Genomic DNA, 112,723 nt, shown 5'->3' with positions numbered 1-112,723 from the left:
CGATGCGCGAGAACCCGACATCGTCTCCAGGAGCCTCGCGGACGGACGGGCCCGGACCACCTCTCGACAGCCTCGGAGAACAGATGCTCTGGCAGGTCAGCAAGCAGGTGAAAGCGGGTGACCGGACGCATTATCACGACTCCCCGGTGCTAGACTGACCGCCGGAAAGGGGACCCACCACATGAATTTTGCCGTCGGCGAGACCGTCGTCTACCCACACCACGGTGCCGCGCTCATCGAAGAGGTCAAGACCCGCACCATCAAGGGCGAAGACCGCACCTACCTCAAGCTGAAGGTCGCCCAGGGTGATCTGACCATCGAGGTCCCCGCAGAGAACGTCGACCTCGTCGGCGTGCGTGACGTCGTCGACAAGGAAGGCCTCGAGGAGGTCTTCGAGGTGTTGCGCCAGCCGTACACGGAGGAACCCACCAACTGGTCCCGCCGCTACAAGGCGAACGTGGAGAAGCTGGCCTCCGGCGACGTCAAGAAGGTCGCCGAGGTGGTGCGTGATCTGTGGCGCCGCGATCAGGATCGCGGTCTCTCCGCCGGCGAAGCGCATGCTGGCCAAAGCTCGCCAGATCCTGGTCTCCGAGCTCGCACTCGCGGAGAAGACGGACGAGGCCAACGCCGAGTCCATCCTCGACGAGGTCCTCGCCTCCTGAGGCCCGCCCAGCACGTGTCCCCAGCCCCGTCCAGCGCCGCCGTGCGGCCTGTCGTCCTCGCCCTCGCCCCGGCTGCTCCCGGGATCAGCCGGGACACGGCCACGCCCTGCCTCGAGCTGCTCGGCGGCTCCCGGCTCCTCACCCGTCTGCTCAGCACCCTCCAGGGCGCCGGACTCCCCACCCCGCTCGTCGTCTCCGGTCGCGATGCCGCGCCGCAGCTGCGTGAGGCGCTCGGCCCCCGGCTCCCCGTGCTCGCGGTCGACGGTGGGCGCCCTGCCGCGCTGCGCGCGGTCCTCGAGCACACCGACGAGGAGCTGCTGCTGCTGCATGATGCGGAGCGCGCCCTCACCCCGGCGTCGGTCATCACGCAGGTTCTCTCCGCTCTGGAGGACGGCATCGACGCGGCGGTCCCGGTGATCGCGCTGACCGACTCGGTCAAGGAGGTCCGCGCCGACGGACTGCGCAACGTCGACAGATCCACCCTCGCCGGGATGCAGAGCCCCCGACTGCTGCGGCGCGAGGTGCTCAGCCGCGCCCTGGGCCCGCAGGCCCCGTCACGGCAGGCGGATCCCGGTCCCGGCCCGGAGCGCTTCGACGAGATCCTCACCGCAGTGGAGCACGGCGCCCGGGTGCGCACGGTTCCCGGTTCGCATGCCGGCTTCGCTGTGCTGGACCGGCTCAGCCTGTGGCAGGCCCAGATCTCGCTGGGGCTGGCCCGCGACACCTCGCACCGGCACGGCATCTCCCGACGCGGCTGAGCCCACGGCGCGGCACCTGAGAGCTCAGCTGTCCCGTCGACTGCGCCAGACGGTGCGGAACTCCTGAGCCATCCGGCCGGGCTTGGACAGCGTGCGCACCGGCAGGCTGGTCGCGAGCTGCCCCGGATCACGCCGCAGCCTCCTCATCAGACGCCGCGGCTTGCTGGAGATGCGCTGGCGGAGATCGGGCAGGTAGTCCTCGGAGACGTCGAGCCGGGTCACGGCACCGCATCCGGTGCACTGGATCTGGGACACGAATCGCCCCGCGTAGACGACCACGTGCTCTGCCTCCTGATCGCAGGCGGTGCAGCGCAGGTAGCTCTCCTCGACGCTCATCATGTCCTCCTCACCGTGTCCTCAAACCTAGCGCGCTGACCACGTCTTGAGCCAGGAGCAGATCCTGGGCGTAGGTGATCTTGAAGTTGGTCTCCTCGCCGCGCACCCAGGAGACCGGGATATCGGTGTACTCCTCGGCGCAGGAGGCGGTGTCGGTGCCCACGAAACCGTCACGGGCGGCAGCTTCGTATGCGTCCAGGATCGTGGCGGCGTGGAAGCCCTGCGGGGTCTGCACCCTCACCAGCGCGTCACGCCGCAGCTCGCCGTCGGTGGCGAGGGTCTGCTCCGGCCCCGCGGCGGCGATGTCGGAGGCGGGGATGCCGGGGACGGCCCCTCCGGTCTCCCGCGCCGCGTGCAGCACCGCAGAGGCCAGGCCATGGGAGATCAGGGGCCGCGCGGCATCGTGGATCAGCACGGTGTCGACCGCACCGCTGTCGATGCGGTCTGCCAGATGGCGCAGGGCGAGCAGCTCGGACTCCTGGCGGGTCTCGCCACCGGTGATGATCTCGAGCGGGCTGTCCGTCTCCCGGGCGTCGACGAAGCGTGCATGCTCGAGGTCCTCTGACCGGACCACGAAGACGAGGTTCCCGACGCCTTCGACCGAGGCGAGCGTGTTCAGTCCCCACGCGGCGATGCTGCGTCCCGCAAGCGGCAGGAAGGCCTTGTTGATCCCAGCGCCCACGCGGGTCCCCGACCCACCGGCGAGCACGATGCCGGCAGCCCGGCCGTGAGGGCGGGCAGCGCGGGAGCGTCGGGGCTGAGTCACGCTGGCATCGTAGACGGCCGTGGACCTCTCGTGCTCCGTCCAGCGAGGACGTGACAGAATCGACCCTCGCCGGTGTGTGGTCAGGCCTTCCGCCGCACGTCACCGAGCGATTGCTCGTCACCCACCCCAGCCCAGGAGTTCCAATGCTCACCATCGCCATCGTGTGCGGCGCAGGGATCGCCACCTCCGCACTGATCGCGGAGCAGGTGCGTGACCACCTCACCTCCCGCGACCGCGAGGCGCACGTCGTCCAGGCCACGGTCATGGATCTGCTCTCCCCGACTTCCATGCCGATCTAGTGGTCAGCACCGTCGATCTGCCCGATGCGCTGGGGATCCCGCGGATCTCCGGCATGCCGCTGCTGCTGGGCACCAGCCCGCAGGTCACCTTCGACGACATCGACCGGCTCCTGGAGCGCATCGATGCGGGCGGCGAGGACGGCAAGGGCAGCCGCCGATGACCTCTCCGGCTCCCCTCGCCCTTCCCCGTGTCGGTCTCGGGGTGGACGTGCATGCCTTCGCGTCGACCGGTTCCTCCCGCGAGCTGTGGGTGGCGGGTCTGCGCTGGGAGGGCGAGCGCGGGCTCGAGGGCCATTCCGACGCCGATGTCGCCTGCCATGCGGCCTGCGACGCGCTGTTCTCTGCAGCGGGCATCGGAGATCTCGGCACGCACTTCGGGGTGGGCCGCCCCGAGTGGGAGGGCGCCTCCGGGCTCCGCCTGCTGCACGAGGCGGCGCGACTGGTGCGTGAGGCCGGTTTCGAGATCGGCAACATCGCTGTGCAGGTCATCGGCAACCGTCCTCGTCTCTCACCGCGCCGTGACGAGGCCAGCACGGTGATGAGCGAGGCGGCCGGAGCACCGGTGACAGTCTCGGGCAGCACGTCCGACGGCCTGGGGCTGACGGGCCGTGGTGAAGGCGTGGCGGCGATGGCGACCGCTCTCGTCGTGGCCATGGAGAAAGGATGAGCATGTCGGAGACGACGTCACTGCCGGTGCGCGCCCCGGAGGTCGAGGCCGCCGCCGAGCGCCTGGCCCCGGTGCTGCGGCGCACCCCGCTCGAGTACAGCGAACGGCTCAGCGAGCTCACCGGAGTGCCGGTGTGGCTCAAGCGCGAGGACCTGCAGTCCGTGCGGTCCTACAAGCTGCGCGGCGCCTATCTCTTCCTCGACTCCCTGGACGCGAAGGCGCGGGCGGCGGGCGTGGTGGCGGCGAGTGCGGGGAACCATGCGCAGGGGGTCGCGCAGGCCTGCCGCGCACTGGGCATCCAGGGCCGGATCTACGTCCCCGGCACCACGCCGCGGCAGAAGCGCGAACGGATCACGGCGATCGGCGGTGACCTGGTCGAGCTGGTGCTGATCGGTGACACCTTCGACGACGCCGCCGAGGCCGCGGCCGACGATGCCGAGCGCACCGGCGCCACCCAGGTCCCGCCCTTCGACCATCCGGTGATCATGGCCGCCCAGGGGACGGTCGCGCTGGAGGCCGCCGACCAGCTGCGCACCGAGCACGGTCGCGAGCTCGGCACCATGGTGCCCCCCGTCGGCGGCGGCGGGCTGCTCGGCGGCTGCGGTGCCTGGCTGCGGGAGAGGAGCCCCTCGACCCGGATCATCGGCGTGGAGCCCGCCGGCGCCGTCTCGATGGCGGCCGCGGTGCGGGCAGGTCGGCCCGTGACCCTCCACGACCTGGACCGCTTCGTCGACGGTGCCGCCGTGCGCCGCGTGGGTGCCGGTCCGCTGCGGATGGTGCAGGCCATCACGCCGGAGCTGGTCGCGGTCGATGAGGGCGCCGTGTGCACGCAGATGCTGGCGCTCTACCAGGTCGAGGGCATCATCGCCGAGCCGGCCGGGGCGCTCGCCGCGACCGCTGTGGCGACCGGTGCGATCGAGCATCTCGGGCGGGCGGGGCACGGCGCCGCAGATCCCGAGGAAGAGACCGGGGACATCGTGGTGGTGGTCTCCGGCGGCAACAACGACGTCTCGCGATACAACGAGGTCGTGGAGCGGTCCCTCGTCCATGAGGGTCTCAAGCACTACTTCCTGGTGACCTTCCCCCAGGAGCCCGGGGCGCTGCGCCGCTTCCTGGACCGGGTGCTGGGCCCGCACGACGACATCGTGCTGTTCGACTACATCAAGCGCAACAACCGCGAGGCGGGCCCCGCCCTGGTGGGGCTCGAGATCGGTGACCGCGAGGACCTCGAGCCGCTGATGGCCCGGATGGCCGCCTCGAACATGGAGATCGAGCGGGTCGATCCCGAGGACCCGATCTACCGCTACCTCACCTGAGCGATCCCACCGCCTCCGTGTGCGTCGGCGTCGGTGCATCCACCGTCCTCATGCGTACAGGCTGGCGCTCTACGGCACGGGTAGTACGCATGAGGACACTGGATGCGGGCAGCCACGGCATCCGCAGGCAGCCCGCCGCCCCACAGGAGGGCCCATCACCCCGCGGGACGGACCCTCACCCCGAGCTAGACCCGCCACCCCGCGGCAAGTCCGTCACCCCTCGGGGTAGGCCTCGACGTCGGGGGTGATGACCGCGCCTCGCGCCTCCACGGCGGAGCGGACGATGTCGTCCAGGCCGTGCTCGGACTTCCATCCGAGGGTCCGGGCGATGCGATCCCCGGAGCAGATCAGTCGCGCCGGGTCACCGGCGCGGGGCGCCCCGATCTCGGGCGTGATCTCGATGCCCTTGGCGCGGGCGATCGCGTCGATCACTTCGAGCACGCTCGAGCCCTCGCCGGTGCCGACGTTGAAGGTCCGGTGCGGGCGCTCCTCGCCGCGGAGGTAGTCCAGCGCCGCGATATGGGCGTGGGCGAGGTCGAGCACGTGCACGTAGTCGCGGATGCCGGTGCCGTCGGGGGTGTCGTAGCCGTCCCCGAACACCACGGGGGCCTTCCCCTGCTCGAGGCGGTCCAGGACGATCGGCACCAGGTTCATCACTGCGGTGTCGGCCAGCTCGGGCCACCCGGCGCCGGCGACGTTGAAATACCGCAGGGCCACGGTGCGCATCGCGTGGGCCCGTTCGGCGTCGGCGAGCATCCACTCCCCACGTACTTGGTCGCGCCGTAGGGGTTGATGGGCTGTGGTGCGAGGTCCTCGGTGACGACGTCGACGTCGGGCATGCCGTACACCGCGGCCGAGGAGGAGAACACGATGTCGCGCACCTCGGCACTCGCGCAGGCGGACAGCACGTTGGCGAGCCCGCCGATGTTGTCGTGCCAGTACATCTCGGGGTTCTCGACAGATTCCCCGACCTGCTTGTGGGCGGCGAAGTGGATCACGGAGTCGGCGCCGCAGGCACGCATCTCGAAGGCGAGCTTCTCGCGTGCATCGGGGAGGGTCACATCGAGCTCGATCAGCTCGGCACCCTCCGTGCGCTGGCGCAGGCCCGTGGAGAGGTTGTCGACCACGACCACCTCCTTCCCCTGTTCGAGGAGGAGTCGCACCACGTGCGATCCGATGTATCCGGCGCCACCGATCACGAGAGTCGTCATGGGGCGATCCTACCGGCACAGCGTTCCCGCGATCGCACCGGCCGGCGCGCAGCGTCGCCCGGTGCGGGCTGGTCGGGACGAGTCAGCTCCAGGAGCTGGAGATGGGGCGGCCCTCGGCGAAACCGGCCGCTCCCTGCAGCCCGATCACCGCACGCTCGCGGAACTCCTCGGTGCTGGCCGCGCCGGCGTAGGTGTACGAGGAGCGCACGCCGGCGGTGATCTCGTCGAGCAGGTCCTCGACCCCGCCTTTGCCCTCGGTGAGATACATCCGCGAGGTGGAGATGCCTTCCTCGAACAGGCCCTTGCGCGCACGGGCGAAGGCGTCCTGATGGGCGGTGCGGTGGGAGACGGCGCGCTTGGAGGCCATGCCGAAGGACTCCTTGTAGCGACGGCCGCTCTCATCGGTGCGCATCTGCCCGGGCGACTCATAGGTCCCGGCGAACCAGGAGCCGATCATCACGTTCGATGCACCGGCGGCGAGCGCGAGCGCGACGTCGCGCGGATGGCGCACCCCGCCGTCGGCCCAGACGTGCCCGCCCAGGCGGCGCGCCTCGGCGGCGCATTCCAGGACGGCGGAGAACTGGGGCCGCCCCACCCCCGTCATCATCCGCGTGGTGCACATGGCGCCGGGGCCGACGCCGACCTTGACGATGTCGGCCCCGGCCTCGATCAGCTCGCGGGTGCCTTCGGCGGTGACGATGTTGCCGGCGGCGAGCCGCACCGCGGTGCCCTCCCGGGGGCCGAGCGCCTCACGGGCGACACGCAGGGCGTCGATCATCTTGTCCTGGTGCCCGTGGGCGGTGTCGAGGACGATGACGTCCGCACCGACCGCGACCAGGTCCCGCACGCGGGCTGCGACATCGGCGTTGACGCCGACGGCCACCGCGATGCGGAGCCTGCCGTCGGCATCGGTGGCGGGTCGGTAGATGGTCGAGCGCAGCACACCGGTGGCGGTGAGGACGCCACGCAGCACGCCCTCGTCGTCGACGACGATCGCGGCGTCGTGGTGGGTCGCGGCGATCCGACCGTGCAGCTCCGCGGGGCTCGCCCCGAGGTCCTCCGGGCGCAGCACCGGCACATCCTCGCTGAGCACATCGCCGACCTCGGAGAAGGTGTCCCGGCCGGCGATCTCCTCGGCGGAGACGGTGCCGAGCGGGCGGCGCTGCTCATCGACGACCACCACGATGCCGTGAGGCCGCTTGGGGAGCAGCAGATCCGCGGCCTGCCCGAGGGTGCCGGACGGGGTGAGGGTGAGCGGATGATCGACCAGCAGGTCGCGGGCCTTCACCGAGCGGACGATCGAGTCGATCCGCTCCGGCGAGAGGTCCTGGGGCAGCACTGCGAGGCCGCCCCGCCGTGCCATCACCTCGGCCATGCGCCGGCCGGTCACAGCGGTCATGTTCGCGGCGATCAGCGGGATCGTGGTGCCGGAGCCGTCGTCGCTGCTGAGGTCGACGTCGAACCTCGAGGTGATCGCGGAACGGCCCGGGAGGAAGAAGCAGTCGTCGTATGTGAGATCGGTCGACGGGGTATGAATCAGGCGCATGCCCCCAGGGTACGGAAGTCCCTGTGCATGACCTCCACGAGGTTCTCACAGCCTGATGCATGAACATCCAGCATCGTGCTCCTAGGATGTAGCGCATGACGGACCCGTCCTCAGCCTCCCGGGGCAGACGCCGTCGGTCCGGAAGGCACCAGCAGCAACCGGCCCGACGCGCACGCTCGACCCCGATTCCCCCGGAGGAGGCGCGCAGGAACCGCGACGCCGCGTTCGGCTCGCCGAATCCCCGCCGCACCTGGATCGGGTCCTCCTCGGCGCCCTCGCCCCAGTCGCGCGACGAGGAGCAGCCGCAGGAGCGGGAAGCCCCCGCAGCATCTCCACGCCCGCGCGGCCGCCGTGCCGCGTTCCCGCTCGCCCAGATCGGGACCGCGGGTTCCGCCTCCAGCGCTGCGTCGGCGCCGTCGAGTGCGGACGAGGGAGCACCTGTGCAGCGGCCGCGGGGCCGGCGCGCCGCCTTCGCCGCCGACCCCGTCACCGAGCAGGACGTCTGGTCGGCCACCGCGGATGATGCCGTCGAGCAGGCCCCCGTCGACGCTCCCCTGGCCCCGCCCTCCGAGGCGGAGCCCACGGGCTCCGGGGCCCAGCCCACGGACTCCGGGGCCGAGCCCGCCGCGGCGCTCGAGCCCGCGTCGGCCGGGACCCCGGGCCCGACGATCGTGCCGGGACGGACCACCTCTGTCTCCGGGGCCTCCGCTCCCTCCGGTGCATCGGCCGACGACGCCGCTGCGGAGCCCGGTGACCGCGCCGCCCGCACCCAGGGCCGCCCCGCTGCCGCGGAGCCTGCCTCGGGATCGCTGCCGCGAGTGGCGTTCTGGACCGTGCTCACCTCCTTCGTGCCCGGCTCAGGGCTGGTGACCACCCGCCTCCGCAGGATCGGCTGGGCACTGCTGGCGGTGGTGCTCCTCGCGCTCGTCACCGCAGGCGCCTTCCTGCTGTTCGGCGAGCCGCTGCGCACAGGCATGATGCTCGCCACCAAGCGCAGCTTCCTGATCGGCGTGATGATCACCGTCGGTGTCGTGGGCCTCGTCTGGGCGCTGCAGATCGTGCTGGCGAACCTCGCGCACACGACCCGGGAACGTCTCGCAGGGACGAAGCGCTACGTCGCTCTCGCGCTCGCGGCGCTGATGGTGGTGGGCATCGCCCTGCCCTTCGGCCGCGGTGTGCAGTCGCTGTGGGCGCTGCAGGGTCTCATCGGCTCGGAGTCCGTGTTCGGCGGGGGTCAGGGCGAGGGGGCTCCTTCGCCTCTGGGAAGGACCCCTGGGCGAACATCGACCGGTTGAACATCATGCTGCTGGGCCAGGACGCGGGCTCGGACCGCACCGGCACCCGTCCCGACACCATCATGGTGGCTTCGATCGACACCGCGACCGGTCAGACTGCCCTGTTCTCCATCCCGCGCAACCTCGAGAACGTCGAGTTCCCCGAGGACACGCTGGCGGCCGAGGAGTTCCCCGACGGCTTCGACTACTTCGGCCGCAACGAGAACCTGATCAACGCGGTGTGGACCTGGGCGGATGAGCACCCCGACCTGTTCCCGGGCGATCCGGAACCGGGGCTGACGGCGACCCGCTGGGCCGTCGAAGAGACCCTGGGCCTCGAGATGGACTACTACGCGATGGTGAACCTGCAGGGGTTCGAGGATCTCGTGGACGCGCTCGGCGGCGTGGAGATGGTCGTCGAGCGCCGGATCCCCATCGGAGGCGGTTCGAGCAAGGTCGACGGCTACATCGAGCCCGGGGATCAGAAGCTCGATGGCTTCCATGCGCTGTGGTACGCGCGGTCCCGGGAGGGTTCAGACGACTTCAACCGCATGTGCCGCCAGCAGCGGATCGTGCGGAGGGTCGCCGAGGAGGCGGATCCGACCACTCTCGCCCTGTCCATCCCTCGGCTGGTCAACGCCACCGAGGAGAACATCCAGACCGACATCCCGGTGGGGAATCTCGACGCCTTCGTGGACCTCGCGCTGCGGATCAAGGACGGCGGCTTCACCTCGTACCCGATCACCCAGGACGTCACGTTCTCGGGCAACCCGGACTTCGAGTACCTCGAGCAGTGGGCCGCGGCCTCGATCGAGGACTCGATGAAGCAGGATCCGCCGGAGTCGGTGGGCGGGGAGACCGAGCCCGGTTCGTCGGAGCCCGCGGAGACCGGCGCCCCACCGGAGGAGGAGTCCAGCGGCGCCGAAGAGGAGCCTGCGGAAGAGCCGAGCTCCGAGGAGGAGACCTCCGCGTCGGAGGAGCCCACCGACGACGGGACCGAAGAGGGCACCACCCCGGAGCCCGAGATCGAGAAGGACCCGCTGAAGTCCTGCCTGCCCGGCTACGAGGGGTAGGACTCCCGAGGCTGCGGGGCAGCTCGCTCAGTCGATGAGCTGCAGCAGCGCGTTCTCGATCAGCTCGGGCATGGCCGGATGGATCCAGTACTGGGCATCGACGATGTCCCGGGCGCTCTGGCCGGTGCTCATCGCCTGGATCAGCAGCTGGACGAGGGTCGTGGCCTCGGGACCGATCAGGTGCGCGCCGAGGATCTCGGTGGTCTCCGCATCGGCGATCAGCTTCACGAAGCCGGTGGTGTCCTCCATCGCCCAGCCGTAGGCGATCGAGGCGTACTCCTGGACGGCCACCTTCACCTCGCGGCCGCTGCGGCGGGCCGTCTCCTCGTCGATCCCCACCCAGGCCACCTGCGGGTGGGTGAAGACGCCGCTGGGGACCGGCATGGTGTCCGAGCGCCGCAGCCGCTGCGGATGGAGGATGTTGTGCCGCACGATCCGCTGCTCATGGTTGGCGACGTGCTTGAGCTGATGGGCGCTGGAGAGATCACCGAAGGCCCACAGCCCCTCGAGCACCTCCCCGCCTCCGAGCACCCGCTGGTGCTCGTCCACCAGCACCCGGCCGGACTCGGCGGTGTCGATCCCGGCGGCGGCGACGTCCAGCAGGTCGGAGTTGGGGCGGCGGCCGACGGCGACCAGCAGCTCCTCAGCCTGCAGCGTCACCTCGGCGCCGTGACGCAGTCCCCGCAGCTCGATCCCCTCCCCGTGCGGTGCACGGAGGTGGTGCTCAGCTCGGTCTCCAGCCGGAGGCGGTCGCCGAGGATCTCGGTCAGGCGCGCGGAGACATCCGCATCCGCGGCGCTCAGCACCTGCGGGGACCGGGCGATCAGGGTGACCTCCACGCCGAGCGAGGCGAAGATGTGCGCCATCTCGACGGCGATCACGCCGGAGCCGAGGATCGCGAGCGAGGCGGGCAGCTGATCGATCCGCATGATCGTGTCCGAGGTGTGCGGATGCGCCTCGGCGAGGCCGTCGATCGGCGGCAGGACAGGACGGGATCCGGCGCCCAGCACGATGGTCCCAGCGGTCACGGTCTGCTCGGTCCCGTCGTTCCCGATCACGTGGAGGGTGCTGCGGTCCACGAAGCGTGCAGTGCCGCGCAGCAGGGTGAGGTTCGCATTGTCCTCGTGGGCGTCGCGGTACTCCTCACCACCGGCGGTGATCGGGTCGATGCGTCCGAAGATGCGGTCGCGGATCGCCGGCCAGTCCACATGGCGCAGCTGCTCGGTAAGCCCGAAACGGGCGGCATCGGCAGGAGCGTGGGCGAGGTTCGCGGTGTGCACGAACATCTTGGTGGGGATGCACCCGAGGTTCAGGCAGGTCCCGCCGAACACGTGGTCCGGGCCCACGCCTCGGTCGATCTGCACGATGCTGCGGTCGGCGAACTCGGGCCCCGGGAAGGAATTCGCGGAGCCGGAGCCGATCAGGGCGATGTCGTAGTGCGTCGTTTCGGTCACCGCTCCAGGCTAGCCGGGGCTGTGAGGGCGAGTGGCACAATGGCGCGGGCGTGGGACGAATCGCGCCCCACCGCGCCCTGAGGAGCTGTTCGATGCCCGCCTCCCCCATGCTGCTGATGCCCACGATCTGATCCGGGTGCGCGGTGCGCGAGAGAACAACCTCCGCGGCATCTCCCTCGATATCCCCAAACGTCGCCTGACGGTCTTCACCGGGGTCTCCGGCTCTGGGAAGAGCTCACTGGTGTTCGGCACGATCGCCGCCGAGTCGCAGCGGATGATCAACGAGACCTACAGCTCCTTCGTGCAGGGCTTCATGCCGCAGCTGGCCCGGCCCGATGTGGACTCCCTGACGGGCTGACCACCGCCATCATCGTCGACCAGGAGCGGATGGGGGCGAACGTCCGCTCGACCGTCGGCACCGCGACGGACGCGAACGCCTACCTGCGAACCCTGTTCTCCAAGCTCGCCGAGCCGCACGTCGGCGGGCCCGGCGCGTACTCCTTCAACGTCCCCAGTGTGAGCGCCTCCGGGGCGATGACCGTGCAGAAGGGTGCGAAGACCATCGCCGAGAAGACGACCTTCACGCGGGTGGGCGGGATGTGCCCGCGCTGCGAGGGCATGGGTCAGGTCACCGATCTGGATCTCACCGAGCTGTACGACGAGGACAAGTCGCTCGAGGAGGGACCGTTCCTGGTGCCCGGGTACTCGGCTGGCGGCTGGTACGAGAAGCTGTTCGCCTCCTCGGGCTTCTTCCCGGTCGACAAGCCGATCCGGTCCTTCACCAGGCGTCAGCTCCACGATTTCCTGTACCGGGAGCCCACCAAGGTGAAGCTCGACGGGGCGAATATGACCTATGAGGGCCTGATCCCGAAGATCCAGAAGTCGATGCTGTCCAAGGACCGCGACTCGATGCAGCCCCATATCCGTGCGTTCGTGGACCGGGCGGTCACCTTCGTGAACTGCCCGGAGTGCGAGGGCACGCGTCTGGCGGAGCACGCCCGCAGTTCACGGATCGACGGGCTCTCGATCGCCGAGGCGAACGCCCTCCAGATCACCGAACTCGCTGACTGGGTCGCCGCGCTGCGGTCCCGGCACACCAGTGCGAGCGTCGGCCCGCTGCTGGGGAACCTCTCCGCGCTGCTGGACGCCTTCGTGAAGATCGGCCTGGGCTATCTTTCCCTCGACCGGCCCACAGGCACCCTCTCGGGAGGAGAGTCCCAGCGCACCAGGATGATCCGCCATCTCGGCTCGGCGCTGACCGATGTCACCTATGTCTTCGACGAGCCGACGATCGGCCTGCACCCCCACGACATCACCACCATGAACTCGCTGCTCGAGGACCTGCGGGACAAGGGGAACACCGTGCTCGTGGTCGAGCACAAGCCCGAAACCATCGCGATAGCGGATCATGTGATCGATCTGGGCCCGCGGGCCGGGGCCGAGGGCGGCGCCGTCCAGTACGAAGGCGACTTGGAGGGCTTGCGCGCCTCCGACACCCTCACCGGCCGTCACCTGGACCGACGGACGGCGCTGAAGGGGACGGTGCGGGAGCCCTCCGGGTCTCTCGCGATCCGCGGCGCCGACCACCACAACCTGCGGTCCGTGGACGTGGACATCCCGCTCGGGGTGCTCACAGTGATCACGGGAGTGGCCGGTTCCGGGAAGAGCTCGCTGGTGCACGGCTGATGCCGAAGGAGGCCGAGGCGATCGTGGTGGACCAGACCGCGATCCGCGGCTCCCGGCGTTCGAACCCGGCGACCTACACCGGGCTGCTGGAGCCGATCCGGAAAGCATTCGCGAAAGCGAACGGGGTCAAGCCCGCCCTGTTCTCGAACAACTCCGAGGGTGCCTGCCCGGTCTGCAAGGGGGCAGGAATGATCTACACCGAGCTCGGCTTCATGGAGACCGTCGCCACGCCCTGCGAGGAATGCGAGGGCAGGCGGTTCCGCACCGACGTGCTCGAGCACCGCTTCGGGGGAAGGACATCGCCGAGGTGCTCGCCCTCTCCGTCACCCAGGCCCGCGAGCTGTTCTCCGCTGCGGAGACCAAGGTGCCGGCAGCCGCGAAGCTGCTGGGCCACCTCGAGGACGTCGGGCTCGGGTATCTGACCATCGGGCAGCCCCTGACCACGCTCTCCGGCGGCGAGCGCCAGCGTCTGAAGCTCGCTACCCGCATGGGTGACAAGGGCGGCATCTATGTGCTCGACGAGCCGACCACCGGCCTGCACCTCGCAGACGTCGACCAGCTGCTCTCCCTGCTGGACCGCCTCGTGGATTCGGGGAAGACGGTGATCGTGATCGAGCATCATCAGGCGGTGATGGCTCACGCCGATCATCTGATCGATCTCGGCCCCGGGGCGGGCGTCGACGGCGGGCGGGTGGTCTTCGAGGGCACGCCCGCGCAGCTCGTCGCCGAGGCATCGTCGCTCACCGGGAAGCATCTGGCGCAGTACCTCGGGGTCTGAGGGGCGCCCCAGCATTGGCCGGACGTACCCTGGCTCCTGTGTCCCGTCCCGCTCCCTCCGCCCTCCTCCCCTGGCTCGAGAGCCTGCGCTGCCCGCACTGCGCGGAGCCCGTGGAGCTCGCCGAGCGCACGCTGCGATGCTCGCGACACCATTCCTTCGACCTCGCCCGCGCCGGCTACGCCCCGCTGCTCGCAGGCGCCTCCCCGACCAGCGGCGATGATGACGACATGGCCCGGGCGAGGGACAGCTTCCTGGCCACCGGCGCCTACGCCCCGCTGCGGGAGGCGATCGCGCAGATCGCTCCCCCGCACATCCGCCGGATCCTCGACATCGGCTGCGGCACCGGCTACTACCTCGCCGGCCTGCTCGAGCAGCGGCCTGACGCGCACGGGCTGGGGGTTGACACCTCGGTGCGTGCCCTGCGCTTCGCCGCACGGGCCCATGAGCGGGCCGCGGCGGCCAGCTGGGACGTGTTCACCCGCTTCCCCCTCGCCGATGGCTCGACGGATCTGGTGCTCGACGTGTTCGCTCCGCGCCACCCCGAGGAGTTCGCGCGGGTGCTCGCCCCGGGCGGCCATCTGCTGGTGGTGCGCCCCGCCCCCGATCACCTCGAGCAGCTGCGCACGGCGGTGCCCGGGATGGTGGGTGTGGACCCGCGCAAGGAGGAGCGGCTCCACGAGGTGCTGGATCCTCTGTTCACCACGGTCCGCACCGTGCCGGTGAGCTTCGCCCTTGCGCTCGACGCCCCCACCGCGCGGGACCTGGTGGCGATGACGCCGAGTGCCCGTCACGTGGGCGAGCAGGAGCTGCGCGCCCTGCTGACCGGTACCTCGGAGGTGACCGTCTCGGTGGTGGCGAGCCTGCACCGGCGGCGCTGACGCACCGCTCCGTCTGCCGGGGGCCCCGGGTCCGGTCGTGCTCGCCTAGGCTGGTGCCTCCGAGTCACCACCAGGGAAGAGGGAGCGTCCGTGGCAGATCGCCGCTGCGTATTCATCGATTTCGACGGCACCTTCGCGCATCGCGGGGTGGCCCCGCGCGCGCATGCCGAGGCCGTCGAGCAGGCGCGTGCGAACGGGCACGTGATCCTGCTGAGCACCGGTCGTCCGCTCTCTATCGTGGCTCCCGAGGTGGCCGCCCTGTTCGACGGGGTGGTGGCCTCCGCCGGCGGATGGATCCGGGTCGGCGAGCAGCTGCTGAAGGATCAGCGCTTCCCCGATGAGCTAGGGCGGCGCGCCGTCGAGGTGCTGCAGCGTCACGACATCCCCTTCAGCCTCGAGACTCCCGAGGCGCTGCTGTGCACGCCGCGTTCCGCGCGCGAGCTGCGGGCACGGGTGCGCCCTCCGCTCCCGGAGGACGGCGTGGGCAACGGGCTGCAGGACCTGATCGATGCGATCGTCCTGCCCGAGGACCTCACCTCCGAATCGTTCGCGAAGATCTCGCTGTGGGGCTCACCGATCCGGGTGGAGCAGCTGGCAGCGGAGATCGGACCCGAGGTGGGCGCGCTGCCCAACTCGATCACCGACGACGTCAGCTCCGGTGAGCTGCACCTGGTCTCGGTCGACAAGGCCGACGGGGTGGAGATCGTCGCCGATCATCTGGGCATGGACCATGCCTCGACCGTGGGGATCGGTGACGGGATGAATGACCTGGGGATGCTGCGTGCGGCCGGAACGGCGATCAGCATCGAGGGCGCCTCCTCCGCAGTGCTGGAGGCTGCCGGGCAGCACTGTCCCGGGCCCGCTGGAGCACGGCATCGTCACCGCCTTCGAACGGCTCGGGATGTTCTGACCGCACCGGCCCTCAGGGCCTCCGGTGCAGGCCCACCAGCACCAGACCCACCGCGGTCACCAGCGCGCCCGCCCCGAGCAGGATCACGCCCTGGGGCATCATCGCGGTCTCGAAGCGGTTCTGGAAGACCTGGACGATCGGTCCCAGGAACACCGCCTGGTCGATCGAGTCGGGCACCACGGTCTCGATCTGCTGGGCCAGCCACCACACTGCTCCTCCTGCCATGATCCCTCCCAGTCCCGCGAGGGTCAGCATGGTGCGACGGTGCGCAGCGATCATCAGGGCGAGTGCCGCCAGGCCGAGCGCGGCCGGGCCCGTCCATGTCGCCCAGGGGGTGAGGCTGGCGATCCGCGTCAGCAGCGGCACGTCAGGGATGCTCGCCAGGGTGATGGTGGCATCCTCGGGACGCGGGATCTCGATGGGCAGGCGCTTCTCGACCGGTGTGAGGATCCGATCGATCGCCGGGCCGAGATCGACGTCCAGTTCGGAGGCGCCGGGTGTGAACAGGGCGCCGTGCAGCTCAGCCATGGTCGCCTCCCACATCGTGGTGTAGACGCCGGTGCCGGTGAGAGCGGTGGCCTGTTCCTCGGCCAGGGGTGTCAGTCGTTCCTGGACCCAGGCCGGGAGGCGGTCGTCTCCGAGGATGGTCTCGACGGCGCTGTCGCTGAGCGTGCGCTGGAAGGCGGGGTCGTCGGCGAGCGGCTCGGTGATGGCGAGGAACCCGTCCTTCTCGACCACGTGGTCATGGAACCAGGTGGCCGGCAGCCAGAGGGCGCCGAGCACCGTGGCGGCGAGCAGCAGAGCGACGGCGAGGAGATCTCTAGCGGAGGACACGAGGACACGGTACCGGCACCACCACCCCCATTACCCGCCCCGGGAATGGGAGCGGCCCCGCACCACCATCAGGTGGGGCGGGGCCGATGCGGCGGCGCGGAGCTCAGCCGATGCGGATGAAGGTCCAGCTGCCGGAGTAGATGTTGCGCTCGGTGGTGTCCACGCGGCTGTTGCCGGCATCGACGAACTGGTTGCCGCCGGCGTAGATGCCGACGTGGCCGGGCTTGTAGACCAGGTCACCGGGGCGGGCCTCGGAGCGGGGGATGACGGTGCCCGCAGCAGCCTGGTCGGCGGCGCCGCGCGGCAGGTTGATGCCGTGCTGGCCGTAGACCCACTGCACGAAGCCGGAGCAGTCCCAGCCGGAGGTGGAGGTGCCGCCGTAGACATAGGGGGTGCCGATGCCGGAGCGTGCGGTGGACAGGATCGAGTTGCCCTTGGAGGCAGACGGCGCGGGGGCGGACTGCTCCTGCTGCGACTCTCCGGAGGAGGACTCCTGCTGCGACGAGGAATCCTCACCCTGGCTGCTGGAGCGCTCCTCGGAGCGGGAGGCGCCGTCGTCCTCGCGGGTCTCGGCGTTCTCCTCGGACTCCTGCTCCTCGGCGGCGCGCTCAGCGGCCTCACGCTCGGCGGCCTCGGCCGCAGCGATCTCCTCTTCCGTGGGACCGACCTCGATGGAGATCGCACCGGCGACGGGGGCGAGCGCGGGCTCGGCGTCCTCGTCGGCGACCTCGACGGCGGGGATCCCCACGGCGGGGACCATGACGGGGCTCAGCGCGGCGGCGCCATCCGCCTGGGGAGCATCGGCCTGCGGCTCCGCGGTGGCGGCAGCGGCTCCGCCGAACAGCATGGCGGCGGCCATCGCGGCTCCTGCACCGGCACGTCCTGCCCGGGTCACAGGGGTCACCGTGCGCATGGCGCGGCGGTGAGTGTTGTTCGCAGTCTTCGACACGTGGTGGCTCCCAGCCCCGGGCACTGCCCTTGCGCATCTACGGCGTCTCGCATCCCGATCCGGTGCGCGTGGGGCTTTCCGGGGAGTGCCGAGGCTCTTGTCGCCTTGGCACGCCCTCGAGACTAGAGGGCGGAGACCGCCTGCGCGTCAGGGTGACAGGAAGCTTCTGGGAAGAGCTTGACGGAGCCTTTACCCGGCGGTCTGGGCTGTCACGTGCAGCTGGTCCGCCATCACGTCCGTCACGGCGACCTCACCCCGGCAGGGCCCCGCAGGATGAAGCTGTCCCCCACCCGCTCAACACCCACCAGAACTCCGTGAAAGATGCCGTGACGTGCAAGTTCTCCGAGGAGCTCGACATCGCTCTGCACCCGTTCGCCGATCCGCTCGAGACGCACCTGGCGCCTCTCACCATCGGCAACCGTCTCGCTCAGCTCTCGGGACGGGTTGGAAGGGTCTTTACCCAAGGAAGTGTCGTGGGTCTCGTCGATCCCGAGGGCTGCGAGGCCGGGGATCGGGTTGCCGTACGGGTCCACGTACGGCGGTTCCATCTTCTGTGCCAGGCGCTTCTCGACCTCGAGGCTCATCACGTGCTCCCACCGGCACGCCTCCTCGTGGACGTGGGCGTAATCGAGCCCGATCACGTCGAGCAGATGCCGCTCGGCCAGGCGATGCTTGCGCATCACGTCGGTGGCGACCTCGGTGCCCTGATCGGTCAGCCGGATCCGTCGCTGGTCGTCGAGGTAGAGCAGCCCGTCCCGCTCCATCCGCGCGACGGTCTGGGAGACCGTGGGGCCCGAGTGGCCCAGCCGCTCGGCGATCCGGGCCCTCATGGGGGCGATGCCGGCCTCGTGGAGCTCGAACACCGTCTTCAGGTACATCTCTGTGGTGTCGATGAGATCTCCGGACACGGGCCCTCCTCAGTAGCTGCACGACTGGCTCGGTCCAGCTTAGTCCGCGTTCCGAGCCGCGACGTGCGATTTCGCCACCGGCGTCCGCTGCTCCATTCGCGACGACACGCCCCGAGGCAATCGCTCCATCCGTGACGACACGCCTCGAGGCAATCGCTTCCTCCATGACGACACGCCCCGAGGCGATCGCCGAGATCACCGATACCTTCCACTTCTGCGAGCGATCGGTGTTCTCGGCGCAGCGGCATCGGCGCGGCGGAGGTGAACCAGTGCATGGCCGCCACAGCCCGCCCCGGACAGCACGGTGCCCCGGACCCTCGCAGGGGTCCGGGGCACCGTGACAGGGACTTGTCAGAGGCCCTTTCAGGGACTCGTCAGAGGCCCTTGATGATCTCGCGCATCAGGTCAGCGGTCTCGGTCGGGGTCTTTCCGACCTTGACACCGGCGGCCTCGAGGGCCTCCTTCTTGGCCTGGGCAGTGCCCGCGGAGCCGGAGACGATGGCGCCGGCGTGGCCCATGGTCTTGCCCTCGGGGGCGGTGAAGCCCGCGACGTAGCCGACGACCGGCTTGGTCACATGCGCCTTGATGTACTCGGCGGCGCGCTCCTCGGCGTCTCCACCGATCTCACCGATCATCACGATGCCGGCGGTCTCCGGATCGTTCTCGAACGCCTCGAGCGCATCGATGTGGGTGGTGCCGATGACCGGGTCGCCGCCGATGCCGATGGCGGTGGTGAACCCGATGTCCGCCAGCTCGTACATCATCTGGTATGTCAGGGTGCCGGACTTGGAGACCAGGCCCAGCTTCCCCGCACCGGTGATGTTGGAGGGGTGATGCCCGCGTTGGACTTGCCGGGGCTGATGAGGCCGGGGCAGTTGGGTCCGATGATGCGGGTGGAGCCCTTCTCCTGCGAGTAGTTGAAGAACTCGGCGGAGTCCTTGACCGGGATGCCCTCGGTGATGATCACCAGGAGCTCGATCTCGGCATCGATGGCCTCGATCGCGGCACCCTTGGCGAACTTCGGCGGCACGAAGACCACCGAGACGTTCGCTCCGGTGGCCTCGATGGCCTCCTTGACGCTGCCGAAGACGGGCACCTCGGTGCCGCCCTCGAAGGCGACGGACTGGCCGGCCTTGCGCGGGTTCACGCCGCCGACGATGTTCGTGCCGGAGTCGAGCATGCGCTGGGAGTGCTTCATGCCCTCCGAGCCCGTCATGCCCTGGACGATGACCTTGCTGTTCTCATCGAGAAAGATAGACATGTCGGGTGCTGCTCACTTTCCTGCGGCGGCGAGCTCGGCGACCTTCGCGGCGCCGCCGTCCATGGTGTCGGCCTGGGTGACGAGGGGGTGGGCGAAGTCCGCGAGGATCTTGCGACCCTCCTCGACGTTGTTGCCGTCGAGGCGGACCACGAGCGGCTTGGTCGCGGCGTCGCCGAGCTTCTTCAGGGCGCCGACGATGCCGTTGGCGACCGCGTCGCATGCGGTGATGCCGCCGAAGACGTTGACGAACACGGCGGAGACCTGCTCATCGCCGAGGATGACGTCGAGGCCGTTGGTCATCACCTCGGCGGAGCGCCGCCGCCGCCGATGTCGAGGAAGTTCGCAGGCTTCACGCCGTGGGACTCACCGGCGTAGGCGACCACGTCGAGGGTGGACATGACCAGGCCCGCGCCGTTGCCGATGATGCCGACCTCGCCGTCGAGCTTGACGTAGTTGAGATCCAGCGCCTTGGCCTTGGTCTCCAGCGGATCCTCGGAGGCGAGGTCGACGAGCTCTGCGTGACCCTCCTGGCGGAACACCGCGTTGTCGTCGAGGGTGATCTTGCCGTCCAGGGCGACGATCTCCCCATCACCGGTCTTGACCAGCGGGTTGACCTCGACCAGGGTCGCGTCCTCCTCGCGGTAGACGTCCCAGAGCTTCTCCAGCACGGGGGCGACCTTCGCGGCGGTCTCGGCGTCGAACTTCGCCGCCTCGACGATCTCCTTGGCCTTGGCGGCGTCGATGCCGACGTTGGGATCGACGGCCACGCGGGCGAGCGCCTCGGGGCGCTCGACGGCCAGCTGCTCGATCTCCATGCCGCCCTCGACCGAGCACATGGCCAGGTAGTTGCGGTTCGCGCGGTCCAGCAGCAGCGAGAAGTAGTACTCTCGGCGATGTCGGCACCGGCGGCGACCATCACACGATGCACGGTGTGGCCCTTGATATCCATGCCGAGGATCTCGGAAGCCTGCTGCTCCGCCTCCTCGGGGGACTTGGCGATCTTCACGCCACCGGCCTTGCCACGACCACCGGTCTTGACCTGGGCCTTGACGACGACGACCGGGGTGCCGAGCTTCTCGGCACCGGCCTTGGCAGTGGCAGGATCCTCCGCGACAACTCCTCCGAGCACGGGCACGCCGTGCTTCTCGAAGAGATCGCGGGCCTGGTACTCATACAGGTCCACGGGGTGCATTTCCTCTCGATGTCGGCAGTGGGCGGCAGGCCGCACTGGCCTCGATGCCACCCCTGGGAACATCGCCAGGGTATCGCTTCCCCGGCGGGGCGCGCGCCACCGGGAGCAGTGTGCGGGGAGTCTCACTCGGCGCGCGGAGGTCCCGTCTGCACGCATCGGAGGCCACCACGACGCCTTCGGCCCGCATCGCGGGGCCGCGCCCAGCTGTCCCGTCTACGATGGCGGGATGAATCGACGACCCCGCGGCCTGGTCCAGCGAGCGCGTGACCACATCGGGTTCAGCGTGGTCGCGATCGGTGTGCTCTTCATCGTGCTGCGCCTGGTCGGGGTGCGCTCGACCTTCGCGGGCTTCGCCCTGTCGGTGGGCATCACGCTGGCACTGAACGTCGGGCTGTCCTACTACTACGACCATCGAGCGAAGAACCCCCGCCCCCAGCGGGGGAATCGCGGCGGCGGAGACATCCGCTTCCGCGAGGACGACGGGCGGGACGAGCGCCGCTACGATCCCCGCGCAGAGGACCGGCGCCCGCAGCGCGAGCACCGCGACGAGAACCCCTGAGGCGAGGAGAGGTCATGGCCGACTGGAAGACCTACGCGAAGGCCGCACGGAACACCGCCCGCAAGCAGGCCCCCGAAGCCCGCGGCGCCGCCCGGCGTGCGTCCGACCGGGCCGGAGACTACGTGCGCGCCGCCGGCAAGGCGATCGATGAGGGGCGCCGCGAGGATGAGCGCCCCCGCCGTGACGACGACCTCCGCCCCGCGCCCGCTTCCCGCAGCCAGGAGGACGGCCGACGGCACGATCCCGTCGGGCCCCGCCGCGACGAGGACACCTCCCCGCGCACCGCGACCGCCGAACGGCCCAAGGTCGACGGTGACAGGCTGCGCCGCGACGCCGCGGCCTACTACACCGTGGCCAGCCGGCGCGTGAACGCAGCGAACGTCGGCCCGCGGATCCTCCGAGCCCTGCGGGACGCCCTGATGATCGGGTTGTCGCTGTTCGTCATCTGGGGTGTGCTCGCCGCGGCCGGGATCCCGATCCCCTTCACGACCGTGCTGATCATCGTCGGCGTGATCGTGGCGCTCAGCTTCGGCGCCGGGGTCTACGCCCAATGGAAGCGGGCCCGGGAAGCACAGGCCCCGACGGCCGACCCTCGCAGCTGAGGGCAGGAACACGCACCCACCTCCGCGGCGCCGGGACCTTCGCCACCGGTGGACCAGCGCTCAAGATCTAGGCTGGGACGGTCCCTGCCCCTGCCCGACCGGCCATCCCGACCCGGCCGAGCCTCCTGCCGAGGTGGTCATGTCCGAGCCGTCTCTCCCTGCCGCCCCGTCCCACGGGCCCTCCCGCCCCGCCGCCCCGACGGGCCGGAGCTCCTGGCATCGCCGCGCCTCGCGGCCCGTCTCCCTGTGGATGCTCGCCCTGATCGTGGTGGTGCTGGTCCATCAGTGGATTCCCCAGTCCCGCTGGCTGCTGGTGCACATGGTGACGCTGGGGCTGATCACCACGTCGATCATGGTGTGGGGACAGCACTTCACCGAGGCGCTGCTGAAGACCCGGCTGGGTGAGGAGTCGAGGCCTCGTCAGCTGGCGCGAATCCGGCTGCTGACGGCCGGTGTGGTGGTCACGATCCTCGGCATGCTGCCGTCCTGGCCCTGGGTGGTGGTGCTCGGCGCACTGCTGGTCTCCGCCGCGCTGGTCTGGTACGCCGCAGCCCTCGGCGCCCAGGTGAAAGCGGCCCTGGCACCGCGCTTCGAGTTCACGGTCAAGGCGTACATCGGCGCCGCCTGCCTGATCCCGGTGGGCGCGACGCTCGGCGCGGTGATGGCGTTCAGCCCGGGCGAACCATGGCAGGGGCGGCTGCTGCTCGCCCACCAGCTGGTGAACGTCCTGGGCTTCGTGGGGATCACGGTCACCGGCACGCTGCTGACGCTGTGGCCCACGGTGCTGCGCACCCGGATCGAGCCGCACGCTGCGCGGCGTTCGGCCGGCGGCCTGCTGGGGATGCTCCTGTCGGTGCTGGGGGCGACCGCCGGCGCCATGCTCGGCTCGAGGCTGCTCGGCTGCGCTTTCCTGCTGGCCTACCTCGGTTCCTTCACCTGGGTCGCGGTGACGCTGCTGCGGGTCAGCGCCCGTGCGGCCCGGCAGGAGCGCAGGGTGCCGCTGCCGCTGTTCCCGGTGCTGTCGATCGCTTCCGGTGTCACCTGGTTCGCGGTGACGGTGGTCGGGCTGCTGGTGATGTGGTGGCGCTCCGCCGATGAGCAGCTCGCGAGTTCTCTGGTGGCGGCAGACATCCAGCAGCTCACGGTGCCGCTGGTCGCAGGTTTCCTGCTGCAGGTGCTGCTGGGGGCGATGAGCCACCTGCTCCCGGTGACGATGGGCGGAGGCCCCCGGTCGACGAAGGCCGGGCTCGAGATGATGAGCCGCTTCGCCGTGCTGCGCACCGTCACCTTTAACCTGGCCCTGGCGCTGTTCGTGCTCTCGGGGATCGGGTCCGCGACCTCCGGGGCGCTGTTCGCCGGCCTCACGCTGGGCACGGCGGACGTCGCGGACTTCGGGTCCCTGGCTCGGGTGCTGCTGTCCCTGCTGGCATTCGCGGTGCTGGGCTCCTTCCCGGTGCTGATGGGGCTGGCGATCAGGGCGAGCATCCGCCACCGGGGCATGGTGCCGCCAGTGCCCGCGCAGACGGCCGCGACCCCCGCGACCGCCACGACGCCCCGCGCCGAGGCGATGGACCGTCGGGCGCTGACCGGTGCGCTGCTGGGCCTCGGCTCGGTGCTCGGTGTGACCGCGCTGGGCTCCGCGCTGGACCGTGCGCAGGGATCGCTGCCGGGCGGCGCGGCCTCCGGCGGCACCGGGCCGGCGTGTGGCGCGGTCTCCCCACCGGGTCGACCACCACGATCGCGGTGAGCATGGCGGAGATGCGCTTCTCCCCGATGTGCTCGAGGTCCCGGCCGGGGACGCACTGGTGATCGAGCTGAGCAATGACGACCCCTACGACGTCCACGATCTGGTGCTGGCCGGTGGCGTCTCCTCGGGTCGGCTGCAGCCCGGGGCTGCCACCACCGTGGAGGCCGGGGTGATCGGCCACGATCTCGAGGGCTGGTGCTCGATCGCGGGGCACCGCGCAATGGGGATGACGCTCCGGGTCACCGCCCTGGGCGCCGAACACACCTCTGCAGACCCCGACCAGAGCGGCTCTGCGGCCGGCGACGAGCTCGCACGCATCCCGCTGGACCTGCAGGCCCCTCCCGGCCCGGACCATCGCGTGCGCGAGGTGGTCTGCCGCCCAGCGCCGGGGCGCAGCAGCGCCTCGACCTCGAGATCACGGAGGTCGCCGCCGAGATCGCCCCGGGGGTGAAGATGGAGGCGATGACCTTCGGCGGCACAGTGGTGGGCCCGGTGCTGCGCTCCGAGCTGGGGGCACAGCTCACCGTCGACCTGGTCAACCACGGCTCCATGGGCCATTCGCTGGACCTGCACGCCGGCACCGTCTCCCCGGACGAGACGATGCGGACGATCCCTCCCGGCGAGAGCCTCGAGTACTCGATCACCACCGACCATGCCGGGATCTGGCTCTACCACTGCTCGACCATGCCGATGAGCGTGCACCTGGCCGCCGGGATGGTCGGGGCGCTGATCGTCCCGCCGGCCGGGCTCGCGGAGGTGGACCGTGAGTACGTGCTGGTCCAGTCCGAGCACTACCTGGTGCCGGAGGGTGCGGCCGGTGCCGGGGACGCGGTCCGCGAGGGGATCCATCCCGTCAGCCCCGCGAAGATCGCCGCAGAGCGCCCGGACCTGACCGTCTTCAACGGGCACGCGAACCAGTACGTCCACGCGCCGCTCGAAGCACGGGTCGGGGAACGGATGCGGCTGTGGGTGCTCGCGGCCGGTCCGTCCCGGGGATCTCCTTCCACGTCGTGGGCGGAGTGTTCGACACCGTGTTCAAGGAGGGCGAGTACCTGCTGCGCCCGGACAATGAGCACCGCGGCGGGTCGCAGGCCCTGGACCTGGCCTCGGCGCAGGGGGTTTCGTCGAGCTGGTCTTCGACGAGCCCGGCACCTACACCGCCGTGAACCACTCCTTCGTGGAGATGGAGCGCGGGGCGCGGGCCCTGATCAAGGTGACGCGGTGACGCGGCGCGCCCCGCATACTGTCATCCCATGACGACATCGACTCGACGTTCCGGCCTGCACCATCTCGGACCGCGCTGCTCTCGAGGCGATCCGTGCCGGTGCTGCGGGGCATGGCTGGCGAGAGCTGTTCGCAGAGCGCTACCCACCGCCGGCGGACCGGACCATCTGGCCTGGTACGCCGAGGATCCGGAGGGCATCGAGGTGGAGCTGGTGGTGACTGCGTGAGCCTCGCGGCCGCGCTCAGAGCTTGGTGACCGCGGCGTAGCGCAGCACCAGGCGCTTCGTGCCGTGAGGGGGCTTGAACTGCACCTCGATCTGGGTCTTGTCGCCCTGGCCGGCGACCTCGGAGACCGTGCCCATCCCGAAGGAGTCGTGGGTGATGCGATCTCCCACGACGAGCTGGGGAAGCTTCTCCGTCGGCGTGGCCTTGCGTCCCGAGCCGAGGCTGGGGCGCTTGATGTCGCTGCGACCGCCACCGATGCCGCCGCTGAACGACGGGCCGCGCTGGGAGCCGGAGCTGTAGCTTCCGCCGTAGCCTCCCGACCCGCCGAACCCGGCCCCGCTGAGGCTGGATCCGGCTCGGGCGACGTCCAGCACGGCCTCGGGCACCTCGTCGAGGAAGCGGCTGGCCGGCATGAACTGCGTCTGCCCCCAGGTGGAGCGCATCTGCGAACGGGTCAGGTAGAGCTTCTCGCGTGCGCGGGTGATCCCCACGTAGGCCAGGCGGCGTTCCTCCTCGAGCTCCTCCGGGTCGCCCAGGGTGCGGTTGTGGGGGAAGGTGCCGTCCTCCATGCCGGTGAGGAACACGACCGGGAACTCGAGGCCCTTGGCGGTGTGCAAGGTCATCAGGGTGACGAACTGATCCTCTTCGCCGGGGATCTGGTCGGCGTCCGCCACCAGGGAGACCTTCTCCAGAAAACGGTCCACGAGGCTCGCTTCCGGGTCATCCGGTGCCCGCAGCGCGGCGTCGGGGGCGATGTCGGAGCCGGGATCGCCCTCCTCGTCCTCGACCTCGCTGGCCACGGCGTCGGCCTCTTCCATCTGGGCCTCGAACTCGGCGGCGACGCTGATCAGCTCGGCCAGGTTCTCCAGGCGGGACTCGTCCTGCGGATCATCGCTGCCCTGCAGCTCGGCGTAGTAGCCGGAGCGGGTGAGGATCGCCTCGAGCAGCTCGGCGGGGCCATCACCCCTCTCTGCCATCTCCTGCAGATCCTCCAGCATCGCCACGAAGGTGCGCACGGCGTTCAGCGAGCGGGTGGCGATGCCGGGTGCCTCCTCGGCGCGGCGCAGGGCCTCTCCGAAACCGATCCGCTCCCGTTCGGCGAGCATCGCGATTGCGGCTTCGGCCCGGTCGCCGATCCCGCGCTTGGGGACGTTGAGGATGCGGCGCAGGTTGATCTCGTCGGCCGGGTTGGCGAGCACCTGGAGGTAGGCGACCGCGTCCTTGATCTCTCGACGCTCATAGAACCGGGTGCCGCCCACGACGCGATACGGCAGCCCGATCCGGATCAGCTGATCCTCGAGGGCGCGGGACTGGGCGTTGGCACGGTAGAAGATCGCGACGTCGCCAGCGCTGCGGCCGTCGTCCACCAGGGCATCGATCTGGCGGCCGATGTAGCGCGCTTCCGCCTTCTCGTCATCGGCGACGTAGAGCGTGATCTTCTCGCCCGTCCCCTCATCGGTCCAGAGGTTCTTCTTGCGCCGCCCGGCGTTCTCCTCGATCACCGCGTTCGCGGCGCTGAGGATGTTCTGGGTGGAGCGGTAGTTCTGCTCGAGCACGATGGTGCGGGCCGAGGGGAAGTCCTGCTCGAATTCGACGATGTTGCGGATGGTGGCACCGCGGAAGGCGTAGATCGACTGGTCCGAGTCGCCGACCACGGTGAGATCGGCGCTGGGATCATCCCCCACCAGTTCCCGCACCAGCTGGTACTGGGCGGTGTTGGTGTCCTGGTACTCGTCCACCAGCAGGTGGCGGAAGCGCCGGCGGTAACCCTCGCGGATCGCGGGGTTCTCCCGCAGGAGGGTGACGGTCAGGCCGATCAGGTCGTCGAAATCGACGGCGTTGGCCTGCCGCAGCCGCTCGGTGTAGTTCGTGTAGATGCGCGCGAGCGTCTTCTCGAAGGGGTTCTTCGCGCTCTCCGCCTGATCGGCGAAGTCGATCGGATCGATCAGGTCGTTCTTGAGCGTGGAGATCCGGGAGGCCAACGCGCGGGGTGCGTGCTTCTTCGTGTCCAGCTCGAGGTCCTTGGCGATCGTGGTGATCAGCCGCAGGGAGTCGGCGCTGTCGTAGATGGTGAAGGAGCTCTTCAGGCCCGCAGCAGCGGCGTCCCGGCGCAGGATCCGCACGCAGGCGCTGTGGAAGGTGGAGACCCACATGCTGCGTGCGACGGGGCCCACCAGCTCACCCACCCGCTCGCGCATCTCGGCGGCGGCCTTGTTGGTGAAGGTGATCGCGAGGATCTCCCCGGCATCGCCTCACCGGAGCGCAGCAGATGCGCGATGCGACGGGTCAGCACACGGGTCTTGCCCGAGCCGGCGCCGGCGACGATCAGCAGCGGGCTGCCGCGATGCTCGACCGCCTGGTGCTGGGCGGGGTTCAGACCGTCGGTGAGCTCGGCGAGCGCCGCCGGGGCGGTGCCGAGGTCACCGTAGCGGCCCTCATGCCCGCGCCCCCGGTCGGCCGGGTGCGGGGCCTGGGCGAGATCGGCCGGGGGCTGCGGCACCGGGCGCTCCTCCATCGGGGGCGCTTCGTCATAGGGGGCTCGTCCTCATAGGGCGGCTCCTCCTCATAGGGCCGCCCTTCCTCCTCGGGCGGCCCCTCGGGGCGGCCACGCTCGTCACCGCGTGCCCTCTCGGGGGCGGCGGGGGCCACCGACACCCCGTCGAGTCGGCGGAAGGCGTCGGGCAGCGAGAGGTCGTCGAAGAGTGAGCTCATGAGGGTTCCAGGATAGGCACGAGGCCCGACAGCAGGAGTGCTGTCGGGCCTCGATGTGGACGAATCGACGGTGAGAGCGGGCACGTCGGCGCTCGGGCCGCGCGCCTCCGCCGCGCATCGCTCGGCCGCACAGCTCAGACGAAGACCGCGATGATCACATTCGCGATGATCGCGGTGGGGATGCCGAACCACACCGCGGAGGGGGTCTCGGGGCCCTTCTTGTTCGCGATGTAGGCGAGCGCCACGGCGACCAGGCCGATCAGGAGCTTGATGCCGAGCTTCATGTGGTTCGGATCGCCGGGGAGCGCCCCGGGGATCGAGATCAGGGCCGCCAGCAGGATGCCGAACACGAGGGCACCGGCGGTGGCATGGGCCATGCCCTTGTTGGGCTGACGGGTGCGGGCAGCTGCCACCCAGGTGCCGAGCGCCACGGCCCAGCAGATCAAGTGCAGCACGACGAAGAGGGAGAACAGGAAGGACATGACACGATGTTATATCCCTCCCCTGGAAGAACTCTGCTCACGGCGTGCGAGAATCACCGCATGTCAGAGGCTCCTCCAAGCTCCCCGGCACTCCGGACCCCGAGTCCGTTCCCCGCGCGGGGAACGGCACCGTCGCACAGTCTGGGACGGATGCCTGGCTGGTCGAGGAGCTCTCCGAGTTCGACGCCGAACGCCCGCCCCGCCTCACCCCGGCTCGGATCGTGGCCGGGGCGCTCTCCGCCGCGCTGGTGATCGCCCTGCTCGCCTGGGCTCTCCCCTGGGCCACGGGCGCGAGCTGGGCGGAGATCGCCAGCACCCTGTCCACGCTGCCGCTCTGGGCAGTCCCCGCGATGGTGCTGCTCGGCGTCGGCGCGCTGCTGCTGGAGTCGCTGACCGTCCGTGCCGCGCTGCCGGGATCTCGCTGGGCGCCGGCGCTGCTGGGCCATTCCGCCTCGAGTGCGACCGCTCTCGCCGTGCCTGGAGGCTCCGTGCTGGGGCTGGGCCTGATGGGCTGGATCCTGCGCCGCGCCGGGCTCGCCATGCCCCTCATCCTCACTGGAATCGTCGCGGCCTCGCTGGTCGAGATGGTGATCACCTCGGTGCTGATCCCGGTGCTGGGGCTGGCCGCCTACGCTCTGAGCTCCGCCCTGACCCCGGCCGGGATCGCATTGCCGGGGGCGCTCTGGGCGGCTCTGCTGGCCCTGCTCGGTGCCGTGATCGCCCTGGTCCTGACCGCGGTGCTGCTGCGCCGCCCAGTGCTGTCCAGGCTCCTTACCCAGTTCGGCGAGGTGCTCCCGGAGCGTGTCGAGGCGCTGATCCTCGAGCAGCGCGACGCTCTGGTGGGGATGCTGCGGCGTCGCCCGATGCGCCTCGTCCTGCCGACGGTCGGGGCGCGGCTGCTGCAGTGGGTCGCGCTGCTGCTCGCGATCGAGGCCGTGGGTGCCGCGGTCCCCCTGGCGCTGACCGTGGCGATCTTCGCGCTGGGGCGGGTGCTGTCGCTGGTGCCGCTGACCCCTGGGGGCGCCGGCGTGACCGAGGCCGTCGGTGCAGCGGCGCTGATCGGCCTGGGCGTGGCCGCGGCCGAGGCCGCCGCCGCGATGCTCCTGCTGCTGGTGACGATGCTCCTGGTCCCACTGGTGTGCGGCGCGCTGGCCGCTGTGGTCGCGCTCTCCCTCGCGCCGGACCGTCGGCCCCGGAGCTGAAGCACCCGCTGTTCCGGCCAGAGACGGAGCCTCAGCCCTGCTCGTCGTAGTCGGGAGTGTCGATCCCCACCGTGTGGGACGGATGGGCGAGCAGGCCCTCGTCAGCGCTGGGCAGCAACGGGAAGCCGCCGATGCTGGCACCGTGCTCGGTGCCCACGAATCCGGCGACGTCCTCGACATGGAGGTGGGCCTCATCGCCCTTGCCGAGGAACCCGGCCCCGGAGTAGCCACCCAGCCTGCGACCGCTGCTGCGCTCGGCGGCGAGGGCGACGGTGTCCAGCTTCTTGGCGCTGGCCCGCAGGCCGCCCGCGATCCTCCCCAGCTCCGGATACTGCTCCAGGGTCCACCGCGCGTGGATCTCCTCGCCCAGCTCGCGAAGCGCGGGGTCATCGACCTGAGTGACGTCCACGACGGAATTCGCCAGCCTCAGGCGCAGGATCGTGAGCCGATCAGCGGCACGTCGCAGGGCAGCGGCATGCCGCCGCACCTCACGCGGATCCGCGGTCATCGGGCTCCTCCTTCGCGTGACTGCCCGGCACGGGCGTGCCGAGGTGGGCCCTGCCATCGGGTGCCCTCATGGTAGGGGCAGCCAGCGGCGGCTTCTCCAACCATTCGTCCAGGATCGCCATGGCACGGGAGCGCGCATCGGCGTCCGAGAGGAAGACGTCGTGGCGGGCTCCCTCGATCGCTTCGATGCGCACGTCGGGGCCGAGACCGGCGGCCGCAGCGGCCAGGGACTTCACGTCCAGCACAGAATCGGCGCGCCGCATCTCCTCGGTGAAGCGGGGGCCGATCCGGCTGCGGGCCGAGTGCATCACCAGCACCGGGATGCTCAGCGGCCCGGCGGCGGCCAGTCGGCGCTGGCCATCGATGATGGCGCTGAGCGTCGCTGCCGGCAGCCGATGCCCGCCGGCTGGCTTGAGGGTCAGGTCGTAGTCGTAGGGTCCGCCGAAATCGCGGTGGGTGGTGCGGGCGTAGTGGTCGCGGCCGAACGGGAGGATGGGCCGCTCCCTGAGCCGATCTGCGAGCAAGCGCACGGGAGCCTCCGCGAGCGACCTGGTGACCGGCCCCAGGTGCATCTCGAGCCAGGGCGAGTTCAGCGCGAGCCCCGGACCGTCCCGGGATTGCGCTGCGCCCACAGGGCTGCGATCAGCCCGCCGGTGGAGTGGGCCAGCAGGATCGGTGGACGCTCCGCACCGATGATGCGCAGGGAGGCCCCGATCTCGTCGTCGTAGCGGTTGAGGTGGTCGATGGCGGTGGCAGTCTGCTCAGGGAGCAGGCTGCGTCCGTACTTGCGCAGATCCAGTCCCCAGACGTCGTGCCCGCTGCGCCCGAGGTGCTCCATGAGCTCACGGTCGAACACGTAGTCGGACCAGCCGTGCATCATCAGGATCGGAGGCTTCGCGAGAGCCTCGCCCTCCCTGAGCTCCTCGGCATCGACCGTCGGTGCCTGGAGAGGCGGATCGCGATGGACCAGCACCGCGATCAAGGGGCCTTCGTCATCCGCGCCGAGATCGATGCGGTGCGCCGTGTACCCCTCCCCCAGGAACGGGTCGGTGCTCACTCGCCCTTGGTGCTGTCCTGGAGGAGCTCGACGACCTCATTGCGTCGGTACCGACGGTGGCCGCCGAGGGTGCGCATGTACGTCAGCTTGCCCGCCTGGGCCCAGCGCGTGACGGTCTTGGGGTCGACATGGAACATCTTGGCGACCTCAGCCGGGGTCAGCAGCTCCGTGGCGTCCTCATCACCCGCGGGCTGTTGCTCCGTGGATCCATTCATGGGGAGTGCGACCTTTCACTGCGGGCGTCGGAGAGCGCGCACCCTCCGGGCCTGGGCTTGCGCGCGGGTTCCGAGCTCTAGACTACTCGGTAAGATCGCCCCTGCGGTGAACATCCGCCCCGGTCGAGAAAGATGACGACCCTGCGGCGCCCTCCAGGAGCCCTCCGCAGCGCACGGAAGGGATGTCCGGCACGTCTCACTCCTCGGAGTTCGCCGGACAGCAGGACGAGCATGTACCCTTGGCCTACGAAACTAATGCCATCTTCCGGGTCGACAAGAACGCCCGGCAGCCGATGCACAGGGGTCAGATCCATGGGTCGCGGCCGACAGAAAGCCAAGCACACCAAGGTGGCACGGGACCTCAAGTACTACAGCCCGCCGACGGACCTCACGGCACTGCAGCGCGAGTTGCAGTCGCAGCGGAGCGATTCGTCGTCCGCCAACGGAGACGGCCGGGCCGAGGACAGCGACGATCGAGCCGACGAGAACGCTTCGTCCGTCTACCGCCGCTGAGGACGCACCGGCATCCGCCGGAGATCCACCGTGACACAGCACGAGGGCCGACCACATGGTCGGCCCTCGTGCTGTCTCAGGCCGTACGACGGCTCAGGACCAGCCCCTGTGCTGCCCGGCGAGCATGACCGCTCCGCCTTCGACCCCCTTGGCGCCGGCGACCACGTGCTCGAGCGGAGCCCCCGGCTCGGGCAGCGAGTCCTCCCCGACGACCTCACCGATCACGCGCGCACCAGGCCGCGCTCGGCGAGCACCGCGAGCGTCGCATCGGCCTGCTCGGCATCGACCAGCGCCACCATGCCGATCCCCATGTTCAAGGTTCCCTCGAGATCCAGCTGCGGCACCGAACCCCAGCGCGCGACCCGGGAGAACACGGCTCCCGGCTCCCAGCGTGAACGATCGACGCGAGCAGCCAGACCGCGCGGCATCACCCGGGCGAGGTTCGCAGCGAGGCCTCCGCCGGTGACGTGGCTGAGGGCATGGACGGCGCCGACGGTCCGTGCATCCCGCAGCACGGCCAGCAGATCCGCGGTATAGATGCGGGTCGGCTCGAGGAGCTCCTCGCCGAGCGTGCGACCGAAGTCCTCGATGTGCTTCTCGAGGGAAAGGCCCGCCGCGGAGATCACGGCCCGCACCAGGGAGTAGCCGTTGGAGTGAAGTCCGGAGGCATCCATCCCGATCACCACGTCCCCGGCACGGACCCGGTCGGGGCCCAGCAGCTCGTCAGCCTCGACCACGCCGACTGCGGCACCCGCCACGTCGTAGTCCTCGGGAGCCATCAGTCCCGGGTGCTCGGCGGTCTCCCCGCCCACCAGGGCGCAGCCTGCGAGCTGGCAGCCCTCGGCGATGCCGCGCACGATATCGGCGATCCGCTCGGGGACCACCTTGCCGGCCGCGATGTAGTCGGTCATCGCCAGCGGCTCGGCGCCGACCACGATGATGTCGTCGACCACCATGCCCACCAGGTCACGGCCGATGGTGTCGTGGATGTCCAGCTCGCGCGCGATCGCGATCTTGGTGCCCACGCCGTCGGTCGAGGAGGCGAGCAGGGGCCTGCGGTAGTCCTTGAGGGCGCTGACGTCGACGAGCCCGGCGAAGGCGCCGATGCCGCCGAGCACCTGGGGACCGTGGGTTGCCGCCACCGCCTCCTTCATCAGCTCGACGGCGCGGTCTCCGGCGGCGGTGTCCACCCCTGCATCGGCGTAGGTGATCGCGGTGGGGCTGGGGTTCGTGGTGTTCATGCGTCCTTCCCGACGACGGCGGGCTCGGGCTCACGAGCCTGGGTGATGCCCTGGGCCCGGGCGATGGGCTCCGGCAGGGCGACCGGATACTTCCCGGAGAAGCAGGCGGTGCACAGCGCTTCCTCCGGCTGGGCGGTGGCCTCGATCATCCCCTCTTCGGAGATGTAGCCGAGCGAGTCCGCTCCGAGGGACCGGGCGATCTCCTCGATGCCGAGACCGTTGGCGATCAGCTCCGCCCGGGAGGCGAAGTCGATGCCGTAGAAGCAGGGCCAGCGGACCGGCGGCGAGGAGATCCTCACGTGCACCTCGGCCGCGCCGGCCTCCCGCAGCATCCTCACGACCGCACGCTGGGTGTTCCCTCGCACGATCGAGTCATCGATGACCACCAGGCGCTTGCCGGCGACGACCTCGCGCAGGGGGTTGAGCTTGAGGCGGATGCCGAGCTGGCGGATGGTCTGGCTGGGCTGGATGAAGGTGCGGCCCACATAGGCGTTCTTCACCATGCCCTGGCCATAGGGGATGCCGGATTCCTGGGCGTAGCCGATCGCGGCAGGGGTGCCGGACTCAGGGGTCGGGATCACCAGGTCCGCCTCGACCGGATGCTCACGGGCCAGCTGGCGGCCCATCTCGGCGCGGGCCTCGTTGACGCTGCGGCCGGCGATGCGGGTGTCCGGCCGGGCGAGGTAGACGTACTCGAAGACGCACCCCTTGGGATGCGGCGGCATCACCTGCTCGCTGCGCAGGCCCTGCTCGTCGATGACGATCATCTCGCCGGGGGCGACCTCGCGCACGAAGCTCGCACCACAGATGTCCAGGGCAGCAGTCTCGGAGGCGACGACCCAGCCGCGCTCGAGCCGGCCCAGCACCAGCGGACGGATCCCCTGCGGGTCGCGCGCGGCGTAGAGGGTGCTCTCGTCCATCAGGGTGAAGCAGTAGGCGCCGCGCAGATGCGGCATCAGCTCGCGCAGCACATCCTCGAGCGGGCCCTCGCTGTTCAGCAGCGCGGTGACCAGGGCCGTGTCCGTGGTGTTGCCTCGGGCGAGCTCACCGGTGCGGGGGCTGCCGTGGCGCTCGTCGATCAGGGCGAGCAGCTCCTCGGTGTTGACGAGGTTGCCGTTGTGCGCCATCGCCACGGTGCCGTCGGGCCGGGGGCCGAGAGCGGGCTGGGCATTGGACCAGACGGAGCCGCCAGTGGTCGAGTAACGAGTGTGGCCGATCGCGATGTGCCCCTGGAGGCCTGCGAGGGAGGCTTCGTCGAACACCTGCGAGACCAGGCCCATGTCCTTGTAGACCAGGATCTGGGAGCCGTCGCTGGCGGCGATGCCGGCAGATTCCTGCCCACGGTGCTGCAGTGCGTAGAGACCGTAGTAGGTCAGTTTGGAGACATCCTCACCGGGTGCGAAGACACCGAAGACGCCACAGGCGTCCTGGGGGCCCTTCTCACCGGGGAGCAGGTCATGGGAAAGTTTTCCGTCGCCGCGTGCCACCGGTCCATAGTGCCACAGGGCAGTGCCGCACCGAGCGGGCGTCCACGATGGGATCAGCGCCGGCGAGCCTTCGGGGCGCGATGCCGGATGGCGTCGACGACAGCCGCGAGAGCAGCCAGCGGGAGGCCCACGAGCACGGCGGCGAGCAGCACGAAGTTCACCACTGCACCGAGGTCCGGGAAGTTGAAGAACGGGGAGCTGATCAGGGCAGCGACGGCCGGGAGCGCGATCGCCAGAGCGACCCAGAAGCCCAACGTGGGGTGCGGCCGCGCCGCACGTAGATGCTGGTGTCGCCGGAGTCGCTCGGGGTCTCGCCCGCCTCCGGGGCGGCGTCGGCGGCACCCTCCGGGTGCTCCGGAGAACTCGGGGCGTCCGGGGTGTCAGGGGGTCAGGGGTATCGACGGTCTCGTGGTCTTCAGGATCGTTCACAGTGTTCACAGTTCTCCAGCGGCATCAACCGCCGCGGCGACGATCGCCGGGTCGGTGCGGGTCTCGGGGGCGCCGATCTCGACGGGGGCGCCAGGGCGGCGGCGGGCGGACAGGTGCACATCGGCCACGCCGCTGCGGTGTGCGAGATCGATGATGTCGGCAGGTCGCACCCCACCGCCGGCGCAGACGTCGAGCAGGCCCTCCGCGGCATCGACCATGGCGGCCAGGTCCTCGGCTCCGTCCAGCGCACGGGCCGCACCGCCGGAGCTGAGCACGCGGTGGACGCCGAGCCCGAGCAGGGTCTGCACGGCCTGCTCGCGCTGGGCGCGGCCGGGCAGCGCATCCAGCGCCCGATGGACCGTGAGGGTCACGCCGCGCAGGGCATCGCTCCCCGCGGTCAGCGCACCGTCCCGGATGATCTCGATGGCGGGCAGGTCGAGCTCCGCTTCCTGGGTGAGGGCACCGATCACCACCCCGGCGGCGCCGGCGGCGACGGACTCGCTCGCCTGCTGGGCCATCAGCGCGATCTCCTGCGGGGAGTAGACGAACTCCTCGGGGTGGGCCAGGAAGTCACCGAGCTCCGCTCGGGAGCGGATCAGCACGTGCACGTCGAAGTGGGGTTTGGCGTCCCGCGCCGCCACGAGAGCGGAGGCCCGGTGCGCGCATTCGGCGACGAGCTCGGGCGGCGGGGTGATCCCGCCGCGCTCGAGGTCGATGCACAGCTCGACCCTGTCGGCCCCGGCGTGTGCGGCGGCCTCTAGACCGGCCAGGTCCTCGATCGCGATCTCGACGGCGATGCTCATCGGTCCTCCTGGTCACGGGCTGTGCGCACGAGGCGGCGGGGGCCCAGCAGCGGCAGGAGTTCACCGAGGTCGCTGCGCTCCCCGCTGGCGTGGACCCTGCCTTCCGCCACGGCGCTGGCCCAGTCGAGGTCACCGGTCACCAGCGCCAGCCAGGTGCCGGCGTCGGTCTCGACGACGGCGGGCGGGTGCCCCTGGTGTGGCGGGTGCCGGTGATGGCCTGCACCGCCGCGTAGGGCGGCACCCGCAGCTCGACGGCGCCGCCGGGGAACTCGTCGGCGAACAGCTCCAGGGTGTGGCGCACGGCCGGCGCGAGCACCGGCCGCCCGCTGCTTTCGGGGCTGAGCGCCCAGGAGGTCAGCGCGCTGCGGCCCGCTGCTGGATCGGTACGACGGGTCACCACGTCAGTCGGAGGCTCCGGGCAGGAGGTCGTGGACGGCGATCGTCGCGGAGCGATCCGGGCCCACCCCGATCGCGCTGATCCGGCAGCCGGCCAGCTCCTCGAGACGCGTCACGTAGTCGCGCGCGTTCTTCGGCAGCTCCTCGAAGGTGCGGGCCTCGGAGAGGTCCTCGGTCCAGCCGGGGAGGGTCTCGTAGACGGGCACCGCGTGGTGGAACTCGGTCTGGGTCATGGGCATGTCCTGATGGATCACGCCGTCGACGTCATAGCCGGTGCAGACCGGGATCTCGTCGATCCCGGTGAGCACGTCGAGCTTGGTCAGCACGATGTCGGTGAAGCCGTTGATGCGTGCGGCGTGACGGATCATCGGGGCGTCGTACCAGCCGCAGCGGCGCGGACGGCCCGTGTTCACACCGACCTCACCGCCGGTGGTCTGCAGGTACTCGCCCCACTTGTCGAACAGCTCGGTGGGGAACGGCCCGGCGCCCACACGCGTGGTGTACGCCTTGACGATCCCGATCACCCGGTCGATGCGGGTGGGGCCGACGCCGGTGCCGGTGCAGGCGCCGCCGGCAGTCGGGTTGGAGCTGGTGACGAACGGGTAGGTGCCGTGGTCGACGTCCAGGTAGGTGGCCTGGCCGCCCTCCATGAGGACCACTTCCCCGCGGTCCAGCGCATCGTTGAGCAGCAGCGTGGTGTCGACCACCATCGGGCGCAGCCGCTCCGCATAGGACAGCAGGGTCTCGACGATCTCCTCGACCTCGACGGCCCGACGGTTGTAGAGCTTGACCAGCAGCTCGTTCTTCTGGCGCAGCGCGCCCTCGATCTTCTGGCGCAGGATCGATTCGTCGTAGAGGTCCTGGACCCGGATCCCGAGCCGCCCGATCTTGTCCATGTAGGCGGGGCCGATGCCGCGCCCGGTGGTGCCGATGGCCCGCTTGCCCAGGAAGCGCTCGGTGACCTTGTCGAGGGTCTGGTGGTAGGGCGCGACGATGTGGGCGTTGGCGCTGATCCGCAGGCGCGAGGCGTCCACGCCGCGCGACTCGAGCATGCCGATCTCCTCGAACAGCGCCTCGAGGTTGATCACCACGCCGTTGCCGATCACCGGAGTGACCTGCGGAGAGAGGATGCCGGCGGGCAGCAGCTTCAGCTCGAACTTCTCACCGTCCACGACCACGGTGTGACCGGCGTTGTTGCCCCCGTTGGGCTTGACGACGTAGTCCACCCGTTCGCCGAGGAGATCGGTGGCCTTGCCCTTCCCCTCGTCACCCCATTGGGCTCCGACGATCACGACGGCAGGCATAGCGACTCCTGTAGGAAGAAGGACGGTGGTGGGCGCAGAGCCCCGTGGATCGTACCAAGCAGGCTGCGTGAGCCTGCGGCACGTCGCCGGGTGGGGCTCAGTCCAGCAGAGTGGGGTCCGCCTCGCGCAGGAAGGCGGTCACCCTGTCGGCCTCGGCCTGGTCCCCGAGCCGTCGCGAGGTCTCACCTAGCATCGCCAGTGCGCGCAGGAAGCCGCGATTGGGAGCGTGGGAGGCCGGGATCGGTCCCTGACCGCGCCATCCAGACTGGCGCAGTGCGTCCAGTCCGCGGTGGTAGCCGGTGCGTGCATAGGCATACGCGGTGATGACGTCACCGTCGGTCAGAGCGTCCTCGGCGAGGGTGGCCCAGGCGAGCGGGGACTCGAGATGGCGAGCGGCGATGTCTCGCGGCTCACCGTCCACGAGCTCCTCGGCCACCTGGACGTCGACGAAGTCGTCGGGCAGTCGGGTCTCGGGAATGCCCAGAAGGTTCCCGCTGGTGAGGTTATCGGTACGATCAGCCATGAAAGCATCGTAGGCGGTGTCGCCTGATGACCTCATGACAAGAATGAATCACCCATGTCACACACGCAGGACGGCTCCGAGCTCCTCACCGGGCCCGGCGCGGGAGGGCTGCTCCGCTCGGCCGTCGGGAACTCCGGTGGAGTGCTGCACAGCTGGCAGCTCGACCATGTCGATCACCGCCCGGGCCGCAGCACCAAGGCGCTCTACCGCACGATGGTCTCCTGGCCCGAGCTCGACGGCCCGCAGGCACCCGCGCGCGAGGAGCTCTTCGGGGCGAGCGCCCACATCGGCGAGCGCGAGAAGAACCTCCACGTCGCCGAGCAGACCCTGGTGATGACCGACGGCGACATCAATGTGCGTGTGTGGCGCTACCCGCATGATCCCTGGCTGCCGATGCTGCCTCAGGTCTGCTATCCCGACATCGTCGGCCGCACGCTGCGCGACCTCGGCGCGGACATCGGCGCCGATCCCTCGGTGCCGATCGCAATCGATGTGGTCTCGTACCGCCCGGGCCGCCGGGCCGTGCTGCGCGCCTCGCAGGGCGACCGCGCGGTGTTCCTCAAGGTCATGCAGCCCCATCGCAGCGGCGAGATCGTGGAGCGTCACCATCGCCTGCTCGCCGCCGGGGTGCCGGTTCCCGAGGTCATCGCCCATCACGACGGGCTCGTGGTCCTCGCAGAGCTGCCCGGGCGGCCGCTGGCCCGTGCGGTGATCGACGAGGGCGTGGGCTCCTGTCGCGCCGAGGACCTCGTGGCGCTGCTCGACCGCCTGCCCGCCTCGATGTATTCGCTGCCGCTGCGACCGCCGTGGACGGACTCGGTGGACTTCTATGCCGGGATCGTCAGCTCCTCGGTGCCCTCGCTCGGCCCACGGCTGGATGCACTGGTGCGCGCGATCCGGGACGGTCTGACGGCACTCGAGCAGCGCATGGACATGCGTCCGCACGACGTGGTGCACGGCGATTTCTACGAGGCTCAGGTGTTCGTCGAGAACGGCAAGGTGGTGGGCCTGCTCGACATCGACACCGTCGGCCCGGGCCGCCGGGCGGACGATCTCGCCTGCCTGCTGGCCCATCTCAGCGTCCTGGCCGATTACGGCAACGCCGGGCGGATCGACCGCGCCATGCAGGAGCGGGTCGAGGAGGCCATCCGCACCTGGCACGAGATGTTCACCGAGCGGGTCGACCCCACCGAGGTCGCGCTGCGCTCCGCCGGGGTGGTGCTGTCCCTGGCCACTGGCCCGCATCGGCAGCAGGAGGCCTCCTGGGAGGCCGCCACCGAGGCGATCGTGCGCGTCGCCGAGGAGTGGGTCGAGGAGGCACGTCGCGCGGAGGGCCGACGGGTGGCGGCCGCAGCGTCCCGGGAGTCGGCTTCCGCGCCGGTCACCGGAGTGCGCACTGCCTCTCCCGTCCCTCCCGCCGCTCCCGCCGCTCCCGCCGCTCCCGCCCAGGGTCCGACGGACGTGCGCCAGGCGCCCCCGCCGCCGGCTGCACCCACCGGGCAGCAGCCGCCTCTGCGGCCCTCTGTGGCACCGCGGCAGGGTGTTTCGGCACCTGCGCACCAGTCGGCGCCCCCGCAGCGCTCGGCCCCGCAGCAGCACCCCTCGGCGCCTGCGCACTCCGCACCGCCCCAGCAGTCCGCGCCCCCTCAGCAGCAGTCGGCGGCGGGTCATGCCTCGGGACCGGTCCCCCACTCCGCACCGACGCAGCAGCTTGCGCCATGGGAGCACACCGGTCCACCCCCGCCCTCCCCCAGGCACCGCCGCCGCAGCAGCAGCCTCGCGGGAACCCTCCCGCCGGTTCGCAGTTGCCGCCCGCAGCACCTGCCCCCGGTGGACAGAACACCGGGGAGGACGACTCCCCCACCCAGGAGCGCCACATCAACTCGATCCTGCCGCGCTGAGCACCTCGAACACCGCCGCCACCTGAGCGGGGCCACGCCTGCCCGCCGCCCTGTGCCACCATCGGTGCATGCGTGCAGTGCTCCAGAGAGTCGACGGTGCCGAGGTCCGAGTCGAGGGCGAGGTGGTCGGATCCGTCGAGGGTGAGGGCCTGCTGGCACTGATCGGCGTGACCCACGACGACGGACCCGAGCAGGTCGCCACCATCGCTCGGAAGATCTGCGAGCTGCGCATCCTCGAGGGCGAGCGCTCGGTGCTCGACGCCGGGGCGCAGGTCCTGGTGGTCTCGCAGTTCACCCTGTACGGCGATGCGCGAAAGGGACGCAGACCGTCATGGAGCGGCGCTGCCCCCGGCCCCGTTGCCGAACCGCTGGTGGAGCAGGTGGTCGAGGCGATCCGCGCTCGCGGCATCACCGCGGCGACCGGGCGCTTCGGTGCGCAGATGCGGGTGGGACTCACCAACGACGGACCGTTCACCATCCTGCTCGAGGCCTGACCGGGATCGTGCACGTCCCTCGGCCCCACTGAGCTCAGCTCATCGCAGCAGCATCGCGGAGAGATCCTGGACCGTCCGCGCCCGGGGCAGATCCGCCTCGTCCTCCGGGCCGCCGCCGTAGCCCCAGCCCACCAGCACCGCGGGGATCCCGTGCGCGGCGGCGCCCTCGGCGTCATGTACACGGTCCCCGACCATCACCGCCGGCGGGGCGGCGTCCCTCTCGGTGCCGGTGGTCTCCGCAGCGATCCCCAGGCGCTGCAGGACACTTCCGATGACGGCCGCCTTGTCGTCCCGGCCCACAGCCCTGTCGGTACCTCCGATCAGGGCGAATCGTGCCTCCAGCCCCTGGTGGGCGAGCAGCCGGCGAGCGCTCGTCTCCGGTTTGTTGGTCGCGACCGCCACCGTGCGCCCGGATTCGGCGAGCGCGTCCAGCAGCTCGGGGATGCCCGGATAAGGCGTGGCCGTGAGCAGACCGTGCTCCTGATAGTGCGCGGTGTAGGCCAGGCTCAACTGCTCCGAGCGCTCCGGGCTGAGATCCAGCGTGCTCTGGAAGGACTCGCGCAGCGGCGGTCCGATGAAGGTGCGCAGGACCTGCTGGGGCGGCAGCTCCTCCCCGCAGGCGGCGAAGGCCTGCGCCAGCGCGTCCAGGATGCCCGGCCCGGAGTCGACGATCGTGCCGTCCAGATCCAGCAGGACGACGGGGACGTCGAGAAAGGAGAGGGTCGCAAGATCATTCATGGCGCCGACACTAGCCGCGGCTCCGTCCGCCCGGTCGGATGGGCACGTTATGCGAGCATCAGCGGCCCCGCGTACCCTGGCCCTATGACCTACACACTCGTGCTGCTCCGCCACGGCGAGAGCGACTGGAATGCAAAGAACCTGTTCACCGGCTGGGTCGATGTGGCCCTCACCGAGAAGGGTGAGAAGGAGGCCGTCAACGGCGGCGTGCTGCTGAAGGAGGCCGGCATCCTCCCCGATGTCGTGCACACCTCGCTGCAGCGTCGCGCCATCATGACCGCGAACCTCTCCCTGGACGCCGCGGACCGTCACTGGATCCCGGTCAAGCGGGACTGGCGCCTCAACGAGCGCCACTACGGTGCACTGCAGGGCATGGACAAGGCCGAGATCCGGGAGAAGTACGGCGAGGAGAAGTTCATGGCCTGGCGCCGCTCCTACGACACCCCGCCGCCCGAGATCGAGTTCGGCACCGAGTTCAGCCAGGACCAGGATCCGCAGTACGCGGACCTCGGCGATCAGCTGCCGAAGTCGGAGTGCCTCAAGGACGTCGTCGAGCGCTTCCTGCCGTACTGGGAGGAGGGCGTCAAGCCCGATCTGACCGCGGGCAAGACGGTCCTGATCGCCGCCCACGGCAACTCGCTGCGCGCACTGGTGAAGTACCTCGACGGCATCTCCGATGAGGAGATCTCGGGTCTGAACATCCCCACCGGCCAGCCGCTGGTGTACGAGCTGGACGAGAGCTTCCAGCCCGTGGAGAAGGGCGGCCGCTACCTCGACCCGGTCGCCGCGAAGGCCGCTGCCGAGGCTGTCGCGAACCAGGGCAAGAAGTGAACTGAGCCCCTCTGAACACTGCGGCGCCCTCACCTGAACAAGGTGGGGGCGCCGCTGGGTCCGGGGCCAAGAGTCCTACGTCACTGGGACCCCTGGGGAGGTCGGTCCCGCGGAACGGCCTCGTCCTTCCGTACCGCGCCCGGGGCGACGCAGTACGTCCGTACCACCCGTGGAACGGCCCACCCCCGCTCGTTCGGGCCGGTCAGCCCGGGCGTGTCGCCGCCGCCCCCTCCGGCTCCACGGGCACCGCATCCCGTCGATGACCTGCTGCGGTGCCCGCCGTCGTGGTGGCCAAGAGGCGAGCGGCGGAAGTCAATGGGCAGAACTCCCCATACCAGGGCCGAGGCCGCGTCCATAGCGTCGAAGCGCCGGGCGCTGCCCGGTTCCGTTCTCCCGACGCACTGGACGAGGTATCCGCCATGACGACCATCGCTCCCGACCGCAGAACATTCTTCAAGACGCTCGGCGTGACCGCCGCGGCGGGGCTGGGCGCGCTGGCGATCGCCCCGCGCGCCTCCGCCGCCGACGACGTCGTGCTGCCCACGACCTACCTCAAGCAGCCGAACTTCTTCTACTGCGGGCCCACCGCGGTCTCGATCGCACTGAGCGCCAAGGTGCAGCCCCCGAGCCTCGACACGCTCGCCTCGGAGCTCGTCACCACGGACGCCGGCACGAACTTCGGCGCCGTCTCCCCGTGCTCACGGCACGCCTGGCCGAGGCCACATACCGCGACCACTGGATCGAGGGCACCGCCGGCTCCGCGGCCGAGACCGATCTGCTGTGGGACCGCGCGGTCGCCAACATCGACACGGGCTATGCGACGGTCTGCAACTGGTGGGTGGTGGCCGGGGAGTACCCGAACTGGGGCGGCAACGCCTCGGACATCTTCCACTTCGTCACTGTCGACGGGTACAACGCCGGGGATCGGACGCTGCGCGTGGCCGACCCGGCCGCCGCCGAGCTCAGTGCATCGCTTCCCTCCCACCACTGGCTGCCGGTGGATCAGGTCGCGACCTACTGCGCGGGACGCGGCTACTTCTGGTGAGTCCGCACCGCTGAAGGATCCGGCCGGCCCGGAGGCGCTCACCTCGGGCCGGCGGCCGTCCAAGTGCGGCCGGCTCCATGGCGGGCTGGGGGCGCAGATCACAGGAAGTGACCCGCGGGCGCTACCGTGTGCGCATGACCGATCGCCATGATGCCCAGTTCGAGGTCCTCGGCGATCCGCCGCAGACCGTCCGCGCCACCGCAGCCCTGCCCGAGGAGGCCGTCGCGCAGATGCTGACCGCACCCTCGGCGCCGGCGCTGCTGGAGCTGCTGGGCATCACCGGGCAGGACCATGCGGAGCTGAGCGCCCTGCTGGCGCCGGCGGCGGCGGATGAACGGATCCTGCGGGAGGTGACCCGCATCGCGAACCTGCTGCGTGCGCGCGTCGGGCTCGAGGGGCCGGAGGTCGACCTCGGCGCCGAGGCGGCGTCGCTCACCGCGCTCCAGCAGCACCTGGTGCCTGGCGAGGGGCTGATCGCGATTCTTGCGCTCGCCGTCAGCACTGCGACGGTGCGGACCTGGCATCGCGAGCGCGGCCTCAGCGATGAGCTGTCCTGGGCGGTGCTCGCCGATCTCGGTCAGCAGATGCGCGTGCACCGTCGCAGCAGCGGGCGGCTGGGCCTGCACCAGCTGCCGTGGATGGCGCTGAACTGGCGAGGACTCCTGGTGCACCTGGGGCGTCTGCAGTTCGATCTGCATCGCGCCGATGAGGGGAGCGCCTCGGAGCGTTGGGTGATCGGCGCACACATCCCTGCGACCGGTCCGTTGACGCCCGAGGCGGTGGAGGACTCCCTGGAGCGTGCGACCGCGTACTTCAGCACCTGCTACGCGGATCTCGATGACGCGCGCCCCACGGGCGCTCCGGCGTTCGGCCACGAGTTCCGCTGCAGCTCCTGGCTCATCAACCCGGTCCTCACGCAGGAGCTCGGCGCGGAGTCAAACCTCGGCTCCTTCGCGCAGCGCTGGGAGATCCTCTCCCGGACCCCGGGCGGCGACGGCGCCGCGTTCTTCGTGTGGGGCCGTCGCCCTCCTTACGATCCCGCCGCACTCCCCCGCACCACGCGGCTCGAGCGACTGGTGGGCGAGCGCCTGGCCGACGGGCGAGGCTGGGAGAACGGGCTCGGGAGCCTGGTGCGCTGAGCCGTAGCCGGCTCTGCCGGGTCAGAAGACCTCGTCGCCCTCGTCGTAGCGTGCGAGCACGTCATCGAAGGCCGTGCCCAGGTCGATGCCGCGCGCCATCGAGGTCGAGAAGGCCGCGCGGGTGACGGCGAAACCGATCTGGACGGAGAGCATCGCGCGCTCATGGGCATCGTCCCCGTCGAGCACCCCGGCGAGCACCGCGACCATCTCGGTCTGCACCGACAGCAGGTTGCCGGAGGAGAGGGAATGGAGCTTCGGCTCCTTCGCCATGACCTGCTTCCGCAGCTCCCGCACCTCCGGATCGAAGGGCGCGGAGGAGATCGCCTCACGCATCACGGTGCGCAGCGCCTCGCGGGGGCCCGTCTCGTGGACCTGATGGCGCAGCCGCGCGGCGATCTCCTCGTCGGCCGCGCTCAGCACCCCGATGATCGCGGATTCCTTGGTGGACCAGTGGTTGAAGAACGTGCGGGTGGAGACCCCGGCACGTTGAGCGATCGCCTCGACGGTGACTCCACCGAGCCCGTGCTCGAGGACGAGCTCGAGGGCGGCTCGATGCATCGCCATGCGGGATTGGCGCTTCTTGAGCTCACGCAGCCCGAGGGGCTGATCATCCGGGGTCATCTCAGCGGTCACAGGACCATCGTAGGTCCGGCAGCTCACATATTCTGCACTCGATGAAATAGTGCAGTGACTGCAATGTTCGGATACGATGCTCGGGTCGAAGCCCACCGTCGTGCTGCGGCCAGGGAACGTGGCCCCGCGCCCGTCCACCCCACACCTTCCGCACACTCCTCGAGGAGCTCAGTGAGCACAGCCCACCCCAGGACCTCACCGTCCGCCCCCGCCCCCGCCTTCACCGGACTGGACCGACAGGGCAAGCTCGTCTTCGTCGGCCTGATGCTGGGAATGTTCGTCGCCTCCCTCTCGCAGACGATCGTCGGCCCCGCGATGCCCCGCATCGTCGGCGAGCTCGGCGGCATCGAGCACTACAGCTGGATCGCGACCGCCGCCATGCTGGTCTCCGCGGTCTCCGTGCCGGTGGTCGGCAAGCTCTCGGACCTCTACGGCCGCCGCTGGTTCTACCTGGGCGGCCTGGCCGTCTTCATGGTCGGCTCGGTCCTGGCCGGCATGGCGCAGGGCTTCTGGTTCCTGGTGTTCGCCCGCGCCGTGCAGGGCCTGGGCATGGGCACTCTGATGCCGCTGTCCCAGACGATCATCGGCGACATCATCCCGCCCCGCCAGCGCGGCAAGTACCAGGGGATCATGGGCGCCGTCTTCGGCGTGACCTCGATCGCCGGTCCGCTCATCGGCGGAGTCGTCACCGACCACCTGGGCTGGCGCTGGCTGTTCTACCTGACCCTCCCGATCGGGATCGCGGCCTTCGCGTTCATCCTGAAGTTCCTGCACCTGGAGAAGTCCGACCAGCGCGGCAAGGTCGACTACTGGGGCATCGTGACTCTCACCCCGGGGCTGGTCCTCGCCCTGCTCGCGACCACCTGGGGCGGTGGCGACTTCGCCTGGACCTCTCCGGTGATCCTGGGGATGTACGCGGTCGCGGCGGTGTTCCTGACCGCCTTCGTGATCATCGAGACGAAGGTGGAGGAGCCGCTGCTGCCGATGCACCTGCTGCTGCGCCCGATCGTGGCGCTGTCGGTGGCTGCCTCCTTCGCGATCGCGGTCGCGATGTTCGGCGCGATCATCTACATCCCCGTCTACGCGCAGGGCGTCATGGGGGTCTCCGCCGCCGCCTCCGGCATGATCCTGATCCCCCAGTCCGTGGCCATGATCCTCACCTCGATCATCGTGGGCCTGCTGATCTCGAAGACCGGCCGCTACCGGCCGTTCCTGATCGTCGGCGGCATCGTGATGGTGATCGGCTACGGCCTGCTGGTCGCCCTCGAGTACGGCGACACCCAGTGGCAGCTCACCCTCGCGATGGTGGTGATCGGCCTGGGACTGGGCCTGTCGATGCAGGTGTACACGCTGATCGTCCAGAATGCGGTAGCTCGCCGCGAGCTCGGCACCGCCACCGCCGCGATCCAGTTCTTCCGCAACATCGGCTCCACCGTGGGCACCGCAGTGCTCGGCACCGTGATGACCGCCTCGATGTCCACCTCGATCAGCGAGCAGATCGCAGCGCTGCCGGCGGAGGATCTCGCCGCCCTCGAGGCCTCCGGCGGCGCCGACGTCTCCGGCCTCGAGAACGCGGCGCTGGACCCCTCCGCCCTCTCCCAGCTGCCCGAGATCCTCGTGGAGCCGATCCGCATGGGCATGGGCGAGGCGATGCACATGGTGTTCCTCACCGCCGTGCCCTTCGCAGTGATCGCGCTGGTGCTCTCACTGTTCATCAAGCACGTGCCGCTGCGGGAGACAGTCGAATCCGCCGACGAGCTCGCCGCCCAGCAGGGTGTCGACGCTGCTGCGGAACTCGGCGGCACAGGTACCGAGCCGCAGGAGCTGCACCCGCGCACCGGCCCGATCCCCGTGATCGACCCGGAGCAGCTCGCGACTGCGGAGGCCGGCGAGCATGGCACCGCTGGCGCCGCCTCTTCCGTCCGGGGGCGGGAATCGGTCACGGCCGACGAGCGCTGAGCGAGGCACCGCGCACAGCGGCCCCGGGTCGAATCATGAAAAGATGGGCGGATGCTGCTGACCGATCACTTCCCGCCCACGATGCCCCCAGCCCTGGAGGGTCGACTGACCACCCGGGTGCCGATCGAGGCAGACGTCCCAGCAGTCGTCGCGCTGGTCACCGCGGATATCCGTCGCCACACCCCGGACGGGACGGCCGACGAGGCCGGAATGCGCTCACGCATGGTGGGGCTGAAGTCCTGGGCACGCCGTGAGGTCGTGGTGGTGCCCGTCGCCGCTGACGGCTCCCCTCCCTCGACCAGGCCCCGATCGCCTGGGTGGCCCTGGAGGACCGAGCCGCCGGCCGCACCAACGTCCAGTTCGTGCTCGCCGAGGACGCCCCCGAGCGAGACGCCCTGGCCGCTGCGCTGCTGGACTGGGCGGTCGAGGTGGGCGGTTCCTTCGCCCGGGCACGCGGCGTGGAGCGCACCCAGCTCGACGCCGACGCGAACGAGCTGGACACCGACCGCGGCCGGCTGCTCACGGCAGCGGGCTACTCGATGGTGCGCACCTGGTTGCACATGCGCCGCCCCGTCGACCCGGCGGAGCTCCCCGAGCTGCCGGCGCCGCGCGAGGGCACCAGGGTGCGGAAGGTCCACCGGCATGAATCCGGCCTGCCGGTGGCGCAGGACGTGCGCACCGTGCACCGGATGCTCGAGGAGTCCTTCGCGGACCACTTCAACTCCTACCGAGAGTCCTTCGCCGAGTTCGTCCAGCGCCTGATCGAGAATCCTGAGGAGGCGGGCTGGGACCACTGGTGGATCGCCGAGATCGATCGCGATGGGGCCTGGCTGCCCGCAGGCGGCCTGGTCGCCGCCGTCGTCCCGGCAACAGAGACCCTGGAGGAGGGCACCTACCTGGAGTACCTGGGGTGCACCGCTCCGCCCGCGGCCACGGCATCGCGAAGGCACTGCTCAACGCCTCGATCCAGGATGCCATCGGCCGGGGCCGCACCCACGTGGACCTCGAGGTGGACGACGACTCCCCCACCGGGGCCGACGGTCTCTACAGCGCGATGGGCTGGGAGACCTTCGAACGGACCCAGTCCTGGCACTCCTCGGCCGCCGCCCATCCCTCCCGCCTGCTCGAGCCGCCGACGGCCTGAGGCCCACAGCCGACGATCGCCTGAGGCTATGCCGGAGTCGGGCTGAAGCCCCTGGCAGGTCACGACCTGCCGTCGCCGGTGCCCCGGTGTGGTCCTCATCCTGCTCCTCACCATCGATGCCAGCTTCCTCCCGGGTCAGTCAGTGCTCTGGGTCGGCACCTTCTACGCGCTGTCCGGCTTCTGCACGTCGGTGTCGGCAGTCGCCGGTGCGGACCTCATCGCGCGGCTCTGCCCGCCCGAGATGCTCGGCGCGGTCGCAGGTGCCCAGCGCACGGCGACGATGGGCATCATGCCCCTGAGCGCCCTGCTCATCGGGCTGCTCGGCGCCCTGCTCGGCACCACGATCGCGACCGGGATGTGGCTCGTGCTGGCCCTTGCCGCAGCGGTGCCATGCTTCCGGCTGCAGAATCGGTGATCTCTCCACAGCGCGCCGCTGCGCCACGCACGATCGAGTCGTGAGTTCCGCGCCCCATGATGCTTCTTACGGCGCATTTCCCACGACTCGATCGGCAGAACTCACGCTGGGGCCCGGCAGCACCCGTGCCCGGGCAGAGCAGCGCCCCCCGCAGCGTGCTCCAGGAGAACACGCGGCGGGGCGCTGCAGCGGCTGCTGTCAGCGGGAGGTCACTCCCACTCGATGGTCCCCGGCGGCTTGCTGGTGATGTCGAGGGTGACGCGGTTGATCTCGCTGACCTCGTTCGTGATGCGGGTGGAGATCCGCGAGAGCACGTCGTAGGGCACCTTGGCCCAGTCGGCGGTCATCGCATCATCACTGGTGACGGGGCGCAGCACGACGGGGTGGCCGTAGGTGCGGCCATCGCCCTGGACACCCACGGAACGCACGTCGGCCAGCAGCACCACGGGGCACTGCCAGATGGTGCGATCCAGCCCTGCGGCGGTCAGCTCGGCGCGGGCGATCGCGTCGGCGGCGCGCAGGATGTCCAGACGCTCCTTAGTGACCTCGCCGATGATGCGGATGCCCAGACCCGGTCCGGGGAAGGGCTGGCGCCAGACGATCTCGTCGGGCAGGCCCAGCTCGGAGCCGACGGCGCGCACCTCGTCCTTGAACAGGGCGCGCAGCGGCTCGACCAGCTCGAAGGAGAGATCCTCGGGCAGGCCGCCCACGTTGTGGTGGCTCTTGATGTTCGCGGCGCCGTCGCCCACACCGGACTCGACGACGTCCGGGTAGAGCGTGCCCTGCACCAGGAAGGCCGTGGCTTCGGCGTGATCGCCTTCCACGACGCCCTGCTCACGCAGGATGTCCGCCTGAGCCTGCTCGAAGGTGCGGATGAACTCGCGGCCGATGATCTTGCGCTTGGTCTCCGGATCGGTGACCCCGGCGAGGGCAGTGAGGAACTGCTCCTCGGCGTCGACCATGACGAGCTTCGCACCGCCCGTGGAATCGCCGAAGGCCTGCTCGATCTGTGCGGATTCGTCCTGACGCATCAGGCCGTGGTTCACGTACACACAGGTGAGTCGGTCACCGATCGCGCGCTGCACGAGCGCCGCGGCGACTGCGGAGTCCACCCCGCCGGAGAGGGCACAGATCGCGGAGCCCTCGCCCACCTGCGTGCGGATCCGCTCGAGCTGCTCCTCGATGACGTTGCCGGTGGTCCAGGCCGGCGCGATCCCGGCACCGCGGTAGAGGAAGTTCTCGAGCACCTCCTGGCCGCGGTCGGAATGGCCGACCTCGGGGTGCCACTGCACGCCGTAGAGGCGCTTCTCGGAGTTCTCGAAGGCGGCCACCGGGCTCGCGGACGAGGTGGCGACCACCTTGAAACCGGAGGGCGCGGCGGTGACCGAGTCGCCGTGGCTCATCCACACGTTCTGCTCAAGATCCTGCGCGCTCAGCAGCTGGGAGGCGTCGTCGAGGCTCTCCAGGCGGGTCGCGCCGTACTCGCGCACCCCCGTCGGCGCGACGGTGCCATCCAGCGCTGCGGCCATCGACTGGAAGCCGTAGCAGAGCCCGAGCACGGGCACGCCGGCCTCGAGCAGTGCGGGATCCAGTCGCGGGGCGCCCTCGACGTAGACGGAGCTGGGCCCGCCGGAGAGGATGATCGCGCGCGGGCGCTTGGCGAGGATCTTCTCCGTCGGCATCGAATGCGGGACGACCTCGGAGTAGACCCGGGCCTCGCGCACACGGCGGGCGATGAGCTGTGCGTACTGGGCGCCGAAATCGACGACGAGGACGGGGAGCTGGTCGGTGTCGTTCACGCGCCAGAGTCTACGTGCGCCGCCGGCTGCTGTGAGCCGTGGTCCGCCCTCCGGCGGCGCAATCCTCGTCACGCTCGGGGGCCGGGCCCCGCGTCAGCGCGATCTTCGTCCTGGAGGGTGGGCCGACGGGCGAGGTCGTCCTCGACCGCCTGGTGGGTCCAGCGCTCACCGAAGAAGGACAGCACGGGGACCACGCCGAAGAGCATCAGCAGCAGCATCCGGGGCAGACCCCAGCGCATCTTCATCCACAGGTCGAAGCCGAGCACCACGTAGATCATGTAGATCAGGCCGTGGATCGGGGACCAGGTCTTCGAGATCTGGGTCCAGGTGTCGGACGTCGTGGTGAAGATGCCCTCGCCGCCGAACACGACGTAGCGCATGATCATGATCGCCACCAGGACCAGCAGCGCGATGCCCTCCACGATGGAGGCCACGCGGAAACGGGCGAAGGAGGTCCTGCAGGCGACTTCGTCGAGGGGGCGGGGAGCGGGCACGGGTCACACGTCCTTGTCAGGGGTAGAGCCGGCCGTCGCATGGACGGCCGAGGAGGAAGAAGAGTCGGCCGGAGCCGAGGAGGGTCCGGTCGCGGCTGTCGTGCCGGAAGAGGCCTCGGAGGAAGAGCTGGCTTCGTCGAGCATCCTCTCCATCGCCTCGCGGCGATCGGCGACCTCATCGAGGTGCGCCGCACGGACCGAACGCCACCACAGGTAGAGGAAGAACGCCCCGAACAGCACCCACTGGAGCGAATATCCGATGTTCTGCCAGTCCAGGCCCCGGGTGAACTCGGATTCTGCGGCGGGCAGAGGCTGCAGATCTCCCGGAGGGTCATCGACCGAGACGAAGCCGGAGTACATCGGCGAGCCCCACTCGTTGACCAGCAGCGGGGTGGCGATCTCGCTCGCCACTCCCTCGCTCACGCCACCCGAGGCGGCCTCGCCGGCCTCGAGCCGTCCGGAGATCTCGACCTCTCCCTGCGGAGGCGCCGGGGCCAGTGACGGATCGATCTGGCCGTCCGCGCCGGTCAGCTCCTCTGCGGGCAGCCAGCCGCGTGCGACCGGGAGGCGCACCTGGCTGCCGTCCTCCAGCTCCACGAGCAGTGAGGAGACCACCAGCACCGCTTCGGCGCCACCGATGTTCCTGCCCGGCACGACCACCTGCTCATCGGGCACGTAGATGCCGGTCGCGGAGACGGTGTCCCCCACGAGCGCATTGGTCACCGCATCGCCCACGTCCAGCACGTCACGGATGTCGCCGAGCTCCTGCGAGCCCTCGGCCTTGCTGGAGATCGCGCGGTGCGCGCGATCCCATTGCCAGGTGGCGAGCAGACCGCAGACGAGAGTCGCCACCACCATCAGGGCGAGCAGGCCCAGGAAGCGAGGGCGAAGAGCGACGCGAAGCATGGGCCCATGGTACGAGTCGAGTCCGCAAGGAACCCTGAGCAGCGACACCTCTCACACCACGTCGATCAGCTCAGCCCACCAGCAGCGGGAAGCTGTTCCAGGTCGCCGCGAAGAGGAACAGGAAGAGCGTGACCACCACCGGGGCAGGCAGGCGCAGCACCGACCAGGTACTGCCAGTCCCGCTCCACGCAGAGCTGCCGCGCCTATGCTGGGGAGCGTGTCCCAGAGTGTCTATATCGCCAGCCCGGAGGGGATGACCGGCAAGTCGATGGTGGCTTTCGGTCTTCTCGAAGCCCTCGCCTCCCGTTCCGACCGCGTCGGGGTGTTCCGCCCCATCGTCAAGGCCGACCGCATCCGCGACTACGCCGTCGACCTCCTGACCAGCCACCCAGCCGTCGACCAGTCCTACGAGGACGCGATCGGGGTGGAGCATCAGCTGGTGCTGTCCGATCCCGACACCGCGCACGAGCGGATCCTCGCCCGCCACCGCGAGCTCGCCGAGCGCTACTCGGTGCTCGTGGTCCTCGGCTCGGACTTCGACGACCTCGCCAACCCCACCGAGCTCGCCTTCAACGCCGAAGTCGCCGCCAACATGGGCGCCCCCGTGGTGGTGGTCCTGTCAGGGCTGGACCGCAGCCCTGACCAGATCGCGGCGCTGGCTGCGGTGTCCGTCAACGAGATCGGCGGCCACCACGCCCTGCCGATCGCCGTGGTCGTCAACCGTGCCGAGCCGGACTCGCTCGAGACGATCCGCGAAGCCGTCGCGGTGCGGGTGCCCGATGCGCTGGTCTCCGCGATCCCCGAGAACCCCGTGATCATGGCCTCCACCGTGCGGGAGCTGAAGGATGCCGTGGGCGGCACCCTGCTGCAGGGCAACCCCGAATGGCTCGACCGCGTCGCGATCGGCACCGTGATCGCGGCGATGAGCCTGCCCAACGTCCTGTCCCGCCTCACCGAGAACTGCACCGTGATCGCCCCCGGTGATCGCTACGACCTGCTCCCGGGCCTGGTGATGGCGCAGCAGTCGGGCACCTTCCCAGCGCTGTCCTCGATCGTGCTGACCGGTGGATACGACGTTCCCGAGGAAGTGGGTCGGCTGATCTCCGGCGTGCAGCAGGACCTGCCGATCATCGCCTCGGACCTGTCCACCTTCGACACTGCCGTGAAGGTCGCGAAGACCCGCGGCAGGCTCGACGTCAACAGCCCGCAGAAGATGGATGCCGCGCGGCGCGCGGTGGCTGAGCACCTGCCGACCCCCGAGCTGCTCAGCGCGCTCGAGCTGAGCCGGAGCGAGGTCGTCACCCCGATGATGTTCGAGTTCGAGCTGCTCGCCCGCGCCCGCGGCGAGAAGAAGACCATCGTGCTGCCCGAGGGCGAGGAGCCGCGGATCATCGCCGCCGCTGAGGCGCTCCTCGCCCGCGGTGTCGCGCATCTGATCCTGCTCGGCGACGAGAACACCATCCGCGCGAAGTCCGCCCAGCTCGGCCACGACATCTCCGAGGCACGAGTGGTCTCCCCACGACGGGGAGCACGTCGAGCGCTACGCCGCCGAGTACGCGCGGCTGCGCGCGAAGAAGGGTGTCACGCTCGAACAGGCCCGCGAGAAGGTCCAGGACGTCTCCTACTTCGGCACCATGATGGTGCAGATGGGAGAGGCCGACGGGATGGTCTCCGGTGCCGCGCACTCCACAGCGCACACCATCCGACCCTCCTTCGAGATCATCAAGACCAAGCCCGGGGCCAAGATCGTCTCGTCCGTGTTCCTGATGGCGCTCGAGGATCGGGTGCTCGTCTACGGCGACTGCGCCGTGAACCCGGACCCGACCGCAGAGCAGCTGGCGGACATCGCCGTGCAGTCCGCGGCGACCGCCGAGCAGTTCGGGGTGGACCCGCGCATCGCGATGCTCTCCTATTCCACCGGCACCTCGGGCACCGGGGCGGACGTGGACAAGGTGCGCGAGGCCACCGCGCTGGTGCGCGAGGGCGAGCCGCAGCTCGACGTCGAGGGCCCGATCCAGTACGACGCAGCGGTCGACGCCTCGGTCGCGAAGACCAAGCTGCCGGACTCCTCGGTGGCCGGGCGGGCGACCGTGTTCGTGTTCCCCGACCTCAACACCGGCAACAACACCTACAAGGCTGTGCAGCGCTCGGCCGGCGCGATCGCGATCGGTCCGGTCCTGCAGGGCCTGAACAAGCCGGTCAACGATCTCTCCCGCGGCGCGCTGGTGGACGACATCATCAACACCGTCGTCATCACCGCGATCCAGGCGCAGGCGAGCTCCCCCGCCGCCGCGCACTGACCGACCACCCCTCCAGCGTTCAGGAGCTCCCCTCTCATGGCAGCACCCACGGACCCGCGCGTCCTCGTCATCAACTCCGGCTCGTCGTCACTGAAGTTCCAGCTGCTGGCTCCGGCCGACGGCACTGTCGAGGCGACGGGAATCGTCGAGCGGGTCGGCCAGGACAGAGGCAACGCCTCGATCACTGCGGGAGACCGGGAATCGACCTTCGAGGGGCCGGTGCCGGATCACAAGGAGGCGATGAAGATCGTCGAGCGTCTCTTCGGGGACGTCGGCCTGTCGCTGGCCGACGATCGGATCCGCGCCGTCGGCCACCGCGTGGTCCAGGGAGGTGCCCGCTACTCGCAGCCCGTCCTCATCGATGAGCAGGTGCGCTGGGACATCCACGACCTCGGGAAGCTCGCACCGCTGCACAACTACGCCGCGGTGGACGGCATCGACGGTGCGCAGGCCCTGCTGCCCGAGGTGCCGCACGTGGCCGTCTTCGACACCGCCTTCTTCACCGCGCTGCCGGACGCGGCGGCGAACTACGCGCTGAACCGCGAGCTCGCGAAGCAGTACCGGGTGCGCCGCTACGGCGCGCACGGCACCAGCCACCAGTTCGTCTCCGAGGCGGTCTCCTCCCATCTGGCCGCACAGGGCCGTGATGTCTCCGCGCTGCGACAGGTCGTGCTCCACCTGGGCAACGGGGCTTCCGCCTCAGCGGTGCGCGGCGGCGAGGCGATGGAGACCTCCATGGGCCTGACCCCGCTCGAAGGCCTGGTGATGGGCACCCGCACCGGCGACATCGATCCCTCGATCTACATCCACCTGCACCGTCAGGCAGGGTTCGGGGCCGAGGAGATCGACGACGTCCTCAACAAGCGCTCCGGGATGATGGGCATGTGCGGGATGAACGACTTCCGCGATATCACCGCTGCGGTCGACGCAGGCGATGAGGCCGCAACGCTGGCGATGGACGTGTACGTGCACCGGCTGCGGAAGTACCTCGGCTCGTACTCCTTCGTGCTGGGCGGCTTGGACGTCATCGCCTTCACCGCCGGGATCGGGGAGAACGTGCCGATGGTGCGGGAGCGTCTGCTGACGGGGCTCGAGGGCTTCGGCATCGAGCTCGATCTCGAGGCGAACGCCGCGCGCAGCAAGGAGATGCGGGTGATCTCCGCCCCGGGCTCGAAGGTCACGGTGATGATCGTCCCGACCGACGAGGAGCTGTCCATCGCCCGGCAGGCCGCTGAGGTCGCCCGCGAGATCGCGGGCTGAGCGCGGCGAGGCTCCCCTCCCCTGGGCCGTATCCTTGAGCAGCTCATCCGGACCGGCTCAGGGGGAACCGTTGGCCTATCACCAGCCCTATGGCTACACGTACACCGCACCGCGCAAGCGCGGCAAGAAGCGCCTGATCTTCGGGATCCTCGGCCTCATCGCCAACGCGATCGGGCTGGTGGTGATGCCGATCGTCGCGGGGATCATCGGCACGATCGTCACCGTTGCCGGAGGTGCCGACGTGACTCAGCTCGAGCCGGACGGCGGATCGTTCCAGGCCTCCAGCTGGTCTCTCTACACGGTCGCCGTGCCCGAATCAGATCTCGAGACAGCGACGTGCGAGATCACAGGGCAAGACATCTCCGTCGAACCCGGGGACCCCACGATCTCCACCGTGGAGCACGGCGGGGTGGAGTACTTCGACCTCTACGACATCACCGTCTACGGCGACCAGGAGGTCACGGTGGCCTGCGAGGGTGCGGAGGATGTCCTGGTCGCAGAGCTCGGGATGCTCGGGATGCTGATCGGCGCCGGCATCGGCGTGGTGCTGCCGGTGGCGCTCGGCATCCTGGCGCTGGTGATGACCATCTCGGGAGCAGTGGCGCTGATGCGCTCCTGAGCGCTCCCCCTCCCAGCCTCGACGAGCAGGCCGGCCCGGGGTGGGGTCGGCCACCGCACTGCCGTGCGCCAGGCGCGAGGATCGTCCGCGCCGGTGTGCTCAGCGGGACCTGTCCGCGGCCCGGGCCCGAGCGGCCTCGGAGCAGGCGAGGGTCCATGCCCTATGGTCGTGGATCAGCTCGTCCCTCCAGGGGATGCCGAGCGCCTGCGCCATCTCGAAGCGGTGGCCCGCGCCGAGCTCCGGGAGAGGACCGGCGGGGACGTCGATCCGCTCGGCAGCATCCGGGGCAGGGGCCGCCCCGCCGCCAGCCAGGAGATGCAGCGTGCCCGGCACCGTGAACAGCCACCACAGGGCCAGCGTCAGCGAGAGGAACCCTGTCGAGGGGCGCAGCAGCCACGGGACCAGGTACTCCGCCATGCGCCATTCGAGCACCCAGTGCGTGAAGGGGAGGTAGACCAGCAGGGAGAGCGTCACGGCCAGGAGCAGCCACAGCGGCGCCCAGCGCAGGGTGCGACGGGGACTGCGGTGCCGCTCCCGCGCGGGATGCTGCGCAGCCGGGGTCATCGCTCGTCCCGCTCGTCTGGGTCGAGCTCGTCCTCAGCGGGCTCAGCACCGTACAGGGTGGTCGAGGTGTACACGGATCCGCTGTAGCTCGGTGCCCAAGCGGGCGCGCTGACCTCGTACCCGCCGGAGAGGTCCTCGGCGTCGGGGTCGTTCAGCTCGGCGGGCGCCGTCCCGTCCTCGCGGTCCGTCCCGGCGAGGGCCGATGCGGGAGTTGCCGGTGAGGCGGCGATCGACGGACCGGCCACGGCGTCGGCCTCTTCCTCTGCCGCTGCCTCTTCCTCTACCGCTGCCTCGATGTGCGAGGCAGGAGCCTGTGCCGGCCCGGGCGGGAGCGCCTCCTTGGGAGCGGTCCCGTTCTCGAGGACCCGCAGGACCTCGAGCAGACCGCGGGCCCCGCCCTCCGTCGCGTAGTCCGGTCGCCATCTGAGGCCGGCGGAGCGGGCCATCTCCTCGAGCTCCGCGACGCTGGGCCGGCTCGTCTCCTCGCCACCGGTGAGGGAGACGGCGCGGCGCTCACGCCGGAGCCGGACCGCCCTGCGCCACGGCAGCAGGACGAGAACCGTGCCGAACAGCAGGACCATCAGCAGCGGGAAGCGTTCCCACACCAGCGGCTGCAGGGCGAACGGGGTGCGTCCGCCGAGCAGCATCCGCAGCCACATCTGCAGATGGTCCGACGGTGCGGCGTGAGCCTTGTAGAACGGCCCGAAAAGCAGCAGCAGGCAGAACCCGGCGGTGAGCGCTCCGCCCAGGGCGATCAGCGGGGGCGGGAGGACGAATGGCTCGTGGCCGCTCTTTCCCTGCGCACCGCGCGCGTCAGCAGTCATCATGCCTCCGTCGGCGGCCGGGTCAGGCGGTGGTGACGACCTCGACCCGCTGGAACTCCTTGAGGTCGAGGTAGCCGGTGGTGGCCATGGCGTGGCGCAGGGCGCCGACCAGGTTGGTGGTGCCGTCGGCCGCGATCGAGGGGCCGAAGAGGATCTGCTCGAGCGGTGCGACCGTGCCCACCGGGACCCGGTGGCCGCGGGTGAGCGTGGGGTGGTGCGCCTCGCTGCCCCAGTGGTGGCCGCGGCCGGGGGCCTCCTCGGCACGGGCGAGCGCCGCACCGACCATCAGCCCGTCGGCGCCGCAGGCGATCGCCTTGACCAGGTCGCCGGAGCGGCCCAGGCCGCCGTCGGCGATGACGTGCACGTAACGACCACCGGACTCGTCCATGTAGTCGCGGCGCGCGGCGGCGACGTCCGCCACCGCGCTCGCGAGCGGCACCGTGATGCCGAGGGTCTCCTGCGTGGTCTGCGAGGCGCCGCCGCCGAAGCCGACCAGGACGCCCGCCGCGCCGGTGCGCATGAGGTGCAGTGCGGCGGTGTAGGTCGCGCAGCCGCCCACGATCACCGGGACGTCGAGCTCGTAGATGAAGCGCTTGAGGTTCAGCGGCTCACGATCCGAGGAGACGTGCTCGGCGGAGACGGTGGTGCCGCGGATGAAGAACAGGTCCACTCCCGCATCGACCACGGTCTTCCAGTGCTCCTGGGTGCGCTGCGGGGACAGGGCGCCGGCGGCGGTCACCCCGGCGTCGCGCAGCTGCTGCAGGCGGTCGCGGATCAGCTCGGGCTTGACCGGTTCGGAGTAGAGCGAGCGCATCACCGAGACGACATCAGCATCGGAGGCGGTGGCGAGGCGGTCGAACTGCACGGTGGGATCCTCGTAGCGGGTCCACAGGCCCTCGAGGTCCAGTACGCCGAGCCCACCGAGGCGGCCCAGCTCGATCGCGGTCTCGGGGGACATCAGGGAGTCCATCGGTGCGGCGAAGATGGGGATGTCGAAGTGGTACGCGTCCACCTGCCAGGTGGTGGAGACGTCCTCCGGGTCCCGGGTGCGACGGGACGGGACCACCGCCACGTCGTCGAAGCTGTAGCTGCGGCGTCCGCGCTTGTTCCGGCCGATCTCGATCTCGCTCATCACACCGGGGAGTCTACCGTCGGCGCGCACTGCTGCAGTCCTCGCCGTCGCGGCGGCGGGTCGCGGGCTACCGTGGGCCGATGAGCTCCGAGCACCTCCCCGGTATCGACCCCGAGGTCGAGGACGCAGGACCCCCGCCGCGCGCGACGCGGCTGGATGCGGAGGGGATGCCCCTGGACCGTCCCGGCACGGGTTCTGACGAGGGCTCCCCCGCGCTCGACCGCGGTCCTTCGTCGCTGCTGCCCGGGCTGGTCACCGCCATCGGCCTGGCCCTGGCCGTGCGGCAGCTGGTGGTCCTGGTCCGTGCATCCCCCTCCGAGGGGCAGGCTCTCCCGCTGAGCGGCATGGTGCTCGCCGCCGCGCTCACGCTGGGCGGCTTCTCGCTGACACGTCTGCTGCAGCTGCTGGGCTTCGCCTCTTCGCGCAGGCGCCGTCGCGAGGCGGGAGAGGAGCTGCCCGAGGTGCCCTGGCAGCTCGGCGATGCCCATTCCCTGCACGCCGTGTGGGTGATCGGGGTGGGTGCTTCGGTGGCCCTGATGGGCCTGCTGGGGCTGTGGTCGCTGCTGGACGGCCGCCCCTCAGGCCTCGAGCCGGGTTGGCCGCTGCTGCTCATCGGCGGTGCGGTCGCACTCCTGGCCCGGGTGGCCTGGCGGCGCACCTCCGCCTGCTGGGTAGGGGCGCCGGAGCAGTTCTGACCTGGACCCTCGCCCTCGGCCTCAGAGGGGCCAGACGGTGTTGACGTCCGGTGTCTTGCCCTTCTTGGTCAGCCACTCGTTCATCCCCTCCGCCCAGCGCAGGTGCCATCCCGTCTGCTCGCGGTGCAGGTCCTCGAGCGCGGAGGCCGCGACCTTCGGGTACTTGGCGGCGACAGCGCGCAGCACATCGAGAGTGGCGGAGACGTCGACGTCGGCGGTGTGGAGCCGGCCATCCTGCTCCAGCCCGTAATGCGCGAGCACATCGGTGAGGGTGCGTTTGCCCTTGCGGTAGCGATCCACCCCGCGGTCCAGCACCAGCGCATCGAGCACGGGGGCGATGTCATGGCCCAGCCGCTGGGTGAGCGTGGGCAGGCCCAGACGGGTCAGCTCGTTCTCGAGGATCGCGAGGTCGAAGCTGATGTTGAAGGCGACCAGCGGGACATCCTTCGCGAGCGCCTCGGCGATCAGGGTGGCGACCTCGTCCAGCGCCTCGGCGGCATTCATGCCGTGCGCGCGGGCGTGCTCGGTGCTGATCCCGTGGACCCGCTGCGCCGGCTCGGGAATCTCCATCTCGGGATCGATCAGCCAGGTCGCGACTGTCTCGTTCGCCCGGCCAGGGCCCACCGAATGCACCAGGGCGACGGTGACGATGCGATCCGTCGCGACATTCGTGCCGGTGGTCTCGGTGTCGAAGCCGAGCAGCGGCGCGTCGGTCCAGGGAAGGGTGCTCACGGTCATGGGACCAGCCTAGACGCGGGACCCGACGCTCCGCGCCTCGCCTCCGGGGCTGTGGACGGCGCCGGGCCCGGGAGCTCAGAGGAGCGCGGCCCCCACGCCCAGGGCCCCGATGAGAGCGGTGAGGGTGAGCACCGGCGCGATGACCGCGAGGACGATCGCGATGATCGCCCGTGTGCGTCCGGCTCCTGCTCGCAGGCCGAGCACCGCCAGCACGATCCCAGAGAGCCCCGCTGCGGACCAGACCAGCAGTGACCCGAAGCCCGCCAGGACCGCCACCTGGTACCAGAGCGGCGTGTCGGAGAAGTAGTAGCCGGACACCGCCTCCATGGGCGGCACCGTCGCGCCGACCGCACCCATCACGGCGGTGCCGCCGATCAGAGCGAGGAGCGCGAGCCAGAGCGCCCAGGACGACGCGCGGAACGACCGCTCGGGAGCGCCGGGCGCCGGCGTGGAGGAGAACGCGGGGATGCTGTGGGAGGTCATGCCCACGATCCTAGGAAGCGCTCCGAGGTCTCCTCCACCGTGCCCGCCACCGACCGCGCAGGGGGATATCCCCCGCTGCGGCTCAGTGCGAGCTGTAGTTCGGGGCCTCCATGATCGCGGCCATGTCATGCGGGTGGGACTCCTTGAGCCCGGCCGCGGTGATGCGCACGAACTGGCCGCGCTCCTTGAGCTCGGGAACGGTGTTCGCGCCCACATAGAACATCGACTGGTGGAGGCCGCCCGTCAGCTGGTGCACGACGGAGCCGAGCTGGCCCTTGTAGGAGACCCGACCTTCGATGCCCTCGGGGACGATCTTGTCGTCGCTGGGGACGTCGGCCTGGAAGTAGCGGTCCTTGGAGAAGGACTTCTTTCCGCGGGAGGACATCGCGCCCAGCGACCCCATGCCCCGGTAGGCCTTGTACTGTTTGCCGCCCACGAGCACGACCTCGCCCGGGGACTCCTCGGTGCCTGCCAGCAGGGAGCCGACCATCACGGTGTCCGCTCCGGCGACCAGCGCCTTGGCGATGTCGCCGGAGTACTGCAGGCCGCCGTCGCCGATCAGCGGGACGCCCGCGGGGCCGCAGGCCTTGGCGGCTTCATGGATCGCGGTGACCTGCGGGACGCCGACCCCGGCGACCACACGGGTGGTGCAGATCGATCCCGGCCCCACCCCGACCTTGACCGCATCGGCGCCCGCATCCACCAGCGCCTGCGCACCGGCACGGGTCGCGACGTTGCCGCCGATCACCTGGACGTCGGCGAAGTACGGATCGTTCTTGATGGTGCGGATCATCTCCAGCGCCAGGCGGGCATGGCCGTTGGCGGTGTCGACGACGAGGACGTCGACCCCTGCCTCGCGCAGCGCACCGGCCCGCTCGAGCGAATCGCCGAAGAAGCCCACGCCCGCGCCGACCAGGAGCCGGCCCTGGCCGTCCTTGGATGCGTCGGGGAACTGCTCGGACTTCACGAAGTCCTTGACGGTGATGAGACCGGTGAGGCGGCCCTCGGCGTCGACCAGCGGCAGCCGCTCGCGCTTGTTCTTGCGCAGCATCGCGGTGGCCTGCTCGGGGGTGACGTCCTCGGGAGCGGTGAACAGCTCGGTGGTCATGACGTCACGGACCCTGGTGGTCGCCCACTCGGCGACGGAGATGAAGCGCAGGTCGCGGTTGGTGCAGATGCCCAGCAGGAGCTGATCCTCATCGACCACGGGCAGGCCCGAGACCCGGAACTGGCCGCACACGGCGTCGAAGTCCTCGAGGGTGGCGTCGGGACCGATGGTGACCGGGTTGGTGATGCGCCCGGTCTGGGTGCGCTTGACCAGGTCCACCTGGTGCGCCTGGTCCTCGATGGACAGGTTCCGGTGGAGGATGCCGATGCCGCCATGGCGGGCCATCGCGATCGCCATCCGGGATTCGGTCACGGTGTCCATGGCCGCGCTGGCCAGGGGGATCCTCAAGGAGATCTCCCGCGTGAGGCGACTGGAGGTGTCCGCCTCTGAGGGGATCACGTCCGTCTCGCCGGGCAGCAGCAGGACGTCGTCGTAGGTGAGTCCGATGAAACCGAAGGGATCCGCGCTCGTCATGCATCGATGGTAGCGGCGCGAGCCGCCTCTGCGCTGTCTCGCCCGCCACAGCACCTTCACCCCTTCATGTCCCGACCTGCACGGACGGTGATCGTCATGAGGATCACCCGACGGCCGACGTCTCGAGGAGCCGAGGATCACTTTCACGCCAGAAGCACAGGTGGCGCCGTCAGATGTTCACCGGCCATTCGTCCTGCGGTCATTGACGGCCTACAGTGGCGGCGGTCCTTGTCGAGACACCGGGCGCGTCCGCGCACCCGCACCCCCTCTCCCCTCTCACCCCCGGGAACGTGACGATGCCAGGCTCCACCGCCCAGAGATCCCCCGACGCCCCCTCCTCCGCAGGCTTCCTCGGCCCTGACCGGAACTGGCACCTCGGCGCGGGACTGATGACGCTTGCGGCCGTCGTCGCCTTCTCCATCTGGTCGTTCTCCCAGTCCGGGACGGACGTGAACGCGTTCCTGCTGATCCTCGCGATCGCCTTCGGCCTGTTCATGGCCTTCAACATCGGCGGCAACGATGTCGCCAACTCCTTCGGCACGAGCGTCGGCGCGGGCACCCTGACGATGAAGCAGGCTCTCGTCGTCGCCGCGGTCTTCGAGGTCTCCGGCGCCGTCCTCGCCGGCGGATCGGTCACGGAGACCGTGCGCAGCGGCATCGTCGACATCGACGGCATGGACATGGACCCGATGTCCTTCGCCTACATCATGATGGCGGCGCTCGCGGGCGCCGCCATCTGGCTGCTGCTGGCCACCCGGATGGGCTGGCCGGTCTCGACCACGCACGCGCTCATCGGCGGCATCGTCGGCGCGGCCGTCACCACCGGGGTCGTGACCGGCACCGGCGGATTCGGCATGGTCAGATGGAGCGAGATCGGGAAGATTGCGATCTCCTGGGTGCTCTCCCCCTCCTCGGTGCTATCTCCGCCTACCTGCTGTTCGGCGCGATCAAGCGCCACATCCTCGGCCCGGCGGCCCGTGCGATCGCGCTCGGCTCGCGCGGCTACGACGATGCCGAGGACGATGATGAGGATGACGATGATGAGGATGACGAGGACGAGAGCCGCCACGTCTCGGGCCACCAGCGTGTGGGCGAGCTCCAGCAGAGCGCCTTCGCGGAGTCCGCGGCGCTGGACCTCTCCCCGGCAGCTCCGGCGCGCAGTTCGTCGAGCGTGCCCAGTCCCCGCCGCAAGAAGGAGCGCAAGGCCGCACGGAAGGTGGAGCGCAAGGCGGCCTACCACGCCCTCGAGAAGCGGGTCCCGCCGCTCGCGGCCGGTGCCGCGGTGCTGCTCGCCGCGATGCTGGTGTTCAAGGGCCTGGACAACGTGGGGCTGAACATTTCCGTCGGCGGAGCGGTCCTGCTGCTGACGATGCTCGCGCTGGGCGTCTGGATGGCCACGACCGTGTTCGCCCGGGCCCTGAAGAAGCAGACGATCTCCCGCGCGACCTTCATCATGTTCAGCTGGATGCAGGTGTTCACCGCCTGCGCCTTCGCCTTCAGCCACGGCGCCAACGACATCGCCAACGCGGTGGGGCCCTTCGCCGCCGTCCTCGACGTGCTGCGCACCGGCGAGATCGGGCAGGAGGCCGCGGTCCCCACCGCCGTCCTGGTCGCCTTCGGCATCGCCCTCGTCTCCGGACTGTGGTTCGTGGGCCGCAAGGTGATCCACACCGTCGGCACCGGGCTGACCGCGATGCACCCCTCCTCCGGCTTCGCCGCGGAGCTCGCCGCGGCGACGATCGTGCTGCTGGCCTCGGTGCTGGGCCTGCCGGTCTCCTCGACGCACATCCTCATCGGCGCGGTCCTCGGCGTGGGCATCGTCAACCACGCCGCGAACTGGAAGCTGATGCGGCCGATCTTCCTGGCCTGGATCATCACCCTGCCGGCAGCGGCGACCATCGGCGCTGTGATGGTGCTGGTGCTGCGCGCGACCTTCTGACCCCCACCTCGCGGCGGCGTCCTGACGGGGCGCCGCCGTCAGGGTGCGGGATCGCCGTCCCGGGCCGGCTCCTTGCCGCCGAGCACCCGGCGGACCCGGTCGAACTCGGTCTGGAACGCAGCCTCGTCGTGCTCGTACTCCGCCCGCCAGGGCATGCCCAGGCGATCGGCGAGCTCCCGGTGGGCCCGGGCCCGGCGGAGACGACGGTTCTCCCGCAGCAGCTCTCCGCGTGCCGGAGCGGGGCGCAGGCCGGCCGCCGCCTGCAGCGTGCGCAGGCCGTCGAACGAGGCGGCGTCCCAGCCCACCTCGGGCACGATCCATTGCCGCAGAGGCTCCTCGTCGCCGTCGCCCAGCGCGGTCAGCCCGATGAGCGCCATCCCTCCCCTTTCTGCCTCCCCCACGGCGTGCTCGACCTGCGGCAGGGGTGCCCGCTCGACGATGCGCAGCCCTCTGCGCAGTGCCACGGTGCCCTGGCGCTCGTCGAACAGCACCGTGCGCTGTGTCAGCACCAGCGGCACCAGCGCCCACAGCGCGAACAGCAGCCAGAGTGCGAGGGCGCCGAGCAGCAGCTGGGTCCAGGCCGGTGCGAGGAGCTGCTCGAGCAGACCGTCATGGCCGCCTCGCAGTCGCGAGGACCGCCATTCCTGGATCCCGGCTCCGGCGAAGGGGCTCAGCAGCACCGAGACCAGGGGCAATCCGATGAGAGCACCTGGAATGTAGCGCGCCCGGACGGTGGGCCCCACGATCACCGCCCCGGATCCGGTGCGCCGCGGCGCAGGGGCGGGAGCGGTGTGGACAGGGGTGCGGGGGCGCTCACGACCTCAGGGTACGAGACCCGGATCCGGTGTCGCCGAGCACCTGGGAGCTGGAGAAGTCCCGCTGGGCCCCGGTGAGCGGGTCGAGGAAGGCGAGGCGTCGTGCCAGCAGCTGCAGCGGCAGACCCTCCGGCCAGACCTGCGGGGGCGGGACCGGTCGCTGCCGCGGCCAGTAGAGGTCCTCCCCAGGATCGGCGCGCCGCGGGAGGCGAGCTGCACACGCAGCTGATGGGTGCGTCCGGTGCGCGGTCGCAACCTGAGCACCAGCGCATCATCCGCCTGGGCCTGGACGACCTCGAGCACGGTCTCTGCGTTCGGCGCGGCGTCCAGCACCTGCGCGGTGAGCTCGCCACGGCGCTTGACCAGGTGGTCGCGCATCGTGCACGTCTCCCCGGTCACACGTGGCAGGGTCGCTGAGTCAGCGGGGAGGACGCGGGCCTCGTACTCCTTGTGCACCTCGCCGCGGGCGAAGAGCTGCTGGTAGGCGGAGCGCTCCTCCGGTCGGATCCCGAAGGCGAGCACTCCTGCCGTGCGCCGGTCCAGGCGGTGCAGCGGGACGAGCGACTCGATGCCCGTCTCGCGCCGCAGCCTCACCAGGGCGCTGGCGAGGATATGGGCGCCACGGGGCATGGTCGCCATGTCGTGGGGTTTGTCGAGCACCAGCAGGTGCTCGTCCCGGTGCAGGATCCGCAGGTCCACCTCGGGGACGTGCTCGCTGCGCAGCTCCCGGTGGAACCACAGCTCATCGCCGGCGCGGAGGGGGTCGTCGGCGCTCCAGGCCCGGCCCGTGCGATCGACGATCTCCCCGGCGTCGAACCGCTCGCGGAGCGCGGTGGCCGCAGGGTCGGCGAGTGCCGGGAATCGCTCGCGGAGCGCCTCGAGCGCGGCGGCGCCCGGGGGCGTTCCAGGCGGTGCCTGCCAGCGCACGGCGTCGAGGCCGTCGCGCTGCGGGAGCGGCGGTGGGAGTCGGCGGGCGCGCCGACGGGCAGCGCGGCCGGGCGCCCGCTCGTTCTCCCCCGCCCCCTGGCCGGGTCGGTCCGAGGCCGGGCTCACAGCCCCCACACGGCGAAGGTCAGCACGTTGTGGCCGATGTAGAACACCAGCAGCAGCAACAGCAGCAGGTTGGGGTGGCGGTCCACGAAGCTCATCGCCTGCGGTGCCTGCCGCATCAGCTCGGCGGGCGTGATCGCGTCGATGTGCTCGATCGCGACCCCCGCCTCACGGGCACGGTGCAGGGTCATCTCCTGGGCGCGCGGACCGAAGAAGCGGCTCGAGACGGCCAGCACCCGGCGCCCCTGCCGGTTCAGGACGTAGACGCCGTCGTAGGCGGTCTCGGGGGCGTCGAGCATCTCGGCGGCCGTGGCGCCGCGGTCGATGTCGCGTGCAGCGATGACCTGGCCCACCTCGTCCCAGCGGACGTTCCGGGTGCGACGGAACAGGCTCCGCAGCTGGAAGCCCTCCTCGTCGATCTGCAGCCAGGAGGTGATCACGCGCAGCACGGTCACGATCACCACCGCCGCGATCACCACCCAGAGGATCAGCGGGAGGGTGAAGGTGAGATCGTGCATCAGCTGCGGGTGGTTCCACAGCCGCTGGCCGACGAAGCTGATGATGACGAGGAACTCGAGCACCACCAGGAAGACGAAGCCGACCACCAGGGAGCCGATCACCACGGAGGTGGGCGGGCCGTAGGTCCGTGTGGGGAGGTCCCCCTCCTGCGCCGGGGTGCGGCATCCGATGTACTGATCACCACTGCTCCTCCGCCCATCGGTTCCACTGTGACTCAGCACATCTTATGCCGTCGACGCCCGCTGGCGCCTTGGCTCGCCGGATGGTGCGCACCGGGGCCGAGCAGGCACGATGTTCCGGCTCCTCCGTCCGGCTCCGGCTCGTCGCGGGGAGCTGGGAGCGTCCATGGAGGATGCGGAACGGGCGGGCGGTCCGGGTCTCCCCGGGCCGCCCGCCCGTTCCGTGCGAGCTGATCGGTCGATCATCCTGTGATCGACCGAGCGGTCACTCGTCCTCGTCGTCCTGCTTCTCGATGACGAGGGTCTCGGTGGTCAGCACCATGCCCGCGATCGAGGCCGCGTTCCGCAGAGCGGTGCGCGTGACCTTGACCGGGTCGATGATGCCGGCCGACACGAGGTCGACGTACTCACCGGTCGCGGCGTTCAGGCCGGTGCCGACTGCGGCCTCCTTGACCTTCTCGACCACGACGTAGCCCTCGAGGCCGGCGTTCTCGGCGATCCAGCGCAGCGGCTCGACGACTGCACGGGCCACGGCGCGCACGCCCACGGCCTCGTCGCCCTCGAGGCCGAGGCCGTCGGCGAGCACGGAGGATGCCTGGACGATGGCGCTGCCGCCACCGGCGACGATGCCTTCCTCGATGGCAGCGCGGGTCGCGGAGACCGCGTCCTCGATGCGCATCTTCTTCTCCTTGAGCTCCACCTCGGTGTGAGCTCCGACCTTGATCACGGAGACACCGCCGGCCAGCTTCGCGAGGCGCTCCTGGAGCTTCTCACGATCCCATTCGGAGTCGGTGTTCTCGATCTCGGAGCGGATCTGCGAGACGCGATCGGACACGGCCTGATCGTCACCGGCGCCGCCCACGATGGTGGTGGAGTCCTTGGTGATGACGACGCGGCCGGCCTGGCCGAGCACCTCGGTGCCGACGGTCTTGAGGTCCAGGCCGAGGTCAGAGGTGACCACCTGCGCGCCGGTGAGTACCGCGATGTCCTGCAGCATCGCCTTGCGGCGATCGCCGAACGCGGGAGCCTTGACCGCCGCACCCTTGAAGGTGCCGCGGATCTTGTTGACGACCAGCGTGGACAGAGCCTCGCCGTCGACGTCCTCGGCGATGATGAACAGCGGCTTGCCGCCCTCGACGACCTTCTCCAGCAGCGGCAGGATGTCTGCCACGGCCGAGATCTTGCCCTGGTGCAGCAGCACGTGGGCGTCCTCGAGGACGGTCTCCTGGCGGTCCGCGTCGGTGACGAAGTGCGGGGAGATGTAGCCCTTGTCGAACTGCATGCCCTCGGTGAAGTCCAGCTCCATCGCCGTGGTGGAGGACTCCTCCACGGTGATGACGCCGTCCTTGCCGACCTTGTCGAACGCCTCGGCGAGCAGGTCGCCGATCTCGGAGTCCTGGCTCGAGACGGAGGCGACGGAGGCGATCTGTGCCTTGCCGTCGACCGGGGTGGCGATCTCGCCGAGCTTCTCGGAGAGCGCCTCGACGGCCTTCTCGATGCCGCGCTTCAGCGCTGCCGGGGCAGCACCGGAGGTGACGTTGCGCAGGCCCTCGTGGACGATGGCCTGGGCGAGGACGGTGGCGGTGGTGGTTCCGTCGCCGGCCACGTCGTTGGTCTTGGTCGCGACCTCCTTGGTGAGCTGCGCGCCGAGGTTCTCGTAAGGATCCTCGAGCTCGATCTCACGGGCGATGGTCACGCCGTCGTTGGTGATCGTGGGGGCGCCCCACTTCTTGTCGAGGACGACGTTGCGGCCGCGGGGGCCGAGCGTCACCTTGACGGTGTTGGCGAGCTTGTCCACGCCACGCTCGAGTGCCCTGCGGGCGTCCTCGTTGTAGATGATCTCTTTAGCCATAGCTAGATGAGCCTCAGTTCACTCAGTCGTTGATGACGGCGAGGATGTCACGCGCGCCGAGGACGAGGAACTCGTCGTCCCCGTACTTCAGCTCGGTGCCGCCGTACTTGGAGAAGACGACCTTGTCGCCGACCTGGACGTCCATGGGGACGCGCTGGCCCTTGTCGTCGAAACGGCCGGCGCCGACGGCGATGACCTCGCCCTCCTGGGGCTTCTCCTTCGCGGAGTCCGGGATCACGAGGCCGGAAGCAGTGGTCTGCTCGGCCTCGAGCGGCTTGACGACGACACGATCCTCGAGGGGCTTGATGGAGACCGACATGCGGCTCACTCCTTCATGAAGAGATGACTCTGTGAGTTCTGGGTGGCGGGATCCGGTCCCGATCGTCGTCGCGGTGCCGACCGGGGAAGATCCCTCTGCGGCAGTCTCTGGCACTCTCGGCCGTCGACTGCCAACGGGGCAACTGTAGGACGCCCGCTGGCACTCATGCAAGGCGAGTGCCAGATCCGCAGCGGTTCGCGCACGCCGATCCGCCAGTCAGGCCCACCCGGACGCTCTGCGCTGCCTTGGAGCGCACCAGGTCACACCCTTCTTGTGAACCTGGCAACTTGTGGGTCCGGAGCCCTCGCGCGCACGGCGGAAGAGGCGGAGGATAGGACATATCGAAGCTGTCGCGGCACCTGCGATCCAGGGCCTGACCCGATCACGTCACTCCGAACCGAAGGGGACCCACGATCATGACCTTCCTCCGCTCTTTCAGCTCCGCTCTGGGCCGACTCGCAGATCGCATGCAGGGTCAGGACGTCGAGCGCCCCGGCAACGTGTCGGAGAACCGCACCGGCGGGGATTACGCCGCGGTGATCAAGTCGCGCGCCAGCCAGGGCATCGGCCCCATGGGCATGGGCCGCTGACCGACGCACCCTCCACGGAGCCCCTGCAGCACATCGCTGCGGGGGCTTTCGCGATTCTTGGGCGGGCGCTCAGCGCCCGGCGGCCTCGAGGATCCGCTGCACCTGCTCGGAGCTGAAGCGATAGACCGGGAGCTCGGCGTCCTCCGCCGTGTCCCCCGCGTTCGGGAAGACGGCGCTGAACACCCGGGGCGCGCCCTCGCCCAGCTCGATCACGCTGGCACCGGACAGTGCCAGGGCCTGCTCGTGCGATCCGCCCGACAGCGGGTCGACGACATTGGTGATCCCCGGGGCGACATGGACCGGGATCCCGGCGATCGCCCCGGTCATCTCGTGATGGTAGTGACCCGAGAGCACGATGCGGACGTCCGACCCCTCGAGCACGGCGGCGAGCTCGTCGAGCCCGTCGAGGTCCAGGCCGCGCAGCAGGGCGGTAGCTCCGACCAGCGGCGGATGGTGGATCGCCAGCACCGTCCCGGCCTCAGCGGGGACGGACAGCACATCTCGCAACCAGCTGAGCTGAGAGGCGTCGAGATGTCCGTAACCGGCCCCGGGCACGCTCGAGTCGAGCACCACCGCACGGCCGCCGCCGGGCAGCGGCAGCACCCGGTCCTGGCTCTCGGCGAGGTGCTCGCCCGGGGCGATCTGCTCGCCGTAGACGGCGGAGACGTCATGGTTGCCCATCACCACTGCCAGAGGCGCCCCGAGGGCCGCCGCGAAGGGGTCGAGGATCTCGTGCAGCAGCCGATAGCTCTGCGCGGTGCCGTCCTCGGAGGCGTCCCCGGTGTGGACCACCAGGTCGATGTCGCGCAGGTCCGCGAGGCGGGCCAGAACGCCATGGAGGGCGGCGGTGGGGTCGATCCGGTCGTAGTGGCGGGCCGACGGGTCGCCGTAGAGGTGAGTGTCGGTCAGGTGCAGGATGCGCATGGGAGCACCGTAACCATCGCGGGTGTCCGGCAGGTGAAGCGACCGCCCCTGCTCAGCCCAGCGCTCCGACCCATTCGCTCTGCCCGTCCTCGAAGACCTGGTGCTTCCAGATCGGCACCCTCTGCTTGACGGTGTCCACGAGCTCGTCGCAGGCCACGAATGCCTGTTTGCGGTGCGGGGCCGAGACGGCGCACACCAGGGCGGAGTCGCCGATCGCGAGCGGTCCCACCCGGTGGGTCACGGCGACGAGCGTGTCCGGGTAGCGTTCGGCGATCTCGCGGGCCACCTCGGTGAGCGTCTGCTGCGCGGAGGGATGCGCGGAGTACTCGAGCCTCGTCACTCCGCGACCGCCGTCATGGTCGCGCACGACTCCGTCGAAGGTGACCACGGCGCCGCAGCGGGGATCGGCGACCGCCTCGACCATCCGGGACACGGTGATCTCCTCCTCGCGGACCTCTGCGAGGCGGGCGCGCTCGGCGGCGCCGCCCATCGCGGGATCGCCCGCGACGCGGAGCTCCTCCGCGGGGGCCCCGAACGGGGTTGCGCCACGGGTCGGGTCGGTGGCCCCGGTCGTGGGGCCGTGCTCGATGGCGTTCATGCGTGGTCTCCTCCGTCGCGCTGGTCCAGCAGGTGGTCGAGGATCGGGTCGAGCACCTCGATGCCGTCCCGCACTCCTCCGCGGGAGCCCGGCAGGTTCACCACGAAGGTGCGCCGGGCCATGCCGGCCACGCCGCGGGAGAGCAGGGCGGTGGGGACCTTCTCGGCTCCGAGGCGGCGCACCGCCTCGAGGATGCCGGGCATCTCCCGCTCGATCAGGGGCGCGGTCTGCTCGGGGGTGGTGTCGGTGGGGCTGATGCCGGTGCCGCCGGAGGTGATGACGATGTCGGTCCCCGCCTCGATCGCGGCGGCGAGCGCCTGCCCGACCTCGGGCCCGTCGGCCACGACGCATCGCTCGACAGGTTCGAGGCCGCGGCTGCGCAGCCACTGCACCAGCAGCGGCCCGGTGCGGTCCTCGTAGGTGCCGTCGGCGGCGCGGGTCGAGGCGATCACCACCCGTGCGGTGCCGGTCAGGGGCGGTGCGGCGGAGGGGTCCTCGCGCACCGTGCAGTCCGCGTCGGTGCGCCGAGCGGGGATCTCCCTCACGCTCCGCTCCCCTGCCCCGTCGGCTCCTCCTGCTGCGCCTGCTGCGCCTGCTGCGCCGACGGTCGTGTCCAGTCCCCGCTGCGGCCGCCGGACTTCGTGAGCACCTGGACCTCCTCGATGGTCGCGAGGTGGTCGACGGCTTTGATCATGTCGTAGACGGTCAGCGCGGCGACCGTGGCGGCGGTCAGCGCCTCCATCTCCACGCCGGTGACGCCCTTGGTGCGCACCCGTGCGGTGATCTCACCCGGTCCTCGCAGGGCACCAGGTCGATCTCCACCCCGGACAGCGGCAGGGGGTGGCACAGCGGGATCAGGTCCGGGGTGCGCTTCGCGCCCATGATCCCGGCGATCCGGGCGGTGGCCAGCGCCTCGCCCTTGGGCAGGTCCCCCTCGGCGATCCGGGCGACGACATCAGGCCGCGTGCGCAGCACGGCGCGGGCGCTCGCCTCTCGGGAGGTGACTGCTTTGTCGGTCACGTCGACCATGTGGGCTGAGCCGTCCGGCCGCACATGGGAGAGATCGTCGGCGTGGTGGTTCATGAGTCTCCTCCGGGGATCAGCAGGGTCTCCAGCTCGTCGCCGTCGCGCACGGCGACGGTTCCCGCCGGCACCAGCACCAGGGCGTCCGCAGCGGCATAGCCGCCGATCAGATGGGAGGAGGCACCACCCACCAGGCGCGCCCGGCCCGAGGGCAGCACCCGGGCGCGACGGTACTGGTCCAGGGCGGGCGGTGAGGGCTCCTCGGCCTCGAGCTGCACGGGCAGGCGCAGCCGACGCCGGGCAGGGGCGCCGAGCGCAGGACGGGCGATGAGCTCGCAGCTGAGCAGCGCAGAGACGGGATTGCCGGGGAAGGCCAGCCACGGGACCCTGCGCCCGTCCACATCCAGCGTGCCGATGCCCTGCGGGCCGCCGGGCTGCATCGCGACCGTCGGGAAGGCGAGGGAGACGCACTCGTGCTCGGCGGCGTGCCGGACCACCTCGAGCGCACCCATGCTCACCCCGCCGCTGGTGACCACGAGGTCGGCGTCGAGGGTGCGGAGTTGCTCCCGCAGATGCTCCAGCAGGGCGCCGGCGTCGTCCGGCACGGCGCCGACGTGCACCACCTCGGCGCCGGCCTCGGTGAGTGCGGCGGCCAGACCGGGACCATTGGCGTCGAAGAGGCGCCCGGGAGCGGGAGCGCCGCCCGCAGGAGCCTGCACCTCGGTGCCGGTGGACAGCACGATCACCCGCAGCGTCGCCTCGACCTCGACGTCCCGTGCCCCACAGGACGCGAGGTGGGCGATCCGCGCCGGGGTGAGCAGCCGGCCCTCGCGCAGCACGGTGTCCCCCGATGCGTGTCCGAGCCGCGTCGGCGCACGAACCGGCCGGCCCCGACCGAGACCGGAGTGAGGGCGACGGTCGCGGCCGACGCCGCGCCCGGGGTGAAACTGCCCTGGGCGCTCTCCTCGACAGGGATCACCAGCTCGGCGCCGTCGGGGATCGGCGCGCCGGTCATGATCGGGCGAGCGGTGCCCGGCTCGAGCGCGGAGGGTGCATCACCCGCGGCGATCACCGGGCCCAGTGGCAGCACCACCTCGCTGCCGGCCGCGCCGAGATCCGCAGCCGCGAGCGCGAACCCATCCATCTGCGAATTGTCGACTCCCGGGACGTCGACCAGGGCACGCTGCTCGCGGGCCGCGATACGGCCCGAGGCGCGGCCGTCCAGGGCGATCACCTCGGTGGCCCGGACCGTGCCGAGCAGCGCGACGGCATCCGCCACGTGATCGGCCAGGGGGATCCGCTGGGCACCGGACATCTCGCACTCCCTCCCGTCTGCGTGCTGGAGCGTCTCGTGACGCCCCACCAGTATGGCTCTGCGGGGCTCGGTGCTGTCGGTCGGAGGGCCCGGAAGCGTCGATGGTCCTGCCCCGGTTGTCACATCACCCCTATCCTGGTGGGACACCCCGGCATAGCCGGGCCGCGCGGAAAGAGGTGAGCAGATGGCATCGCGCCGCATCTCGCTGGGAATGCCGACGCCACGCAGGACCGACGAGACCGCCACCACCCTGCCCGATACCTCGGACCGCCCCGACACCCCCACGCTCACCGATCGCTTCGGTCGGGCGGCGAGTGACCTGCGCCTGTCGCTGACGGACTTCTGCAATCTCCGCTGCACCTACTGCATGCCCGCATCCGGGATGACGTTCCTGAAGAAGGACCAGCTGCTGAGCGTCGACGAGGTGGTGCGCCTGGTGCGCATCGGGTGGAGCGGCTGGGCATCGAGCAGGTGCGGTTCACCGGCGGTGAGCCGCTGACCAGGCCCGATCTCGAACAGATCATCGCCGGTGTCGCCGCGCTCGAGCCGCGCCCGGACATCTCGCTGACCACGAACGCGATCGGTCTGGACCATCGCGCGGCCCCGCTGCGCGAGGCTGGCCTGGACCGGATCAACGTCTCCCTCGACTCCGTGGTCTCCGAGACCTTCGAGCGCCTGAGCCGGCGCCCGCTCCTCCACCGCGTGCTCGCGGGGATCGACGGTGCCCGCCAGGCTGGGCTCGACCCGATCAAGGTCAACGCCGTGCTGCTGCCCGGGGTCAACGACCACGAGCTGCCGGACCTGCTGGACTGGTGCCTGGACCGGGACCTCCAGCTGCGGGTGATCGAGCAGATGCCGCTGGACGCGGACCACATCTGGGACCGCGGCTCGATGATCACCGCCGGGAACATCCACTCGATGCTCGCGCCCCGCTGCGTCCTCACCCCGGTGGCCGAGGCCCGCGACGGCGCCCCTGCGGAGCTGTTCGAGGTCGAGGACCGCGCCACCGGCCGCCACCGCGGGCGGGTGGGCATCATCGCTTCGGTGACCCGACCTTTCTGCGCCGACTGCCGTCGTACCCGGCTCACCGCCGAGGGGCGGGTGCGCACCTGCCTGTTCTCCCGCGAGGAGACGGATCTGCGGGGCGCGCTGCGCTCGGGGGCCGACGATGAGGCGATTGCCTCGATCTGGCGTGCCGCCCAGTGGGGCAAGAAGGCCGGCCACGGCATGGACCGCGAGGACTTCGTGCAGCCGGAGCGACCGATGAGCGCCATAGGCGGCTGAGAGAGGATGAGATGACCAGCATCGACACCACCACAGGGCCCGGCGTCGCCACCGCGCCGCGCATCACCGTGCGCCTGTTCGCAGGCGCCGCCGCCGAGTACGGGGCAGACACCGCCGACGTGCACGCCGCGACGGTGCAGGAGGCCGTCGACGCCCTGCTCGTGGGTGCCTCCGCCGATGCCGCCCGGGTCATCGAGCGCTCGAGCATCCTGCTCAACGCGGTGGCCTGCACGGATCGTAGCCGTGCGCTCACGGACGGTGACCGGCTGGATGTGCTGCCGCCCTTCGCCGGCGGCTGAGCGGGGCGGGCTCATCCCGGCGGCACCACCGCGATCTCACTGCCCTCGACGGCACCGAAACCGCCGCGCAGCGAGCGCACGCCGATCCCGCGCTCGGCCAGCACCCGCTGCGCGCTGGCAGAGCGGGAGCCCGCAGCGCAGTAGAGCACTGCGCTCTCGAGCGCGCCGGTTCCGGGACCGCCGACGGCCAGCAGCTTCGCCATCGGCACGTGCTCGGCGCCCTGCACCATCCCGCCGTCCAGCTCACGCCGTTCGCGGATGTCGATCACGCGCACGCCGGCGACCAGCAGGCCGGGCAGCTCGGAGACCGAGACCTCCTCGGTCGCAGGCCCCGTCGGACCCGGCAGCCCGCAGGTGAGCATGACGTCCTCGATCGTCTCGACCGCGCTGCGGTCCGGGTCACGCGCGAGCGGCACCTCGTCCCAGCGGGCGCGCAGCGCGTCGTACAGCGCGACGCGGCCGAAGAGCACGTCCCCGAGTCCGGCGAGCACCTTGACCGCCTCCATCGCCATGGTCGAGCCGATCACGCCGCACAGCATGCCCAGCACCCCGGCCTCGGAGCAGCTGGGCACCTCCCCGGCCGCGGCGGCACGGGGTGCACATCCCGGTAGGTCACCCCGCGCCCTTCCGCGCCCCAGAACACGCTGACCTGCCCGGCGAAGGCGAGGATCGAGCCCCACACCAGGGGGATGTCGAGGATCTCGCAGGCATCGGAGGCCATGTAGCGGGTGGGGAAGTTGTCGGTCCCGTCGAGCACCAGGTCGTATCCCGCCAGCTGCTCGAGCGCGTCCGCCGGGGTGACGGTGCCGACCACAGCGGTGACGCTCGCCTCGGGATTCTGCAGGCGCAGATGCTCGGCGGCCGCCACCGCCTTCGGCCGGCCCAGGTCCTGGGCGGTGAACAGCACCTGGCGGTGGAGGTTCGTGACGTCGACGGTGTCCGGGTCGAACACGGTGATCTCGCCGATGCCGGCGGCGGCGAGGTAGGAGAGCACCGGCGCACCGAGGCCGCCGGCACCGATCACCGCGACCCTCGCCGCGGCGAGGCGGCGCTGACCGAGCTCGCCCAGCTGCGGCAGCCGCATCTGGCGCAGGTACCGCTCGCCGATGCCGCCGGGCGGTGCTAGCCGGTGCTCGGGCACGGCGCGGCGCAGGATCGACGGTGGTCCCTCCTGCGTGGTCGGCTCTTCGTCGTTCCTTCCCACGGTGTCCTCTCCTCGTCTCACAGCGGCATCACCAGGGCGCTGTCCTCGATCCCGGTGCAGGCTGCGGCGCCTCCCAGCACGAGCGCGTCGGCACGTCCGTAGGGGGCCAGGCGTCTCCCGGGCAGGAGCCGGACGAGCGGTGCGCCCTGGGGCCCGGTGGCGAGGCGTCCGGCGAGGACGACGAGGCCCTCGCGTCGCCGGCTGCGCGCGACCAGCCCGGTGGGGTCCTCGAGCCCGACGGCGTGCGGCGGGCTCCCGCCGCCCGGCAGCAGCTGCCGCACGAACAGGTGATGGCCGACGAGTGCACCGACCGGGGTGCCGGGCAGATGCACCACCGGGGTGCCGCCGGGCAGGCGTCCTGCACCCTGGGGCCCGCCGGGACGCAGCGCGAGGTGCACGAAGCAGGAGGTCCCGGTGCCTCGCGGCCCGAGCAGCGCCTTGACCACGTCGTAGGCTCCGTGCCCGATCCCGCCGGTGGTCAGGACGAGGTCAGCGGATTCCTCCGCGTCGGCGAGCACTTCGGCGAGCGCTGCCGGCTCGTCCCCGCTGCGCAGCACCTGGGCCTCGCAGCCGTCGGCGGTGAGCGCCGCGGCCAGCATGGTGCCGTTCGATTCCCGCACCGTGCCCTCTGCCTGGTGCGCATCGTCCGCAGTGAGCTCATCGCCGGTGACGACCACGGCGATGCGCAGCGGGGCGCGGACCGGGACCTGTGCGATGCCGAGGGTGCGGGCGAGACCGATCAGCCCCGGGCCGATGCGGTCGCCGGCCTCGGCGAGCACGTCGCCGCGGCCGATCTCTTCACCGCGGTCCCGGAGATGGCGACCCGGCTCCCGGGAGGCCTCCGCGCCGATCCGCACTCGGGCGGGGGCGCGGCCCTCGGGGTCGGCGTCGGTGTCCTCGACCGGGATCACGAGATCAGCGCCCTCGGGCATGGGTGCGCCGGTCATGATCCTCGCCGCGGTGCCCCGGGCGAGGGGTGGGACCTGGCCAGGGCGGGCCGGGAGATCCGCGGAGACGGGCAGGATGGTGCTCCCCTGCCCGGTGAGCTCCTGGCTGCGCACGGCGAAGCCGTCCATCGCGGAGACAGGACCGGAGGGGATGTCCTCGGGGCTGTGCAGCGACTGCGCGAGCAGCCGTCCTGCCGCACGCCGCAGCGGAACGCTCTCCACGGCCGGCGCGAGCACCATCTCCGCGAGCAGTCGCTCCCGCCACTGCCACGGGTCCGTCGGGCTCGCTGCCATGGCCCTCCTCCCTCTCCGCATCGTCACAACGATCCTCCCATGACACCCGACGCGCCGACGGGACGGACGGCGGCCGCATTCCAGGTGCATGATGGGAGCATGCGTGAGATCCTCTTCGACCGCTTCGGCGGCCCCGACGTCCTGACAATCCGCCCCGAGTCGCCCCGCCCCGAGGCCGGCGAGGGCGAGGTGCTCGTGGAAGTCGCCTATGCCGGTCTCAACCCCTTGGACCACAAGATCCGCGACGGCTCCTCGGGCCGTGCCGAGGGCCTCGAGCTCCCCGCGGGGACGGGCCGGGAGATGGTCGGCACGGTGCTCTCCGCCGGCCCTGACCTCGACGAGGCCGAGCTGGCCTCACGAGGGCTCGCCCCCGGGACACGGGTGTTCGGGATGCGCGGCCCGCAGGACCAGCGCGGCGTGATGGCGGAGGTCATCGCCATCTCGGCCGACGATCTCGCCCCGATCCCCGACTCGGTGCCGGAGGAGAACCTCCCGCGCTGGGCGGGGCTCGCGCTGGCCGGGCTCACCGCGATCGCGACCGTGCGTGACGCGGCCGGGATCCGTGAGGGGCACACGGTGCTCATCCACGGCGGCAGCGGCGGCGTGGGCCAGCTGCTGATCCCGATGGCGCTCGAGGCGGGCGCGGCACGGGTCTGGGCCACGGGCCGGGCCGCCAATGCGGAGCGGATCCGCGAGCTGGGAGCCGAGCCGATCGCCTACGACGAGGTCGACTGGCAGCAGGCGCTGCGGGAGGCGACCGACGGCGAGGGCGTCGACGTGGTGCTCGACACCCATTACTTCTCCACCTTCGAGCCGAGCCTGGAGCTGCTGCGCCCGGGCGGGATCGTGGTGCCGCTGCCCTCGCTGGCGGACCTCTCCCCTGCCCGCGACCGCGGGATCCGCGCCGCGATCCCCGCGATCGTCCCCGGCCGCGACCGGCTGGACCACCTGGTGCAGGGGATGCGTTCGGGCATCTATCCGCTCGAGGTCTCGCAGGTGTTCCCGCTGGCGCAGATCGCCGACGCCCACCGGGTCCTCGAGGAGGGCCACACCCGGGGCAAGCTCGTCATCGACGTGCGCGCATGAGCGTGGCAGGTCCCGGCGGCATCTCGGCAACCGGGTAGTCTCGCCAGCATGCCTGTTCCGATGACCGCCGACAGCGACGCCGCGAAGGCGGTGGAGCCGGTGCTCCACCCGGGCGGGCTCGAACTGCTGGACTCGCTCCCTCCCTATGAGGAGAAGGACATCCTGCGCCGCAGCACTGCGCTGCGCGAGGCGGGGCACTCCCCGAGCTGGTCTCCGCGGTGATGACCCAGTCGCGGCTGCGAGCCCGCGCGGTCGACAAGTTCGGCGAGTTCGCCTCCTCGATGCTGTTCACCCCGGACGGGCTCGAACAGGCCACCCGTCTCCCGGTCGCCGCGTTGCATGCACGCCGCTTCCAGCGCGCCGGCATCACCTCGGTCGCCGATCTGGGCTGCGGCATCGGCGGGGATGCCATGGCCCTCGCGGGGCTGGGCCTCGACGTGCACGCCGTGGACCTCGACCCCGTGGCCGTGGCGGTGGCGACTCTGAACCTGCGCCCCTTCCCCACCGCGACCGCGACGCTCGGCACCGCCGAGGAGCACGACCCCTCCACCACCGAGGGGATCTGGATGGATCCCGCCCGCCGCACCTCCTCACGGGGCGGCTCGCGCCGGCTGCATGATCCGGAGGATTACTCCCCGCCCGTCTCGGCCGTGCTCGAGCTGGCCCGCCGACTCGGCGGAGACGGCGCGCTGGGCCCGCTCGGGGCGAAGCTCGGCCCGGCCGTGGACCGCGAGGTGCTCCCGGACGAGGCCGAGGTGCAGTGGCTGTCCTGGCATGGTCAGGTGCTCGAGGCGACGATGTGGTGCGGTCCGCTGGCTGCGGGCGGGGTCCCCTCCTCGGCACTGGTGGTCGATCGTGCCGGCGCCCACCGGCTCGCGCGCACCGCCGACGATCCCGTGGATCCGGAGCCCGGCCCCCTCGGGGCACATCTCTACGAGCCCGACGGCGCGATCATCCGTGCCCGGCTGCTGGGGCGGGTGGCCGCCGATCTCGAGGCGCACACCCTCGATCCGACCATCGCCTACCTGACCTCGGATCGGCGGGCCGAATCGCCCTTCGTCCGCGGTTACGCCGTCCGTGACGTGATGCCGTTCGGCATCAAGCGCCTCGCCTCCTACCTGCGGGAGCACCGCCTGGGCGTGCTCGAGATCAAGAAGCGCGGCACCGCCGTGGAGCCCGAGGAGCTGCGGCGGAAGCTGCGCCCGCGACGCTTCGGGGACGAGTCGGCGACGCTGATCCTCACCCGGATCGCCGGCGAGCAGTCCGTGATCGTGGCCTCCCCGCACCGAACCCCTTCGGACATGCCATGACGGAGGCGCCCACCCTCAGCCCGCCCACCGCCGGGGATCCCGACGCCGGGCGCCGACGTGCTCGTCGCACCCTCGCCGCGCTGCTGCTGATCGCGGCACTGGGCGCTTTCGGGCTCGTCACTCTCGGTGCGGCCGCTGAGCGCGCGCCGTTCGTCGAAGTCGGGGACGTCCGCGAGCCGGAGCCCCTCCAGACCGAGTCCGTGTCCGAGGACTACAGCGAGCCTGATTGGTCGATCTTCACGATGCCGCCCCAGGAGAACAACAGCGCGGCACCCCGCTTCGTCGCCACCGCCCTCATAGTGATCGCCTCGGTCGCGGCTGGCCTCGTGCTGCTCTGGCTGGTGCTGCGCATGCGTTCCCTCGCCCACCCGCCGCGTGAGGAGGCCGAGGACGCACCCGATGTGGATCTCTCGGCGGAGCAGGCGCGCACCGCCCTCGCCGATGCCCGTACGCGGCTCACCATGGACATGGACGCCCAGGACGCTGTGGTCTCGGCCTGGCTCGCGCTCGAGGCGGCGATCGGCCGGGCCGGGATCCGGCGCGAGCCGGCCCAGACCACGTTCGAGTTCGTGGTCACCGTGCTCAGCTCCCTCTCGATCGATCGCGAAGCCCTGGACCATCTCGCCGACCTGTACCGGCGCGCGCTCTTCGACGATCTACCGCTCGACGAGGCGGACCGCGAGGACGCCCTGGCACGGCTGGACCTGCTCGCCGCCCAGCTCGAGGAGCGAGGCCGATGAGCGCCGGTCTGAAGTCCCTGCTGCTGCACGTGCTGGGCGGCGCCGCTGCCGCGCTCGCACTCCTGGGCATCTTCACCTTCGTCGGGATGCGGATGTCGCTGCCGATGGTGCTCGCCGGCGGTCTCGCGGCCGGGGCGGCGATATGGCTCGTGCGGCTCGAGCCCTCCCGCGCCGATCAGCTGGATGGCCCGCCGCTGGATCTCGACGTCGACTATGCGCTCCCGCACGGTCAGGACGTCCGGGTCCGTCGGCTCGAGGACATGATCCACGGCGCCCAGCCAGCCGCATCGCCGCATGACGGCACGCACCCTCGCACGGACGCTCGCCGAGATCGCCGCCGAGCGCGCGCAGGATCCGCAGGCCGCACCGCTGAGCGCCCCGCTGCAGGACCTCATCGACCGCGCGCAGGTCGAGGATCCGGAGGCTCCACCGATCCGTGCGATCGACCGCCGCACCCTCCACCGTCATCTGCGCGAGCTCTCGAACACCGGAGAGTAACGATTCGGTCATGACGGCCGTGACAGTCGTCCAGCACCATGTGCGGTGATCTACAGTTCTGGGACCGACACACAACGCGGTGTTCGGCGCCGTGCCTCCCACGAAGAGGCATATGAACTGATCATGTGAGGATTCCCAGTGCTGCACCTCTCCGTCTCGAGCCCGTCGTCCGGGCTCGTGAGTCCCCTCGGAAGCGCACTGGTGATAGGCCTGTCGGCCGAAGGAGTCGCCCGGTGACGAAGTACATCCTGCGCCGGTTCGTGAACTATTCGATCCTCACGGGGCTCGCCACAGTCATCGCCTACATCGCCGCCAGCTCCTTCTTCCGGCCGCGCAACCGCTACCTCGGTCGCAACCCTCCGCTCGATGAAGCGTCGATCGATGCGATCCTCAGCGCCCAGGGCGTGAACGACAAGGACCCGGTGCTGCTGCGCACCTGGTGGTGGATCGAGAACTTCGTGACTGCTCCGTTCACGGAGAAGCTGGGCACGGACGCGGCGAATCAGTCGGTGGTCAAGCAGATGCTCGGCGATCCGGCGATGTGGTTCAGATTCTGGGAGCAGGAATGGCTGGGCCGCTCGGGCGTGAGCCTGCGCCTGCTGATCATCGGCTCGCTGCTGGCCGCCCTGGTGGGTGTCGCTGCGGGCGTCTGGGGCGCGGTACGGCAGTACAAGGCCTCCGACCAGATCATCTCCTACAGCTCGTTCATCCTCATCTCGACCCCGACCTTCGTCGGCGGCGTGCTGCTGATGATCCTCGCGACGAAGCTGAACAACGTGCTGGACTTCCAGCTCATCAGATTCACCAAGGCCTATACCACCGGTATCGAGGGATTCTGGCCGACGCTCTGGGATTACATATCCCACCTGCTGTTACCCACGATCGCTCTGACCCTGTTCGGCGCCGCCGGATACTCGCGCTACCAGCGCGCGGTCATGCTCGATGTGCTGGGCTCGGATTTCATCCGCACCGCTCGTGCGAAGGGTGCCACCCGCACGTATGCGCTGGTCAAGCACGGCCTGCGCGTCGCGCTCATCCCGATGTCCACGTACTTCGCGTACAACTTCGGCACGCTGGTCTCCGGCTCCGCCTTCCTCGAGATCGTGTTCTCGTGGGCGGGCATGGGCGAGTACGGCATCAAGGCCGTCCAGAGCTCCGACGTGAACGCGCTGTCCGGGACGGTGCTCTTCTCGGCCGTGCTGGTGCTCTTCGCGTCCACGCTCTCCGAATTCCTCTACGCCGCACTCGATCCGAGAGTGAGGATCTGACCCATGTCGACTCTCTCCACGCCCCCTCCGGATCGCCCGAGGCACCTGACCTGGTCGACGCCGATACAGGCCTGCATGATGAGGCCGTCACCGGCCCGCGCAAACGACCGATCTCGCGCAATGCGCTCGTCTGGCGCCGGCTGAAGCGGAAGCCGAACTTCTGGATCGGCGCCTCCCTCACGGCTGTGATCGTGCTGTTCGCGCTGGTCGGCAATATCCCGAACATGTACGCCGTGGGAGAGCAGGACCCCTACGGCTTCAACGCTCCTCCGGGCGGGCAGCACTGGTTCGGCGCCGACGCGATCGGCGTGGACCTCTACGCCTCGATCACCGCGGCGCTGCGCAAGTCGCTGATGATCGGCTTCATCGCCGCCCCCATCGCGACGATCATCGCCGCGCTGGTCGGCGCGCTGGCCGGATACCTGGGCGGGGCCGTGGAGCTGTTCCACGGCTGGCTGGTGAATCTTCTGCTCACCCTGCCCATCTTCTACGTCCTGATGATCATCTCGCCGCTGCTGGCGGACATGTCCTGGATGATCCTGGTGCTGTTCATCGGCCTGTTCGGCTGGATGATCATGTCCCAGATCGTGAAGAATCAGACCAAGTCGCTGCGTGAGCGGGAGTTCGTGCTGGCCGCCCGCTTCTCCGGGGTGGGGACCTTCAAGATCCTCACCCGCCACATCGTCCCGAACGTCTCCTCGCTGCTGATCATCGATGCCACCCTCGGGGTGTGCTACGCGATCCTCGCGGAGACCTCGCTGTCCTACTTCGGCCTGGGCATCCAGGCTCCGGACGTGTCCCTGGGCACGCTGCTGCAGGACGGCACCTCGGCGGTGGTCTCACGCCCCTGGCTGTTCATCGTCCCCGCCGCGTTCCTGGTGACCCTGCTGACCGCGGTGTCCCTCGTGGGTGACGCGCTGCGCGACGCCCTCGATCCCACCAGCGGCAGCGAACGAGCCTGAGCCTCGCCCCCATCTGTCCCCGACGCGGCATCGACGCCGCGTCCCGTTCCGAAGAGGCTCCCCCCGCCCCTTCCCGACCCCGCGCTATCCCGCCGGCCCGGCCGGCCTCCGATACGCCCGTCTCTTCCCGTGGCGGCGTCTCACCTTCAAAGGAGCAAACAATGACCATCACCAGCAACCGTCGCCGGTTCCTCCAGGGCACCGCTGCGGTGGGTGGCCTCGGTGCCCTCGCCGCCTGCGGGCAGCAGTCCTCCGACGAGCAGGCCAGCCAGGCCGCCGAGGAGAACGAGCAGGCCGCCGAGGAAGCCTCGGAGCTGCCCAACACCGGCTGGGAGCGCACGGAGTACGACCAGGTCGAGGACGGCGGCACGCTGCGTCTGGCCGTGACCCAGATGCCCAACACGTGGAACTACTACCACACCAACGGCGCCCTGGTTGATCTCAACGAGATCCTCGACCCCATCTGGCCCGGCAGCTTCACCGCCGCCGAGGATGGCGAGGCGGTGCTGAACCCGGACACGATCGTCTCCGCCGAGATCACGAACGAGGATCCACAGATCGTCACGGTGAAGTACAACCCGGACGGCGTGTGGGAGGACGGCTCCCCATCACGATCAAGGACTTCGCCGCCCAGTGGAAGGCCTGCAACGGCTCCGACGAGGCCTTCCAGGTCGCGAGCACCACCGGCTGGTCGGACATCGCCGATGTGCGCGAGACCGATGACGAGTTCACCGGCGAGATCGAGTACTCCTCGACCTTCCCTGACTGGATCCAGTACCTCTACCCGAGCCTGCCCGAGTCCATCTCCTCGGACCCGACGGAGTTCAACGAGGGCTACGTCACCACCCCGACCCCCTCGTACGGTCCGTTCAAGGTCGGCGACATCGACCAGACCGGCGAGGTCATCACCCTGGTGCGCAACGAGAACTGGTGGGGCCAGGCCCCGAAGCTCGAGACGATCATCTTCTCGGTGGTCAGCCAGGCACAGATGCCGTCCGCCTTCGCCAACGCGGAGATCGACTCGATCCGCATCGCCGACGGCGACACCTACTCGGCCTCCAGCCGCTCGGACTCGGTCATCCAGAAGACGAACGGTGTCACCTGGACCCACGTCACGCTGAACGTCACCGGCGATGACAATCCCCTGGCGGACATCAAGGTGCGCGAGGCCCTGGCCCGCGCGATCAACCGCGATGCCGTGGGCCAGGCCGTGGTGGGCCCGCTCGAGGCTCCCGTGGTGCCGGTGGACAACTTCGTGTTCATGCCCGGTCAGGACGGCTACGAGGACTCCTTCGCGGCCGGCACGGACGGTCCGCTGGAGTACGACGCGGACGCTGCCGGGGCGCTGCTGGACGAGGCCGGCTGGGAGCTCAACGGGGATGTGCGTGAGAAGGACGGCGCGCAGCTGACCCTCTCGGTCACGGTCCCCGCGGACACCAAGTCGAACTCCGACCGTGCCCGCCAGATCCAGACCGATCTCAACGCGGTCGGCTTCGCCGTCGAGCTCGATACCGTCCCCTCCGACGCGTACTTCGACGACTACGTCGACACCGGTGACTTCGAGATGGTGACCTTCTCGTGGCAGGGCACGCTCTTCCCGCAGCAGTCCTCCGCGAACCTGTTCTACCCGGCCACCTCCGGGCAGAACTACACCGGCCTGGATCTCGACTCCGAGCTCGAGGAGCTCGCCGGATCGATGCAGACTGAGCTCGATCCCGAGGCCCGCATGGCGGCCTCGAACGAGTTCTCCTCGATCGTCGCGGCGTCGTTCAGCGTGATCCCCTTCTACGCGACCCCGAACATCTTCGGAGTCACCGACGGCATCGTGAACTACGGCGCGGCCCTGTTCGAGACGATCGACTGGACCACCGTGGGCTTCAAGGCAGCCTGATCGCCAGCGCCCCACTGCGGAAGGGCCCGGTCACCCCCGCGGGTGGCCGGGCCCTTCCACGTCCGTCAGAGGACGGCGCGGGCGACCAGGGCGAGAGCGGCGAGGGCGAGCACGGCGATGACGCCTGTGTTGAGGCGGCGTGAGTGCGTCGCTGCGGGTGCGCCGGTCTCCTGTGATGCCGGCTCGTGGCGGGCCTCCCAGCGCTCCCAGGCCTCGACCGCCGCATAGCTGGGGCTCTCGAGCTGGTCGCGGCGCAGGCGCTGCGCCCAGTCCGGCCGGGCCGCAGCAGCATTCGAGCGGGACCGGGTGTCCATCGCCGCGAGCCGCTCCCGCGGCCGGTCACGGCCCACTCCGGGAGCGTTCCAGGCCGTGATGACCTGGCTCTTGTCACTGCCGGGGGCGGGCAGCAGCTCGAGGCGCAGCATCGCACCGAGGCGCACGCGATCGATCGAGGCCATCGGCAGCAGCCGGGTCTCGAGCACGTTGCGCACCTCGATGGACTCCTCATGCACCACCACCCGCGGCGCCCACAGCAGCGCCCATACGGCGGCGGAGACCGCCGCGGGCAGCACGGCGAAGCGCCAGCCGTCGATGCCCAGCAGCCACGCCGACTCCAGCACGGTCGCCGCACAGACGAGCCACACCACGACGCACAGCACGAGTGCGCCGCCGGGGCGGATATGGGTGGAACCGTCGTGCCTCCGGCGCAGGCCGAGGTGTCCCAGGAGCGGTCGACGCACGTCTCAGGCGCCCGTGACCTCGGTGACCTCGCCCGAGGCGATGCGCGCATCCAGCGCATCACGGTCCAGGAAGATCCGGTCGCGGCTGCGCTCGATCTCAGGATCGGGGATCGGGACGGCGGAGAGCAGCGCCTGGGTGTACTCATGCCGCGGGTCGTCGAAGACGTCCTCGGTGCGGCCCGCCTCGACGATCCGGCCCTTGTACATCACTGCGATGCGATCGGAGATGTTGCGGACCACGGAGAGGTCGTGGGAGACGAAGAGGTAGCTCACGGCCAGGTCCCGCTTGAGCTCCTCGAGCAGCTGGAGCACCCCGGCCTGGATGGTCACGTCGAGCGCGGAGGTGGGCTCGTCCAGCACGATCAGCTTGGGCTCGCAGGACAGTGCGCGCGCCACGCCGATGCGCTGGCGCTGGCCACCGGGAACTCGTGGGGGTAGCGGTCCGCGTGCTCGGGCAGGAGACCCACTGTGTCCAGCAGCCATTCGATCCGCTCGTCCATCTTCTTGGCGGAGTACCCCTGGACCCGCATCGGCTCGCGCAGCGTCTCCGAGACCGGCAGGCGCGGATCGAGCGAGGCCATCGGATCCTGGAACACGATCGAGATGTCGGCGCGGAGCTGCTTGCGCTCCTGCTTGCTGAGCGTGGAGGTGTCCTTGCCGTTGAAGCGGATCTGCCCGCCCTGCAGCGACTCGAGCTTCATGATCTCCATCAGCGTGGTGGTCTTGCCGCAGCCGGACTCGCCCACCAGCGCGAAGCACTCGCCCTCGTGGATGTCGAAGGAGATGCCGTCGACCGCGCGCTGCTCGCCGACCTTGCGGCGGAACACCGCGCCCTTGGTGATCGGGTAGATCCGCTCGAGCTTCTCGACCTCGAGGATCTTGGGCGCGGCGGTGGTGTCCGTGACACCCTCCTCAGCGGCATCGGGCACGGTGCCGCCCACAGCGCTGGCCTCGGAGGCCTCCATCTCGCCGCGCTCGATCGCGAGGCGCTCAGCTGCGGTGGCCTGACCGTCCACGCGCGGCACCGCGGAGAGCAGCTTCTGGGTGTACGCCTCACGGGGGCGGTAGAAGACGTCATCGACCGTCCCCTGCTCGACCAGGAACGACTTCTCCATCACGAGCACCCGGTCGGCGAAGCCGGCGACCACCCCGAGGTCGTGGGTGATGAGGATCGTCGCGGCGTCCACCATCTCCTGCGCGGTCTTCAGCAGCTCCAGGACCTGGGCCTGGATGGTGACGTCGAGCGCGGTGGTGGGCTCGTCGGCGATGATCAGCTCGGGTTCGTTGGCGATCGCCATCGCGATCATGGCGCGCTGGCGCATGCCGCCGGAGAACTCGTGCGGGAACTGGCGCGCGCGGCGGCGCGCCTCGGTGATGCCCACCGACTCGAGCAGCTGGATGGCGCGGTCAGCAGCCGCGGCCTTGGAGACGTTCGGATGGTGCAGCTGGATCGCCTCGGCGACCTGGTCGCCGATCGTGTAGACGGGGGTCAGTGCGGACAGCGGGTCCTGGAAGATCATCGAGATCTTGTCACCGCGCAGCTTCGAGAGCTGGCGGTCGTTCAGGGCGAACATGTCCTGGCCCATGAAGTCGATGCCGCCGGAGATGGTGGCCGTCGTCGGCAGCAGACCCATCACCGCGAGAGAGCTGACCGACTTGCCCGATCCGGACTCGCCGACGATCGCGAGGGCCTCGCCGCTGCGCACCTCATAGCTCAGGTTCTGCACGGCACGGACCGTTCCCGCCTCGGACGGGAAGGTGACGGTGAGGTCACTGACGGTCAGGATCGGTTCGGGCATGTTCCTACCTCTGGCGTTCGGTGGCGGCGGTCGTGTCGGACTGCGACGGACGCGAACGCCCTCAGCGCGCACGACGACGGGCACGAGAACCCGTACGTCGACGGATTCGAGACGGGTGGTCAGGATATCCCGTCCTCCTGCACCGGGGGCGCATCCCGCGGCGGCGCCGTCGATCCTGACCAAACCGTGATGTGGCTTCGTCCGCAGGTCGAGCCCGGCGCGAGCCGTCTGCGCTGTGTGCCGTCCCTCACGTAGGGTCGTGCATGCCGCCCGCCGAGGGCAGCACCCCGCCCTGCGCCACCGCCGTCCTGCGGCTCCGTCCGTCTGTCCGTCCGTCCGTCAGCGTTCCCGCCTCCGGGCGAGGAGAGGTCCCGATGTCCCACCCCAGCCCGATGTCCTCCGCCGAGGCGACCGCCGCCGCCCACGCCGTGCTCGATGCCGTCGAGACCGCCGTGGTCGGCAAACGAGAGTCCCTCGAGCTCGTGCTCACCGGGATCCTCGCCGGCGGGCACGTGCTGCTCGAGGACCTCCCGGGGCTCGGCAAGACTCTCGCCGCACGGTCGTTCGCCCAGGCTCTCGGCCTCGAGTTCACCCGGGCCCAGTTCACCCCGGACCTGCTGCCGGCGGATCTCACCGGAGCTGAGGTCTTCGACCAGCGCAACGGCGAGTTCGTGTTCCGCCCCGGGCCCGTGTTCACGGGACTGCTGCTGGCCGACGAGATCAACCGCACCCCGCCGAAGACGCAGTCGGCGCTGCTGGAGGCGATGCAGGAGCGGCAGGTGTCGGTCGAGGGCACCACCCGTCCCCTGCCCGATCCCTTCCATGTGCTCGCCACCGCGAACCCGGTCGAGCACGAGGGCACCTATCCCCTGCCCGAGGCGCAGCTGGACCGCTTCCTGCTGCGCCTCTCCTTCGGCTATCCGACGGCGGAGCAGGAATGGGAGGTCGTCTCCCGCCGCCTGGACCGGCGCCGCGAGGAGCAGACCGTCCGCGAGGTGCTCGATGCCGAGACCCTGCGCGGTGTCCAGCAGGTGGTGGAGGACGTGCACGTCGACGATGCGGTGGGCCACTACGCGGTCGAGCTCGTCGCGGCGACGCGGGTGCACCAGAACTCGCTCGTGGGCGCCTCCCCGCGCGGCACCCTCGCACTGATCACCTGCGCGCGGGCGCTGGCCGTGATCCGTGGGCGCAGCTACGTGATCCCCGAGGACATCAAGGCCCTCGCCCATCCCGCCCTCGATCATCGCGTGACCGTGAAGCCCGAGCTCTGGCTCCAGAACGCCACCGGCGCCGGAGTGGTCGAGTCCGTGCTCTCCCAGACCCCCGTGCCCGCCGCGGTGGAGCCGACGGGCGCCTCCGCGTGAGACAGCTGCGGGCCCAGGCCACCGCGGCCATGGTGCGCGCCGTGCTCGCGGGATGCACGGCGCTCGTGCTGGGAGTGCTCCTGGGCAGGACGGCGCTGGTCCTGCTCGGTATCCCGCTGCTCGCCTGGGCGCTGATCGCGGTGACGGTGCGGATCGTCGAAGGGCGCGAGGAGGGGTCCCCCGCCCCGGTCGCGGTGCCGGGACAGCGCACCGTCGAGGAGGGCGGCACGACGGCGTTCACCCTGCGCACCGCGCCCGGCGCGCTCACCGCGATCACGGTGCCGATGCAGCCGCACACGCTCTTCTCCCCCGCTACGGCTCGCTCGCCGGCGACGGCTCGGTGCGGCTGCGCATCAGGGCCCGACGCTGGGGGCGTGTTCGCGTCGGCCCCGTCCACACGCTGGTCGCCGATGCGCTGGGGGCGTTCCGCGCCCAGGCCGAGCTGCCGGCGCTGACCATCCGGGCCGTGCCCGCCGCGTCGGTGCTCGATGCACCGGTCGAGGTGCCCACCCCGATCGGGGTCAGCGGCATGCACCTCTCCCGTCGCCGCGGTGATGGCACGGCGCTGTCGGAGGTGCGGGAGTTCCGCACCGGGGACCGGCTGCACCGGATCAACTGGCGCGTCACCAGCCGCACCGGTCGCCTGCACACCAACGCCACGTTCACCGAGCAGGACACGGAGGTCCTGATCGTGACGGACACGATCGCGGACATCATCCCCGCCCCGTGGGCAGGGGACGATGCGCCCTCGAGCCTGGACATGACGGTCCGTGCAACGGCCGCCGTGGCCCGCCACTACCTCACCGCCGGGGACCGCGTCTCCCTGTTCGACCTCGGGCACCTCATCGGTCCGGTCCCGGCCGGCACCGGGCCGCGACAGCTGCGCGTGCTCACCAACGCCCTCGCCCGCGCCGGGCGCGACGACAGCGCGATGCGCCTACCGCGCCGGCTGCGGACGGTGCGCTCGGGCACCCTGGTGGTGGTGTGCTCCCCGCTGCTGCACAAGGAGGCGATCGCGCAGATCGGTGTCCTGGTCTCGCACGGGGCCGACGTGATCGTAGTGGACACCCTCCCGCCGAGCATCGGTGACATCTCCCCGCTGCGGGGAAGCCGGTGCGGCAGGACGGCACGGCCTCGGACCGTTTCTGGCCGGAGGCGTGGGCGATGCGCAGGCTGCTGCGGCGCTCCACCGTGCGCGAGCTGCAGGAGGCCGGCGTCCCGGTCACCGCATGGGAGGGCCCCTCCTCGCTCGCACCGGTGCTGCTGTCGCTATCCGTGGCGCGGAGCGCTCCGCGGATGAGGAGGTCCTGATGGCCCTGCGCACACTGATCGATCCGATCGCCGAACCCCTGCTGAGCCTGCGGCAGGTGAGCGGCACGCAGTGGACGCTGCGCCTGGCGGGCATCGCAGGAATGGTGCTCGCCCTGATGGGGGCCCTGCCCCAGGGGCTCTTCGCGAGCTTCATGACGGTCCTGCTCACGCTCGCAGCAGGTGCGGTGACGCTGATCCAGGCCCTCCGCCCCGATACCGGCATCGGGGTGCTGGGGCCGCTGCTGGTGATCGCGGCGCTGGCCATCCAGGCCGAGCTGTCCCTGCTGCGCGCAGCAGCGGTGGGTCTGGCGCTGCTTCTGTCCCATGCGGGTTTCGCACTGGCCGCGACTCTGCCCGCTCATGGCCGTTTCGAGCTCTCGGCCTGGCGTCTGGTGCTGCGCGGGCTGCTTCCCGTCGTGGCACTCACGGCGGTCGGCGCCGTGGTGGTGCTCGCCGCAGCCGGGACAACGCTCGGCCCATGGATGATCGTGCTGGGCGTGCTCGCGGTGATCGGCCTGCTGGTCGCGCTGATGCCCCGTCCGCGCTGAGCGAGCACGGGCCACCGGATCATCCGGTCACTAGGCCTTCGCGTCCCTGGGCACCGGGTGAGAAGCCTCCCTGTCCCCTGCCCTCCTCCGCCGCGCAGGACTACCGTGGCTGTCATGTGGCAGATGATGGACCTCCTGTACGCGCACAAGAAGGACATGGTCGCGCCGGAGGACGCGCTTCCGGGCCGGGACCGGTACCCCTATCCGCTCGCGCGCGAGCACGCGGTGCTGGGCACCGACATGCTGGGCCCCGACGCCCCGGTCGACCCGCGCCCCTGGCCCGCCGGGTCCGAGGAGCTGATCCTGGCCGGCGGCTGCTTCTGGGGCATCGAGCGCATCGCCTGGGAGCTCCCGGGCGTCCACACCACCTCCTCGGGCTATGCGGGCGGCTTCACGCCCCACCCCACCTACGAGGAGGTGTTCTCCGCCCGGACCGGTCATGCCGAGGCGGTGCGGGTGATCTACGGCGGCGGCGAGCAGACGCTGCGCGCCCTGCTCACCCAGTTCTGGGAGCAGCACGATCCGACCACCGCGAACCGTCAGGGCAACGACGTGGGCACCGAGTACCGCAGCGCGGTGTACTGGACCACCGCGGCGCAGGGCGAGGTGGTGCGGGACTCCGTCGAGCGATACCAGCAGGCTCTCGATGCGGCGGGCCGTGGGTCGATCACGACCGAGCTGGCGCCGCTGGCCGAGGCCGGAGACGGCGTGTACTACACGGCCGAGCCCGAGCAGCAGCAGTACCTGGCGAAGAACCCGGGCGGCTACTGCAACCACGGCTTCAACGGGGTGGCCTGCTCCCTCTGAGCAGCGGGCTCGTTCAGCCGGCCGCGGCGCCGGTTCCCGCCTCCGGCAGCCCGTCTCCGTGGTCTCCGCCCATGAGGTTGCGACGCCCACCGATCTCGGGTCCCCGGCCGGCCGTGCGGGGGCCGGGGCGACGCCCATCAACTGGGCCGCGAATCCGCCGGCTTCACGGGGCATCGGCGCCGCGCCCGTCGGCCCGCAGGCCGAGGCCGCCGCCGACCGCTGCACACGGGCTTCCCCGCCGGCCAGCCCGAACCTCTTCATCTGCTCCGTGGTGGGGTAGACGGCAGTGACCACGATGTCCAGGCCCAGCAGCGTCACGGGCAGTGCGAACTCCCCTGCCGAGTCCAGCAGTGCGCGCACGGGCTCGCACTCCTCGAAGGCCCAGGCGTCCTCGTCCTGCAGATAGACGGTGATCGGGTGCCCGTCCAGGGCCAGTGCCGCGGCCTCGTCGAGGAAGCCCTCCTGGGCCTCGGCATCGGGAGGCGGAGAGGGCAGGAAGATGTCCAGTGCCGCCAGCTGCGCGGGAGCGTCCACATCGGTCATGGACCCCACCGTATCGCTCCCCGGTCCTGGCACACTGTCCCGATGGACACTCCCGCACCCGCGCCACGTCTCCTCGATCGCGACACCTTGGTGATGCAGCAGATCACCGGGTTCATGTCCAACGACTTCGACATCCTCGACGGCACCGGTGAGCAGGTCGCCGGGCATGTCTCGACCACCGGCTCCGGGGTCACCCGCTTCTTCGCCGGGAGCCGCTCGCTCGACGTCGCCGATGCGGATGGCACACCGCTCCTGCACGTCGCGGATCCTCCGGGGATCGGCTTCGACCGCTTCGAGCTCTCCGCCCCCGACGGCACCCCGCTGGCCGAGCTCACCAGCCGCTTCTCGATCTTCTCGACCCGGGTGTCCATGACCATGGCCGATGGCGCCGAGCTCGAGCTGCGGGGCGATCCGCTGGGCCTGGACTTCACGTTCGAGATGCAGGGCACGGTCGCCGCGCGGGTGGGCCGGCAGTGGGCGGGCCTGAGCCGAGGATTCCTGGGCCACAGCCGCTACGTGCTCCCGATCGAGCCGACGGTCCCGGCGCCGCTGCGCCTGGCGATCATCGGCGGCTGCATCGTGCTGGACCTGATCCGGCGGAAGAAGTCGCGCAACGGCTGAGTCAGACCGTCTCGGCCGGGGCCCCCGGGCCCGGGAGGCCGCGTCCAGCACGCGACCCAGCGGGCGGTAGTGCTCGATCACTGCGGCGCGATAGGCCGTGGCGTCGCCGGCCTCGAGGGCGCTCAGCATGGTCTGGTGGGCATCGACGGTGTCCAGGATGTCCTCGGCCGGAGGGAGCTCGAGGAGCGGGACGGCGACGGTGTGGATCTCCCAGAAGGCCTGCGCGAGCTGCCGGAGCAGACCGTTGCTGAGGCGGGCGAACAGCGCCGTATGGAAGGCGGCGTCCGCCTCGGGGAAGGGCTGCCCGGCGGAGGCCAGCTCGTGCATCTGCTCGACCAGCCCCTCGAGCTCGGGGTTGGTGGTGTCGAGGAAGATTCCCACCAGCTGATCGGCGACGGAGTGATCCAGCGCGATCCGCAGCTCGACCACCTCCCGCAGTGCCCGGAGGTCGTTGCCGTCGTCGAGCCGGGCGCGGAAGAGCAGGCCGTCGACCAGCGGCGCGAGGGAGAGCAAGCTCGAATCCCGACTCCAGTCGGTCAGCGGCAGCCCTCTGGCCCCCTTCAGCGTGCTCCCCTGGCCCAGCCGCATCGCGGTGCTCTTCCTGGCGATGCTCGCCCTGCTCGCGATCTTCGCGCCTCTGCTCGCACCGCACAGTCCCCTGACCACCGGCACCCCGGTGGAGCCGCCGAGCGCGGAGCACTGGCTGGGCACCGATGCGATCGGCCGCGACATCTTCTCGCGCGTCGCCCACGGTGCCCGCTCCTCCCTGCTGATCGGCCTCGCGGCCACGGCCGGCGCGCTGCTCGCCGCCGCGGTGATCGGCTCCTTCGCCGCCACCGCCTCGAAGTTCTTCTCCGAGATCGTGATGCGCCTGCTGGACGTGGTGATGTCCTTCCCCGGCATCGCGCTGGCCGCCGTGTTCGTCGCGGTGTTCGGCACCTCGCTGCCGGTGCTGATCTTCGCGACCGGCTTCCTCTACGTCCCGCAGCTGGCCCGCGTGATCCGCGCCAACGTGCTCTCCCAGTTCGGTAAGGACTACGTGGCGGGCTTCACAGGTCATGGGCGCCTCCACCCCGTGGATCCTGGTCAAGCACGTGGCCCGCAACTGCATCGCCCCGATCATGGTGTTCGCGACCGTGCTGGTCGCCGACGCGATCGTGCTCGAGGCCTCGCTGTCCTTCATCAACGCGGGCGTGCAGCCGCCGAGCCCCTCCTGGGGCAACATCCTGGCCGACGGCAAGCAGCTGCTGCTGTCCGGCTACTGGTGGCCGACCTTCTTCCTCGGCGCCACCGATGAGGAGACCGCCCACCGCCTGCTGGTCGATTCGCTGACCGCGCTGCGCGGCGCCGAGCTGTCGCGCCCCGAGCGGGCTGCGGTCGATCACGACTCCGTGCCGCTGCTCGATGTCCAGGACCTGCGGGTCTCCTTCCCGAGGCGCACGGCGCGACGGACAGCCGTGACCGCTCTCGGTGCCGGAGCAGGCGCGGCGAGCGCCGCAGCGTCCGGCGCGGGCGCGCTGCCCCCGGTCAAGGACAACGGCCGCCGGCAGGGCAGCTACGAGGAGCAGGTTCTCGCCGCCCCCGGCGACTGGGGTGTGAAGAACTTCCGCATCCCGGCCCTGGCCGTCACCGCCGACGGCGACCTGCTGGCCGCCTTCGACAAGCGGCCCGAGCACGGCGATTCCCCGGCCCCGAACTCCATCTGGCAGCGGCGCTCCCGCGACGGCGGGATCACCTGGGAGGAGCCGACGGAGGTGCGCCAGGGCCTGGAGTCCGACGTCCCCGGTGAGAAGCTCGGCTACTCCGACCCCTCCTACGTGGTGGACGTCGAGACCGGCACGATCTTCCTGTTCTGCGTGTTCTCCAAGGACACCGGCGTGTGGAACGGCGAGTACGGCAACGACGACGCGGACCGCGGGGTCATGAGCGCGAACCTCAGCATCAGCCGTGACTCGGGCGAGACCTGGGAGCACCGCTCCCTCACCGAGATCGTCAAGCCAGAGAACTGCCGGGCGACGTTCGCCACCTCCGGCGCCGGCATCCAGCTGCGCTACGGGAAGCACCGGGGCCGGCTGATCCAGCAGTATGCCGGCTTCTTCCGCAACGACACCGGCGGCGAGGACGTCTCGGCCTACTCCGTCTACTCCGACGACCACGGCGAGACCTGGACCATGGGCACCCCCGTGGGCACCGAGATGGATGAGAACAAGGTCGCCGAGCTCTCCGACGGCACGGTCATGATGAACTCCCGCGAGCATGTGCGCACGGGCTGCCGCTGGGTGGCGCTCAGCCATGACGGCGGGGAGACCTGGGAGAACCTGCACCGGGACCCGACGCTGGTGGATCCGGGCAACAATGCGCAGCTCTCCCGGGCCTACCCCGAGGCGCCGCAGGGCTCCGCGAAGGCGAAGGTGCTGCTGTTCTCCCACGCGGATCACGTGCCGAACGATCGGGTCAACGGCACTGTCGAGATCTCGACAGATGACGGGGCGACGTGGGAGCGCAAGCGCGTGTTCGCGCCGGGCGCCTGCCAGTACTCCGTGATCATCGCCGTCGGCCGCGATGAGTTCCTGCTCGCCTATGAGGGCGAGGAGGAGACGATCATGATCGCGCGCCTGGACATGGACTGGATCCTGTCCCGCTGATCGTCCTGAACACCGAGCGGAGGGCGGCGGCACCGTGATGGTGCCGCCGCCCTCCGTCGTGTTCCGCGGTGCCGAGGCTCAGCGGGCCCCGGGCCTGCCCGGCTTCGGGTCATCGATCGTGAACTGCGGGGAGGTGAAGGTCTCCCAGTGGTCCGGGTTCTCCGGATCACCCAGGGGCTTGAGCACCCTCATCTCGAGGATGTACTCCCCGTTCTTCACCGTCTTGGTCTTCTGGTTCTTCAGCGCGTAGCTGCCGTCCCAGCCGTAGACCTCGGGCTGCGGCGAGCGCCCCAGATGATCGGCGGCATCGATCAGGCCGACGGAGGGGTTGACCGGCCTGGCCTTCCCGCCCCCTTGACCGTGTAGGCCGTGATCTCGAGCCGGTCCACGGGGTAGCCGAAGTGGTAGACGAGGTAGGGGATGTCCCCGTTCTGCATCGTGTACGTGTGCTCACCCTCGGGGGCCAGCAGCACGCCGTCCGCGCCGTCGGAGACGCCCATGGCGGGCAGGCCCATCCCCTGGTCGTCGAGGACCGGGAGCGCCTGGTAATCACCGGAGAGCCCGGCGAAGGGGACCACGATGTCGTCCTCCGCGCCGGTCAGGGTGATCCAGCCGCCGTAGATGATTCCGTCCGCACCGAAGTCCTCACCGAGGATCACGCTGAGCTCGGTGCTCCCGCCGGCGGGCACGGTCACGGTGTCCGCTGCGGGCTCGGCGATGCCGTCAGCCTCGTAGAAGGCCGGATTGTAGGTCGGGTGCCCGGTGGCGATGCCGTGGCGGACGCCGACCTGGTAGGTCTGCTCCGTCGCGGAGTCGTTGCTGACGGTGAGGGTGACGGTCTGCGGGCCGTTCTCGCCCTCTCCGAGGGAGATGGTGGGCTCGTCGACGCGGGTGGTGCCGTGCACCGCGCCGACCATGTCGAGCAGTCCCGCTCCCTGGCGGTGGACCGGCTCGAGGTAGCCGGCATCCGGCGACAGCGACCAGGTCATAGGATCCGCGCTGCTCATCATCGCGGCCTTCACCTCACCGGGCGTGAGCTCCGGGGACGTCTCCAGCATCAGCGCTGCGGCGCCGGCCACGTGAGGGGCCGCCATCGAGGTGCCGGACTTGGCGCCCTGGCCGCCCAGCTCGAGCGGGAGCGTCGACCAGATCGAGCCGCCCGGTGCGGCGACGTCCGGCTTGAGCTGCAGCTCGGCGGTGAGGCCGTAGGAGGAGAACTCCGAGACCAGGCCCGCGGTCGGGTTCTCGAGGGTCACGGTGCCCTCCTGCCAGGCCCAGCTCACGTCTGCGGCGGCGAGCGCCTCCTGCAGCGCGAGCCCGTCGGCCTGATCGACCAGGACCACCGGGATGGTGATCGCGGGCTCGCCCTCGACGCTCGGGTTCACGGCGCCGGGGGCGTTGTTGTAGAGGATCACCGCGTCGTAGCCCGCGGCCTGACCGGCGGCGGCCTTCTCGTGGAAGGAGCAGACGCCGCGCTCGACCAGCAGCGCCTCGCCGGGGCCGGAGGCCGTGGGGACTGCCGAGGGATCGCAGGCCTGCCCCGCCTCGGTGCCTGCGGGTCCGGCGGAGATCAGGCTGAGCTCGCCCGAGGTCGGGGCTTCCGCGCCACCGCCGGCCACGCTGTAGGCGATCTCCGCGCCCGCCGCCTCGGCGTAGGGCGAACGGAGATGGGTGTTGTCCACCGAGGCGACGGTGATCGCCTCGGACGCGACACCGGGGGCCCCGCTCGAGAAGGTCCCGGCGGTGCCCTCGTTGCCTGCGGAGATCACCAGGGAGACGCCGTGGGCGGTGAGCACATCGGCGAGCTGCGCGGTCGGGTAGTCCTGCCAGGTCGCGAAGGCTGCGCCGAGCGACATGTTCACCACGTCGGCGCCGTCCTCCAGCGCTCGTTCCATCGCCTCGAGGATCACGTCGGTGCTGCTGCTGCCGTCGCATCCGAAGACCCGGTAGGACAGCAGGTCGACACCGGGTGCGACGCCGAGGACCTCGCCGTCGGCCCCGACGATCCCCGCGACGTGGGTGCCGTGGCCCCCGCAGTCGTCCGGGAACTCGTCCGGGGCGACGGGGATCCCGGCGTTGGAGTCGTAGTCGTCGCCCACGAGGTCGTACCCGCCGACGACGCGGTCGTTCGGGAAGTCTGCGCGCTCGTCGTCGACGCCGGAGCCGCCGAGGTCGGGGTTGTTGTAGTCGATGCCGGAGTCGATCACCGCGACGGTGACTCCCTCACCGGTCAGTCCGTCGACCTGCTGCAGCTGGTCGACACCGGTCATCGCGTTGCCGTGGACGTCGTTCGGGGAGACATCTGCGGGCTCGGGCATCTGGACCTCGAGCACCGGGTACACCGCTCGCACGCCCTGCACATCGCGGAGCTTGGCGACGTCTGTGTCATCCATCGCGACGGACATGCCGTTCCAGCCGGCCACGAAGGTCTCCTCGACCTCCATCGGGATCTGCGCGTCCTCAGCGCGCTGATGGACCCTGTCCTGCGTCTTCGAGTTCGCGGAGGCGCTGCCGCCGCGGCGCACGGGGTCGCCGTCGACCTCGACGAGCCAGCGGCCCGGGATCGCGGTCTCCGCCGAGTCCAGGACGTCGTCCGGCGTGGGGATCTCGACGCCGAGCTCCGAGGCGGTCCCGAGGAGCTCGGGCTGATCACCGTCGGCGAGCGCGGGTGGGGCGACCAGCAGGCCGGCCACGAGGGCGGCACCGGCGCCAGCGGCGAGCACGCCGCGGGGTCTGAGCAGATCTGGGCGGGTGAACTGCATCGTCGCATTCCTCCGGGGATGGATGGGGTGAGGTGTGCCGCGCGTCGTCGCGCCCGGGCAGCCCGGAGCACACCGGCGTCCAGCATTCCATCACGAACAGCACAGCCGGGGTGGAGGTTTCAGGAATAGGGACTCGATGCGCCCCGGTTCCCGCTCAGGGAGCCGCCGTCTCGCGGACGATCTCGACCTCGCTCAGCTCGGGCAGCGAGAAGCCCGGACCGGTCAGGTGCTCGAGCGCCGCGTCCTCCTCCTCGTCCCCCATCCCGTCGGCGGGGAAGATGCTGAGCATGCTCAGCAGTCCGTCCTCGATCTGCAGCTCGACCTGGAAGCGGTGACCCTGCTGGGCGAAGACCCCGCGCACCGGCCAGGTCTGCTGGCGGGGCACGGCGCGCTCGGCGGTCTCGGGCACGGAGAGCCACACCTCCCCGTCTCCTCGGCAGGTCCGTGGGCACGCGCCTGCGGCAGCTGGACGCGCAGCGCCGAGGCACCGGGCAGATCCGTGCCCTCAGGCGCCGACTCCAGCAGCCGGGCCACGAGACCCCGTGCCGAGGAGGGCAGCTCGCGCTCCTCGGTCTCCTCCTCGCTCTCGGCGTCGGCCTCCTCCGGGGCCCGGCGCGCATCGAGGGCGTACAGCGCGACGGTGCTGGCCGCACCGAGCGCGGCGAGGACCAGGCGGGGCCGGGAGATGCCGCGGCGGCTCATCGCGTCGACCATCCGGCCATCGAGGTGCTCGGCCAGGTCCATCAGACCGAGAGTCGCCGCGCCCACGAGCACGCTGTCCAGACCCCGCGAGACGATCACATCCTCCTCACGCGTGGTGTCGGCGACGAGCAGCCCGCTCATCCCCGCAATGCCGAGCCGGTAGGCGGCACGGGACCAGGGGCCCAGCCGGCGCGGTTCGATGAGGTTGAGCCCGCCGACGGTGGCCGCAGCGGCGGCGGAGCGGAGCGGGGAAGCGATGGAGATCGAGGTCATGGGCGAATCGTAGAGCCTGGAGGGGCCTCGTGTCGCGGCATATACGCTCGCACCGTGAACACTCCGGCCGACGCTCCCTCCGTGCCCCGCCACGGCGCGCGGGAGACCCACGACCGGGAAAGGCTCGCGCGCCGCATGGTTCCCGGGCTGCTCGCGATCGCGGCGACCCTGGCCTACGGCCTGCTGGGCTCGCAGCAGTTCCGCAACCTCATCGCCCGCTCCTGGGACCTGGGGATCTTCACCCAGCTCGCGCGTGCCTACGGAGAGCTGCGCGCCCCGATCGTCCCCATCAAGGGTGACGAGGTGAACCTGCTGGGCGATCACTTCCATCCGCTCCTGGTGCTGCTCGCCCCGGTGTGGTGGGCATGGCCCTCCGGCGAGGCGCTGCTGTGGGTCCAGGCGCTGCTGTTCGGGCTCTCCGCGATCCCGCTGACCCGGCTGGCGATCGACCGGCTGGGGCCGCGCCTGGGCTGCCTCGCGGGCGCGGCATACGTGTTCTCCTTCGGTCTGCAGGCCGCGGCCTCGGTGCAGTTCCACGAGATCGCCTTCGCGGTGCCGCTGCTGGCGCTGTCGCTGACGGCGCTGCTGCGCGATCGTCACCTCGCCTCCGTGCTCTGGGCGGCGCCGCTGGTGTTCGTCAAGGAGGACCTGGGGCTCACCGTCGCACTGCTGGGCGTGCTGATCGCCCTGCGCCACCGCAGCCACCGGGGCGGAGGGATCGCGCTGACGGGCTGGGGCGCCGGGTGGTTCGTGCTGTCCACCTTCGTGATCCTGCCGCTGCTGAACACGGCGGGGCAGTACGACTACACCGACAACCTCGGCTCACCGCTCGAGGTGTTCTGGCCGCCGATGAAGTGGCTGACCGTGCTGATGCTGCTGCTGGCCGCAGGACTGATCGGCGGCCGCTCGCCGCTGATCGCGCTGATGCTGCCCACGCTTGCCTGGCGCTTCACCGGCACCGTCGAGTTCTACTGGGACTGGTACTGGCACTACAACGCAGTGCTGATGCCGATCGCGATGGCGGCGATGCTCGATGCCCTCGGCGACCGCCGCACCGGGCGTGCGACCGCCTGGTGGCGGCGTGATGCTCCGCTGCCGGTGCGACGGATCCGCGTCACCGCGGTCGCGGCCTCCGCCGCGGTGACCCTCCTGCTCGGCTCGGCCATGCCGGTGCTGGACGTGGTGCGTCCCAGCCGGTGGGAGCCCACCTGGCGGGCGGAGCACGCCACCGCGGCGCTCGAGGCGGTGCCGGACGACTCCGTGCTCGCCGTGGACATCACCCTGATGGCCCCTGCGGTCCCCGAGCACGACGTGCAGTGGCTGCACGGCCCCAACGAGCGGGTGCCCGACTGTGTGCTCAGCGACCATTACGCCTTCTCCTGGGAGGTGATCCGCCGCAGGATCCGGCGATCTGGGCGCAGCAGCAGTGGGCGGCCGAGTTCCGCACCGACTTCGAGGGCGGTGGCTTCACCGTCGTGTGCCAGCCCTAACCGTCCTGCTGGTCCATCCCTCGATCCTGGCCCTGCTGGCCGGAGCTCTGCTGTCCGGAGTCTGTGTCGGTGTCGGTCGGGGGCGGTGAGTCGCCCTCGGGCGGCTCGGGGGTCTCCGGATCCGACGTCTCCGGGTCCGTCGGCTGCGGCGACGTCGTCTCCGGGTCCGTCGGCTCCGACCCGGGATCCGTCGACGGATCGGGGCGCGGCGACGTGGAGCCGGTCTCCTCCGGGGTCGAGGGCGCAGGAGCCGGGGCAGGCGCCGGGGCCTGGCCGTCGCGGGGGCCGCTGTCGCCACCGCGGGGCTCGCTATCGGAGGAGCCGCCCTGCCCGCCGCTGGTGCCACCGCGGTCCGCGTCGGCTTCAGCGGGGTCGGTGGCGGGCGGCTCTGTACCCTCGGCGTCCTCGGCCGGGCTGGTCTCGGTCTCCGTCGGCGTTTCTTCCGGGGTGGTCTCTGCCGGGGTCGGAGTGCTCGGCGATTCGGTGGGCGTCTGGGCGCCGCCGCCGTCCGAGGGGGCGGGGGACGCGAGCTCCGGCTCAGCGGGCTGCTCGGCGGGGCCGGTGCTGGCGTCTCCCGCGAGGGCGGCGAGCGGTCCCATGCCCGCCGCGCCGAGACCGGTCACCGCTCCGACGCCGACGATGCTGGCGACGGCCAGGCCCCGCAGCAGTCCCTGGCGGGCCGGGGTGGCTCCGGTGCTGCGGATGCCGGTGGCGCGCCGTCGGTTCGACCCTGACCGCATTGCTGCTCCCCTGCCCCGTGGCGTTGTCGTCACGGGTCAGGATAACGGCGCGCAGCGGCCCGGCGAGCGCGAGGGGCGGAGCTCACACCGGGTCGGCGCGTTCGCTCGGGGGAGCCGTCCGCGATGCGGGCGCGGATCGGACCGGGCCCGCTCGCGCTGGAGCCGCGCACGCTCGGCCCGCGCCGACTCCAGGCGCAGCCGCCACGGGGAATAGCGTTCCGCGGCGAGCGCGATCTGCAGCCCTCGGGAGAGCGCCAGATCCGTCGCGGAGACGGGGAGGGCCGCCAGCTCGGCGGCGCGCTCCGGCAGCTGGTGTGCGGCCCCACAGGCGCTCCAGCGTGCGGCGACCTGCAGGATCCGGCTTCGCGTGTCGAGGATCGAATGCCGGGCTCCGGGGATCTCGAGCAGCTGTGCCTCGGGGATGCGCTCTGCCAGCGCCCGGGCGATGCGGGGCGGCGAGACCAGGTCCTGGGAACCGGTGAGCACCAGCGTCGGCGCGGTGATCGCAGGGGCCAGCTCGTGCAGATCCAGCTGCTCCCCGTGAAGGGCGGGACCGCCCGGGCCTGCCCGGCCTCCAGCAGCAGGGGGTCCAGCGGCCCGCCATCGGCGTGGTGGCCGCCACCGAGCTCGGTGTGCAGGATCCGGGCGGTCAGATCGTGCTCGAGCACGTACGGGGTGGACTGCAGCCATGCCTGGTTCAGCACCTGGCGCACGCTGGTCCAGGTCAGATTCCCACGCCCCACGGCCAGCAGGTCGACGAGGTCGCGCACCGCCTCCGATCCGCCGTGCTCGTGGACTGCCAGCACCACGGGCCCGGCCCGGGAGCGTCGACCGTGCCCTCCCTTGCCAGCCGGCGCAGGGTCCGGGCGGTGGTGGCGGTGGCCGGGTCCGTCCCCTCCCAGTACAGACCCCGCAGCGCCTCCTGCGCGATCGCCTCGTCCCTGGCCGAGGTGAGCGGGGAGTCCAGCACGAGCGAATGCACCCGCTCGGGGTGGAGGACCGCGAGGGCCTGAGCGAGATAGGCGCCGTAGCCGCTGCCCACCACCGCCGCCCGCTCGACCCTGGCATGGTCGAGCACGGCCACCAGGTCACCGATCACCTCGCGCAGCGACATCGCGGAGAGCGGGAGGTCCTCGCCCTCGGCGTCCAGCCGCGACAGCCCCACCCCGCGGTGCTCCATCATCAGCACGTCCAAACCGCGGCCCGCCATGCTGCGTCGCAGCACGTCGTAGGGCAGCACCGAGGCCCGCGCAGGGCCGTCGGGGATCAGCAGCACCGGCACCTGCGGCTCAGCGGTATCCGGGGGCGGAGGCACCGCTGCGTGGCGGGAGCCCTCGGCGTCGGGACGGGGCGAGGACCGGGTGGTGCGGGCACGGCGTGGGACGGTGCGCGCGTAGCGCAGGGGGAACAGCCGCGGATCCTCAGCGGAGAACTCGCGGTAGACGGTCATCAGGTCGTTGCGCAGCTGCAGCAGATCGTCCTGCGCGGAGCGGTCGAAGAACTCTGAGGCACGGCCGCGGGGGCGGGTGCTGATCATCGGGACTGTCCTCACTCTCCGGTCCGGCCGTCCAGGAGCTCGGCCAGGATGTCGAGGTGCCCTGCGTGGCGGGCGGTCTCCTCGATCATGTGGGTCAGGATCCAGCGCACGGTGCGCGCCTCGCCGCCCCCGCGCACCTCCTCGCCGGGCTCTCGCCCGCCGAGCTGGGCGCGGGACTGCTCGGTGGCGCTGCGATAGTCGTCCCTCGCCTCGGCGAGCGCGGCTGCCACCGGCAGATCCCACTCCGCCGAGGTGTCGTGCCCGTCTGACCAGCGGTAGCGGACGTCCTCGATCGGCGCCCCGCTCAGGACCTCACGGAACCAGTAGCGCTCGATGTCCGCCAGATGGCGGAGCATCCCGGTCACGGTGGTGCCGGAGCCCACCAGCCGCCGGGAGGCCTGCTCATCGCTCAGCCCGTCGGTCTTCCACAGCACGGTGGCACGCAGGAAGTCCAGGAACCCCTCGAGGGTCTCCCGTTCTCCGGCCAGCAGCTCCGGTGCGGGCCGCTGCGCGCCAGGATCAGCGGCAGGCTGCTCCTCCGCCGCGGCGATGAGGTCCTGCTGCTCCGCGGCGAGGCGGTCGACCAGGGCGTCCAGCCCTTCGACCTCCTCGCCCCCTCCCGACCCCGCGGGGCCCGGTTCCGGCACGTTCACGAGTCCTTCCCGATCGTGTTCCACAGGAAGGTGTACAGCAGTGCGTTCATCCGCGCCGCCTGCTCGTTGTTGGCCGCGCCGCCGTGGCCGCCCTCGATGTTCTCCCAGTACCGCACATCGGCGCCCAGCGACTCCATCGCGGCGGTGAACTTCCGTGCATGCCCGGGGTGGACCCGGTCGTCCCGGGTGGAGGTGAGCACGAAGGTGGGCGGGTACTGCACACCCTCCCGAAGCAGGTGGTACGGGCTGAAGGTGCGCACGAACTCCCAGTCCTCGGTGTCCGGGTCCCCATACTCCGCCATCCAAGAGTGACCGGCCAGCAGGTGGCTGTACCGCTTCATGTCCAGCAGCGGGACCTGGATGATGACCGCGCCGAACAGCTCGGGGTACTGGGTGACCATGTTGCCGGTGAGGAGCCCGCCGTTGGAGCCGCCCCGCACCGCGAGGTGGTCGCGGTCGGTGACCCCGCGCTCCACGAGGTCCTTCGCGACCGAGGCGAAGTCCTCGTAGGCGCGGTGGCGGTTCTCCTTGAGGGCGGCCTGATGCCAGCGCGGGCCGTACTCCCCGCCGCCGCGGATGTTGGCCAGCACGTAGGTGCCGCCGCGCTCGAGCCACGCCTTCCCGATCCCACCGAGATAGGAGGGGGTCAGGGAGATCTCGAAGCCGCCGTACCCGTACAGCAGCGTGGGCCGCGGGCCCTCGCCGCTCTGCGCGTCCAGGCGGGAAATCTCGAAGTAGGGGATGCGGGTGCCGTCGTCGCTGGTCGCGAAGTGCTGGCTGACGTCGAGGCCCTCCGCGTCGAAGCGTGCCGGCGCGGACTTGATCAGTTCGAGTTCGCCCGCCTCTCCCCGCCGGCGACCTCGGAGAGGTCACCCAGGAGCAACCGGGTCGGCTCGATGAAGTCGGTGACGCTCACCCACACCTCGTCGCTCTCGTCGGCGTCGACGGCGGAGACCCCGATCGCTCCGCGCAGCTCCGGGTAGAGGTCCCGGCGCTCCCAGTGTCCGTGCTCGTCGCGGGTGTGGACCTCGAGCCGGTGGACGACGTCCTCGAGGATCGAGAGCACCACGGCGGTGCGGGTGATCGTCATGTCCGCGAGCGAGGTGGTCTCCGTGGGCTCGAACAGCATGTGCAGCTCGGGCTCACCCTCCTGGAAGCGGGCGAAGTCCCCGACCACCAGGGAGCCGGCAGGGTAGGTCACCTCCGCGACCTCCCAGTCGCTGCGGGGGCTGAAGATGCCCAGATCCCGGTGCGCGTTGGCCTCGAGGTCCGCGGGAACCTCGACCGCGGTCAGCGCCGGTGGCTGCTGCGAGCGGTCGACTACATGGATCGTGTTGTCGTAGAAGGCGTGCGCCTCGATCACCCAGTCCCGCTCCCACCCGGGGTCGAGTCGTGGCCGGCGAACACGGCCATGTCCGAGGCGGCGACCTCGTGCACCAACTCGGCCTGCGCCAGCTCGGTGCCCCGCCGCCAGATCCGGGCCTGCCGGGCGTAGCCGGAGCTGGTCATGGTGCCCTCGCCGAAATCGGTGGTGGCCCAGACGGTGTCGGCGTCGATCCAGCTCAGGGAGCCCTTGGCCTCCGGGCGCTCGAACCCGCCGTCGGCCGGGGGCACGAAGGAGAGGGTCTCCAGATCGAACTCGCGGGTGACGTCGGCGTCCGAGCCGCCGTGGGAGAGGTCGATCAGGGCGTGGCGGTAGGGCTCACCCTCCTGCGGGCGCAGCAGGCGGGCTCCGTGCCACACCCAGTCCTCGCCCTCGGCCTCGTTGAGCGCATCGATGTCCAGCAGGATCTCCCACTCGGGATCCTCGCTGCGATAGGAGTCCAAGGTGGTGCGGCGCCAGAGCCCGCGCTCGTGCTCCGCGTCTGTCCAGAAGTTGTAGAGGAAGTCGCCGCGCTTGACCACGCCGGGTATGCGGTCCTTGGCGTCGAGGATCTCGCGGATGTCGTGCTGCAGCGTCGCCGCCAGCGGTGCACCCGCTCGCGCACGGGGATCGCGCGCCTCGTCCAGCTCCGCCTCCGCCGCGGCGTTGCGCTCGCGCACCCAGGCCAGGGCGTCCTCGCCGGTGACCTCTTCGAGCCACTGGTGGGGGTCGGTGCTGCCGTCGGGAGCGGGAAGCTGCGTGGCGGGGGTCGTCATCGGGTCTCCTGGTCGAGGTCGGCGGGGTCAGTGACGTTGGTGACGTCGGTGACGTCAGTTGACATCGGTGAACGTGGTGAAGTCGGTGAGTGTGGTCTTCCAGGCGGTCTTCCAGACCTCCCGGGCATCGGCGGTCTCGAGGCCCTTGTGCTCGATGCCGAGGGTGCTGCGCTCCTCGTCCTTGGCGGTGATGTTCACGGAGAGCCGGCTTCCGTCGCTCACGGCAGCGCGCCAGTAGCGCCACTTCGGGGTATCGCTGAGGCTGGGTTGCTCGAGCCCGAGCTCCTCGCGACGCGCAGCCGACATGAAGGCATCCCACTGCGAGCGCACGGCATCGGGATCGCCGGGAAGGGTGCGGGAGGCGGACGCGGCGAAATCGCCCGCGCAGCTCTGGCCCACCACACGACGGCCGATGAGCTGCTCGTAGGCGATGGTCACGCCCTGCGCCCACCACTCGCTGATCTCCCACCGCTGCGGCAGCAGGCGGGCAATCGCGGTGTGGTCGAGTTCGCGGCCTCCGGCGTCGTCGATCCGGTGCACCCAGGCCGCCAGCGACGTCCCGGTGCCGGACTCGATCCGCGGGGCATGGGGATGCTCCTGCGGCGGGGTCTCGGTGCTCATGGGGCCACCTTACGGGGGCACAGGTGGCTCCGCTCACGTCCCGCTGGCATCGATGCCCCTCATGGAACACTGACGCCATGCGTCGTCGTCATCTCTTGGCCCTCGCCCCCGCGGCGGCCCTCGCCGCCTGCACTGCCGAGGGACCCGCCCCGGACCCGGGAACCGACGGGCACGACGGCTCCAGCGACGGAGGCGGCGCCGAGGGTCCGCCATCGCAGCAGCCCAGCACGACACCGGCTCCCACCACCGAGCCTCCCACCGCTGCAGAGCTGCTGCTGGAGACCCTGTCGCCCCGCGAGCTCGCCGGGCAGCTGGTGCTGGTGGGGATCCCCGCCGGCTCCGAGATCCCGGAGCCGGTCCTCACCGAGCACCACGCCGGCGGGATCTTCCTGCTCCAGGTCTGGGAGAGCGCCGAGGAGGTCGAGCGCACGGTCGCCGCGGCCCGTGACCTCTCCCGCTCCGACCTTCCCGCGCTGGTCGCGGTCGACCAGGAAGGCGGGCAGGTGAGGATGCTGCGCGGGGACGCCGCCCGGAACACCCCGTCGGCCGAGGAGCTCGGCGCGCAGGGGCCCGAGGCCGTCGGCGGGGCGTACACGAGCATCGGCGAGGATCTCGCCGCGCGCGGCATCCACGTCGCCCTCTCGCCGGTCGCGGACGTGGTCGATCCCGAGCTGGGCAATGCCAACGAACCGGTCGGGACGCTCGACCGCGGTTTCGGGACCGAGCCCGCAGCGGTGGGCGAGTGCGTCGCCGCAGCGACCCGGGCGCTCGCCGAGCAGGGCATCGGCGCGACCCTGAAGCACTTCCCGGGACTGGGGAGGGTCGAGCAGAACACCGACTTCTCCGCCCAGGGCATCGAGGATGAGATCACCGGCCCGGAGGATCCGTTCCTCGGATCCTTCCGCGCCGGGATCGAGGCGGGGGCACCGCTGGTGATGATGTCCTCGGCGATCTATCCGCAGCTCGAGCCGGATGTCCCTGCGATGTTCTCCTCCGCGGCCATCGAAGACCTGCTGCGCGGCAGCCTCGGATTCGACGGTCTCGTGGTCACCGATGACATCGGCGCTGCGAAGGCCGTCGCGGACGTGCCGGTCCCCGAGCGTGCGACACGCCTGCTCGAGGCGGGAGGGGACGTGGTGCTGACCGCCGATCCCTCGCTCACCGGGGAACTGGTCGATGCGATCGAGGAATGGGCCGCGCAGAACAGCGAGCAGGAGCAACGGGTGCGGGAATCCGCCGGGCGGATGCTCGCACTCAAGGAGCAGCTGGGGCTGCTTGACGCCTAGGGCGACACCTTGGCAGGGGTCTGACGCTCAGTCCTTGTCGAGCGTGATCAGGTGATTCACCGGGCCGAAACCGCCTTCGTGCTGCGAGATCCGCCATTCCTGGGCGTTCTCGGTCGCGCTCGCGACGAACTCACGGGCCGAGGCGACGATCGTGACCATGTCGTCGTCAGTGCCGGCCTCCCCGATCTCGCCCAGCTCCCCGGCGCGGTCGAACTCCGCGATGCGGGCGAGCTGGGCCGCGATCGCGGCTGACAGGGTCGTACCGGCGCCGCGCACCCGCCGGTCCGGCACCCGCCGAGCCCGCAGCAGGTCGGTGCCGCCCTCATGGACCAGCACGTCCACGACGTCCTCGCCCTCGAGCCGGCCGCCGGTGATCAGCACCGAGCGAGGCCCCTTCGCCTGCAGTGCGAGCGCCTGCTCACGGATCTCGTCGATCGATGTCGCGAGCGGGCGGCCCAGCAGCTGCGCCGCCTCGGCCATGTTCGGAGTGAGCACGTCGACCAGCGGCAGCAGCTCCGCGCCGAGCGCTGCCGCGCCTTCAGCGGTCATCAGCGGCGAGCCATCCGCGCTGACCATCACCGGGTCCAGCACGATCGGCCCCAGCCGCTTGCGGTGCGCGCGGACCGCTCCCGCGACCGCGGATACCGCCGCCGCGCTGCCCAGGGCCCCGATCTTGGTGGCGTCGAGCCGGAGATCGCCCGCGACCGCATCGATCTGGCGCCGCACGAGGTCCCCGGCAGCGGATGCGTGCTCTCCACGCCCGCGGCGCTGACGACGGTGACCATGCTGACGGCGCTCGCCCCGTAGACGCCCAGCGCCGTGAACGTCTTGAGGTCCGCCTGGAGGCCCGCGGCTCCGTCGGTCTCCGAGGCGGCGATGGTCAGGACGAGGGGCGGGCGCATGCGGTCTCCATCTCTCGGGGATCCCGGCTCCGGTGGGGCGCGGGCGGCCGGCGCAGACTTCGAGCCGGTTCCGTGAGCGGAGAGTACCAATCACGCCTGGCATCTCTATCCTGTACCCAGGCACGCGACGTTGCGCGTGCGAGAATCACCCGGGGTGGGAGCACCGGAGGCTCCCGCGGGGAACGGGAACACGGTGCTGGGGAGGTGGCGATGGTTCAGGAACCGGGCGACGGGCCGCGGTCGGGATCCGACCTGCCCGATTTCTCGTCCCGCTCCTCGGACGGACTCCCCGATTTCGACACCGCGCAGGGCCCGGTGACTCTCGGCCAGCCGAGCGATCGGGCATTGCATCGCAATCGCACCACGCTGCTGGCCGTGATCGGCGCGTCCGTGGTGATCCTCGCGGTGATCGCGCTGGTCCTCTCGCAGACCGTCTTCCGCTCCGTCCTCGACGACACGGGGCCCACCGCCTATCAGACCGGTCAGCGCACCGGCCAGGGGCAGTCGGAGTACGTGCCGGACCCGGAGGATCCCGACATCGCCCCGCCTCCGCCGATCTTCACCCAGGCGCCCACCACCGAATGCACCGTGCCGCAGAGCACGCCCGCTCCGCAGGCCTCGGCGCAGGGCAAGGTGCGCGGCGGCGGCCTGGAGTACACCAACCCCGACGGGTGGGGTGACGGCTGGGTCGCCCATTCGCTGCCCTACCTCACCGACGTCGGCGCGGATTCCCGCCTGGTCGAGGACAGCTGGTACAGCGTGGTCAACCTCGGCCGGGTCCACTTCTCGGAGGAGGAGGGTGGTTATCCGGGGCTCGAGACCTCCGCAGTCGCGATCTTCCAGTGCTACGCGACCACCTCGGGGGTCCTCTCCCACTTCGGCGAGAACCCCGAGGTCACCGATTATCGCTCGGAAGCCATGAGCGTCGACGGGACTGCCGCCTGGATCGTCCAGGCCACGTACCACTTCGAGGACCCCGACATGCTCGAGACCTCGAGCGCCTCCGTCGTCACCTCGATCGTCGTCGAGACCCCGAACGGGCCCAGCGGCCTGGCCAGCGACGTCGCCGCCGACAACCCTGACCACGCCCAGAACCTCGAGGACATCATCGCGAGCCTCGACGTCATCGAGTGATGACGGGACGAGTCCCTCCCCGCTGAAGGAGCCGCCGTGCACACCGGACCGCAGTACACCTCCCCCAGCCCCAGCCCGGCGGGAACGGTGGCAGGGGCACCGCCCTGCTGTTCGGGGGATCGCCTTCGCCGTGGTGTTCCTGCTGATCGTGGGAGCCACGGTGGGTTACCTGGTGCTGCGCCCCACAGGTTCCAGGGGCGACTCCGCAACATCCTCCACCGCGAGCACATCACCCGTGGAGACCGACAGCGCCTCCCCGACGGACACGGACTCCGCGACCCCCACCGACGTCGAGGAGGAGCGCTGCTGGAGCCCGGAGAAGTTCGAGCGCAGCTCCACGAACCCCTCCGGCAAGCTGCGCGGCGGCGGCCTGCAGTTCATCCCGCCGAGCATCTACGACATGCGCTCCCAACCGATCGGCACCAGCTACTCCAACGACGTGCAGGGAGCGCAGGGGAGGTCGAGGAGGGCTGGTACTCGACCGTGTTCGTGGGTGCCATCGAATGGCAGCCCGGCTTCGAGTACCCCGGTGCGGAGGCCGCCTCGAAGACGATCACCAACTGCTTCTACTCCGCGAACATCTGGGGCGACACCAAGGGCCGTTCACTCGATGACCAGGTCACCGAGCCGGTGACCATCGCCGGGATGCCCGGCTACCGCACCACCGGCATCGTGAACTTCTCCCACTCGCCGATGGAACTGACCTCCGCCACCGAGCTGGTCGTGGTGGTGCTCGAGACAGACCAGGGGCCGAGCGTCTTCGTCACCGAGACCGCGGTCGGGGTCGAGGCGCACGAGGAGGCGGCCGACGCAGCCTACGAGTCGCTCACCGGGATCTCCTGAGCCGGGGGCGTCGCGACGGTCCTGAGCCCGGCGCCGGTTGCCCTCAGACCACGGAGGAGGCGAGCCGGCAGAGGTTGTCGATCACCTGCGCCGTTCGCGGGCGCTGCTGCCATTCCTCGAGGCTGAGCTGCCGGCTGCGCGCACGATAAGTCCCCTCCACCTCGCGCATCTTCTCCATGAAATCTGTGCCCCCGATCATCAGGGAGCACTCCATCTGCAGCAGGAACGAGCGGATGTCCATGTTCGAGGAGCCGATCACGGTGACCGAGTCGTCGATGGTCACGTGCTTGGCGTGCAGGATGGTCGGGGCGCGGTAGAGCCAGATCGTCACCCCTGCCTCCAGCAGCGCCGAGTAGTAGGAGCGCTGGGCGTGGAAGACGAGGAACTGGTCGCCGATCTCGGAGACGAAGAGCTCGACCTCGACCCCGCGCCGCGCGGCGGTGATGAGGGCCGCGAGCATCGACTCGTCGGGCACGAAGTACGGCGAGACGGCGACGATGCGCTGCGTGGCGGAGTAGAACAGCTGGTTGAACAGCGCCAGGTTGTTCTCCGCGACGAAGCCCGGGCCGCTGGGCACCAGCTGGCACTCGTAGCTGCCCGAGGTGTCCGGTGAGGGTCGCACCACCGTCTCCTGCGGCAGCATCTGCTCGGACTCGTAGTACCAGTCGGTGGCGAACAGCAGGTTCAGCTCCGACGATCGGGCCTCGGAACCGCGCCATCGTCTCCTGCCAGTGGAGCCCACGGCGGATGTTGGAGCGCTTGTCGTAGTGGGCGGCGATCATGTTCTGGCTGCCCATCCAGCCGATCTCGCCGTCGATGATCACCATCTTGCGGTGGTTGCGGAGGTCGGGCCGCTGGAAGGCGCCGTCGCGGAACGGCTGGATCGGGTTCATCGGGAAGTGCTCGATGCCGTGGGCGTCCAGCTTGCGGCGCATCGCCCGATACTGCGAGCCGTGGCTGAGGGCGCCCCAGTGGTCGTAGAGCACCCGGACGGGGACGCCCGCCTCGGCGCGCTCTGCGAGGGCCTCGAAGAAGTCCTCGGTGGCCTCGTCCAGCCCCATGATGTAGAAGAGCACGTGCACGCTCTCGCGCGCGGAGCGCACGTCGGCCGCCATCCGTGCGAGCGAGGTGTCGTAGTCGATCTCGAGATCTGCCGAGTTCCGGCCGGTGAGCGGAAAAGCGCCGAGCTCGCGGTTCAGCCGCACCGCAGCCTGCAGCCAGCTGGGCACGTCCTCGTCGAGCTCGCTGTCGGGGATGTTCTGGGCGCGCACCCGCATCAGGCGGTTGACGATCCGCTGCTTCTCGCGGCGGCGGCGCGGCAGCTGCGACTTGCCCAGCAGGAGGTAGAGCGGGAAGCCCACCAGGGGGAACACCATGATCGCCAGCAGCCAGGCGATCGCCGAGCCCGGGCGGCGATTGCGGGGCACCACGATCAGGCTCACCAGGCGCAGCACGACGTCCAGGGTCCAGTAGAGGTACGTGACGACGAGGACCCCATGGTCCATCGCCCACTGCCACACGGCGCTCATCGACGGTCCTCTCGCGGGAAAGCACAGCAGAACGGCGGGCCCCGGAGGGACCCGCCGTTCAGGATACGGCCACGAGCCGCGCCGCGCGCCGTGAGGAGCTGCTGATCAGTCGTTGCCGCGCAGGATCATCAGGATCCGCAGGACCTCGACGTAGAGCCACACCATGGTCACGGCGACGCCGAAGGCGAGGCGCCAGGCGTACTTGCGCGGCACCCCTGCCTCGGAGGCGTGCTGAACGGCCTCGAAGTCCATCACCAGCGAGTAGGAGGCCATCACCACGGCGATGCCGCCGATGGCCAGGCCCAGCATGCCGTCGCGCAGGCTCTGGCCCATCAGCAGCATCGTGCCGATGTTGACGAGCCCGAAGAGCATGTACGCGATCATGGCGACCATGAAGATCTTGTTCAGGCGGGGCGATGTGCGCAGCACGCCCACCCGGAACAGGACCAGCACGGTGCCGGCGACCGCGAGGGTCCCCACCACGGCCTGCAGCGCGATGCCGGGGTAGAAGTACTCCATGGTGCCGCTGATGCCACCGAGGAACAGGCCCTCGAAGATGGCGTAGGCGATCACGGCGACCGGCGAGGGCTGCTTCTTGAAGATGTTGATCAGCGCGGCGACCAGGCCGCCGATGACGCCGATCAGGGTCGCGGCACCGGCGAGCGCGAGGCCGGCCTGGGCGCCGGCAGGGCCTGCCACGAGGGCGAGGGTGAAGGGCATCATCGCCACCACGAAGCCCACGACCATGATGATGCCGAGGGTCGCGGTGATCGCGTTCAGCGCGTCCTTCATCGTCATCCGGCCGGTGTCGTGACCGGTCGCGGACGGGCTGTCGTACATCGACTGGAGCTGGTCCGTGCCCTGTTGGTCGAAGCCCGCGGACCACTGGGTGTTCTGGGCGGGCGCGGCCTGCGCCGACTGTCCGAAGCGGGGGCGTTGTAGTTCGCACCGCTGTGGACTGCCTGGTCGCGGCCGAACACGATGTTCTGGCGTGCCATGGGGCTCCTCACGTGGATCGTTGGGGTCGACGACGGGCACTATGGTGCGCCCATCGGACCGACTCGATCATCTTACCGGGCGGAACCCGGGACGGAGCTGGAAGCCAGCTCCGCTTTCAGCGAATGCGCGAGGCGGCGAGCGCCTGGTC

The 112,723-nt window shown here is 70.6% G+C and carries 103 protein-coding genes and 21 pseudogenes (1 of these 124 running past the window's edge); 55 read left to right on the top strand and 69 right to left on the bottom strand.

What is annotated here, in order from left to right; genetic code table 11:
* Window positions 1-181 precede the first annotated feature (181 nt).
* Both H3H54_RS05750 and H3H54_RS05745 read left to right on the top strand, forming a co-directional pair.
* Window positions 182-662: pseudogene (locus tag H3H54_RS05750) on the top strand (CarD family transcriptional regulator).
* Between the two features lie 41 nt (window positions 663-703).
* Window positions 704-1,420: a 2-C-methyl-D-erythritol 4-phosphate cytidylyltransferase gene (locus tag H3H54_RS05745; RefSeq protein ID WP_262425875.1), complete on the top strand. Its 717-nt coding sequence runs from the start codon at window positions 704-706 to the stop codon at window positions 1,418-1,420.
* 24 nt (window positions 1,421-1,444) lie between these two features.
* Here H3H54_RS05745 and H3H54_RS05740 read toward each other — a convergent pair whose 3' ends face one another.
* Together H3H54_RS05740 and H3H54_RS05735 are read right to left on the bottom strand one after the other, a co-directional pair.
* Complete coding sequence (locus H3H54_RS05740; protein WP_262425874.1) at window positions 1,445-1,759, bottom strand: hypothetical protein; 315 nt, start codon at window positions 1,757-1,759, stop codon at window positions 1,445-1,447.
* A 7-nt stretch (window positions 1,760-1,766) separates the two neighbouring features.
* A complete protein-coding gene (locus H3H54_RS05735) occupies window positions 1,767-2,522 on the bottom strand; it encodes a 2-C-methyl-D-erythritol 4-phosphate cytidylyltransferase (protein ID WP_262425873.1) in 756 nt (251 codons plus the stop codon).
* Window positions 2,523-2,665: 143 nt separating this feature from the next.
* Between H3H54_RS05735 and H3H54_RS05730 the strand changes: the two genes are divergently transcribed.
* Genes H3H54_RS05730 through ilvA form a run of 4 tightly spaced genes read left to right on the top strand, consistent with a single transcriptional unit; the run spans window position 2,666 to window position 4,804 of the window.
* The gene (locus H3H54_RS05730) at window positions 2,666-2,821 is read left to right on the top strand and encodes a hypothetical protein (RefSeq protein ID WP_262425872.1); all 156 of its coding nucleotides are present in this window, start codon (window positions 2,666-2,668) and stop codon (window positions 2,819-2,821) included.
* Window positions 2,821-2,982 (top strand): hypothetical protein, encoded by a 162-nt coding sequence (locus tag H3H54_RS05725; protein WP_262425871.1) that lies wholly within the window; start codon window positions 2,821-2,823, stop codon window positions 2,980-2,982. The genes H3H54_RS05730 and H3H54_RS05725 overlap by 1 nt, the downstream gene beginning before the upstream one ends.
* Window positions 2,979-3,488: a 2-C-methyl-D-erythritol 2,4-cyclodiphosphate synthase gene (ispF, locus tag H3H54_RS05720; RefSeq protein ID WP_262425870.1), complete on the top strand. Its 510-nt coding sequence runs from the start codon at window positions 2,979-2,981 to the stop codon at window positions 3,486-3,488. The genes H3H54_RS05725 and ispF overlap by 4 nt, the downstream gene beginning before the upstream one ends.
* Window positions 3,485-4,804: a threonine ammonia-lyase IlvA gene (ilvA, locus tag H3H54_RS05715; RefSeq protein ID WP_395963468.1), complete on the top strand. Its 1,320-nt coding sequence runs from the start codon at window positions 3,485-3,487 to the stop codon at window positions 4,802-4,804. The genes ispF and ilvA overlap by 4 nt, the downstream gene beginning before the upstream one ends.
* A gap of 213 nt (window positions 4,805-5,017) precedes the next feature.
* Here the strand turns inward: ilvA and galE are convergent.
* Both galE and H3H54_RS05705 read right to left on the bottom strand, forming a co-directional pair.
* A pseudogene (gene galE, locus H3H54_RS05710) lies at window positions 5,018-6,015 on the bottom strand (UDP-glucose 4-epimerase GalE).
* 82 nt (window positions 6,016-6,097) lie between these two features.
* Window positions 6,098-7,561, bottom strand: a complete 1,464-nt coding sequence (locus tag H3H54_RS05705; protein ID WP_262425869.1) for a GuaB1 family IMP dehydrogenase-related protein — start codon at window positions 7,559-7,561, stop codon at window positions 6,098-6,100.
* A gap of 440 nt (window positions 7,562-8,001) precedes the next feature.
* Between H3H54_RS05705 and H3H54_RS05700 the strand changes: the two genes are divergently transcribed.
* Together H3H54_RS05700 and H3H54_RS05695 are read left to right on the top strand one after the other, a co-directional pair.
* Window positions 8,002-8,856: a hypothetical protein gene (locus H3H54_RS05700; RefSeq protein WP_262425868.1), complete on the top strand. Its 855-nt coding sequence runs from the start codon at window positions 8,002-8,004 to the stop codon at window positions 8,854-8,856.
* A gap of 5 nt (window positions 8,857-8,861) precedes the next feature.
* Entirely contained in the window at window positions 8,862-9,908 is a 1,047-nt protein-coding gene (locus tag H3H54_RS05695) for an LCP family protein (RefSeq protein ID WP_262426410.1), read from the top strand.
* A gap of 27 nt (window positions 9,909-9,935) precedes the next feature.
* Here H3H54_RS05695 and H3H54_RS19480 read toward each other — a convergent pair whose 3' ends face one another.
* Together H3H54_RS19480 and H3H54_RS19475 are read right to left on the bottom strand one after the other, a co-directional pair.
* A complete protein-coding gene (locus H3H54_RS19480; RefSeq protein ID WP_395963466.1) occupies window positions 9,936-10,568 on the bottom strand; it encodes an FAD-dependent oxidoreductase in 633 nt (210 codons plus the stop codon).
* Window positions 10,565-11,362: an FAD-dependent oxidoreductase gene (locus H3H54_RS19475; RefSeq protein ID WP_395963464.1), complete on the bottom strand. Its 798-nt coding sequence runs from the start codon at window positions 11,360-11,362 to the stop codon at window positions 10,565-10,567. The genes H3H54_RS19480 and H3H54_RS19475 overlap by 4 nt, the downstream gene beginning before the upstream one ends.
* Before the next feature lie 85 nt (window positions 11,363-11,447).
* Here H3H54_RS19475 and H3H54_RS05685 point away from each other — a divergent pair.
* The 3 genes and pseudogenes from H3H54_RS05685 to H3H54_RS05675 form a co-directional block, all read left to right on the top strand.
* Window positions 11,448-13,826 (top strand): annotated as a pseudogene (locus H3H54_RS05685) (ATP-binding cassette domain-containing protein).
* 38 nt (window positions 13,827-13,864) lie between these two features.
* Window positions 13,865-14,704, top strand: a complete 840-nt coding sequence (locus H3H54_RS05680) for a methyltransferase domain-containing protein (RefSeq protein ID WP_262425867.1) — start codon at window positions 13,865-13,867, stop codon at window positions 14,702-14,704.
* 90 nt (window positions 14,705-14,794) lie between these two features.
* Window positions 14,795-15,484: pseudogene (locus H3H54_RS05675) on the top strand (HAD hydrolase family protein); the annotation flags it as partial.
* A gap of 142 nt (window positions 15,485-15,626) precedes the next feature.
* On the opposite strand, the gene H3H54_RS05670 reads toward H3H54_RS05675, so the two are convergent.
* From H3H54_RS05670 to sucC, 5 genes and pseudogenes are all read right to left on the bottom strand, one after another.
* Entirely contained in the window at window positions 15,627-16,448 is an 822-nt protein-coding gene (locus H3H54_RS05670; RefSeq protein ID WP_262425866.1) for a hypothetical protein, read from the bottom strand.
* A 103-nt stretch (window positions 16,449-16,551) separates the two neighbouring features.
* Window positions 16,552-17,307, bottom strand: a complete 756-nt coding sequence (locus tag H3H54_RS05665) for a C40 family peptidase (protein WP_262425865.1) — start codon at window positions 17,305-17,307, stop codon at window positions 16,552-16,554.
* Between the two features lie 329 nt (window positions 17,308-17,636).
* Window positions 17,637-18,305, bottom strand: coding sequence for a metal-dependent transcriptional regulator (locus tag H3H54_RS05660; protein ID WP_316249146.1), 669 nt, complete (start codon window positions 18,303-18,305; stop codon window positions 17,637-17,639).
* Window positions 18,306-18,679: 374 nt separating this feature from the next.
* Window positions 18,680-19,566, bottom strand: a pseudogene (gene sucD / locus H3H54_RS05655) (succinate--CoA ligase subunit alpha).
* 12 nt (window positions 19,567-19,578) lie between these two features.
* Window positions 19,579-20,749, bottom strand: a pseudogene (gene sucC, locus H3H54_RS05650) (ADP-forming succinate--CoA ligase subunit beta).
* A gap of 235 nt (window positions 20,750-20,984) precedes the next feature.
* Here sucC and H3H54_RS05645 point away from each other — a divergent pair.
* The 5 genes from H3H54_RS05645 (at window position 20,985) to H3H54_RS05625 (ending at window position 24,923) form a co-directional block, all read left to right on the top strand.
* The gene (locus tag H3H54_RS05645) at window positions 20,985-21,317 is read left to right on the top strand and encodes a hypothetical protein (protein WP_262425864.1); all 333 of its coding nucleotides are present in this window, start codon (window positions 20,985-20,987) and stop codon (window positions 21,315-21,317) included.
* 14 nt (window positions 21,318-21,331) lie between these two features.
* The gene (locus tag H3H54_RS05640; RefSeq protein ID WP_262425863.1) at window positions 21,332-21,919 is read left to right on the top strand and encodes a hypothetical protein; all 588 of its coding nucleotides are present in this window, start codon (window positions 21,332-21,334) and stop codon (window positions 21,917-21,919) included.
* A gap of 139 nt (window positions 21,920-22,058) precedes the next feature.
* Window positions 22,059-23,666 (top strand): hypothetical protein, encoded by a 1,608-nt coding sequence (locus tag H3H54_RS05635; RefSeq protein ID WP_262425862.1) that lies wholly within the window; start codon window positions 22,059-22,061, stop codon window positions 23,664-23,666.
* A gap of 28 nt (window positions 23,667-23,694) precedes the next feature.
* A complete protein-coding gene (locus tag H3H54_RS05630) occupies window positions 23,695-24,117 on the top strand; it encodes a hypothetical protein (RefSeq protein WP_262425861.1) in 423 nt (140 codons plus the stop codon).
* Window positions 24,118-24,128: 11 nt separating this feature from the next.
* Window positions 24,129-24,923, top strand: coding sequence for a multicopper oxidase domain-containing protein (locus H3H54_RS05625; protein ID WP_262425860.1), 795 nt, complete (start codon window positions 24,129-24,131; stop codon window positions 24,921-24,923).
* A 209-nt stretch (window positions 24,924-25,132) separates the two neighbouring features.
* Here the strand turns inward: H3H54_RS05625 and H3H54_RS05620 are convergent.
* A pseudogene (locus H3H54_RS05620) lies at window positions 25,133-27,827 on the bottom strand (UvrD-helicase domain-containing protein).
* Window positions 27,828-27,961: 134 nt separating this feature from the next.
* Window positions 27,962-28,309, bottom strand: coding sequence for a hypothetical protein (locus tag H3H54_RS05615; protein ID WP_262425859.1), 348 nt, complete (start codon window positions 28,307-28,309; stop codon window positions 27,962-27,964).
* A 44-nt stretch (window positions 28,310-28,353) separates the two neighbouring features.
* Between H3H54_RS05615 and H3H54_RS05610 the strand changes: the two genes are divergently transcribed.
* A complete protein-coding gene (locus H3H54_RS05610) occupies window positions 28,354-29,511 on the top strand; it encodes a flippase-like domain-containing protein (protein ID WP_262425858.1) in 1,158 nt (385 codons plus the stop codon).
* A 31-nt stretch (window positions 29,512-29,542) separates the two neighbouring features.
* Here H3H54_RS05610 and H3H54_RS05605 read toward each other — a convergent pair whose 3' ends face one another.
* From H3H54_RS05605 to H3H54_RS05590, 4 genes are all read right to left on the bottom strand, one after another.
* The gene (locus H3H54_RS05605) at window positions 29,543-30,019 is read right to left on the bottom strand and encodes a hypothetical protein (protein ID WP_262425857.1); all 477 of its coding nucleotides are present in this window, start codon (window positions 30,017-30,019) and stop codon (window positions 29,543-29,545) included.
* Window positions 30,000-30,542, bottom strand: a complete 543-nt coding sequence (locus tag H3H54_RS05600; RefSeq protein ID WP_262425856.1) for a hypothetical protein — start codon at window positions 30,540-30,542, stop codon at window positions 30,000-30,002. The genes H3H54_RS05605 and H3H54_RS05600 overlap by 20 nt, the downstream gene beginning before the upstream one ends.
* 65 nt (window positions 30,543-30,607) lie before the next feature.
* Window positions 30,608-31,075, bottom strand: coding sequence for an alpha/beta hydrolase (locus tag H3H54_RS05595; protein ID WP_262425855.1), 468 nt, complete (start codon window positions 31,073-31,075; stop codon window positions 30,608-30,610).
* The gene (locus tag H3H54_RS05590) at window positions 31,072-31,290 is read right to left on the bottom strand and encodes a BldC family transcriptional regulator (RefSeq protein ID WP_262425854.1); all 219 of its coding nucleotides are present in this window, start codon (window positions 31,288-31,290) and stop codon (window positions 31,072-31,074) included. The genes H3H54_RS05595 and H3H54_RS05590 overlap by 4 nt, the downstream gene beginning before the upstream one ends.
* 312 nt (window positions 31,291-31,602) lie before the next feature.
* Between H3H54_RS05590 and H3H54_RS05585 the strand changes: the two genes are divergently transcribed.
* Complete coding sequence (locus H3H54_RS05585) at window positions 31,603-31,803, top strand: DUF3073 domain-containing protein (protein ID WP_262425853.1); 201 nt, start codon at window positions 31,603-31,605, stop codon at window positions 31,801-31,803.
* A 93-nt stretch (window positions 31,804-31,896) separates the two neighbouring features.
* Here H3H54_RS05585 and purM read toward each other — a convergent pair.
* The 7 genes and pseudogenes from purM to H3H54_RS05550 form a co-directional block, all read right to left on the bottom strand.
* A pseudogene (purM, locus tag H3H54_RS05580) lies at window positions 31,897-33,044 on the bottom strand (phosphoribosylformylglycinamidine cyclo-ligase).
* On the bottom strand, window positions 33,041-34,531 hold the full coding sequence (gene purF / locus H3H54_RS05575) for an amidophosphoribosyltransferase (protein ID WP_262425852.1): 1,491 nt from the start codon (window positions 34,529-34,531) through the stop codon (window positions 33,041-33,043). Before purF ends, purM begins: the two are co-directional and overlap by 4 nt.
* A 53-nt stretch (window positions 34,532-34,584) precedes the next feature.
* Window positions 34,585-34,785: a hypothetical protein gene (locus H3H54_RS05570; protein ID WP_262425851.1), complete on the bottom strand. Its 201-nt coding sequence runs from the start codon at window positions 34,783-34,785 to the stop codon at window positions 34,585-34,587.
* A 180-nt stretch (window positions 34,786-34,965) separates the two neighbouring features.
* On the bottom strand, window positions 34,966-35,763 hold the full coding sequence (locus H3H54_RS05565) for a copper homeostasis protein CutC (RefSeq protein ID WP_262425850.1): 798 nt from the start codon (window positions 35,761-35,763) through the stop codon (window positions 34,966-34,968).
* Window positions 35,760-36,163, bottom strand: a pseudogene (locus tag H3H54_RS05560) (sterol carrier family protein). The gene H3H54_RS05565 and the pseudogene H3H54_RS05560 overlap by 4 nt, the downstream one beginning before the upstream one ends.
* A 1-nt stretch (window position 36,164) precedes the next feature.
* Complete coding sequence (locus H3H54_RS05555) at window positions 36,165-37,463, bottom strand: adenylosuccinate synthase (protein WP_262425849.1); 1,299 nt, start codon at window positions 37,461-37,463, stop codon at window positions 36,165-36,167.
* 97 nt (window positions 37,464-37,560) lie between these two features.
* Window positions 37,561-37,986, bottom strand: a complete 426-nt coding sequence (locus tag H3H54_RS05550; RefSeq protein ID WP_262425848.1) for a DUF3151 domain-containing protein — start codon at window positions 37,984-37,986, stop codon at window positions 37,561-37,563.
* A 54-nt stretch (window positions 37,987-38,040) separates the two neighbouring features.
* Here H3H54_RS05550 and H3H54_RS05545 point away from each other — a divergent pair, with 54 nt between their 5' ends.
* Together H3H54_RS05545 and dtd are read left to right on the top strand one after the other, a co-directional pair.
* On the top strand, window positions 38,041-40,032 hold the full coding sequence (locus H3H54_RS05545) for a phosphotransferase (protein ID WP_262425847.1): 1,992 nt from the start codon (window positions 38,041-38,043) through the stop codon (window positions 40,030-40,032).
* Complete coding sequence (gene dtd / locus H3H54_RS05540) at window positions 39,956-40,381, top strand: D-aminoacyl-tRNA deacylase (RefSeq protein WP_262425846.1); 426 nt, start codon at window positions 39,956-39,958, stop codon at window positions 40,379-40,381. Before H3H54_RS05545 ends, dtd begins: the two co-directional genes overlap by 77 nt.
* A gap of 39 nt (window positions 40,382-40,420) precedes the next feature.
* Here dtd and H3H54_RS05535 read toward each other — a convergent pair whose 3' ends face one another.
* Entirely contained in the window at window positions 40,421-41,119 is a 699-nt protein-coding gene (locus H3H54_RS05535) for an HAD hydrolase-like protein (RefSeq protein WP_262425845.1), read from the bottom strand.
* Window positions 41,120-41,203: 84 nt separating this feature from the next.
* Here H3H54_RS05535 and H3H54_RS05530 point away from each other — a divergent pair, with 84 nt between their 5' ends.
* From H3H54_RS05530 to H3H54_RS05520, 3 genes are all read left to right on the top strand, one after another.
* Complete coding sequence (locus tag H3H54_RS05530) at window positions 41,204-41,950, top strand: phosphoglyceromutase (protein WP_262425844.1); 747 nt, start codon at window positions 41,204-41,206, stop codon at window positions 41,948-41,950.
* Between the two features lie 694 nt (window positions 41,951-42,644).
* Window positions 42,645-42,995: a hypothetical protein gene (locus H3H54_RS05525; protein ID WP_262425843.1), complete on the top strand. Its 351-nt coding sequence runs from the start codon at window positions 42,645-42,647 to the stop codon at window positions 42,993-42,995.
* Between the two features lie 134 nt (window positions 42,996-43,129).
* On the top strand, window positions 43,130-44,134 hold the full coding sequence (locus H3H54_RS05520) for an acyltransferase domain-containing protein (protein ID WP_262425842.1): 1,005 nt from the start codon (window positions 43,130-43,132) through the stop codon (window positions 44,132-44,134).
* 21 nt (window positions 44,135-44,155) lie between these two features.
* Here the strand turns inward: H3H54_RS05520 and H3H54_RS05515 are convergent, their stop codons facing one another.
* Window positions 44,156-44,767: a TetR/AcrR family transcriptional regulator gene (locus tag H3H54_RS05515; protein ID WP_262425841.1), complete on the bottom strand. Its 612-nt coding sequence runs from the start codon at window positions 44,765-44,767 to the stop codon at window positions 44,156-44,158.
* A 171-nt stretch (window positions 44,768-44,938) separates the two neighbouring features.
* On the opposite strand from H3H54_RS05515, the gene H3H54_RS05510 reads away from it, so the two are divergent.
* On the top strand, window positions 44,939-46,726 hold the full coding sequence (locus H3H54_RS05510; RefSeq protein WP_262425840.1) for an MDR family MFS transporter: 1,788 nt from the start codon (window positions 44,939-44,941) through the stop codon (window positions 46,724-46,726).
* A gap of 65 nt (window positions 46,727-46,791) precedes the next feature.
* Here H3H54_RS05510 and H3H54_RS05505 read toward each other — a convergent pair whose 3' ends face one another.
* A complete protein-coding gene (locus H3H54_RS05505) occupies window positions 46,792-47,442 on the bottom strand; it encodes a hypothetical protein (RefSeq protein ID WP_262425839.1) in 651 nt (216 codons plus the stop codon).
* Window positions 47,443-47,522: 80 nt separating this feature from the next.
* Between H3H54_RS05505 and H3H54_RS05500 the strand changes: the two genes are divergently transcribed.
* Both H3H54_RS05500 and H3H54_RS05495 read left to right on the top strand, forming a co-directional pair.
* Window positions 47,523-47,870 carry a GNAT family N-acetyltransferase gene (locus H3H54_RS05500; protein WP_316249145.1) on the top strand — a complete coding sequence of 116 codons (348 nt, stop codon included), beginning with the start codon at window positions 47,523-47,525 and terminating at the stop codon, window positions 47,868-47,870.
* Between the two features lie 88 nt (window positions 47,871-47,958).
* A complete protein-coding gene (locus H3H54_RS05495) occupies window positions 47,959-48,285 on the top strand; it encodes a hypothetical protein (protein ID WP_262425837.1) in 327 nt (108 codons plus the stop codon).
* A gap of 209 nt (window positions 48,286-48,494) precedes the next feature.
* On the opposite strand, the gene guaA is transcribed toward H3H54_RS05495, so the two are convergent.
* From guaA to H3H54_RS05480, 3 genes are all read right to left on the bottom strand, one after another.
* Window positions 48,495-50,084 (bottom strand): glutamine-hydrolyzing GMP synthase, encoded by a 1,590-nt coding sequence (guaA, locus tag H3H54_RS05490; RefSeq protein ID WP_262425836.1) that lies wholly within the window; start codon window positions 50,082-50,084, stop codon window positions 48,495-48,497.
* A gap of 68 nt (window positions 50,085-50,152) precedes the next feature.
* Window positions 50,153-50,578, bottom strand: a complete 426-nt coding sequence (locus tag H3H54_RS05485) for a DUF3817 domain-containing protein (protein ID WP_262425835.1) — start codon at window positions 50,576-50,578, stop codon at window positions 50,153-50,155.
* Between the two features lie 3 nt (window positions 50,579-50,581).
* Entirely contained in the window at window positions 50,582-51,484 is a 903-nt protein-coding gene (locus tag H3H54_RS05480; protein ID WP_262425834.1) for an SURF1 family protein, read from the bottom strand.
* Between the two features lie 205 nt (window positions 51,485-51,689).
* Between H3H54_RS05480 and pta the strand changes: the two are divergent.
* The 3 genes and pseudogenes from pta (at window position 51,690) to H3H54_RS05465 (ending at window position 55,663) form a co-directional block, all read left to right on the top strand.
* A pseudogene (gene pta, locus H3H54_RS05475) lies at window positions 51,690-53,784 on the top strand (phosphate acetyltransferase).
* A 36-nt stretch (window positions 53,785-53,820) separates the two neighbouring features.
* Window positions 53,821-55,044, top strand: a complete 1,224-nt coding sequence (locus H3H54_RS05470) for an acetate/propionate family kinase (protein WP_262425833.1) — start codon at window positions 53,821-53,823, stop codon at window positions 55,042-55,044.
* 70 nt (window positions 55,045-55,114) lie between these two features.
* Window positions 55,115-55,663: a hypothetical protein gene (locus H3H54_RS05465; protein WP_262425832.1), complete on the top strand. Its 549-nt coding sequence runs from the start codon at window positions 55,115-55,117 to the stop codon at window positions 55,661-55,663.
* A 99-nt stretch (window positions 55,664-55,762) separates the two neighbouring features.
* Here H3H54_RS05465 and H3H54_RS05460 read toward each other — a convergent pair whose 3' ends face one another.
* The 3 genes from H3H54_RS05460 to H3H54_RS05450 are packed head-to-tail and all read right to left on the bottom strand — an operon-like array spanning window position 55,763 to window position 58,183.
* Entirely contained in the window at window positions 55,763-56,227 is a 465-nt protein-coding gene (locus H3H54_RS05460; RefSeq protein WP_262425831.1) for a hypothetical protein, read from the bottom strand.
* Window positions 56,224-57,054, bottom strand: a complete 831-nt coding sequence (locus H3H54_RS05455) for a hypothetical protein (RefSeq protein ID WP_262425830.1) — start codon at window positions 57,052-57,054, stop codon at window positions 56,224-56,226. Before H3H54_RS05455 ends, H3H54_RS05460 begins: the two co-directional genes overlap by 4 nt.
* A gap of 19 nt (window positions 57,055-57,073) precedes the next feature.
* Window positions 57,074-58,183 (bottom strand): GuaB3 family IMP dehydrogenase-related protein, encoded by a 1,110-nt coding sequence (locus tag H3H54_RS05450; RefSeq protein WP_262425829.1) that lies wholly within the window; start codon window positions 58,181-58,183, stop codon window positions 57,074-57,076.
* Window positions 58,184-58,263: 80 nt separating this feature from the next.
* Here H3H54_RS05450 and H3H54_RS05445 point away from each other — a divergent pair, with 80 nt between their 5' ends.
* A complete protein-coding gene (locus H3H54_RS05445) occupies window positions 58,264-58,878 on the top strand; it encodes a hypothetical protein (protein WP_262425828.1) in 615 nt (204 codons plus the stop codon).
* Window positions 58,879-58,899: 21 nt separating this feature from the next.
* Here H3H54_RS05445 and H3H54_RS05440 read toward each other — a convergent pair whose 3' ends face one another.
* The 3 genes from H3H54_RS05440 to guaB all read right to left on the bottom strand — a co-directional run bounded on the left by H3H54_RS05440 (window position 58,900) and on the right by guaB (window position 61,681).
* Entirely contained in the window at window positions 58,900-59,616 is a 717-nt protein-coding gene (locus tag H3H54_RS05440; protein ID WP_262425827.1) for an exonuclease domain-containing protein, read from the bottom strand.
* A gap of 75 nt (window positions 59,617-59,691) precedes the next feature.
* On the bottom strand, window positions 59,692-60,099 hold the full coding sequence (locus tag H3H54_RS05435; RefSeq protein WP_262425826.1) for a hypothetical protein: 408 nt from the start codon (window positions 60,097-60,099) through the stop codon (window positions 59,692-59,694).
* An 82-nt stretch (window positions 60,100-60,181) separates the two neighbouring features.
* Window positions 60,182-61,681 (bottom strand): IMP dehydrogenase, encoded by a 1,500-nt coding sequence (guaB, locus tag H3H54_RS05430; RefSeq protein ID WP_262425825.1) that lies wholly within the window; start codon window positions 61,679-61,681, stop codon window positions 60,182-60,184.
* Window positions 61,682-61,977: 296 nt separating this feature from the next.
* On the opposite strand from guaB, the pseudogene H3H54_RS05425 reads away from it, so the two are divergent.
* A pseudogene (locus tag H3H54_RS05425) lies at window positions 61,978-63,620 on the top strand (inorganic phosphate transporter).
* 38 nt (window positions 63,621-63,658) lie between these two features.
* On the opposite strand, the gene H3H54_RS05420 reads toward H3H54_RS05425, so the two are convergent.
* From H3H54_RS05420 to groES, 5 genes are all read right to left on the bottom strand, one after another.
* Window positions 63,659-64,315, bottom strand: coding sequence for a hypothetical protein (locus tag H3H54_RS05420; protein WP_262425824.1), 657 nt, complete (start codon window positions 64,313-64,315; stop codon window positions 63,659-63,661).
* Between the two features lie 126 nt (window positions 64,316-64,441).
* Window positions 64,442-65,497 (bottom strand): pseudouridine synthase, encoded by a 1,056-nt coding sequence (locus tag H3H54_RS05415; RefSeq protein ID WP_262425823.1) that lies wholly within the window; start codon window positions 65,495-65,497, stop codon window positions 64,442-64,444.
* The gene (locus tag H3H54_RS05410; protein ID WP_262425822.1) at window positions 65,485-66,105 is read right to left on the bottom strand and encodes a hypothetical protein; all 621 of its coding nucleotides are present in this window, start codon (window positions 66,103-66,105) and stop codon (window positions 65,485-65,487) included. The genes H3H54_RS05415 and H3H54_RS05410 overlap by 13 nt, the downstream gene beginning before the upstream one ends.
* A gap of 343 nt (window positions 66,106-66,448) precedes the next feature.
* Window positions 66,449-68,035, bottom strand: coding sequence for a chaperonin GroEL (gene groL / locus H3H54_RS05405; RefSeq protein ID WP_262425821.1), 1,587 nt, complete (start codon window positions 68,033-68,035; stop codon window positions 66,449-66,451).
* A 22-nt stretch (window positions 68,036-68,057) separates the two neighbouring features.
* Window positions 68,058-68,354: a co-chaperone GroES gene (groES, locus tag H3H54_RS05400; RefSeq protein ID WP_262425820.1), complete on the bottom strand. Its 297-nt coding sequence runs from the start codon at window positions 68,352-68,354 to the stop codon at window positions 68,058-68,060.
* A gap of 416 nt (window positions 68,355-68,770) precedes the next feature.
* Between groES and H3H54_RS05395 the strand changes: the two genes are divergently transcribed.
* On the top strand, window positions 68,771-68,944 hold the full coding sequence (locus H3H54_RS05395) for a hypothetical protein (protein WP_262425819.1): 174 nt from the start codon (window positions 68,771-68,773) through the stop codon (window positions 68,942-68,944).
* A 69-nt stretch (window positions 68,945-69,013) separates the two neighbouring features.
* Here H3H54_RS05395 and H3H54_RS05390 read toward each other — a convergent pair whose 3' ends face one another.
* From H3H54_RS05390 to H3H54_RS05365, 6 genes and pseudogenes are all read right to left on the bottom strand, one after another.
* On the bottom strand, window positions 69,014-69,868 hold the full coding sequence (locus tag H3H54_RS05390; protein WP_262425818.1) for a metallophosphoesterase: 855 nt from the start codon (window positions 69,866-69,868) through the stop codon (window positions 69,014-69,016).
* 52 nt (window positions 69,869-69,920) lie between these two features.
* Window positions 69,921-70,466: a molybdenum cofactor biosynthesis protein MoaE gene (locus tag H3H54_RS05385; protein ID WP_262425817.1), complete on the bottom strand. Its 546-nt coding sequence runs from the start codon at window positions 70,464-70,466 to the stop codon at window positions 69,921-69,923.
* Window positions 70,463-71,011, bottom strand: coding sequence for a molybdenum cofactor biosynthesis protein B (locus tag H3H54_RS05380; protein WP_262425816.1), 549 nt, complete (start codon window positions 71,009-71,011; stop codon window positions 70,463-70,465). Before H3H54_RS05380 ends, H3H54_RS05385 begins: the two co-directional genes overlap by 4 nt.
* Window positions 71,008-71,549: pseudogene (moaC, locus tag H3H54_RS05375) on the bottom strand (cyclic pyranopterin monophosphate synthase MoaC). Before moaC ends, H3H54_RS05380 begins: the two are co-directional and overlap by 4 nt.
* Window positions 71,546-72,328 (bottom strand): molybdopterin-binding protein, encoded by a 783-nt coding sequence (locus H3H54_RS05370; RefSeq protein WP_262425815.1) that lies wholly within the window; start codon window positions 72,326-72,328, stop codon window positions 71,546-71,548. The pseudogene moaC and the gene H3H54_RS05370 overlap by 4 nt, the downstream one beginning before the upstream one ends.
* Window positions 72,232-72,804 carry a hypothetical protein gene (locus H3H54_RS05365; protein WP_262425814.1) on the bottom strand — a complete coding sequence of 191 codons (573 nt, stop codon included), beginning with the start codon at window positions 72,802-72,804 and terminating at the stop codon, window positions 72,232-72,234. The genes H3H54_RS05370 and H3H54_RS05365 overlap by 97 nt, the downstream gene beginning before the upstream one ends.
* A gap of 184 nt (window positions 72,805-72,988) precedes the next feature.
* Between H3H54_RS05365 and moaA the strand changes: the two are divergent.
* Both moaA and H3H54_RS05355 read left to right on the top strand, forming a co-directional pair.
* Window positions 72,989-74,088, top strand: a pseudogene (gene moaA, locus H3H54_RS05360) (GTP 3',8-cyclase MoaA).
* Window positions 74,089-74,099: 11 nt separating this feature from the next.
* Window positions 74,100-74,387 (top strand): MoaD/ThiS family protein, encoded by a 288-nt coding sequence (locus tag H3H54_RS05355; RefSeq protein WP_262425813.1) that lies wholly within the window; start codon window positions 74,100-74,102, stop codon window positions 74,385-74,387.
* 11 nt (window positions 74,388-74,398) lie between these two features.
* Here the strand turns inward: H3H54_RS05355 and H3H54_RS19470 are convergent, their stop codons facing one another.
* From H3H54_RS19470 to H3H54_RS05340, 3 genes and pseudogenes are all read right to left on the bottom strand, one after another.
* A complete protein-coding gene (locus H3H54_RS19470; RefSeq protein ID WP_395963728.1) occupies window positions 74,399-74,617 on the bottom strand; it encodes a rhodanese-like domain-containing protein in 219 nt (72 codons plus the stop codon).
* A 222-nt stretch (window positions 74,618-74,839) separates the two neighbouring features.
* Window positions 74,840-75,471: pseudogene (locus tag H3H54_RS05345) on the bottom strand (HesA/MoeB/ThiF family protein); the annotation flags it as partial.
* A gap of 137 nt (window positions 75,472-75,608) precedes the next feature.
* The gene (locus tag H3H54_RS05340; protein WP_262425810.1) at window positions 75,609-76,832 is read right to left on the bottom strand and encodes a molybdopterin molybdotransferase MoeA; all 1,224 of its coding nucleotides are present in this window, start codon (window positions 76,830-76,832) and stop codon (window positions 75,609-75,611) included.
* A gap of 99 nt (window positions 76,833-76,931) precedes the next feature.
* On the opposite strand from H3H54_RS05340, the gene H3H54_RS05335 reads away from it, so the two are divergent.
* The 8 genes and pseudogenes from H3H54_RS05335 to H3H54_RS05300 all read left to right on the top strand — a co-directional run bounded on the left by H3H54_RS05335 (window position 76,932) and on the right by H3H54_RS05300 (window position 84,587).
* Window positions 76,932-77,918 carry an NADP-dependent oxidoreductase gene (locus tag H3H54_RS05335; protein WP_262425809.1) on the top strand — a complete coding sequence of 329 codons (987 nt, stop codon included), beginning with the start codon at window positions 76,932-76,934 and terminating at the stop codon, window positions 77,916-77,918.
* Window positions 77,919-77,966: 48 nt separating this feature from the next.
* Window positions 77,967-79,228: pseudogene (locus tag H3H54_RS05330) on the top strand (SAM-dependent methyltransferase).
* Window positions 79,225-79,968, top strand: a complete 744-nt coding sequence (locus H3H54_RS05325; RefSeq protein WP_262425808.1) for a DUF4129 domain-containing protein — start codon at window positions 79,225-79,227, stop codon at window positions 79,966-79,968. The pseudogene H3H54_RS05330 and the gene H3H54_RS05325 overlap by 4 nt, the downstream one beginning before the upstream one ends.
* Before the next feature lie 294 nt (window positions 79,969-80,262).
* Entirely contained in the window at window positions 80,263-80,466 is a 204-nt protein-coding gene (locus tag H3H54_RS05320) for a hypothetical protein (protein WP_262425807.1), read from the top strand.
* A 233-nt stretch (window positions 80,467-80,699) separates the two neighbouring features.
* A complete protein-coding gene (locus H3H54_RS05315) occupies window positions 80,700-81,734 on the top strand; it encodes an ABC transporter permease (RefSeq protein WP_262425806.1) in 1,035 nt (344 codons plus the stop codon).
* A gap of 185 nt (window positions 81,735-81,919) precedes the next feature.
* A complete protein-coding gene (locus H3H54_RS05310) occupies window positions 81,920-82,696 on the top strand; it encodes an ABC transporter permease (protein WP_262425805.1) in 777 nt (258 codons plus the stop codon).
* A 161-nt stretch (window positions 82,697-82,857) separates the two neighbouring features.
* Window positions 82,858-82,911, top strand: a pseudogene (locus H3H54_RS05305) (twin-arginine translocation signal domain-containing protein); the annotation flags it as partial.
* Window positions 82,912-83,285: 374 nt separating this feature from the next.
* A complete protein-coding gene (locus tag H3H54_RS05300; protein WP_262425804.1) occupies window positions 83,286-84,587 on the top strand; it encodes an ABC transporter substrate-binding protein in 1,302 nt (433 codons plus the stop codon).
* Window positions 84,588-84,652: 65 nt separating this feature from the next.
* Here the strand turns inward: H3H54_RS05300 and H3H54_RS05295 are convergent, their stop codons facing one another.
* The 3 genes from H3H54_RS05295 to H3H54_RS05285 are packed head-to-tail and all read right to left on the bottom strand — an operon-like array spanning window position 84,653 to window position 87,126.
* Entirely contained in the window at window positions 84,653-85,327 is a 675-nt protein-coding gene (locus H3H54_RS05295) for a PH domain-containing protein (RefSeq protein WP_262425803.1), read from the bottom strand.
* 3 nt (window positions 85,328-85,330) lie between these two features.
* Window positions 85,331-85,723, bottom strand: coding sequence for an ABC transporter ATP-binding protein (locus H3H54_RS05290; protein ID WP_262425802.1), 393 nt, complete (start codon window positions 85,721-85,723; stop codon window positions 85,331-85,333).
* Window positions 85,690-87,126: an ABC transporter ATP-binding protein gene (locus H3H54_RS05285; protein ID WP_262425801.1), complete on the bottom strand. Its 1,437-nt coding sequence runs from the start codon at window positions 87,124-87,126 to the stop codon at window positions 85,690-85,692. Before H3H54_RS05285 ends, H3H54_RS05290 begins: the two co-directional genes overlap by 34 nt.
* A gap of 374 nt (window positions 87,127-87,500) precedes the next feature.
* On the opposite strand from H3H54_RS05285, the gene H3H54_RS05280 reads away from it, so the two are divergent.
* From H3H54_RS05280 to H3H54_RS05245, 7 genes are all read left to right on the top strand, one after another.
* On the top strand, window positions 87,501-88,490 hold the full coding sequence (locus H3H54_RS05280; RefSeq protein WP_262425800.1) for a MoxR family ATPase: 990 nt from the start codon (window positions 87,501-87,503) through the stop codon (window positions 88,488-88,490).
* Window positions 88,487-88,945: a hypothetical protein gene (locus H3H54_RS05275; protein WP_262425799.1), complete on the top strand. Its 459-nt coding sequence runs from the start codon at window positions 88,487-88,489 to the stop codon at window positions 88,943-88,945. The genes H3H54_RS05280 and H3H54_RS05275 overlap by 4 nt, the downstream gene beginning before the upstream one ends.
* An 11-nt stretch (window positions 88,946-88,956) precedes the next feature.
* Window positions 88,957-89,790, top strand: coding sequence for a DUF58 domain-containing protein (locus H3H54_RS05270; RefSeq protein WP_262425798.1), 834 nt, complete (start codon window positions 88,957-88,959; stop codon window positions 89,788-89,790).
* A 10-nt stretch (window positions 89,791-89,800) separates the two neighbouring features.
* The gene (locus H3H54_RS05265) at window positions 89,801-90,349 is read left to right on the top strand and encodes a hypothetical protein (RefSeq protein ID WP_262425797.1); all 549 of its coding nucleotides are present in this window, start codon (window positions 89,801-89,803) and stop codon (window positions 90,347-90,349) included.
* A gap of 114 nt (window positions 90,350-90,463) precedes the next feature.
* Window positions 90,464-91,156 (top strand): peptide-methionine (S)-S-oxide reductase MsrA, encoded by a 693-nt coding sequence (gene msrA, locus H3H54_RS05260; RefSeq protein WP_262426409.1) that lies wholly within the window; start codon window positions 90,464-90,466, stop codon window positions 91,154-91,156.
* Window positions 91,157-91,214: 58 nt separating this feature from the next.
* Window positions 91,215-91,436, top strand: a complete 222-nt coding sequence (locus H3H54_RS05255) for a hypothetical protein (RefSeq protein WP_262425796.1) — start codon at window positions 91,215-91,217, stop codon at window positions 91,434-91,436.
* Window positions 91,437-91,741: 305 nt separating this feature from the next.
* A complete protein-coding gene (locus tag H3H54_RS05245) occupies window positions 91,742-92,320 on the top strand; it encodes an LURP-one-related/scramblase family protein (RefSeq protein WP_262425795.1) in 579 nt (192 codons plus the stop codon).
* 75 nt (window positions 92,321-92,395) lie between these two features.
* Here the strand turns inward: H3H54_RS05245 and H3H54_RS05240 are convergent.
* A pseudogene (locus tag H3H54_RS05240) lies at window positions 92,396-92,908 on the bottom strand (FadR/GntR family transcriptional regulator); the annotation flags it as partial.
* On the opposite strand from H3H54_RS05240, the gene H3H54_RS05235 reads away from it, so the two are divergent.
* On the top strand, window positions 92,886-93,617 hold the full coding sequence (locus H3H54_RS05235; RefSeq protein ID WP_395963437.1) for an ABC transporter permease: 732 nt from the start codon (window positions 92,886-92,888) through the stop codon (window positions 93,615-93,617). The pseudogene H3H54_RS05240 and the gene H3H54_RS05235 overlap by 23 nt on opposite strands.
* Entirely contained in the window at window positions 93,514-94,965 is a 1,452-nt protein-coding gene (locus H3H54_RS05230) for an exo-alpha-sialidase (RefSeq protein WP_395963726.1), read from the top strand. Before H3H54_RS05235 ends, H3H54_RS05230 begins: the two co-directional genes overlap by 104 nt.
* 78 nt (window positions 94,966-95,043) lie before the next feature.
* Here H3H54_RS05230 and H3H54_RS05225 read toward each other — a convergent pair whose 3' ends face one another.
* The 4 genes from H3H54_RS05225 to H3H54_RS05205 form a co-directional block, all read right to left on the bottom strand.
* Window positions 95,044-95,184: a hypothetical protein gene (locus H3H54_RS05225; protein ID WP_262425794.1), complete on the bottom strand. Its 141-nt coding sequence runs from the start codon at window positions 95,182-95,184 to the stop codon at window positions 95,044-95,046.
* A 92-nt stretch (window positions 95,185-95,276) separates the two neighbouring features.
* The gene (locus H3H54_RS18700; protein ID WP_316249144.1) at window positions 95,277-97,727 is read right to left on the bottom strand and encodes a S8 family serine peptidase; all 2,451 of its coding nucleotides are present in this window, start codon (window positions 97,725-97,727) and stop codon (window positions 95,277-95,279) included.
* Between the two features lie 154 nt (window positions 97,728-97,881).
* Complete coding sequence (locus H3H54_RS05210; RefSeq protein WP_262425793.1) at window positions 97,882-98,016, bottom strand: hypothetical protein; 135 nt, start codon at window positions 98,014-98,016, stop codon at window positions 97,882-97,884.
* A gap of 2 nt (window positions 98,017-98,018) precedes the next feature.
* The gene (locus H3H54_RS05205) at window positions 98,019-98,702 is read right to left on the bottom strand and encodes a hypothetical protein (RefSeq protein WP_262425792.1); all 684 of its coding nucleotides are present in this window, start codon (window positions 98,700-98,702) and stop codon (window positions 98,019-98,021) included.
* A gap of 135 nt (window positions 98,703-98,837) precedes the next feature.
* Here H3H54_RS05205 and H3H54_RS05200 point away from each other — a divergent pair.
* A pseudogene (locus tag H3H54_RS05200) lies at window positions 98,838-99,926 on the top strand (DUF2079 domain-containing protein); the annotation flags it as partial.
* A 262-nt stretch (window positions 99,927-100,188) separates the two neighbouring features.
* Here H3H54_RS05200 and H3H54_RS05195 read toward each other — a convergent pair.
* The 6 genes and pseudogenes from H3H54_RS05195 to H3H54_RS05170 all read right to left on the bottom strand — a co-directional run bounded on the left by H3H54_RS05195 (window position 100,189) and on the right by H3H54_RS05170 (window position 105,882).
* Window positions 100,189-100,932, bottom strand: a complete 744-nt coding sequence (locus tag H3H54_RS05195; protein ID WP_262426566.1) for a hypothetical protein — start codon at window positions 100,930-100,932, stop codon at window positions 100,189-100,191.
* 36 nt (window positions 100,933-100,968) lie between these two features.
* The gene (locus tag H3H54_RS05190) at window positions 100,969-101,418 is read right to left on the bottom strand and encodes an alpha/beta fold hydrolase (RefSeq protein WP_262426565.1); all 450 of its coding nucleotides are present in this window, start codon (window positions 101,416-101,418) and stop codon (window positions 100,969-100,971) included.
* 238 nt (window positions 101,419-101,656) lie between these two features.
* Window positions 101,657-102,469 (bottom strand): alpha/beta fold hydrolase, encoded by an 813-nt coding sequence (locus H3H54_RS05185; RefSeq protein WP_262425791.1) that lies wholly within the window; start codon window positions 102,467-102,469, stop codon window positions 101,657-101,659.
* Window positions 102,470-102,480: 11 nt separating this feature from the next.
* The gene (locus H3H54_RS05180; protein ID WP_262425790.1) at window positions 102,481-103,122 is read right to left on the bottom strand and encodes a DinB family protein; all 642 of its coding nucleotides are present in this window, start codon (window positions 103,120-103,122) and stop codon (window positions 102,481-102,483) included.
* Window positions 103,119-105,261: pseudogene (locus tag H3H54_RS05175) on the bottom strand (prolyl oligopeptidase family protein). Before H3H54_RS05175 ends, H3H54_RS05180 begins: the two are co-directional and overlap by 4 nt.
* A gap of 54 nt (window positions 105,262-105,315) precedes the next feature.
* Window positions 105,316-105,882, bottom strand: coding sequence for a hypothetical protein (locus H3H54_RS05170; protein WP_262425789.1), 567 nt, complete (start codon window positions 105,880-105,882; stop codon window positions 105,316-105,318).
* Window positions 105,883-105,959: 77 nt separating this feature from the next.
* On the opposite strand from H3H54_RS05170, the gene H3H54_RS05165 reads away from it, so the two are divergent.
* Complete coding sequence (locus H3H54_RS05165; RefSeq protein ID WP_262425788.1) at window positions 105,960-107,168, top strand: glycoside hydrolase family 3 N-terminal domain-containing protein; 1,209 nt, start codon at window positions 105,960-105,962, stop codon at window positions 107,166-107,168.
* A gap of 27 nt (window positions 107,169-107,195) precedes the next feature.
* Here H3H54_RS05165 and H3H54_RS05160 read toward each other — a convergent pair.
* Window positions 107,196-108,070, bottom strand: a pseudogene (locus H3H54_RS05160) (hydroxymethylpyrimidine/phosphomethylpyrimidine kinase).
* A gap of 210 nt (window positions 108,071-108,280) precedes the next feature.
* Here H3H54_RS05160 and H3H54_RS05155 point away from each other — a divergent pair.
* Window positions 108,281-109,204: a hypothetical protein gene (locus tag H3H54_RS05155; RefSeq protein WP_262425787.1), complete on the top strand. Its 924-nt coding sequence runs from the start codon at window positions 108,281-108,283 to the stop codon at window positions 109,202-109,204.
* A 165-nt stretch (window positions 109,205-109,369) separates the two neighbouring features.
* On the opposite strand, the gene H3H54_RS05150 is transcribed toward H3H54_RS05155, so the two are convergent.
* A complete protein-coding gene (locus tag H3H54_RS05150) occupies window positions 109,370-109,543 on the bottom strand; it encodes a hypothetical protein (protein ID WP_262425786.1) in 174 nt (57 codons plus the stop codon).
* A 150-nt stretch (window positions 109,544-109,693) separates the two neighbouring features.
* On the opposite strand from H3H54_RS05150, the gene H3H54_RS05145 reads away from it, so the two are divergent.
* Window positions 109,694-110,047 carry a hypothetical protein gene (locus tag H3H54_RS05145; RefSeq protein WP_262425785.1) on the top strand — a complete coding sequence of 118 codons (354 nt, stop codon included), beginning with the start codon at window positions 109,694-109,696 and terminating at the stop codon, window positions 110,045-110,047.
* Window positions 110,048-110,090: 43 nt separating this feature from the next.
* On the opposite strand, the pseudogene cls reads toward H3H54_RS05145, so the two are convergent.
* From cls to H3H54_RS05130, 3 genes and pseudogenes are all read right to left on the bottom strand, one after another.
* Window positions 110,091-111,576, bottom strand: a pseudogene (cls, locus tag H3H54_RS05140) (cardiolipin synthase).
* A gap of 105 nt (window positions 111,577-111,681) precedes the next feature.
* A complete protein-coding gene (locus tag H3H54_RS05135; protein WP_262425784.1) occupies window positions 111,682-112,416 on the bottom strand; it encodes a Bax inhibitor-1/YccA family protein in 735 nt (244 codons plus the stop codon).
* Between the two features lie 274 nt (window positions 112,417-112,690).
* Window positions 112,691-112,723, bottom strand: the 3' portion of a protein-coding gene (locus H3H54_RS05130; RefSeq protein ID WP_262425783.1) for a PLP-dependent aspartate aminotransferase family protein. Its footprint extends 1,107 nt past the window's final position; 33 of the gene's 1,140 nt are visible here — the last part of the coding sequence; the start codon falls outside the window, past its right edge; it ends in the stop codon at window positions 112,691-112,693.

The sequence above is a fragment of the Brachybacterium sp. Z12 genome, assembly GCF_014400405.1.
In the GTDB taxonomy this organism is placed as follows: domain Bacteria; phylum Actinomycetota; class Actinomycetes; order Actinomycetales; family Dermabacteraceae; genus Brachybacterium.
The sequence above is the reverse complement of the archived record's forward strand: the minus strand, read 5'-3'. Positions and strand labels throughout refer to the sequence as shown.

Bases quoted from the DNA above. Each gene is read 5' to 3' on its own strand.
- H3H54_RS05740 (WP_262425874.1), bottom strand. From the start codon at position 1,759: ATGATGAGCGTCGAGGAGAGCTACCTGCGCTGCACCGCCTGCGATCAG.
- H3H54_RS05730 (WP_262425872.1), top strand. From the start codon at position 2,666: ATGCTCACCATCGCCATCGTGTGCGGCGCAGGGATCGCCACCTCCGCA.
- ispF (WP_262425870.1), top strand. From the start codon at position 2,979: ATGACCTCTCCGGCTCCCCTCGCCCTTCCCCGTGTCGGTCTCGGGGTG.
- ilvA (WP_395963468.1), top strand. From the start codon at position 3,485: ATGAGCATGTCGGAGACGACGTCACTGCCGGTGCGCGCCCCGGAGGTC.
- H3H54_RS05705 (WP_262425869.1), bottom strand. From the start codon at position 7,561: ATGCGCCTGATTCATACCCCGTCGACCGATCTCACATACGACGACTGC.
- H3H54_RS05695 (WP_262426410.1), top strand. From the start codon at position 8,862: ATGCTGCTGGGCCAGGACGCGGGCTCGGACCGCACCGGCACCCGTCCC.
- H3H54_RS05665 (WP_262425865.1), bottom strand. From the start codon at position 17,307: ATGGCCGCCGCCATGCTGTTCGGCGGAGCCGCTGCCGCCACCGCGGAG.
- H3H54_RS05645 (WP_262425864.1), top strand. From the start codon at position 20,985: ATGAATCGACGACCCCGCGGCCTGGTCCAGCGAGCGCGTGACCACATC.
- H3H54_RS05640 (WP_262425863.1), top strand. From the start codon at position 21,332: ATGGCCGACTGGAAGACCTACGCGAAGGCCGCACGGAACACCGCCCGC.
- H3H54_RS05635 (WP_262425862.1), top strand. From the start codon at position 22,059: ATGTCCGAGCCGTCTCTCCCTGCCGCCCCGTCCCACGGGCCCTCCCGC.
- H3H54_RS05625 (WP_262425860.1), top strand. From the start codon at position 24,129: ATGACCTTCGGCGGCACAGTGGTGGGCCCGGTGCTGCGCTCCGAGCTG.
- H3H54_RS05615 (WP_262425859.1), bottom strand. From the start codon at position 28,309: ATGTCCTTCCTGTTCTCCCTCTTCGTCGTGCTGCACTTGATCTGCTGG.
- H3H54_RS05605 (WP_262425857.1), bottom strand. From the start codon at position 30,019: ATGACCGCGGATCCGCGTGAGGTGCGGCGGCATGCCGCTGCCCTGCGA.
- H3H54_RS05590 (WP_262425854.1), bottom strand. From the start codon at position 31,290: ATGAATGGATCCACGGAGCAACAGCCCGCGGGTGATGAGGACGCCACG.
- H3H54_RS05585 (WP_262425853.1), top strand. From the start codon at position 31,603: ATGGGTCGCGGCCGACAGAAAGCCAAGCACACCAAGGTGGCACGGGAC.
- H3H54_RS05565 (WP_262425850.1), bottom strand. From the start codon at position 35,763: ATGAGCATCGCCGTCGAGATCGCGATCGAGGACCTGGCCGGTCTAGAG.
- H3H54_RS05555 (WP_262425849.1), bottom strand. From the start codon at position 37,463: ATGCCTGCCGTCGTGATCGTCGGAGCCCAATGGGGTGACGAGGGGAAG.
- H3H54_RS05550 (WP_262425848.1), bottom strand. From the start codon at position 37,986: ATGGCTGATCGTACCGATAACCTCACCAGCGGGAACCTTCTGGGCATT.
- H3H54_RS05545 (WP_262425847.1), top strand. From the start codon at position 38,041: ATGTCACACACGCAGGACGGCTCCGAGCTCCTCACCGGGCCCGGCGCG.
- dtd (WP_262425846.1), top strand. From the start codon at position 39,956: ATGCGTGCAGTGCTCCAGAGAGTCGACGGTGCCGAGGTCCGAGTCGAG.
- H3H54_RS05535 (WP_262425845.1), bottom strand. From the start codon at position 41,119: ATGAATGATCTTGCGACCCTCTCCTTTCTCGACGTCCCCGTCGTCCTG.
- H3H54_RS05530 (WP_262425844.1), top strand. From the start codon at position 41,204: ATGACCTACACACTCGTGCTGCTCCGCCACGGCGAGAGCGACTGGAAT.
- H3H54_RS05520 (WP_262425842.1), top strand. From the start codon at position 43,130: ATGACCGATCGCCATGATGCCCAGTTCGAGGTCCTCGGCGATCCGCCG.
- H3H54_RS05480 (WP_262425834.1), bottom strand. From the start codon at position 51,484: ATGCTTCGCGTCGCTCTTCGCCCTCGCTTCCTGGGCCTGCTCGCCCTG.
- H3H54_RS05470 (WP_262425833.1), top strand. From the start codon at position 53,821: ATGGCAGCACCCACGGACCCGCGCGTCCTCGTCATCAACTCCGGCTCG.
- H3H54_RS05460 (WP_262425831.1), bottom strand. From the start codon at position 56,227: ATGACCCCGGCTGCGCAGCATCCCGCGCGGGAGCGGCACCGCAGTCCC.
- H3H54_RS05455 (WP_262425830.1), bottom strand. From the start codon at position 57,054: ATGATGACTGCTGACGCGCGCGGTGCGCAGGGAAAGAGCGGCCACGAG.
- H3H54_RS05450 (WP_262425829.1), bottom strand. From the start codon at position 58,183: ATGAGCGAGATCGAGATCGGCCGGAACAAGCGCGGACGCCGCAGCTAC.
- H3H54_RS05445 (WP_262425828.1), top strand. From the start codon at position 58,264: ATGAGCTCCGAGCACCTCCCCGGTATCGACCCCGAGGTCGAGGACGCA.
- H3H54_RS05440 (WP_262425827.1), bottom strand. From the start codon at position 59,616: ATGACCGTGAGCACCCTTCCCTGGACCGACGCGCCGCTGCTCGGCTTC.
- H3H54_RS05435 (WP_262425826.1), bottom strand. From the start codon at position 60,099: ATGACCTCCCACAGCATCCCCGCGTTCTCCTCCACGCCGGCGCCCGGC.
- guaB (WP_262425825.1), bottom strand. From the start codon at position 61,681: ATGACGAGCGCGGATCCCTTCGGTTTCATCGGACTCACCTACGACGAC.
- groL (WP_262425821.1), bottom strand. From the start codon at position 68,035: ATGGCTAAAGAGATCATCTACAACGAGGACGCCCGCAGGGCACTCGAG.
- groES (WP_262425820.1), bottom strand. From the start codon at position 68,354: ATGTCGGTCTCCATCAAGCCCCTCGAGGATCGTGTCGTCGTCAAGCCG.
- H3H54_RS05395 (WP_262425819.1), top strand. From the start codon at position 68,771: ATGACCTTCCTCCGCTCTTTCAGCTCCGCTCTGGGCCGACTCGCAGAT.
- H3H54_RS05390 (WP_262425818.1), bottom strand. From the start codon at position 69,868: ATGCGCATCCTGCACCTGACCGACACTCACCTCTACGGCGACCCGTCG.
- H3H54_RS05385 (WP_262425817.1), bottom strand. From the start codon at position 70,466: ATGAACGCCATCGAGCACGGCCCCACGACCGGGGCCACCGACCCGACC.
- H3H54_RS05365 (WP_262425814.1), bottom strand. From the start codon at position 72,804: ATGTCCGGTGCCCAGCGGATCCCCCTGGCCGATCACGTGGCGGATGCC.
- H3H54_RS05355 (WP_262425813.1), top strand. From the start codon at position 74,100: ATGACCAGCATCGACACCACCACAGGGCCCGGCGTCGCCACCGCGCCG.
- H3H54_RS19470 (WP_395963728.1), bottom strand. From the start codon at position 74,617: ATGGTGCAGGGCGCCGAGCACGTGCCGATGGCGAAGCTGCTGGCCGTC.
- H3H54_RS05340 (WP_262425810.1), bottom strand. From the start codon at position 76,832: ATGGCAGCGAGCCCGACGGACCCGTGGCAGTGGCGGGAGCGACTGCTC.
- H3H54_RS05335 (WP_262425809.1), top strand. From the start codon at position 76,932: ATGCGTGAGATCCTCTTCGACCGCTTCGGCGGCCCCGACGTCCTGACA.
- H3H54_RS05325 (WP_262425808.1), top strand. From the start codon at position 79,225: ATGACGGAGGCGCCCACCCTCAGCCCGCCCACCGCCGGGGATCCCGAC.
- H3H54_RS05320 (WP_262425807.1), top strand. From the start codon at position 80,263: ATGACGGCACGCACCCTCGCACGGACGCTCGCCGAGATCGCCGCCGAG.
- H3H54_RS05285 (WP_262425801.1), bottom strand. From the start codon at position 87,126: ATGCCCGAACCGATCCTGACCGTCAGTGACCTCACCGTCACCTTCCCG.
- H3H54_RS05280 (WP_262425800.1), top strand. From the start codon at position 87,501: ATGTCCCACCCCAGCCCGATGTCCTCCGCCGAGGCGACCGCCGCCGCC.
- H3H54_RS05265 (WP_262425797.1), top strand. From the start codon at position 89,801: ATGGCCCTGCGCACACTGATCGATCCGATCGCCGAACCCCTGCTGAGC.
- msrA (WP_262426409.1), top strand. From the start codon at position 90,464: ATGTGGCAGATGATGGACCTCCTGTACGCGCACAAGAAGGACATGGTC.
- H3H54_RS05245 (WP_262425795.1), top strand. From the start codon at position 91,742: ATGGACACTCCCGCACCCGCGCCACGTCTCCTCGATCGCGACACCTTG.
- H3H54_RS18700 (WP_316249144.1), bottom strand. From the start codon at position 97,727: ATGCAGTTCACCCGCCCAGATCTGCTCAGACCCCGCGGCGTGCTCGCC.
- H3H54_RS05210 (WP_262425793.1), bottom strand. From the start codon at position 98,016: ATGCTCAGCATCTTCCCCGCCGACGGGATGGGGGACGAGGAGGAGGAC.
- H3H54_RS05205 (WP_262425792.1), bottom strand. From the start codon at position 98,702: ATGACCTCGATCTCCATCGCTTCCCCGCTCCGCTCCGCCGCCGCTGCG.
- H3H54_RS05195 (WP_262426566.1), bottom strand. From the start codon at position 100,932: ATGCGGTCAGGGTCGAACCGACGGCGCGCCACCGGCATCCGCAGCACC.
- H3H54_RS05185 (WP_262425791.1), bottom strand. From the start codon at position 102,469: ATGATCAGCACCCGCCCCCGCGGCCGTGCCTCAGAGTTCTTCGACCGC.
- H3H54_RS05170 (WP_262425789.1), bottom strand. From the start codon at position 105,882: ATGAGCACCGAGACCCCGCCGCAGGAGCATCCCCATGCCCCGCGGATC.
- H3H54_RS05165 (WP_262425788.1), top strand. From the start codon at position 105,960: ATGCGTCGTCGTCATCTCTTGGCCCTCGCCCCCGCGGCGGCCCTCGCC.
- H3H54_RS05155 (WP_262425787.1), top strand. From the start codon at position 108,281: ATGGTTCAGGAACCGGGCGACGGGCCGCGGTCGGGATCCGACCTGCCC.
- H3H54_RS05135 (WP_262425784.1), bottom strand. From the start codon at position 112,416: ATGTACGACAGCCCGTCCGCGACCGGTCACGACACCGGCCGGATGACG.